The organism is Shewanella sp. SM73 (assembly GCF_025653795.1).
Taxonomy (GTDB): Bacteria; Pseudomonadota; Gammaproteobacteria; order Enterobacterales; family Shewanellaceae; genus Shewanella; species Shewanella oncorhynchi.
The window spans coordinates 1-115,343 of record NZ_JAKKRY010000009.1 but is presented as its reverse complement, the minus strand read 5'-3'; the positions used below and the strand labels follow the sequence as shown (position 1 = coordinate 115,343).

Here is a 115,343-nt window from a genome sequence, read left to right as displayed (position 1 = left end):
CCAATGTTACCTTCTTGGATTAAGTCCAAGAATTGCAGACCACGGTTGGTGTATTTCTTCGCGATAGAAATTACCAGACGTAAGTTTGCTTCAACCATTTCTTTCTTCGCACGGCGTGCTTTGGCTTCACCGATTGACATACGACGGTTGATGTCTTTTATGGCAGAAATTGCTAAGCCGGTTTCTTCTTCAACTGCTGCAAGCTTGGTACGACAACGAATGACGTCATCTTCAACCATTCTTAGGCCTTCGGCATAAGGTTTCGTTGAGGCTTTCTCAGTGTTGAACCAATCGAGGTTGGTTTCGTTGCCAGTGAAGAATTTGACGAAGTTTTTCTTCGGCATTTTGGCTTGTTCAACGCACAGTTTTAATACTAAACGTTCTTGAACACGTACGCGGTCCATCATAGTGCGCATGCTTTTGACTAAACGGTCAAACTGCTTAGGCACTAAGCGGAATTCTTTGAAAATTTCGCCGATTTCGAAGAGGGCTTTTACCGATTCAGGGTGTTCACGACCCTTAGCTTCGATAATTTTCAGTGCGCTTTCGTAAGCGGCTCTAAGTTGACCGAATCTTTCACGAGCTTCTTCAGGATCAGGCCCTTTGTTGCCTTCTTCTTCATCTTCGCTGTCATCGTCATCCTCTTCGTCATCTTCATCGTCCAGCTCTTCTTCAGATAATTCTGAGCCGATGTGAGTGGCGGTCGGGGCTACGTCATCTTCGTCCGGGTTTACAAATCCAGAGATAATATCAGATAAGCGCAGTTCGTCGGCTTCAAATTGGTCGAATTGCTCAAGGATCATAGCGATCGCTTGTGGATATTCGGCGACTGAACTTTGAACTGTGTTGATGCCTTCTTCGATGCGTTTGGCGATAACAATTTCGCCTTCGCGGGTCAGAAGCTCAACGGTACCCATTTCACGCATGTACATGCGTACGGGATCGGTTGTGCGGCCAAGTTCGCTTTCTACTGTTGCCAGTGCTGCGGCGGCTTCTTCTGCTGCATCTTCGTCTGTGTTGTCTTCCGACATCATCATGTCATCGGCATCGGGGGCTTCTTCGAACACCCGGATACCCATGTCATTTATCATCTGGATAATATCTTCGATCTGGTCAGAATCGACCATGTCTGCAGGTAAGTGATCGTTCACTTCTGCATAGGTTAAGTAACCTTGCTCTTTACCTTTGGCAAGCAACAGCTTAAGTTGCGACTGCGGAGTATGATCCATAGATATCATCCAAGTTGGGAAACTGTTACAACGACGGACACTTAGCATAAGCCAAGTGCCGCGCAAATCGTCAATTATAGCCGTGTGCACATATCTGTGCTAGTCACTGGGGTAGCGAATGAGGACATTTTTGCCTCAGTTTAACCCTTTCATGACTGAGATCAGCTTCGAGAGCTGCATCTTCTCTTCTTTTGTATGAGTCTGTTTTAGACTCAATTCCTGATATCGTTGTTCAATATATTGATTGTTCAACCAAACCAGGGTTTGTTTAAACTTTTCGAGCAAGTTTTCATCCGCCACTTGATGGTCCCATTGGGCCAATTTATGGAGAGTGCCGCTGTAAGGGTGCTCTCGGAATTGTTCAAGTAGTTGTGCGCTGTTTAACGTTTGCTCTCGAGTCATCTCCAATAACAGTGGCAGCAATTCTATGCCTGGCATCTGCAAGTGGGCGAGTGCGGGTTGTGGGGGTAAACCCATACCCAGTTTAGGATGTTGTACTAGCAGTGCGATGGCGAGTCGCAATGGTGTACCGCGTCCTTTTAATCCTTTACTTGCCATTGGTTTAGCTTGTTTTACGCTAAAGCCTAGCTTCTTTTTCATATCTTCAGAGCTGTTCATTCCTAACTTGTGAGCTAAGTTCTCAAGTAGTAAATTTTGCAGCACAGTGTCTTGAATTTTTTCAATTAAGATAAAAGCTTGTTTCGCTAAGTTGCCTTTATCTGTACCGTATTTTGTCGCTAACGTGTCAAATAGAAACTCGGGTAGTGCAATGGCAGAGTCCATTAAGGTTTCAAATGCATCTTTACCAATTTTACGAACCATAGAATCAGGATCTTCGGCCTGAGGCAGGAACATAAATCGCACTTGATCGCCCGGCTTTAATAATGGCAATGCTGTTTCTAAGGCGCGCCATGCCGCTTCAGTACCCGCTCTGTCACCGTCGTAACAGCAAATCACTTCTTTAGCGCTGCGCAGCAAAAGCTGAAATTGCTCAGCTGTGGTCGAGGTGCCTAATGAAGCGACAGCATAATCTACGCCAAATTGCGCCAATGCCACCACATCCATATAGCCTTCAACGATCAGTACTTTGTCTGGATCGCGATAGCGCTGCTTTAGTTCGTAGAGACCATAAAGCTCATTGCCCTTATGAAATATGGGCGTTTCTGGAGAATTCAAGTATTTGGGTGTGCCATCACCTAAAACTCTGCCACCAAAACCAATGACTCGTCCGCGCCTGTCGCGGATAGGAAACATGAGGCGGTCACGAAATCTGTCGTAACGTTTCCCACTGTCGTTGCTAATTAACATACCTGCAGTCAGTAACTTATCCTGTGCATCTTGATTCTGACGATAGCGGCCCAATAAGCCATCCCAACCGTCTGGCGCAAAGCCAATACCAAAATGTTCTACTACATCATCGGATAAACCGCGATAGGCAAGATAATCGATAACTTTTTGCTTATCTTGGTGTTGTCTAAGTTGGTTTTGAAAGTAAAGGCTCGCTTCTTCCATGAGTTGATATAAGTCACGACTTAAACCGTCATCATGTCGCTTGCCTGTGCCTTGTTCTCTGGGAACCTCTAATCCAAGCTGGCCCGCCAAATCTTCAATGGCATCAATAAAATCGAGTCGGTCATACTCCATCACAAAATCGATGGCGTTGCCGTGAGCACCGCAGCCAAAGCAATGATAGAACTGTTTATCACGGCTGACGGTAAACGAAGGTGATTTTTCGCTATGAAAAGGACAACAGGCCGAGTAGTTCTTACCCGCCTTTTTCAAGGGCACTTTACGATCGATAAGTTCGACTATGTCAGTGCGAGCGATTAGCTCATTGATAAAATCACGAGGTATTGCCATTGAGTGCTTAAAATCCCGCCTTGCGCGAATTTAAACAAACAAGCCGCGCATAGGCACGGCTTGTTCATACAGTGAAACGCTAATTATTGCAATTTAGCACGGATCATAGCGCCGATAGCGCCCATGTCTGCACGTCCTTGCACTTTAGATTTCAATGCTCCCATTACTTTGCCCATATCCGCCATGGCGGATGCACCTACTTCTACAATAGTTGCATCGATGAGCGCCGCGATTTCCGCCTCTGTAAGAGGGGTAGGCAGGAAAGCTTCAATAACTTGAATCTCTGCTGCTTCCACGTCGGCCAACTCGTTACGACCCGCTGCTTCAAATTGAGCAATCGAGTCACGACGTTGTTTCACCATTTTGGTTAAGACCGCTATAACCTGTTCATCAGTCAGAGATTCGCGGGTATCCACTTCAATCTGTTTGATGGCGGCTAATGCCATACGAATAGTGCTCAAGCGCGCCTTCTCTTTGGCGATCATGGCCTGTTTCATATGGTCTTTTAGCTGATCAATTAGGCTCATATGAGATTAATATAAACGTACGCGACGTGCGTTTTCGCGAGAAAGCTTCTTAGCTAAACGTTTAACTGCAGCTGCTTTTGCGCGCTTACGTGCAGTAGTTGGCTTCTCGTAGAATTCACGAGCACGCACGTCGGCTAAAATACCAGCTTTTTCACAAGAGCGCTTGAAACGACGCAGAGCTACGTCGAATGGTTCGTTTTCACGTACTTTAATAATTGGCATACGCCATCACCCCTTAGGTGTAGGTTGTTCTGGTTCAATTGCTCGAACCAAGTCTATTTAAAATGGTGCGGAATTTTATACCGAGACACCTAGGCTTGTAAAGCCCTAAAACTGAGCTCAGTCCTATAGTGGGCTCAATATGGCCTGCGCGACTGGAGTAATCGAGCGCTTGCAGGTAGAATTGGCGCCCTTTAGTTAGCAATTGATGAGACACCATGCGGGTTTTAGGTATTGAAACATCCTGTGACGAGACAGGTATCGCCGTCTATGACGATGAACTGGGCTTATTATCTCATACTTTATACAGTCAGGTTAAGCTGCATGCTGACTATGGTGGTGTGGTGCCTGAGTTGGCGTCACGTGACCATGTGCGCAAAATTGTGCCGCTTATTCGTCAAGCGCTGAAAGATGCGAATACTGAAATTGCTGATCTCGATGGGATTGCCTATACCAAGGGCCCAGGTTTGATTGGTGCTTTGCTTGTTGGCGCCTGTGTGGGGCGGTCACTGGCGTTTGCTTGGGACAAGCCTGCTATTGGTGTGCATCATATGGAAGGACATCTACTGGCGCCAATGCTTGAAGATGACGCGCCCGAGTTCCCCTTTGTGGCCTTATTGGTCTCTGGTGGCCATTCTATGTTGGTTAAAGTCGATGGAATTGGGCGCTATGAAGTATTAGGCGAGTCTGTTGATGATGCTGCGGGTGAAGCGTTTGATAAAACAGCTAAGTTAATGGGGCTGGATTATCCCGGCGGTCCGCGTTTAGCAAAGCTTGCTGCTAAAGGTTTACCTGCAGGGTATAAGTTTCCGCGGCCTATGACCGATAGACCTGGACTCGATTTTAGCTTTTCGGGTCTAAAAACCTTTACCGCTAATACCATTGCTGCCGAACCTGACGATGAACAGACTCGTGCCAATATTGCGCGTGCTTTTGAAGAAGCTGTGGTTGATACGCTAGCGATTAAATGTCGCCGTGCACTGAAGCAAACAGGCTATAACCGCTTAGTGATCGCCGGTGGCGTGAGTGCTAATACGCGCTTAAGAGAAACCTTGGCTGAAATGATGAGCTCGCTTGGTGGGCAAGTATTTTATCCCCGTGGTGAGTTTTGTACCGATAACGGCGCCATGATTGCCTTTGCAGGATTGCAGCGTTTAAAGGCGGGGCAGCACGAAGATTTGGCGGTAAAAGGTCAGCCAAGATGGCCGTTAGATACCTTGCCACCTGTGGCATAAAACGCCTTTGATGTTGATAGTTTATGTTGAGACAAAAAAACTGCGCTTATAGCGCAGTTTTTTATTGGGATAATGTTGTCACATTAAGATTTTTTAGGCGTTTTTTTACGTGAAACTTTTGACTCTTCACCTTTAAGTAACCGTTGGATATTGTCTTTATGACGAATAATGATAAGCGTCGATAGCATGGCAACGGGAATGGTAAATCTGTCGTCTAACCACCAAGTATAAAGTGGTGCAAGTAAGGCCGTCAGAATGGCAGCAAGGGACGAGTAGCGGCTAATTAAGAGGAGGACAATCCAAGATGCCATTAAGCAAATGGCTAAATCATCGCCAATGGGAGCCATAGCACCAAAAGCTGTTGCGACACCTTTCCCCCCCTTAAATCCAAAAAATACGGGATAAATATGCCCAAGGCAGGCGGCGATAGCGATAAGTCCGAGTGAGACTGCATCTATGCCCATCAGATAGGCTAAATAAGATGGCAGGGCGCCTTTGAGCATGTCGAAAAACAACACCATGGCAGCCGAACTCGCGCCGCCAATTCGCAGTACATTGGTAGCTCCCGGATTACCTGAACCCTGTAATCTTGGATCGGGTAAACCCCTCATTCTACAAACCAGCACAGCACTCGAGATTGAACCAGCCAAATAGGCGGCCAAAATCATCAAAAGTGTCAGTGTTAATGGACTCACATTGGTTTCCTTACGCGTCTTAAGGTATTATCGCGCAACAATTTAAAAAGCTGACTCAGTTGCCAATCCCGCTATAGGTTTGTGGAATAACTCGCCCATTTGAGGTTGAGATATTTTCTGAATGAGCAAATCCTTTTAGGGCGTTATCCTACTGTGGATTGGCTCGAGTAGAAAGCAAATTAGTTATCTGTCAGAAGATTGCGGATTATACAGCTAGGATCGCTTTTAGCTTATCAGACCTCATAGTAGTAAGTTAGTTGGAGAAAGCATGGATAAAGTACTTATACGGCAATTACGCGTCGATACTGTGATTGGTGTCTATGAGTGGGAAAAGACAATCCATCAGAGTCTGTTGCTAGATTTAGATATGGCGTGGGATAACAAACTTGCCGCTGCGACAGACGATTATCAATATGCACTTTGCTATGAGACAGTTTCCAATCGATTAACAGAACTTATTACTGAACATCCAATCGAGTTAATCGAAACGGTTGCCGAGCGCGTAGCGGATTGCTTACTTCAAGAATTTAACGTGACTTGGGTGAAAGTTGTCGTGATGAAGCCGGGGGCGGTAGCCACTGCCGCTTCTGTTGGCGTTGAGATAGAGCGTTCACGTTAGATAAGAGTTTGATCAACTCGACTGTTGATTAAGAAATCATGTTTATCTTCAGATAAATTGGACATTGCATGGCACGTATTTATATCAGTCTAGGTAGCAATATCGAGCCTGAACAGCATTTGCAAGCGGGATTAATATCGCTGCGAGCGTGTTTTGGGCCGCTGCGCCTCTCTTCTATGTATGAAAGTGAAGCGGTAGGTTTTAGTGGCACTAACTTTCTGAATATGGTTGCTAGTGCTGAAACTGACTTTAATATTGCTGCGGTAGTTGCGCAGTTTAAGCAAATCGAGCAGAATCACGGCCGGCTTGTCGGGGCGAAGAAATTTAGCCCAAGAACTTTAGATTTAGACCTGCTGCTTTATGACCATGTGGTATGTGAAACGCCCGTTACGCTCCCCCGTGCAGAGATAGTTAATAATGCCTTTGTGTTATGGCCATTAGCCGAGTTAGCGCCGGAATTAATTCATCCCTTGGTTGATAAAAGCTATGCCAGTTTGTGGCAAGAGTATGATAAAGAGTCGCAGCGGCTTTGGCCTGTGATGTTTGAATGGCCCCAAGGGCTGACGTTTTAATTTATTGATAGGATTGTCATGGATACGTTTCAGGTCATTATTTTAGCGCTTATTCAAGGGCTAACTGAGTTTTTGCCTATTTCTAGTTCTGCCCACTTAATTCTGCCTGCTCAGCTTTTAGGCTGGGAAGATCAAGGTTTGTCATTCGACGTGGCGGTGAATACGGGGTCGTTATTTGCTGTGGTGATTTATTTTAGACACGAGTTATGGACTATGTTTAATGCTTGGGTTGCAAGCATCTTTAAAGGTCAGCAATCCGAAGACAGCAAGTTGGCATGGTGGATTATTCTGGCGACGTTACCCGCTGTATTTTTTGGTTTTATGGCTAAGGATTTTATTGCAACTCACCTGCGTAATACAGAGGTTATCGCGGTCACGACAGTCGTTTTTGGTTTATTATTGTGGTGGGCTGATAAGATGTCGCGCCGCGATTTAACAATCTATCAGACTGGATGGCGCAAAGCCTTGTTAATTGGTTTCGCCCAGGCGCTTGCTTTAATCCCTGGAACTTCACGTTCTGGCGCCACTATGACAGCGGCGCTAATGTTAGGTTTGAGTCGAGATGCTGCGGCTCGCTTTTCATTCTTAATGTCAGTGCCTGTGAGCTTAGGTGCGGCAATTTTAGTGGGTAAAGATTTGGCGGAAAGCGCGCTGCCAATTGATTATCAAGCATTGATCTTAGGCACTTTGATTTCCTTTGTTGCAGCTTATGCATGTATTCATTATTTCTTGAAAATCATCAGCCGCATGGGAATGACCCCGTTTGTTATTTACCGTTTGGCACTGGGTGCTGTGCTGTGTGGATTTATTTTTTTGTAGTCATTCCAGCTTAGTCATCATAGTGAAATTATGAATAATAGAATCGGGTCAAGTACCCGATTTTTGTTTTTGGAGCTTCCTCATTTTTCTGAAGCTTAACTTATTTTTGGAGCTTTATATGGGTCTCGAATATCAGTGTCCAACCTGCGGACTTGCGTTAAAACAACACAAAGCCTCCCAAGGTTTTTATTGTGCAAATAAGCATCACTTTGATCGAAATGAGCAAGGTTATTGGGTTTTTACTAAACCACAACGCCAAAAGCCGACAGGGGATTCGCGCGAGCAAGTTAGGGCTAAGCGTTTTCTTCTCGAATCAGGCATCTTTTCGCCTTTAATCGATAAACTGGCTGAGTTAATCACGGGCTCTATCAAGCCTGACGCTTGTTTATTGGATTATGAATGCGCTGAGGGCTTCTATTTGCGTGCTTTAGCTTCCAAGTTGGCAGAGGTCGAAAATCCGCGAAACGTCCAGTACGTGGGTGTAGCGGACGCAGAAAATGCTATTTTTGCTGCAGCAAAAGCGCAGACTCCTGGGATCTTGTGTTTAAGCTCTTCTAAAAAATTACCCTTTGCCGATAATTGTGTGGATTTTATTACTGTTATTGATAGGCCGTTAAAGGGAAAAGAGTCTGTCAGGGTATTGAAAGATGATGGGACCATGTTACTGGTTATGCCTGGGCCACGACATCTATGGCAACTCAGAGAATATATTTATTCCGACTTGGCTGAAAAACCTTTCCAAGTGAATTTACCCTCAGCATTATTGGTAAAAGAAACTCAGTCACTGCGCTTTACTTTATCAGTTACAGGTGAACAGGCATTAACGTTATTGGATATGGCACCCTATGCGTGGCGTGCAACTGACAAGATGAAACACGATATTCAAGCTAATCATTTTGAGTCGCTAGAAATTGACTATGTATTAGTCTTAGCACATAAACGCGTGAGTGAATCGCTATAGGTTAAAACTTGCAGTCGATGCGGTTAATTTTAAAACAATTCATAGGCTTAGCTAGATGGTTTTTTGATGTTTTAAAAGGCGATATTACTCAAGTCTATGATTCTGTTTGACGTTTTTATGTTATTTTTATGTTGGATAGGCTGAAGGTGTTATTATTTTTAACTTTAGGCCTATTTGTTCAGTGACAAATACAACCTTCTTATTGCCTTTGTTTCCCATATAGCCTCGATTTTTTTATCTATAGCTGTGCTTTAAATTAATAGCTTTCATTTCCCATGAATACATTTTTTATGATAATGAGGCTGATTGTTAGGGATGCTTAAAAAACGCAAACGAGAAGTTTAGATTAATAACGCGACTTTATTTAAAAGAGGGATAGCACTCATTTATACAGAAGTATGCCAAGGCTAACTTTTAGGGGGGGAGGTAGGCGAATCGCCTTTAACATACCTTTGGAAGTTTAAAATCAATTTAGCGATTTTGTATTGCCGCATTCGCTATTCTTTGCATGGCAATCTTGAATTGTAGGTATAAAAAAAGGCTTAGATTGATGTGCTTATCGCTTTCATCTTTCTTAAGCCTTTTGTCTTAACTTACTAAATAGTAAGCTAAATTACCTTTCATTACTTCTTGTAACGAGAAGCAACGTTGTCTAAACGGTCGTTTGCGCGTTTAGCTTCTGCTTGTGCGTCCATAGATGCTGCTTTTGCATCTTTAACGTCTGCAGACAGTTTGCTTTGCTCTGATTTCAGAGAACCAACATCAGCTGACAATTGATCAACTTTGTTGCCCAGAGTTGCAACGCTTTCTTCCAGAGCAGTAGTGTTCGCGCAACCACCTAGTAGGGCAGTCATTGCTAAACCAGCAATCATCAGTACTTTTTTGTTCATTGTAAAAAATCCCTTAAAATAGGTTGGATTTGAATGTTTCGTTACTTTGTAAGCGAAACTGCCTAATTATGACATAGCTATTTTAATTTGCTACGAATATTAATGTGTTTAACCACTATAGGCATATAAATTTTTTTTAAAAGCTTTTTTTCTATGTGATATCGACATTTCTAATCGTAAAAAGGGGCATTATTCACCATGCAGTGATGCACGACTTACAAATCCTTTACAAATTACTGGTTATCCATCGGCAGTTTTGTTTGCATTTTTTGTTTAAACTGACAGACGGCTTCAACTCGATGTAAATTTACGGCTTGTTTTATCTCTGCGCCTTGGAAACCAGTGGCAATGATGGCGGCAATATCGACATTATTGGCGACAGTGAAGCACTGAGTTAAATACTCTCCCTGAGGATATGGGATGTTTTCAAATCCTGTGCGGCCGCGCATATCTGCGGTGCAAGCTAATATAAGTTGCGTTAAGCGCTCTGGTTTACGCCAAAAGTCAGCTTTATCGAATATTTTAACGATAGTTTCGGCTCTGAGCTCGAATGCCTGATGGACGTTCTGATGTTGGTCGCTGACGAGTAACGCCAGATCGCGTGCCTCATTCGGTACTCGTAAACGGGTACAGAGTGCTTTTATGAGTGGCAAGCCTTTCTGGCCGTGGCCGTGATGCTTTGGTAAATGCTCTTTTGGGCTCAGTGCTTTGCCCAAATCATGTACTAGGGCGGCAAACCGAACGCTTTTATCTCCAGTGAGCAGTGCGGCTTGAGCGAGCACCATTAAGGTATGCACGCCAGTATCTATTTCAGGATGCCATTTTTCAGGTTGAGGTATGCCAAATAAGGCGTGAATTTCAGGGAATAGGACTTCGAGTGCGCCACATTGGTGAAGTACCTCAAAAAAGACCTCTGGGTGAGGTCCGCCTAAACTTTTATCAACCTCTTGCCAAACTCGCTCCGCCGTTAAAGCGCTAAGCTCATCGCTTGCGCTAATTTGACGCATCAGTGCCAGGGTTTCTGCGGCAATTTGAAATCCTAAGGCATGAAACCTTGCGGCAAAGCGGGCGACGCGTAACACTCGCAGTGGATCTTCAACGAAAGCATCCGACACATGGCGTAACAGGCGCGCGTTAATATCCTCAATACCATTAAAAGGATCATATAAGTTGCCCTTTTCATCTTGGGCGATCGCATTGATGGTTAGATCTCGGCGCAACAAATCTTGTTCTAAAGTCACATCAGGGCTGGCGTGGCAGCTAAAACCACCATAACCCAGACCAATTTTTCGTTCGGTTCGGGCTAAAGCATATTCTTGTTGATTTTTGGGGTGTAGAAATACGGGGAAATCTTTACCCACTTGGCGGTAACCCTGTTGCAGCATTTGTTCTGGTGTTGCTCCAACGACGAGGTAATCTTTATCTTTAATGGGAAGATTGAGCAGGCTGTCACGTACAGCACCGCCGACGAGATATATTTTCACAGGCAAGATTCGGCTAATGTGTCATGAACATAGCTTATCACGCTCATTAAGATGATGGATAAAGTCGTCGCGAGATATTTGCGCACTTATCTGTCACATTGATGTTGCAGATATTTTGACAATAACATTGGGACGCTTTAACGTGGGGCGTTATTTTTAAATTAGGATGATTGGTGGTATGTACAAGGCCTTTTACGGACTCAGCGATAACCCTTTTTCAATTGCACCCAATCCCCATTATTTATTTCTGAGTGATAGGCACAGAGAGGCGTTAGCCCATTTAACCTATGGGTTAGGGGAAACGGGCGGCTTTGTGTTGTTAACAGGGGAAGTCGGTACGGGTAAAACAACAGTATCTCGTTGTTTACTTGGGCAATTGCCCGACAATACCGATACTGCTTTTATCCTTAATCCGTCGTTAACTGAGCTTGAATTACTCGCAACGCTTTGTGATGAGCTTAAGATTTCCTACGGCGATAATCCTACACTCAAGCAATTGACTGATCACTTGAGCCGTTTTTTATTGGCGAATCACAGCAAAGGTCGTAATACCGTGCTCATTATCGATGAAGCACAGCATTTACGTCCTGAGGTGCTGGAGCAATTGCGTCTTCTGACTAATTTGGAGACGGACACTAAGAAGTTACTGCAGGTGATTTTAATCGGTCAGCCGGAATTACAGCTGTTATTGAAGCGCCAAGAATTGCGTCAGTTAGCCCAGCGGATCACGGCTCGTTATCATTTATTGCCGCTCAATGAAGATGAAATCGCCCTCTATGTGCTGCATCGTTTGCAAGTGGCAGGGCGGTTTGAGCCTTTATTCACCCGTAAAGCCGTTAACGTTTTGCAGAAATACAGTGGCGGCATTCCTCGATTAATTAACCTCTTATGTGAACGTTCACTGATGGCAGGCTATGCACAATCGCGGGTGCCCATAGATCATCATATGGTGCGGCAAGCTGCGGCTGAAGTATTAGGTGAAGAAGAACCGACTCAAAATAGATATCTGTGGCCGACAGCAACCGCTGCGGCGTTATGTGTTGCGTTTGGTGTGTCTTATTGGTTATTTACTGATAAGTCAGTCAATACGGTGCCAGCGTCCAATTTGGTTTCTGAGTCTGTGCCAACTAATGTGGCGTCATTAAATGCTCAAACCTTGGGTGGTGAAGGCGTTGTTGATAAGTCAGTAAAACCGACTAATCAACCAAGCGGTCAGACTTCCATTCCCGATCCTAATCAACGTCTGTTAAACGAGGCGATTAATCAGAGTCGCAATATCGATACTGCTTTTGCAGGTTTATTTAGCGTGTGGGGCAAAGTGCCCTATAAAGGCTTGACGGCTTGCCAATCGGCGGTTGAGCAAGGATTAGCTTGCTATCAACAGCAGGGTAACTGGATGTCACTGACTCGGCTTAATTATCCGGCTGTCGTGTATTTGGTTGATGACAAGCAACAAGATTTTTATGGTGCAGTGCTTGCGGTAGAGGGGGAACAATTACTGATGCAACTGGGTGAGCAACAACTTTGGGTTGATAGAGCTTGGTTTAATCAACATTTCAGTGGCACCTTCGAAATATTATGGCAAGCACCTAATTTGCCTATGATGGATATCAGTCAAAAATCGAGTCCTGGTCAATTACAGTGGTTAGAGAATGCGTTAGCCCATGTGAATGGTCGTAGCCCCCGTCGGGTTAATCAATTTGATGTGCAATTGGAAAATGATCTTAAAACCTTCCAAAGTCAGCATGGATTAAAAGCCGATGGTATTGCAGGGAATCAAACATTAGTGAGATTAAATTTGTATTTAAGTCAGCAAGGCCCAAGGTTAACTGATGATGGGGCGCGGAGCTGATGTCCATTTTACTCGATGCCGTAACCCGCAACAAACAACAGCAACAATCACCGTTACCTGATGCTGTGATGACGCCAAGGGCTAATTATCCACAGCCTCGTAAATCGGGTGTGCCGATAGGAAAACTGTCTATATTAGTCGTTGCAGTTGCCGCTGGAATTGGTGTGGCTTGGGGATTAAGCGTTTGGGATAAAACTCGACTTCCCCAAAGTGATACTGTGGCAGTGGCTAACGTACTACCATCAACTTCATCATTACCAGCTTCGACTGGGATTAAAAATGAGCTTCAGTCTACCGCGGTAGGATCTGACTCTGAGCTCCAAGTTGAGCCCAGTGCTGCTTCAGGTGTTCGGCTTGCTGGGAAAGTGGCGCTTCCTCGGACGCAGACTTTACCCGAGCTAACGGTATCGCCACAATTTCAGGCAGAGACTGTAGTATCAAATGCGCCTCAAATGAATGCTAGCGCGAATATAACGACCAATTCTGTTGGCATGCCGGCTCAAAGTGATAGCAATTCGGGTTTTAGTGATTCAAGCTACGCAGATTATATGTCGACGTCAGCCCAAGTCGATGCGGCAAGTCAGGAAGAGGTTGTGTCAGCAGCAGAGACGCAAGCACAGCAGCCTATGATGTTAGGTGCTAATGCCAATGAGTCGGGTCTAGCGAGTCTCGAAGCCCTGCGTCAGCAAGTCAGTGCCGCGGCGGAAGATGTCGGTTTAGAGACCAATAAAAGTCGCGATGAAGATAAGTTAGTGGCTTCCTTTCAAAATGCATTAAAGGATGTGGAATATGTTAATGCTGCAGAGACGAATGTCACTGAAGCTAAATTAGATCCGATCCCCAAAACTGCTGTGGATGAAATTCCGAAATACGGCCAATTACCTGCAGGTCTGCAATTACAAGTGCCTGAATTTAATATCGTTGCTCATGTTTATTCCAGCGACCCTGCCCAGAGATGGCTGAATGTAGACGGTGCTGAGTTACAAGAAGGGGATATGATTGCTGGTAAGCTGAAAATCATCTCTATTCGTCCAAGGGACATAGTGTTAGATATTCAAGGAACCCAGTTTAAGGTGCCCGCAATCTAATCAGGTATTACGATAAGTCATGCTAGCGGTTATTTGTGGTAACAATAAATAAGTAGTTGATAAAAAAGGCGCACTAGGCGCCTTTTTTGATCTTAGTGAATCTCAACTTAATCAAACAGTCTGTTGGCTAAGAATAGGGTCAGTGCGTAACCGACGCTGTAGCAGAGGAAAAGTGCAGGAACATATTTCAAGTAGCTCACAAAAGTCAGTTCTTTCACTTTGCTCATGGCTACAATACCTGATGCTGAACCGATAATCAGCAGTGAACCACCGACTCCGACGCTGTAAGTCAAGCCAAGCCATTCAGGAGTACTCAGTACTGGATTGGCTTTTAACAATGCCGCCGTTAGCGGTACGTTATCAATTAAGGCTGAGCCCATACCAGTGACGAAGTTAGAGATGTTTGGATTAAACTGAGTATAAGCTTCAGTCAACATGTCTAAGGTGCCAATTTCTTTAAGCATACCAACGAGCAGTAAAATACCTAAGAAGAACAACAGGGTGTCGTATTCAACTTGGCGAATATACTCTAGGATCTTGATTTCTTCTTTATCACTGCGCGTGGTATGGCCAATCAGGAACATAATTGATAGACCCGTTAAGAAGGTTAACACTGGCGGGATACCAAACAATATGTTGAGTAGCATGGTCATTAAAATGGTGCAGAAGAAGACGAGGGCAATCAATACATCAACGGTTTGATAAGTATGTTTGATTGGCGTCGTGCTCACAACACCTTCGGCTTTGAGTGAGAATAGGGTTGCCAGTAAAATCACGCTGACGGCTGAAGGGATAAACAACATCAATAGTTCAGACATATGCACATGCCCAGCTAAGAAGATCATTAGTGTCGTCACATCACCAGTGATCAGGGCCACACCGCCTGAGTTCACCGCGAAGATAATCAACACTGCCATTCTACGGCGCATTTGCTTATCGAGTTTAAAGGTGGTTAATAAACCTAAAGACACTAAAGTCGCGGTGACGTTATCACAAAATGCTGAGAGCACGAGTGCAAACAGGGCGACTTGGATCATTAACATACGCACTGATACTTTCTGCGGAAACAGCTTTTGCACCATGATTTGGATCATACCCTTAGCATTCAAATATGCTACGAAGGTCATGGTCGACATCAGAAAGAGCCAAAGTGTGGCAATCTCGAGCAAATTTTCATTGAGCTGATGGGCAACGATTTTCTCATTAGCCGGTTCCCCTGCAGCCATAAACAGCGCTACCCAAGAGATACAACCAAAGAATAAGGTGGTTTTTGCTTTATTAAGGTGGGTCACTTCTTCGAAAATAATACTGAGCAATGCGAGCACGGCCAGTAAGATGAGAAAGGTATTTAACATAACTGCAATTCCAACTGCTGTTTTGATGTCGTAGGGCGACTTGAGTCAACCTAAAGATTGGGCATATCAAGGCTAAATTAAGCTAGCCGAGTTAGCGCGTGCGGATCAGAACATAATGGGCTAGAGAACGCAACTGTTAGCTGTAACTCAATTTAATGCTTCTTTGTGATGTCTATCTCATGCTTTTTGGTTGCCAATTAGTTTTATATATTGGTTTTTGTGATTATTGCAGCGTTATTAACTGTATTGTTTGATTTGATTACCGCGTTAAAAGTGAGATCTACGATTAAAGTCTAAGCAGTTAGTTTGCATATTCTTCAATTAATTTTTATTCAGGGCGATATTCCTGAATTGTCATGCCTATGTAGGCAGGCATTTTTAATGCTTACCTTTTGAATGAGTGCCCGCTCGGAAGTTGAGTGCTCTTAGCACTCAGTCCCGCAGAATTCTGCGTCTTGAGCTTGTTTGGGTATCAATACTGGATGTTGTGTTTTTGAAGTAGAGGAAAATGACATTTGTTATCTGGAGTCTTTTGCTTTTAGGCTCACTCGTTTGGTTAACGTATTGTGGCAAGCAGCTTATTGCGCTGGGCGTGATGGGTTGGCCTTAGCACGTTATTGAGCATATCCACTTGACCTTACAATTTATGGTAGCTGCGAAAATATTTAAATCGGCTTTAGGTTCTAAAAAGTCTGATCGTTATTAAAGTGACACAAAGCTAATTAAATCGAATAAAAGCAAAGGGACGCATTGGCGTCCCTTTGTTATGTTTAAACGGCTTAAATACTAAAGCTTAGGCTTAGCTTGCCGCTTTCATGCTCGCCAATACGCGATCTGCCGCTTCTAAGGTTAAGCGCATTTCTTCTTCGCCATGGGCCATTGATAGGAAGCCTGCTTCATAGGCACTTGGCGCTAAGTAAACACCTTCATTTAGCATGCCGTGGTAGAAAATACGGAACTGTTCGATATTGCATTGGGTCACTTGATCGAAACGAGTGATCTTGGGTTGTTCCGTGAAGAAGAAACCGAACATACCACCAACATAGTTGATCGCCATTGGAATACCGTGCTTATCCGCAGCCGCTTTAAAGCCTTCTGCAATACGTTTGGTTTTCGCGCTCAGTGCTTCGTACAGACCTTCTTCACACAGGGCTTCCATTTGTGCCAGACCCGCTGACATCGCAATGGGGTTACCCGATAACGTACCCGCTTGGTAAACCGGACCCGTAGGGGCGATAAATTGCATCACATCTTTACGGCCACCGAAAGCCCCCACTGGCATACCGCCACCAATCACTTTACCGAGTGTGGTTAAGTCTGGTGTGACGCCGTAGTAACCTTGAGCGCCACTTAGTGATACGCGAAAACCTGTCATCACTTCATCGATAATCAACAGCGCGCCAAACTCATCACACATATCACGCAGGCCTTGAAGGAAACCTGGGACAGGTGGAATACAGTTCATGTTGCCAGCAACGGGCTCGATGATGATGCAAGAAATCTCAGTTGGATACTGCTCGAACAGGGTTCTTACAGAATCTAAGTCGTTATACACAGCCGTTAAGGTGTGTTTGGCGAAATCTTCTGGAATACCTGGTGAGCTAGGTTGACCTAAAGTTAGTGCGCCAGAACCCGCTTTCACTAATAGGCAATCTGCGTGGCCGTGGTAACAACCTTCAAATTTTAAGATCTTGTCACGATTGGTAAAACCGCGTGCCAAACGGATAGCACTCATAGTGGCTTCTGTACCTGAACTCACCATGCGTACTTGCTCGATAGAAGGCACCATAGAGATGACTTTTTCGGCCATTTGCACTTCAAGCTCAGTTGGCGCACCAAAAGATAAGCCATTTTCTACCGCTGCTAATACCGCTGCACGGATTTTAGGGTGGTTGTGGCCGAGGATCATCGGGCCCCAAGAACCGACATAGTCGATATAAGCTTTACCATCGGCATCGTAAATATAAGCGCCGTTAGCTTTTTCAATAAACAGGGGCGAACCGCCTACACCATTAAATGCACGAACCGGAGAGTTAACGCCGCCGGGGATGGTTTTTTTAGCCTGTTCAAATAGCGCTTCGGAACGGGTCATGTTTAGTCCTTAAAGTCTGTAGCCAATTAGCGATCGGCTTTACGTGAATACCAATTAACCGGACACTCATATTTTTCGAGTTGATGATCAACGCCGAGTGTCAATGCAAACAAAGCCATGCGAATTAACAGCCCATTATCCGCCTGTCTGAAGATAGCAAGATTGGGATGGCTATTTAAATCATTATCTAACTCATTGGCTTGCGCCCGTGAATCCCTTGGAAGCGGGTGCATAATGACTGTGTTAGATTTGCAATGCTGAGTGTAAATACTGCGATTTAAGCGGAACTTGCCGCGATACTTATTTGCTTCTTCCTGTGAAGGGAAGCGTTCTTCTTGAATGCGAGTGAGATACAAAATATCTGCTTTATCTAAATGGCCTTCAAGTTGGTCGGTTATTTTGATGCTATGGCCAGCATTTTCAATGTCGGAGATCACATAATCAGGCATAGCTAATTCAGCAGGTGAAATCAGTGTGAAACTGATGTTCTTATACATGCAGAGTAAGCGCGACAGTGAATGCACAGTACGGCCAAATTTTAAGTCGCCGACCATAGCGATGTGCATGCCATCGATACCGCGGCCAGCACACTTGAGTTCTTTTTGGATAGTGTATAAGTCGAGCAAGGCTTGGGTCGGATGCTCGTTCGAACCATCGCCGCCGTTGATCACTGGGACGCGGCTGCCTTCAGCAAACTCTTTGACCGAGTAAGAGTCTGGATGGCGCATGGCAATGACATCAGAATAGGTGGATAACACCCGCGCCGTATCGTACAGGGATTCACCTTTAGATAAAGACGATGAAGCCATGCCTGTGGTTTCACGTACATGGCCGCCGAGCAAGTTAAAGGCACAACCAAAACTCACGCGGGTACGGGTACTAGGTTCGAAAAACAGGTTACCTAAAATGGCGCCATCGAGCACATTATTGCGCTTCTCTCGAAGTGCATAGGGCATCATGCGGCTAGCGACATTAAAAATAGTTTGGATTGAGTCAAGATCTAACTGGTTTACGGAGAGGATATGGGATCCTTCGAACTGATTCATCAGCCTGTTTTCCAATTTGCTAGGGGGCATTTTAAGCTGCGGTATCGCGCTTATCTGCCCTGATGTTATGTAGGGTGGCTGAGGCGCGATTGTAGCAGAAGCACAGGGGCAACGAAATAGCCACATTGCCACTGTGTTAGATTTTTGCGATGAAGCCCAAAGCTTTTAATCTGCCGCCTTAGGTTTGGCATCAAGGTTTGGCATCGATATTAGGTTTTGCATCACTATCAGATTTTAAATTGATATCAGGTTTTAAATTGATGTTATTAATTGGCATTAGGCTTGGCCTGAACGAATCTCCTGTTGTAGGTTCGACCAACTGATCACTCCAACCACATTGTCTGGTGTATCTTGATAGATAAACACCTCACCGCAGCGTTTGGGCGACAATAGTGAATAGACTTCATTGAGGGTGGTGCTGTCGCTTAGCCCTTGCATGGGATGGCGTGATAGCGTGGTACTGTCATCATAGGATTGCATTTCAAGACTAAGCATTTCGATAATGCCATCGGCATTGCGGACTAGCACAGGGCGACCTTCGGCGCGTTTTAGCACTTCGAGTAACAATTCATCGTTGTTATTGACGATAACAAAGCGTTTATCCATTAAGGCTCGTACGCCTTTTTTCTGCAGTGCTAAATTCACGGGGGCGACCTTATAACCTAGTCCCATAATGTCTAATTGCTTAAAGAAAATGGAGTCGGTCTTAAAACCCTGATAAGCAATTAAAAAAGCCGGAATTGTTACAAACATTGCCGGTAAAATAATGCTGGCGTCATTAGTCATTTCTAACAGGGCGACTAAGGCGGCCAGCGGCGCGCTTAAACACACGCCCATCATGGCTGTCATGCCGATTACAGTGTAAAGCCCTACATAAGGGGTGATGGAGGGGAATAAGATAGCGCTGATCAGCGCCAAAATCGCCCCGAGCAGCGCGCCGATACCATAAAGTGGACCAATCAAACCACCGGGTATACCTAAGCCAATCGCCGCAATAGTGGCGATGGTTTTGGCAAATAACAGGGCGATTAACAGCAATAGGCTTGGATGTTGGCTAATGGCTTCGCCAATGGCGAGATCGCCAGTACCAAGGGCTTGTGGCAATACTAGACCTATTAAGGTGGTGACGCTGCCCGCCAGTAATAGTCGGTAAATGAGTGGCCAGTTTTGACCCGTCGCGGTGACTTTTAATAGCGAGTAATTAAATAGTGCCGCGGCGCAGCCTAATACCACGCCGCCAATGGCGAGAATAGGGTAATGGTCTAAGGGAATGTGGATCACTTGAATACGGTCAAATTCGTGCACATTACCAAACACCAGTTGGCTTGAAACTGCGCCACAAATTGCTGATAGCATAATCGGGAAAAAGTAATGGATTTTATATTCACGTACTATCACTTCGAGTACAAAAATCACCGCCGCCAAGGGCGCGTTAAACGTTGCGGCAATCCCTGCTGCAATGCCACTGGCACACATGATGCGTACGCTATTATCGGGAAGATTGAATTTTTCAGCAAGAAAACTGGCGCTGACAGCACCCAGATGAATGGCAGGACCTTCACGGCCAACTGAGAAATTTGTGCCTAGGGCAAAGAGTGCTTGAAAAAATTGCCCAGCGGCGGATTGTAGGGGGATTTTACCATAATGCAGTTTAACTCTATGTAACACATAGGCTATTCCCATACGTTTGTAGCGTTTGGAGCCTAACTTCGCCACTATCCAAATTAATATTGCGCCTAAAAGGGGTAACAGGGCTCGCCAGTCGGCGACGTTCCCCGTAAAATCCATCGCCTGTATTTGGGTGTAATGATTGGCCCAAACGAGCAAGAGTCGAAACAGTAAGATCACGCAGGATGCAAAAATAGCAAATAACAGTGCCAGTATGCACAGCTGTGCACTGATGCGGGCTTGAGATAAATGGTCACGTAGCTCATTGGTTAAATACTTTTTGGCTGTGACTATGGCATGTTGGATAGCGACTTTATTTATCGTTAATTGCACTACATTGGCCTGAGTTGTATTGTATCGAACTCGTTCTTGAGTTGATTGTATTTTATATAAGGGGCTGTTACCTAATGCCAAATTATCATCGTTGGCTAGATCGGCTGCAAGTGATGGATCTCAAGTATCGTCCATCTTCAGTGTATTTATCGCTTTTAGTGTTAGTTTCTATTCTTTTTGGGGCTTGGATAAGTTTTCTGCTATTAAGTAGCGATGAGCCTGTTGTTAAGCATATCAGCAGCAAGACTCAACGCTTGACCGCTGAGTTAGAGGCACAGACCCAACTACTTGCAACCCGAAATTTAGAGCTGTCCGTCGAGCGCGAGGCTAATACCCAAATGCAAGACATGTTTGGCCAGCAAATGAAAAAGCAAAAAGAATTGGAACATGAGCTGGCGTTTTACCGCAGCATTATGACACCGGATGATAATGCTGAAGGTGTCGCTATTCACGGACTTGAAATGACGCGGGGCGCTTTGGCCGATGAATATCATCTCAAGTTGGTGTTGACTCAGTTGCAAAAGCGTAAGCAAGCTATTCAAGGTCGAACTGAATTGACGCTTATTGGTGTGCAAGATGGCAAATCTGTTAGCTTGAGTGTGAACAAACTCACGGGTTCTAAGTTGGAATTTGATTTTCGCTATTTTCAAGTCATAGATACCAAGGTCACTGTTCCTGCTGGCTTTAATTTACAACAAGTGAAAGTCAAAGTGCTGGTGCCTTCGAGCCGCTGGACTAAGAATTCGCAGACCGAACATGTCTATAGTGCCCCTGAGTTATTACAGGGTGAAAAAGAACCACGGGTAATACTTGAACAAAACAGTCAGGTAAAGGATAATTTGCCCCAGAAAACTGATGTAAGAGGTAGTAATGACTGATCAAGCTGATACAGCAATGCCAATCCAATTTACCGATGCGGCAGCCGCTAAGGTGAAAGGTTTGCTGGAAGAAGAGCAAAATCCTGCACTTAAGCTACGAGTCTATGTGACTGGTGGTGGTTGTTCTGGATTTCAGTACGGCTTTACCTTTGATGAAAAGGTCAATGACGGCGATTTTACGATAGAAAAACAAGGCGTTCTCTTGGTTGTCGATCCTATGAGCCTACAATATTTAGTCGGTGGTGAAGTGGATTACACTTCAGGACTGGAAGGTTCTCGCTTCTTCGTGAAAAACCCTAACGCAACCACAACCTGTGGCTGTGGTGCCAGTTTCTCTGTGTAAAAAAGTTTTTCTGTTTAATGATGACTAACTTTGCATCTTTTTAGGCGTAGATTGAGATCAAAAAAGCCGTCGTAATGACGGCTTTTTGTTGGGCTAAATTTATTTTCTACAAGAGCTTAGCTCATGATGTTCAGGTTAAGCTTAGGTTTAAACCATGCCTTTACCTTTTTATCAAAGGCTATCCAAACTTGCAGTAATGACAAGACGATCAAAGCGATAAAAATCACATAGTCTGGCAGTTTTCCCTGCCATTCACCTAAGTACACTGTCGTTGGACCTACCACTAAGTTGCCCGGATCGTACATGATCACTGGCAGCATGCTAATCAATCCAAGCTGCACGACTGTGTAGCCGCGCAGCATGATAAGCCCTGCTTTTTGCCGACCGATAATGGCAATCACCATCAGGAGGGTTAGCAGACAAAATAACACCCCTTGTTTAGCGATTAAGCCACTCACTGACGCAACAACATACACTAGCAATAGGGCAATGAGTCGTTTCGGAAAGTGCTGACTCAGGGCTGTACTTGCCTCTGGTGTCTGTATCGCTGATTTTTGCTCGCTCATAGGCATTCTCGTTTAGCGATAGCGATTAGTGGCTTTGCTTCGGCGCTAATCTTTGATCTAACTCATAAGGCGGGATTACCACACCTAAATCATCTAATACTGGGAATACGGCGACAAAGAGGTCGTCATCTTCCATGCCTGGCACCCATCTTTCGTGAAATTCGTCGAGTGGAATCGCTAACGTTTGACAATCACTCCATTCATCCACTGCCCAAGAATCAGCGGCTTCTTCGGTTGGCCACATTGGGATGCAATCTTCTTCTTCAGTGGTTAACATCACGCAACCGTCTTGGTCTTGTAATGTCCAAAGTATTTTGTGTTCTTTAACTTGTTCAACGAGGTAATCGTAACGGGCTTCTGGCGTCATTGCTGCTGTCTCAGCGAGGTTTTTAACAGTCTTGCTCATGAAAAATATCTCTTTTGCTTGAATAGGGCGAAGCCTGTTGTGTCTCTAATGTAAAAACCTAGGGCACAGCAAAATTCGCCAGTTGGCTAAATGGTAACATTAGAGCGGGATTAGAAAAAGAACAACAGCGCCAAGAGAGCGCTGTTGTGTTAGATCTTCGGCTTTTATTCTACCGAGCGGAAGTAACGATAGATAAAGCCCGCCAAAATGGCACCGGCAATCGGTGCTACCCAGAACAACCAGAGTTGTGATACCGCCCAGTCACCGACAAACAGTGCAGGGCCTGTGCTACGCGCTGGGTTTACTGAAGTATTGGACACAGGAATACTAATAAGGTGAATTAAGGTTAAACCTAACCCTATGGCAATTGGGGCAAATCCCTTAGGCGCTCGCTCATCGGTGGCGCCTAAAATAATAATCAAGAAGAACAGTGTCATAACGATTTCACAAATCATCACCGACAGCATGCTATAGCCACCCGGTGAGTGCTCACCAAAACCGTTAGAGGCAAATCCGCCCGCGAGTGAAAATCCCTCTTGTCCTGAAGCGATGAGATACAAGATGCCAGCGCCAACAATTCCACCCGCGACTTGGGCTACGATATAGGGCAATAATTCTGCTGCCGGAAAACGTCCCCCAGCCCAAAGGCCGAATGACACTGCAGGGTTGAGATGACAACCTGAAATATGGCCAATCGCAAAGGCCATGGTTAATACGGTTAATCCAAAAGCTAAAGCGACGCCGAGTAAGCCTATGCCCACCTCGGGAAATGCAGCGGCAAGTACCGCACTGCCACAACCTCCAAGGACTAACCACAAGGTGCCAAGAAATTCTGCCGCCATTTTTTGTGACATGTTCATTGTTTGATTTCCTATTCTTTTAAAGACGCTTGCTTGTTAATCAGTGCGTCTTTATTCCTAATTTACCTGCCTATTAACGGATCTTGTCTGAGTGAGCAAAATCGCGCTGTAGACACGAGTTCCCTTAAAACCAGTTTTTTATTGGACGCCTATGAGGCTATTCCTAAGTGTTTGAGCTGTTTAGAGCAATATCCTGTATCCGTTTTTACTATAGTGAGACTTGATTAAGCTTCAGTGACGAAACTTTTTTTACTCATGCTTCTGTCACTAAATGCTTCAGTAATTAAGAATAGATGGCTTTAAAATAGCTGCTGATTTTCTTGATAAATTTAGGCAGGAAGAGGGGAAAAGATTAGTTTGTCTTTTAAAGACAACAAGAGCTTTATGTAGAAGCTCTTGTTTAGGTTATCACTTTAGTATTTTGCGAAGGCCAATTACTTAGCGCTAAATCGTCCGCCGAGTACGGCTTCGCGGGAGGCGCCTGTTACTGCAGGGAGATTAGCGGGTAAACCTAAGTGATTGCGCATGGCGAGCCAGGCAAAGGCGATGCCTTCTGCCCACTTAGGATCGACGCCAAGGGCCGAGGTAGTATCCAGCTTATAACCTGGCAATAAGGCTGCAAGTCGCTGCATCAGTTGACCATTAAATGCACCGCCGCCACAGACGAATAATTCCCCTTCATTGGATAGTTTAATAATGTCTTGGGCTATGCTGTGGCAGGTTAAATCCAATAAAGTTGATTGAATATCTTCTTCATCTAAATGATTAAAGGGCGATAATTGCTGCTCTAACCAAGCTTGGTTAAACAGTTCGCGACCGGTGCTTTTAGGGTAAGCAAGGGAGAAATACGGATGCGAAAGTAGCTGAGTTAATAAGCTTTGATCAGTTTTTCCGGATGCAGCCCATTCGCCATTTTTATCGAAGGGTTCACTTTTAACCTGTTGCATCCAGGCATCAATTAAGGTGTTGCCTGGCCCTGTATCAAAACCTAAGACTTCTTCGCTATTGCCCGGCAGATAGGTGATATTAGCAATACCACCAATATTGAGGATGACACGTTTTTTACCGACTTGGGCAAAGGTTTGCTGGTGGAATGCGGGTACTAAGGGCGCGCCTTGCCCACCAAGGGCAATATCTTTGCGACGAAAATCGGCAATGACATCTATGCCTGTTTCGGTCGCAATAGTATTAGGATCGCCAATTTGTAAGGTAAAACCCACTTCGAGGTTTGGCATATGGCGCACGGTTTGACCATGGCTACCAATGGCGATGACATCTTCTTTCGCAATAGCACATTTAGCCATCAGATTATTGACTGCTAAGGCAAACAGCTGACCCACATTACGATCTAAACGGCCGAGGCGGTTAATTTCATCTGAGCTGGGTAAGCACAGGCGCTGTAGACCTTTGAGCAAATGGCTCGGAATAGCTTCGGTATGGCTGGCGATAAGTTGCGGCTGCGCGCCTGAAAAGTCGACCAATACCGCATCGACACCGTCCATGCTGGTGCCTGACATCAGTCCAATATAATAAGCGTTTTTCATTGGGAGGAATCCATCCGTCGTTATTGCATTGCCAATTGCGTTTGCTTGTTTTGCGAAAGTGTAGTCATCAATTGCTTGCTAAGTGCATCGAATTGATTTTTTTCTTTTCTCGCAATTGATTCGGATTTCGGTAGCGTAATCGTTCTCGGGTTGCGGTGTACGCCATTGACGATAAATTCGTAATGTAAATGAGCCCCTGTGACACGGCCTGTTTTACCTAAAGTACCAATAATTTGTCCTTGCTTAACGTTGGCGCCTTTGCTGACATTACGTTTTGTGAGGTGTAGATATTTGGTGGTATAGGTATCGTTATGTTTGATAAACACATAGTTACCGTTGAATTGATTATAACCAGACTCAATAACGCGTCCACTACCCGCAGCTTTAATGGGCGTGCCAATGGCTGCGACATAGTCTACACCGCGATGGGCTTTGACTTGGCCTGTCACTGGGTGCAAACGTCTTGGGTTAAAGTTGGAGCTGACATACTTAAAATCGACCGGTGAGCGCAGGAAGGCTTTACGCATGCTAGTGCCATTTTCGGAATAATAGTTACCGTCGGTATAGCGAATGGCAGTATAGCGTTCATCTTGGTTAACAAATTCTGCTGCTAAGATATTGCCATTACGCAAAAATTCACCATCGGCATATTCTTGCTCGTAAATAATGGCGAAGCTGTCGCCTTCGCGTAAGTCTAAGGCAAAGTCGATATCCCAGCCGAATACGGTCGATAATTGTAATATCTGGTTGGCAGACATGCCTGCATCGACGGCGGCATTCCAGAAATTGCTCTTAATTTTGGCACTGGTGAAATGGTTGCGGATTTCCACATCCTTTTCGGAGATTTTTTCGTTGTATTGCTCTTGGCTTTTAGTGATGACTAGGGTGGAAATAGCATCGACTCGATAACGCACTTCAGTCAAATTACCGTTTGCATCCTTTGAAATCACAATTTCTTCGCCCGGCATTATCTTAAGCAAGTTTTGCTTGGCTAAAGGCAACTGGGTGATTTCATAAACATCTTTGCTGGTTAAGCCAGCGCGATCAAATACCGCGGCTAAAGTATCACCATTTTTGACGTTAAAATGTTCGACATCTCTGTGAAGAGCGCTTTCGTGGGATCCTGCGGCTTGATTATTGGATCCACCTGCAGCGAGCGCATCGGGTGAGGATAACGGTTCAGCCGTTGTCGGAGCATTATCTGTTTGACCTTCTGGCAACTCAGGGCGTTCAGGCGAGCGAAAAGCTAAGGGCACATCATAACGGGTGTTGATTTGAGCTTGGTCATCAATGCTAGTGGTTTGTCTTGAAGCTTGCGCTTCTTCAGAAGGTAGAAGCATGGTTATCATTGTGATAACTGAAAGAATGCTAAGGAGAATTTGATGCTTTTTAGGCAACAATTTAAATAACGTTATAACCTTTCCCATTGACGCCGATACCAATAACCAGAGACTTAAATAATCCCGTTAGTGTACACACTTTCAATTGTGGTGGCTAACAAGTAACATAAGTCTCTTCATTTTATGATCATGGCCTTAGGAGTCCCTGCCGAGATGGCTGATTTAGACCAAGTATTAGCAGAAATTAGACGTGGTACCGATGAGATTTTACTCGAAGCGGATCTGCTGGAAAAACTCAAAGAAGGACGTCCACTCCGTATTAAGTTAGGCGCTGACCCTACCGCTCCGGATATCCATCTTGGACACACTGTAATCTTGAATAAATTAAGATTATTCCAAGAGTTAGGTCATGAAGTCATTTTTTTGATTGGTGACTTTACTGGTATGGTGGGGGACCCAAGTGGTAAAAATAGCACACGTCCGCCGCTCACCCGTGAACAAGTTTTAGCGAACGCGGAAACCTATAAAGAACAGGTTTACAAGATCCTCGATCCTGCTAAGACTCGTATCGAATTCAACTCAAGCTGGTTAGAGCCATTGGGCGCCGCTGGTATGATCCGTCTCGCGTCTAAGCAAACTGTGGCTCGTATGATGGAGCGTGATGACTTTAAGAAGCGTTATGCCTCGGGTCAGTCGATTGCGATTCATGAGTTTATGTATCCTTTACTTCAGGGCTATGACTCAGTTGCGCTGCAGGCCGATGTTGAGTTGGGTGGTACAGATCAAAAGTTCAACCTGTTAATGGGCCGTGAACTGCAAAAAGCCGAAGGCCAAAAGCCACAAGCTGTGATCATGATGCCGCTGCTCGAAGGTTTAGACGGCGTGAAGAAAATGTCTAAATCGGCGCATAACTATATTGGCGTGAGCGAACCTGCCAACGAAATGTTTGGCAAGCTGATGTCAATTTCGGATGACTTGATGTGGCGCTACTTTGAACTACTGTCATTCCGCCCACTGGCTGAAATTGAACAGTTTAAGCAAGATGTGGCGAATGGGTCTAACCCACGTGACATTAAAATCGCCTTAGCTAAGGAAATTATCACACGTTTCCACGATGCAGCGTCTGCCGAAAGTGCGCATCAAGCCTTTGTCGATCGTTCTAAGGGCATGATCCCCGATGATATCGAAGAAATTGAGTTAGTTGCGGGTGAAGGTATTGCGATTGCCAATCTGTTGAAAGACGCAGACTTAGTGTCGTCGACTTCAGAGGCGATGCGGATGATCAAGCAAGGCGCGGTGAAGATGGACGGCGAAAAGCTAGAAGATAGCCGTATGACTTTGTTCGCGGGTACTGTTGCTGTATTCCAAGTCGGTAAACGTAAGTTTGCCAAAGTGACTTTGGTATAGTGACGTTGGTTTAGTTAGGTTTACGCTACAGTAAGTTTAAACGAACAAAAAGAGCGCCTTAGGGCGCTCTTTGTTTTTGAATCTTTTGATAATACAAGATTAAGGCGCTGTGCTGGCCTCATGCTCGGCGATATTACATCTGTCGGTGCCAAAGTGTTGCCCACCACTGCATTTCCATGCCAATTGGGCCGAACTTACCTGCCAAAGTTTAGCGTTTTGTTTCAGTGAGATAATCAACAGCATCTGTGGATGCTGCTTGGAAAGCTCGCTCACTTGATAGGTTAAAATGCCGTCTTTATTGGTTTGAGTTCGCACTAAGGTAAATTTGTTGCCTGCATATTGGCTGCTGATTTTATTGGGATCTTCCGACCAAGGCTGATGTTGTGCCTGAGCGGTACGTAGTTGTTGATTAAAATGGCTTACTGGCTGAACGGCGTAGGAAACGATAATGGGCTGTAAGGCCTGTGCTTTGGGGGCCAGTATTAAGCCATTAAGGGCGAGTAGGGCAATCAATCCAAAAAACTTCATACAAACCTCATTGAAACGAAACGGCTCAGTCAATTTTTCAAAGGTGAAATACGCAGTGGTATTGACTCATTGTTAGTTTCGACTCGTTTTTAGGGATCAAGTTTCAAAGACGGGTAAATTTTGTGACTACTGCATCGCTAATTGGTCTGACATGGTCTGGTAATCAATTAGGTCGACATGTTCCGTTACTCTGCGATTGAGCATGTCGATCTTAAGGCTTGTCACACCAGGTATCGCAACATCGATGATTTTCCCCGGTTTGCCAAATTGTTCACCTGGACCCTTGAAATGGTAGTTACCTATCATCACCACTAAAGAGCCTGCATTATACATATGTTCTATGTTGAAGTTGTACTCGAGCACGCCCTCGTGGGCACGCTCAAGGAAGTCGATAATGAAGCGGCCGCCAGTGTATTTACGGTTGGCGGTTTTGTCGAAGAAGACGCTTTCGCGGTTATAGAATTTTCGCAGTGTCTTATAGTCGTGTTCAGTTAGCGCATTCATATATTTTACGGCTAACTGCTGTTCTTGTGGCATTTCACCTGAGTTGGCTTGCGCCGCTGCAGGATTGAGGGCTGGAACAAAAATGAGGCACAAAATAAAACACAATATTCGCAAACTATTCCCTCTTGGTCTTGAGATCAAAGGCCGGTAATGAAAGATGCCACTTGATGGCACTTAAGCGGATTAACAGGGCACTGGCCATCGCCAGAAACAGCGCCATTTTTTCACCCATACCGTAGGCTAAGCTCACGGTATAGCCGATACCACCTATGATCGAAGCTGTGGCATAGACTTCTGTGCGTAAGACCATAGGAACTTGTCTACACAGTAAGTCTCGAATAATGCCTCCTCCCACGCCTGTGATCAAGCCCATTACGACGGCAATCATCCCACTCAAGCCCATATTGAGGGCCTTTTCAGCACCTATCACGGTAAAGAGGGCCAATCCAAAGGCATCTGCGACGGGTAAAATATACTCGGGTACCTTACGAGGGCGACGGACTAATAGCAAACAGACGAGCACGGTCGCGAGGATCACTATGATGTAATTCGGGTCGCGGATCCAGAACACTGGCGTTGCACCAATTAAGGCATCACGAATACTGCCACCACCGACAGCGGTAACCGAGGCGAGCACTATTACGCCAAAGGGGTCCATTCTATGGCGTCCAGCGGCAAGTGCGCCGGATAATGCAAATACAGCGGTACCCCATAAATCAAAAAAGTAGATCCACTGGCTCATTTACTCATCTCTTTGATATGGATATTTAATGCGTCAACAGAGATGCGGATTTCAATCACAGATAAAATCAGTGAATAGAGCAAGAGCAGTAGGCTAGCGCCAAAAATCACTGAGCCGGTTTTATTAAAGCCTATATAGATAAAAATCATACACAGTACGCATAGGGCAAAGCTTGACACGCCTGCTTCCTGCATTCGACGAATGATAGTAATACGCTGGCTCAGGTTCTTAATTTGATCTTTATGTACGGGTTTTTCACCATTGCTTAAATTTCGGATTAATGCGGCTAAGGCAAAAAAACGATTGGTATAAGCTAATAATAACAATGAGATAGCAGGAAATAACAACGCAGGTGTTGTTAATGAAACATGCATGTTTTCGAGCAAGATGGTCAGCCTTTAACTTCACGTTGAGATAATGCGGCATCATATCACAGGCTTTGTAACCAACGTAAACTTGCCCATAACAAGGGCAGTATAATGATAAAGCTAAACCAGATAGCACAGGCACGTGAGGTCAGCTTAATTGCAGGCGTGATGTCATCACAGGTTGGCTGCGGACCGTAGCACAATTTATCCACATTGATACGCACGCCAGCAAACTTCTGTGGTCCACCGAGCTCGATTCTCAAAATACTGGCCACGAGATTCACACTGAGAACATAACCTCGAATAGCGTGATGATTTTTAGGGGCTCTAAAAAGTTTTGCAAACGCCTTAGGCCCGCCTTGAATGGCGAGCGACAGGCTCCACAACCAAGCCGGAATCGCCAGCAAGATAATCGATACACCATTCACAGTACTGCAGAAATGTTGATACTTTGGTTGAATGGGCGGCCAGCTCAATTCGAGTTGTTTGAGCATTCGCACAGCTAGCACTAGCGGTGCTCCAGCAATAGCGAAAAAGAAAATGGTCGATGCTGTGCCGTAAATAGGCGCTGTGGCGAGTTTTTCTATGGTGGCTTTGGCTAGGCCGATTTCCGACAAACTATCGGTATCGCGCACTACCCAAGGCTGTAAAAGCTTTTTTGCGCTGGCATTGTCTCCACGTTTTAAGGCTTTAGCGATTTCATCGGCGACTTGGCTAAACCCTGCATCGGTTAAGCATAGATAAAGCACCAAAAATTCGAAAAACCATGGAAAGGCGGCCAGTTCGAGCAAAAAGGTGATAATGGCCCAAAACGGAAACAGTAACAGCATCATAGCTAAAAAGCCTGCTGTGGCTTGTTGGCTTGGAGAGCGTTCTGGGCGATTTACCTTGGCGGCGAGTTGCTTAGCTAAATGGCCAAACCAAATAAGCGGCTGCATTTCCCGTGGTAATGGCGCTAACCGCGCCAATAACAAAGCAAAAAAAAGTACCAAAAAGCCTTCAAACAAAGCGCCATCTATCTCGACAAGTTGTTGATAAAAAGAGGTGTGCATTCGGTACTTTCCACTTAAGTGATTATTTTATTGCGCTAGGATTCAGTTGCTCAAGCAGCAACATCACCATCAGAGCCGAGTGATAACCCGCTTTGACAATATAAGAGTCGAAATCCACTGGCGAGTCATTGTTGGCGTTATCCGATAAAGAGCGGATCACCACAAATGGCACTCCAAACTGATGACAAACTTGAGCGATTGCCGCGCCTTCCATCTCACAGGCAGCCATAGTCGGGAAGTTTTTGAGCATGGCTTGGGTGCGAACAGGATCGCAAATAAAGCTGTCGCCAGTACAAATCAAACCTTCAATCGCTTTGACTTCACCCAGTTGAGCAATCGCTTTGTTGGCTGCTTCAACTAAATGTGCGGCAGGAATAAACGCAGCAGGTTGCTGCGCCATTTGGCCAATTTCATAACCAAAGGCGGTGACATCCACATCATGGTGACGCACTTCAGAAGAAATCACGATATCGCCAATGGCCAGCGAATCCACAAAACCACCGGCAGAACCAGTATTGATCACCGCATCCGGCGCATATTTTTCGATGAGTAGCGTGGTCGCAATACTTGCGGCGACTTTACCTATGCCTGAGCGAGTCACTACTACGTCTTTACCCGCGAGAGTACCAGCAATAAATTCAATACCAGCAATGGTTTGCGATGTCGCATTTGTCATGGCGGCGATCAGGTGAGCGACTTCTGGCTCCATTGCGCCAATAATTCCAATTTTCATGGGAGACCTTTTTGATTCAACACTTAAAGAGTGGGACACGGGAATGCTGGCTAATATACCACACAGTTTTATGCAGTCGTTATGGCGAGATTGGGATTGCTTGATAATCGCGGGGTAAAACGCGGGAGGGTTAACGAAAAAAGTGCGCTCCTAAGATGCACGCTTTCATCTATCTATTTTATCCATCAACCGATTGCGATAAGTCACTAGCCAATGGCTGAACTCGTTTGCACGAGTCCAGCCATTGGAGTGCTTGTTAAAATGACAAGGGTAAAATGTTTTTTACCTGTAAAACAAACACGTTGGCGCTTAATCTATAGCGCTTAGTCTAAGTAATTAAGAATACCTTGGGCGGCATCGCGACCTTCGGCAATGGCTGTCACGACTAAGTCAGAACCACGCACCATATCACCACCGGCAAACACCTTCGGGTTGGTGGTTTGGAATGGGTTTTCATCTAACTTACTCGCTTTGACTCGGCCCCATTGATCGAGCTCGATACCGTGTTCGGCAAACCAAGGTGCTGGGCTAGGTTGGAAACCAAAGGCGATAATAATGGCATCGGCTTCGAGCAACTGTTCGCTACCGGCAATCGCTTCGGCGCGTTGACGACCACTGGCATCGGCCTTGCCCATGGCTGTTTCAACGCATTCAATGGCGATCACTTTGCCATCTTGGGTTTTAATCGCCACAGGTTGACGGTTAAACAAGAAGTTAACTCCTTCCTCCCGCGCATTTTGCACTTCACGACGTGAGCCTGGCATGTTGGCCTCGTCCCGGCGGTAAGCACAGACTACGCTGCTGGCACCTTGTCTGACGGCTGTGCGCACACAATCCATCGCAGTATCACCACCGCCTAATACCACCACACGTTTACCTTCAAGGTTCAGGTAGGGCGTTTCAGTATTCTGGGTGCCCATTAAATGATGGGTGTTACCAATCAAATAGGGCAGGGCTTGGTATACGCCTTGGGCATCTTCACCCTCAAGGCCTGCTTTCATCGCGGTATAGGTGCCCATACCGAGGAAGACGGCATCGTATTCTTCGAGCAGTTTAGTAAATGGGATGTCCTTACCGACAGTGACACCGAGTTTGAACTCAATGCCCATGCCTTCTAATACACTGCGACGGGTCGCCATAACGGCTTTGTCGAGTTTAAAAGACGGAATACCGTAGGTGAGTAGACCACCAATTTGTGGATATTTATCAAAGACCACAGCTTTAACACCGTTGCGAGACAGAATATCCGCGCAGCCTAAACCCGCAGGACCCGCACCGACAATCGCCACTCGTTCAGGGCGTGGCGTGACCTTGCTCATATCGGGGCGCCAGCCTTGGGCGATCGCTGTGTCGGTAATGTATTTTTCGACATTACCGATAGTGACAGCGCCAAAGTCGTCGTTCAGAGTACAAGCACCTTCACAGAGTCTGTCTTGTGGACAAACACGGCCGCAGATTTCGGGCAGAGTGTTGGTCTCATGTACTAAATCTGCCGCTTCCATGATGCGACCTTGTTCCGCTAGCTTGAGCCAGTTAGGAATATAATTGTGTAGCGGGCACTTCCACTCACAATAAGGATTGCCGCAATCTAAACAGCGGTCCGCTTGCTCAGCCACTTGAGGCTGAGCAAAAGGCTGATAGATCTCAATAAACTGAGTCGCACGTTTAGCCGCAGGGTGTTTAGCGGGGTCTTTACGACCCACTTCAATAAATTGAAAATCGTTACTCATGCGCCATTACCCCGCTTTTACAACTAATTCTGGGCTCGATTTCTCTAATTTGAGCAGATCGGCCACGGCAATATTTTTAGGTTTTACTAATACGAAGCAATCTAACCAGTTACCAAAATCACTTAAGATCATCTTGGCATGTTCGCTGCCCGTTTCGGCCACGTGGGCTTCAATCAGACCTTTTAAATGTTGTTGATGAATAGGTGATTCGAGTTTTTGAGTATCGACAAGCTCAGTATTCACACGGCGATTGAAGCGGCCGAATTGATCGAACACATAGGCAAAACCGCCTGTCATCCCAGCGCCGAAGTTCACCCCTGTTTTGCCAAGGACAACCACAATGCCGCTGGTCATGTATTCGCAGCCGTTATCGCCAAGCCCTTCAACCACAGCAATCGCCCCAGAGTTACGGACTGCAAAACGCTCGCCTGCTTGACCTGCGGCGAAGAACTTGCCGCCCGTCGCGCCGTAAAGACACGTGTTACCGACAATGGCGCTACGCTCACTTTGGAACGGGCTGCCAATTGGCGGGTAGATGACGATTTGGCCGCCAGACATGCCTTTACCCACATAGTCGTTGGCATCGCCGCAGAGTTTTAACTCAAGGCCAGGACTGTTCCACACGCCAAAGCTTTGGCCGGCACTGCCGTTAAAGCTCAGTTTGACCGGTGCTTTGGTGCCTTTGACGCCGAGTGTGCTTGCGATATAGCCTGACAACGTCGCGCCAACGGAACGGTCTGTGTTGTTGATGCTGTAAGCGGCATCGAAACTCTCGCACTTATCGACAGCGCTTTGGCATTCGTTTAATAAATGCTGGTTAAGCAGCCCTAAATCGGCCGGTGGATTGGTTTCTTGCCAAGTGCGTGACGAGGTTGCAGGCACCTTGGGTTGATACAAAATCGGTGACAGATCTAAGCCTTGTTGCTTCGCGGTTTGGCCTTCGAGGGCATATAACCATTCACTGCGACCGACTAAGTCTTCAAACTTGCTCACCCCTAAGGTCGCCATCCATTCACGTACTTCCTGTGCAACAAACTCAAAGTAAGTCATCACTCGCTCTGGCAGACCATGGTAATGGTTGTCACGCAGGTTTTTATCTTGCGTTGCTACGCCAGTCGCACAGTTGTTCAAGTGGCAAATACGCAGGTATTTACAACCTAGGGCGATCATAGGCACAGTACCAAAACCAAAGCTTTCGGCGCCTAATAACGCGGCTTTAATCACATCGGTACCGGTTTTTAAGCCGCCATCGACTTGCAGGCGAATTTTATGACGTAGACCATTTTCCACTAGCGATTGATGCACTTCGGCTAACCCTAGCTCCCATGGACTGCCCGCATATTTCACTGAGGTAATTGGGCTAGCACCTGTGCCGCCGTCATACCCTGAAATCGTGATCATGTCCGCATAGGCTTTGGCCACGCCGGTGGCGATAGTGCCCACACCGGGTTCTGACACAAGTTTCACTGAAATCAGCGCTTTAGTATTGATTTGCTTCAAGTCGAAAATCAGCTGGGCTAAATCTTCGATAGAGTAAATATCGTGGTGCGGCGGCGGTGAAATCAAGGTCACACCAGGACGTGCATGACGCAGTCCGGCGATTTCAACACTCACTTTATGGCCGGGTAACTGACCACCTTCACCGGGTTTTGCCCCTTGGGCGACTTTAATCTGCAACACATCGGCATTAACTAGATAATGCGCCGTGACGCCAAAGCGTGCCGAGGCAATCTGTTTAATTGCTGAGTTGCGTTCAGTATTAAAGCGGCGTGCATCCTCACCACCTTCACCTGAGTTCGAGCGGCCACCTAAGCGGTTCATCGCGATAGCCAGTGCTTCATGGGCTTCAGGGCTCAAGGCGCCGATACTCATGGCGGCGCTGTCAAAACGTGAATATAGATTTGATGCCGCTTCTACATCGGCGACATCAATCGATGTTTGCGCGCCCTTAATACCGATTAAGTCACGCAGTGTGGCCACGGGACGATTGTCGACGAGTTCGGCGAATTTTTTATAGCTCGCGAAGTCTTTGTCAATCAATGACGCTTGCAAGGTGTTGACCACATCAGGGTTGAAGCAGTGATACTCGCCGCCCTCAACGTATTTCAGCAGGCCACCTTGCGGTAATGGCACATGGGCACGGTAGGCCGCTTTGTGCAGAATAGCTTGGTCTTGGGCGATGTCTGCAAAGCCTGCACCCTCGATGCGGCTAATTACGCCTTTAAAACACAGTTCGATCACTTCGCTGGCAATGCCTATGGCTTCAAATTGTTGGCTGCAACGATAGGAGCCGACAGTGCTGATGCCCATTTTGGACATGATCTTACGCAAGCCTTTTTCGATGCCGTAGCGGAAGTTCAACATCAATGCCGTGGTATCGGTTAAGTCATGGCGTTTCGCCAGTTCGGAAATTGACTCATACACTAAATACGGATAAATCGCCGTGGCACCAAAGCCAAGCAATACAGCAAAGTGATGCGGATCTCGCGCCGATGCGGTTTCAACAATAATGTTGGTGTCGCAGCGCAGGCTCTTATTCACCAGCATTTGTTGCACAGAACCGACCGCCATGGCCGCGGGGATCACTTGCGCCGTTTTACCTATGGCTCTATCCGAAAGGATCAACAAAGTCGTGCCGCTGCGGGCTAAACGCTCGGCTTCGGCTGTGATACGGCGAATGGCACTTTCTAAGCCTTCCTGTGGTTCGTAATTTAAATCGACAATATTGGCGCGATAGTAAGTGCTATCTAATCCCAGTAACTGGTTAAAATCACTGAATAATAAAATAGGTGAATTGAACATCACTCGGTAAGCATGCCCAGTCGTTTCATTGAAGAGGTTCTGTTCACGGCCAATACAAGTGGTCAATGACATGACGTGCTTTTCACGTAAGGGGTCGATAGGTGGATTCGTTACTTGAGCAAATTTCTGCCTAAAATAGTCATACAGGGAACGTGACTTTTTCGACAATACCGCCATAGGTGTGTCATCGCCCATAGAACCTGTGGCTTCTTCACCTTGCTTCGCCAATACCCAAATGACTTGTTCTAATTCCTCACGGGTATAGCCAAATTGTTTTTGGTATTGCAGCAATAGTTCAGGGCTTAACTCGCTGGCACCGTGCTGCTCAGAGGCTAAATCTTCCGCTGGCGTTAAAGTACGGCTGTTTTTCGCCATCCACTCTTTGTAAGGGTGGCGGCGTTTAAGATCGTTATCAATTTCAAAAGATTGGTACAGGCGGCCGTTCAAGGTATCTAATACCAGCAATTCGCCAGGCCCAACACGGCCTTTTTCAATCACTTCATCGGCGGCGTAATCCCAAATACCCACTTCGGAGGCTAAGGTCAAAATACGATCTTTTGTGATCACATAACGCGATGGACGCAGACCATTACGGTCAACAGCGCAGGCGGCATGGCGACCGTTGGTCATCACAATACCTGCCGGACCATCCCAAGGCTCCATGTGCATAGAGTTAAAGTCGTAGAAGGCTTTTAATTCGTCATCCATTTCCGGATTACTTTGCCAAGCAGGCGGGATCAATAGACGCATGGCACGGTATAAGTCCATGCCACCAGATAACAGCATTTCCAGCATGTTATCTAAAGATGAAGAGTCTGAGCCTGTTTCATTCACAAAGGGAGCGGCCTGCTGCAAATCTGGAAGTAGCGGCGAATTAAACTTATAGGCACGGGCGCGGGCCCATTGACGGTTACCCGTAATCGTATTGATTTCGCCGTTATGGGCTAAATATCTAAACGGCTGAGCTAATGGCCATTTAGGAGAAGTATTGGTTGAGAAACGCTGATGGAATAGGCAGATAGAGCTTTTTAAGCGAATGTCCGCGAGATCGGGATAAAACGCGGGCAAGTCTACAGGCATCATCAGACCTTTATAGACGATAACTTGGCCTGACAAACTCGCGACATAGAAGTCTTTGTCGTCGGTGATCTGCTGCTCTAGGCGGCGACGCGCCATATAAAGGCGACGTTCCAAGTCTTTTTCACGCCAGCCAATGGGGGCGTTGATCAGCACTTGATAGATTTGTGGCAGGCTAGCCTTGCCAATTTCACCTAACACATCGGGATTGACAGGCACCTTGCGCCAGCCTGCAATACTTAAGGTTTCACGCTCGAGTTCGCGCTCAAGAATAAACTTGGCTTGGTCAGCCAGTTCATCATCTTGACTTAAAAACAGCATACCTACGGCAAATTTTCTGCTCAAATGCCAATCATTTTCCGCGGCAATCGCTTCAAAAAATTGCACGGGTAATTGCATTAATAAACCACAGCCGTCGCCAGTGCGACCGTCGGAGGCAATGCCCCCTCGGTGCTTCATGCGATCTAGACCATGGATTGCCGTGCGCACTATACGGTGGCTGGCTTCGCCATCCATCTGTGCTATCAACCCAAAACCACAATTGTCCCGCTCAAAACTGGGATGATATAAGCTCATACAAAAACCTCCCTAGACCTCAACTGATTACTACTCGGGGAGAAAATGTAAAGACTTTCTATAGATATGCACCCGAACCACCCAAATTAGCCTGAGATTCAATAAAGGTCAAACCAAAAATTTGCATAAAACATGGGTATTAATTCATGTTTCATACACAAATCACAATTGCCTTACGTTAACGTCAACAGTAAAATGTGCCGTATAACATTATGAATAAAAAGAATTTTAAAAACTATCAAACTCAATATTTACCAAGGTGTAACATGCTGATGGGATTGTTTTTGATTTAGAAATAGTGATTTTTATTGCAAACACAGTAAATAGATAAAAAATTAAAATTGTTGAATTGTTATTCATTTTTGATGTGAGCAAGATCTCAGCGGTAAGCTGGCTAATTTGAGGATGCGCACATTTATGATAATAACGGTATGAGTCAGGCGGGAATTTGATGTAGCGCCAAGAAAACTCTCGCTACCTTATTTACACTAAGCTTTTTCTTCTATTTGTTCACGTATTTTCTTTTCTATTTGTGATTTTATCTTGGTTATTCTCAATGAAGCGATATGAAATTTGGTGGGTGCTCTGATGGGGCTTGATGCATATGTGAACACCTTTGGTGCCGTTTGTAAGGCGCGATATGGCACCCGACTGCGAAAACTCACTATAGATGCCAAGTTTACTTGCCCTAACCGTGACGGCACTTTAGGGCGCGGAGGTTGTACTTTCTGTAATGTGGCGTCATTTAGCCATCAAACCGCCGAACTATTGAGTATTACTGAGCAACTCGAACAGGGTAAGAGCCGCTATCGTGAGGCGAAGCCTCAGGCACAAGCCGATAAATTTATTGCTTATTTTCAAGCTTACACTAGCACTTATGATGAATATCAAGTGTTAATGGCTAAGTACGATGAAGCGGTTAAAGATGGCGAGATAGTCGGTTTATGTGTTGGAACTCGCCCCGATTGTGTGCCGAATAATGTACTGGATTTACTGGCGCGTTATCAGGCAAATGGTGTCGATGTGTGGTTAGAACTCGGGTTGCAAACAGCCAAAGATGAAACACTGCGTAGAATTAACCGTGGCCATGATTTCGCCTGTTATTGTGACACTGTGTCTAGGGCGAGAGCTCGCGGTCTTAAGGTGTGCACTCATCTCATTCTTGGTTTACCCGATGAAACCCATAGCGATTATATGGCGACTTTAGCTGCTGTATTGCAGCATGGCGTTGATGGCTTGAAGCTACATCCTTTGCATATCGTCGAAGGTAGCACTATGGCTAAGTCGTGGCGAAGTGGGCGCTTACCTTTATTGAGTCTTGAGGATTATGCCCACAGTGTCGGCGAGATGATCCGCCATACCCCCCTAGACGTGATTTTTCACCGTGTCACCGCTTATGCGAAAAAGCCTATGCTATTAGCACCCGATTGGTGTGCCTATCGTTGGGATGGATTGGTGGCGATTGTGGATAATTTGCAGCATTATGGTGGACAAGGGCACGCATTAGCGCAACGATAGAGGCAAGTTAGTGGGATAAATTTACTCCCTAAATGTTATGTCGTCGCTATTATTTCGTAAGCGTTTATTTACGACTATTAGTTTGTTTTTTGTTAATTTTAATCTGAATTAGACCATGAATATCGCTATAAGTTGCACTGACAATTTTAGTGGGTATCATGTGATAAATTCGTTTTAAGCATTGAACCACTTAAGGGAGGCCTTATGGCCACAGTTGAATTAGAAGCAATCCTAGATCTCAATACTCTCGAACAGTACTGCAGCGCCATTGGTGCCGGTACCTTACTCAAGAGTGTGGTGTTATTTGAGCAGTTAATGCCTGAATATGTTGGAAATCTAGTGAAAGCTAACGACGCAGCAGACAAAGATACCTTATGTTCAGAAGCACATAAATTTAAAGGTGCTGCAGGTTCCGTGGGGTTAAAACGTATTCAGCAAATCGCTCAATTATTACAGCATGGCGAAGAAGCAAGATGGGATGCTGAACATGGCTCTTGGGTTGCTGACATCGTTGAACACGCGAGTGCAGATTTACAACAGTTAAAGTTATTCCTCCAAGCCAAAGCATAAAATATTACTTGCTAAGGTAAGTTAAGGCGCAGCAATAATGTCTATTGTTGCGCTCAATTGAGTGAATCTTGCATTGGTTTTACGATTAAGTTTGTTGTTTTCGACATTTTCTTGTTAGCGCTTTTCCCATCTTATTTTGTTACTCCCACTTAAGTTTTACGGTGAACCGATTGAATATCGATTCGGGTCACAATCCTGATATCTTATGCCGCGTTATTGCTCATCACTTATGCTAAAGTAGATTTAATTTCTTAATTCATAACCTTCATGGCAATCGAGAAAATGAAAAGTTTACCTAGCTTAAAAAACTTATTCTATTTGGTGAATCTCCATCAAGAGCAGAATTTTAACCGCGCCGCTAAGGTGTGTTTTGTCAGTCAATCAACGCTTTCAAGTGGGATCCAAAACCTAGAAGAGCAGTTAGGACATCAGTTGATTGAGCGAGACCATAAGTCATTTATGTTTACCGCCATTGGTGAAGAAGTGGTGCAGCGCGCCCGTAAAATTCTCACTGATGTGGATGATTTGGTGGAATTAGTGAAAAATCAAGGTGAGCCGATGACGGGGGATATTCGCTTAGGCTGTATTCCAACCATAGCGCCTTTCCTATTGAGTCGTGTGATCCGCCAGTGTCAGCAATCTTATCCGGCGATGAGTTTATTATTGAAGGAAGATACCACTGAGCGTTTGCTAGATGCTTTAGGTAAAGGAGAGCTGGACTTATTGATCCTAGCGCTACCCGTTGATACTAGCGGTTACCACAGCATGAAAGTGGGCATAGATCCTTTCAAAATGGTGGCCCACAAAGATTTAGCGGGTGGCATACATCAACCTATTGATTATCAAACTCTGCCGGACGAGAGTATTTTTCTTCTGCAAAGTGAGCATTGCATCACAGGCCATGCTATTACTGCATGTCAGCTAGGTGATAGTGCGAAAGTCAATCCGTTTGCCGCCACCAGTTTGCATACTTTAGTGCAGATGGTGAACAGTAAACTGGGCACCACGTTTCTTCCGCAAATGGCCATTGACGCGGGTATTTTGAATGACACAGATTTAGTGGTGATGACGCCACCGGGTGAGGCACCTTACCGTGATATCGGCCTGGTCTGGCGTCAAACCACCAGTCGGATCTTAACTTTCCGCACTTTAGGTTTAATGATCCAAAAATTATTAGCTAAGGACGAGGAATAAACTGACTGTAACTGCAAAGCATTAATTCAAGCTAAAGCTTAAAGTCGATTACAAATCAGAGCGGGGAAACGCCAAACACTTCAATTGAGTGTTGTTTCCCTTTGAGTTTGACTGGGCCTAGATTTGATAGGTGATACTGAGTGTTGGGGTTATCTAAACGTCCTGCGAGTGCGCCTGAAATCAACATGCGCTGTCCTAGTGGATTACATTGATCTTGCAGTCTTGCTAAGGTATTGAGCACGTCACTAAAGAAACTAATTTCTTGTTTCTGTACACCAACAACTGCAGCGACGACTTGGCCACAATGGGCCGCCGCTTTAAATTTCGGCACAAAGCCATAATGCTCTTCAAAGTAGCGGCGTTGCCAGTTCAGTTGTTGGCTAAATTCAAAATAAATATTCATGCAGCGGTCGTGAACTATCCCTTCTTCTAATGGCCAGTGAAGCAGCACTGCATCTCCCATATAGCGGTAGATTTCAGCTTCGTTATTGGACACTGTATCTGAAAGTAAACTAAAGCTGTCTTGGATCAATCGACTAAAGCGGTAATCGCCAAGTGATTCGGCATGTGTGGTTGAGGCGACCATGTCTAAATAGAGGAATAAGCGCTGCTCGTATCTTGGCTTGTGGTATTTACCAAGGCCTATGTTGAGTAAAATACGCGGCCCGACTAATAATGCCATTTGCTCGACAAAAGCTAAGCTGACTCGTACAACGACCAAATATACGATCAATGCTTGGAATGAAGGACTATAGAGAATGTGCGCCGTCAGCATTTGTCTGAGGGTCGACATGTGATTTTCGATGGCTCACATATTTAAAAACTGAGTCATGTAAGCTAACGTCGTAGCACCCAGTAATAAAAACAAGCCCTTAAAGATGACTGAAAACACATAGGGGAGGCGATTGATTGCACTGAAATCGGCAATGACGTTCGACATCCAATGTAAGCTGCCGAAAATAATCCCCATGTAGATAGCAAGTGTTGCGAGATCAGCCGAACTTACCGCCCATTGGGGCAGCTCTGGTGATTGGGCATATCGAAAAAACACGAATGCAGCCATGGCAATCGCCCAAGCTAAAATCGCAAAAAGGAGTTTTTTCGCTTGTCTACGTGCTCTCACTGCTTGATTGGTATCCGAATACGGCTGTGATTTCAGGATGCCGTAGTTTATAGAAAAGAGTCACCTTAGTGCCAGTGAAATTTGTGATCTGGATCAATCCAAGTCCATATCGTTACTAAAAATTAACCAAATACCTTATTAAGTATCATAGCAGTGAAACTGGTCTTTAAATAAAAGCCCCTAGGGTTGGTCATTTTGAGGCTACCATCTTCGGCAATGCTTTGTGTTAACGCCTTACTATTGGCGGCCTTAGGACGTAATTGCAGCACTTCGCCGTGGCGCGCTGTAAGCCTCTCTACTTTTCCTAGGGCGATAAGCTCCATGATCTCTTCCCAATCCTGTTGCAGTAATTGCAACTCGTGCGGATCCGGTTCCCACAATATTGGTGTACCTATACGGCGCTCACCCACAGGAATATGCCTCTCTCCTTCAACGGGTACCCAAAGTACTCGCTGTAACTTATGGCAGACTAAGCTGTTTTGCCAGGTTAATCCTTGGATATTCGATAGCGGCGCCACGCAGACATATGTGGTCTCCAGCGGTCGCCCCTGTGTATCAATGGGGATAGTTTTAAGCTCGACCCCTAAATGCAGAAAATCTTGCTCAGGTTTAGAACCCGCCGTTGCGCCTAATTCCATTTCGATTAATTGACCGACCCAACCTTTATCGCGTTTAAGATTCTTGGGGACACGAATGCTTCTTTGGCTTGCTATCTGCGCCAAACTCACGCCCGCCATCATGTTGGCACGTTCGAGTAGTTCAGATAGATTTTCGGGGGGGATAATTCGATTCATGGTTGGATTTTACTTAAAAATAACCGCTTAGCAATGGCGGTTAAAAAATGAGCGCTACAGGGTGAGTGAACTTGTACCGAATGTTTTTATTCTAAGTAACTGATTTTAAATTTTATATCCGTGTTAACCCCCGTTTTGCAAAAAAGTGTTCAAAGTTACTCTCTGCTTTCCCTTGCGTTCCCCACATACTTATCCACAGATATTATGGATAACTCAGTAAAGTGAGCCTCTTAACCTAATAAAAATCCTAAGTCAATGCGAATAAAGTGCATTTATTCTGGCTTTTGTGGACAGTTGTGGACACTATTTGTGTATAAAGTTGAGTAATATCGCGAGAATGATAGAAATACTTCTTGTTGGTCAAATAATGAGCTTTATTGGTTTTCTAGTCTAAAATAAATCATGATTAATGTGCAAGTTTATGAATTTGTTTGCTATTAAGTTTTAACGCTAAATTTTAAAAACGATGGTAAATAGATGTTTTTTGAACGTTATAACAAGTTCACCTGAGTTTCAAACAGAGATATCCACAGAAAATGTGGATATCCCCGGATTCCATCCCCTAGCATTGTTGATAAATGTCTTTTAAGTCAGATGTTATCCAAAGCTTAGGATAAAATAGAGGTTTGCTGAGAGACTAGCTTTATGAAACAATCAGTTTATTAAAATTTAATGTGATTTGGAGTCCATGTGATTGATAGCGACGGCTTTCGCGCAAATGTGGGCATTATAATTTGTAACAGATATGGCCAAGTCATGTGGGCTAGACGTTTCGGTCAACACTCATGGCAATTTCCTCAAGGTGGCGTCGATGATGGCGAGACAGCAGAAGAGGCTATGTACCGTGAGTTGTATGAAGAAGTGGGCCTAAGACCTGAACACGTGCATATATTAACCTCGACCCGTTCTTGGTTGCGCTATCGTTTGCCAAAGCGTTTAGTGAGGCAAGACAGTAAACCTGTGTGTATCGGGCAAAAACAAAAGTGGTTTCTGTTACAACTGAAAAGCCAAGATAGTGCGATTAATTTGAGTTCTTCTGGGCATCCTGAATTTGACGATTGGCGTTGGGTAAGTTATTGGTATCCTGTGCGGCAAGTTGTGTCATTTAAGCGTGATGTTTATCGTAAGGTGATGAAAGAGTTTGCGGTAACGGCATTGTCATTCCAAACCCTAGAAATACCTAGGAAGCGGGGAAGACAAAAAACAACAGGCTGATTTTCAAAAGAGGATTGAAAACAGTGTTAAATACGCTTAGGGATATTACTCAGGCTGTGGCATCTGCCCACAGTTTGGAAACCGCATTAGAAATCTTAGTTTCATCGACTAAAGCGGCGATGGAAACCCAATGTTGCTCCATCTATATCCTAGAAGAGCAAGAACTCGTGTTATCTGCAACCGATGGTCTTGAAAAAAGCGCCGTTGGTCGAGTACGTATGCCGCTGACTGAAGGTTTAGTTGGACTCGCTGCCCAGCGAGAAGAGGCCGTTAATTTAGCAGATGCTCGGCTTCATCCAAGGTTTAAGCTTTTTCCTGAAGTCGCCGAAGAAGAATACCGCGCTTTTTTAGCTGTACCTATTATCTACCAGAAGGCTGTGGTAGGGGTGATAGTGGTACAGCAGGCGAGTGCTCGCCAATTCAGTGAGGGTGAAGAAGCCTTCCTGATGACGCTCGCCGCCCAATTAGCGATGGCGGTGCGTGGCTTAAAACAAAAAGCACAAGTCAGCTCCCATCATCAACAAATTCTGTTTCAAGGTACTTCAGCGTCAAACGGTATCGCCATTGCGTATGCCTTCGTACTTGGTGGGGAAATCCCCCTTGAACAGCCTGAGGTGCGTTCTGACGATATTGCCTATGAATCGAGTCGCTTAACTACGGCTATGGCGCGTTGTAAAGAAGCGATAGGTGCCTTATCTCAACGGTTTGATCGCGAGCAAGATGACGAAGTTGTCTCCATTTTCAATGCATTACAGTTACTGCTCGATGATGCTAGTTTAGGCGGCGAATATACCCGTGAAGTGCAATTAGGTTGGGCTGCTGAGTCGGCTGTGAGCCGAGTGTCTCTACGTTATATTCAACAGTTTTTAGCAATGGAAGACCCTTACCTTAAGGAGCGGGCTAGCGATATTCGCGACTTAGGTCAAAAAGTATTGCGCCAACTTATTGAGCCAGAACGTCTAGAGCTTGAGCCCGATAAACCTGTAATCCTCATTACCCGTGAAGCTGATGCGACTATGTTGGCTGAGTTCCCAAGGCAAAAGCTTGCGGGTATTGTCACTGAGCTTGGTGGCGTAAACTCCCATGCCGCCATTTTAGCCCGCGCCTTAGGTGTGCCTGCTATTACAGGTGTAGAGCAACTGTTATCCGCCAATATTGACCAAAAACTTTTAGTCGTAAACGCAAGCCGTGGTCAGTTATTGGTGTCGCCATCACCTGCGATTGTCGGTGAGTATCGTAGCCTGATTTCGGCACAAAAAGCCTTGCAACGCCAGTATGCCCAAGAATTAGCGCTGCCTTCTGTAACCTTAGATGGTTCACGTATTCGCTTGTATCTCAATGCGGGATTACTCAGTGGTGTGGCTTCTGAAATTGCAGAGGGCGCCGACGGTATTGGGCTTTATCGCACTGAAATTCCTTTTATGTTGCAACAGCGCTTCCCGAGTGAATCTGAGCAAGTCAAAGTCTATCAACAGGTCTTATCGGCCGCGTCCGGTCGACCTGTGGTGATGCGTACTTTAGATGTGGGAGGCGATAAACCTTTACCGTATTTTCCGATTAAAGAAGACAATCCTTTCCTTGGATGGCGCGGGATTCGCTTGTCTCTGGATCATCCTGAGCTGTTTTTGGTGCAGTTACGGGCCATGCTACAGGCTGGGGGAGACGGTAAACAGTTAAGTATTTTGCTGCCTATGGTCAGCAACTTAGATGAAATCGATCAATCCTTAGAATATTTGCAACAAGCCTATGTCGAATTAAAAAACGATGTTAACAGCGACATAGTGATGCCACGAATAGGCATTATGCTCGAAGTGCCTGCCATGTTATATCAGTTGGATGATGTGGCAAAACGAGTGGATTTTGTCTCTGTTGGTAGTAATGATTTAACCCAATATTTGCTGGCTGTTGACCGTAATAACCCGCGGGTGAGCTCGTTATTTGACAGTTATCATCCTGGAATATTGCGGGCTTTGCATCAGGCGCACCTAGATTGTCGATACCATAAACTCGATATTAGTATCTGTGGAGAGCTCGCGGGCGAACCTATGGGGGCCATTTTGCTGGTGGCTATGGGATACGATCAGTTGAGTATGAATCAGGGCAGTTTAGCGCGGATCAATTATCTATTGCGTCGTGTTGCGCGGGCCGATTTAGATCAATTACTTGCTAAAGCGCTGAGCCTATCAAACGGCTTCCAAGTGCGTGAGCTGGTTAAAGAATATTTGACCCAGCAGGGTCTAGCAACAATTCTTAATTAACTAATGCTGTGTTTTGCTTTAAGCTAAGGCCCTCAATTTATCACGCTGTAGGTACTCGTGTGGATAGTTTGTTGTTGGTGTTCTTTATTTGCTTGGCTTTAGGCGCATTTGTCGGCTTTATGGCAGGATTATTAGGTATCGGTGGCGGCTTGATTGTAGTGCCGGCACTGCTTTATATTTTGCCATCGGTCGGTATTAGCTCTACTCAGCTCCCCCATATTGCAATTGCCACTTCGCTAGCAGCCATTATTCTCACCTCTATTTCGTCGGCACGTGCCCACCATAAGCGTGGCAATGTGCCTTGGAATTTATTCAAATCAATGTTACCGGGCCTTATTATAGGCGCGCTGGCTTCAGGTTTTATTGCTGAGCGTATTCCCGCTGATAAGTTACAACAAGGTTTTGCCATCTTTGTGATTTTAATGACAATTCAAATGGCTTATCCCGTTAAGGCCGAATCAAATCGTCAATTACCTAATTCAGTAGTGCTTTTTGTTGTATCGGCTTTTGTTGCGGTTTTGGCAGGTTTGACCGGGATAGGTGGCGGTATACTGATAGTGCCATTTTTGACTTTTTATGGTTTACAGATGCGTCAAGCCGTGGGCTTTTCTGCGGCGATGGGCTTCTTAATCTCTCTTTCTGGCAGTTTCGGCTATATTATTGCAGGAATGAATGCCCCTGAGTTGCCCTATGGTACCTTAGGCTATATCTATTTACCTGCATTGTTTGGTTTAGTGATCACTTCTGTCTTGATGGCGCCTGTGGGGGTAAAAGCGGCGAGCACTTGGCCAACACCTGTACTTAAAAAGATATTTGCACTGTTACTTCTATGTGTCGGCCTTAAGTTAATTCTGACCTAGTTTTTATGTTTATCTCAGTTTGAGGCTGCTAATGGATGTGTTATGGCGCTGAGTTTCCCCAATATCGATCCCGTGATCGTTTCATTTGGACCGTTTAATCTTTTTGGACAAACCTTTGAACCGGCACTGCGTTGGTATGGTTTTACCTATTTAGTCGGATTTGTTGCGGCTATGTGGTTGTTGAACCGCCAAGCCGACCGTTCAAAGGGGATATGGACGCGGGAGCAAGTTTCAGATTTACTCTTTTATGGTTTTCTTGGGGTGATTTTAGGTGGCCGTATCGGTTACGTGCTTTTTTATCATTTAGATTATTTCCTCGCCAGTCCCCTCTATTTATTTAAAATCTCCGAAGGTGGCATGTCCTTCCACGGCGGTTTGATGGGCGTGATTACGGCGATGCTCTATATCGCGTGGAAACAAAAACGTACTTTTTTTGCTGTCGCCGATATGGTGGCACCTGTTGTGCCTATTGGTTTAGGCGCTGGTCGTATTGGTAACTTTATCAACGGCGAGCTTTGGGGACGAACCACTGATCTGCCTTGGGCTATGGTGTTTCCAACTGGTGGGCCTGACCCACGTCATCCATCCCAGTTGTATCAGTTCGCCCTTGAAGGCGTAGCATTATTCCTATTACTTTACTGGTTTAGCAAACGTACCGATAAAGTCGGTGCAGTCTCTGGTATGTTCTTAGTCGGTTACGGTATGTTCCGTATTATGGTTGAAACTGTGAGGCAACCCGACACACAGTTGGGACTCTACTGGGGATTTATGACTATGGGGCAGATACTCTCTGTGCCTATGGTGTTAATCGGTTTGTACTTGATTTTTCGTAAGCAAGGTAAGCAGCAATGAAACAATATTTAGACTTAATGAAGCACATATTAGCCGAAGGCGTGGATAAATCGGATCGCACAGGTACTGGGACTCGCTCGGTATTTGGCTATCAAATGCGCTTCGATTTGAGCAAAGGTTTTCCTTTGGTGAGCACCAAAAAATGCCATATGCGCTCTATCATCCATGAATTGCTGTGGTTTCTGAAGGGTGAAACTAACGTTGCCTATTTACGCGAAAACAAGGTCAGCATTTGGGATGAATGGGCCGATGATAATGGCGATTTGGGCCCAGTTTATGGTGCCCAGTGGCGCAGTTGGCCAACCCAGAGTGGTGATGCTATCGATCAGATTTCGCAAGTTATCGCCCAGATAAAATCTCAGCCAGATTCTCGCCGTCTTATTGTTTCTGCTTGGAACGTGGGCGAACTGGATAAAATGGCTTTGGCACCGTGCCACGCGTTTTTTCAGTTCTATGTAGCCGATGGTAAATTATCTTGTCAGCTGTATCAGCGTAGTTGTGATGTGTTTCTTGGTTTGCCATTTAATATTGCCAGTTATGCTTTGTTAACTATGATGGTCGCCCAGCAATGTGACTTGGCCTTAGGTGATTTTGTGTGGACGGGTGGCGATACCCATTTATATTCTAATCATATGGAACAGACGGCACTGCAGTTAAGTCGTGATCCAAAACCGTTGCCGACCATGACTATTGTACGCAGACCTGAGTCGATTTTTGACTATCAATTCGATGATTTTGAATTAACAAACTACGCTCCACACCCTCATATCAAAGCCCCTGTTGCTGTGTGATGTATGTTTTTTAGCCTAACACTTCGGGATAACCGAGGTGTTAGGGAGAAACTTACGATTATATTTGTCATTACAATTCGTCTACACTCAATTCATTATGATTTTTAGGAGTGCAAGATGGAAAAAGCAATTAGAAATTTTCTGAGCCAAGAGTCGGCTGGCGGTATCCTGTTATTGGTTGCTGTTGCCTTAGCCATGCTGATGGCCAATTCCCCCTTATCTGGACTTTATCAAGGCTTTTTAGGCACTGACGTTCAAGTCAAAATTGGCGAGCTCAACATACACAAGCCACTCATCCTGTGGATAAACGATGGCTTGATGGCCATATTCTTTTTGCTGATTGGTTTAGAAGTGAAACGTGAGTTACTTGAAGGCGCCTTATCGAGTGTCGCTCAAGCTTCCCTGCCTACCTTTGCTGCCATTGGCGGCATGTTAGTCCCTGCTGGTGTGTACTTACTGTTTAACTATGGTGATCCTGTCACACAGGCGGGCTGGGCGATTCCTGCCGCGACCGATATTGCCTTTGCCTTAGGTATTATGGCACTGCTCGGAAGCCGCGTTCCTGTTTCACTGAAAGTCTTCTTACTTGCTTTAGCTATCATCGATGATTTAGGCGTCATAGTGATTATCGCGCTGTTTTATAGTACCGACTTATCAACCATCAGTTTAGTGATTGCCAGTTTAGCGATTGCGGGCTTGGTTGGGTTAAACCGCAAAGGGGTTACCTCACTTTTACCCTATGGCATCTTAGGGTTAATCCTTTGGGTTGCCGTACTTAAGTCTGGAGTGCATGCGACTCTGGCTGGCGTCATCATTGCTTTTTGTATTCCATTGCGGGCAAAGGATGGCAGTTCACCCTCAGAAGGCTTAGAGCATAGTTTGCATCCTTGGAGTACTTTCCTCATTTTGCCAGTGTTTGCTTTTGCCAATGCGGGCGTTTATGTCGGCAATATGAATTTGGAGACGTTAATTTCTCCTGTTCCTGTTGGTATTGCATTGGGCCTGATGTTAGGTAAGCCAATCGGTGTAATGTTATTTAGCTTTATTGCGGTGAAACTAAAATTAGCTCAATTGCCCGATGGCGTAGGTTGGAAGCAAATTGCCCCCGTCGCGGCCATGTGCGGTATTGGTTTTACTATGTCTATGTTTATTGCGTCGTTAGCCTTTGAACATGCAGACCCTATGTACGGTGACTTAGCACGCCTAGGGACCTTAATCGGTTCGATTATGGCAGCGTTAGTCGGGTATTTCTGGTTATCAAAAGTGTTACCTAAGAAAGGAGTATAACTATGATAAAGTTGAAATTAATGGGAATAGCAACGCTCTTATGTTTATCGACAACCGCGACGGCATCGCAAATTTCGGCCTGTAATCAGGATGCAAACTCGCAGACTTGCCAAAGCTATCTTGAAGGAATAGTGGATGGCGCTTTGATGTTTAAATCTGATTCCTTAGGGGCGAGATTAGAAACTAATGGTTATGAATCGAGGGCACTTAAGTATCGCGGTGGTAAACGTTTCCAAGAAGCGAATCGAACCTATTGCGCCGAACGTATTCCTGAACGTAACGTTTTAGTTTCAGGAGTCACTGAAGCGGTAAGTCTGGGGAATGCTGCCGATTTGGAGCAGTTACAAGGCATAGTTACTAACTTACTCGACTGCCAGCGTTTAAAGTAACTTGACTGGGAATCATCAGGTTTTTAATCATCTGATTTTAAACTATCGAGTTTAAAATAACACAGTAACCCCTCAGCGCTTTGGCGTTTGAGGGAGCATTAACAGCGGGTTAGCATGCTGCACTTGAATTATAACCACTTGTATTATTTTTGGATGATTAAGAAAAAGGGCTCAGTCGCGAAGGCGGCCGAAGCCCTATGTTTAACGCCGCAAACGATAACAGGGCAAATTCGTGCCTTAGAAGATAGGTTAAACGGCAGTCTGTTCAAGCGAGTCGGGCGGACATTGGAGGCGACAGAGTTAGGTGAATTGGTGTTTCGCTACGCCGATAAGATGTTTAGCCTTAGCTATGAAATGCTCGATTTACTTAATTATCAAAAAGCGGATGCCATGTTATTCGAGGTGGGTATTGCCGATGCCTTATCTAAAGCTTTAGTCAGCCGAGTTTTATTATCTGTAGTGCCTAATGACAATTCTATGCACTTAGCCTGCTATGAGGCGACTCACGAGAGCCTAATGGCGCGTTTACGTGAGCATAAACTGGATATGATCCTTTCGGATTGTGCAGGTGAGTCACTGAAATACCCTGAAATTTTATCTAAAAAATTGGGCGAGTGTGGCGTGAGTTTTTTCTCCGCTGAGACTTATAGCGCTGATTTTCCGGCTTGTTTAGAGCAAGGCCAGCTATTAATCCCCGGCCGCAGAACCTCACTTGGACAACAGCTATATCGCTGGTTTGACGAGCAAAACCTTAAAGTCAGTATCTTAGGTGAGTTCGATGATGCGGCCATGATGAAAGCCTTTGGTTACCTTAAACGAGGTATTTTTGTCACACCGTCGATTTATCGCCAAGAAGTGATTTCCCATGGTATGAATTTGCTCGGTGAAACCACCGATGTGAAAGAGGAATACCATGTGATGTTTGCCGAACGTATGATCCAACATCCTGCGGTAAAGCGATTATTGGATACAGATTTTAGCGATCTCTTTGAGGGGCTCGATACGCAAGTACAACAATGCTAATTTTGTAAGTCAATATGAAGGGTTAATCGACACTTTAGTCAGTGAACTGATAGACTAATGCCAAATCTGTGTTGGGAGAAATACCTTGGAATTAATGAACATCGCAAGGGTTCGCTGGGCATGTCGCCGTGGGATGCTGGAATTAGACGTCTTGCTTCAACCTTTTGTTGAAAACTTCTATCAAGAAATGTCCGATGAAGATAAAACCGTGTTTATCCGTTTGTTGGAATGTGAAGATCCAGAATTGTTTGCTTGGTTTATGGGCCATGAAGTGTGCCCTGATATTGAACTGGCTCGTATGATAGTGAAAGTCCGTGGAAGACCGGCACCATAGTTTCAGTGTAAAAGCCTCTTTCGACCAACGACTCTCGTTGGTCGTTTTTATTGGTGTCTGTTCTAGCTCATTTCTGCTTTGGCCCCAAAGCGACATTATCGCCTTATCTCTGCTTAAATATTTGTTTATCGTACTTGTTAGTATTTTTTTGCTGTCGCAGTTGTGGCGACTGCAGCATTGGCGTTTAGATTTTGTGCTGAGTGATAAAGGCGAGGGACGTTTGTCAACGGGGGAGCACTTTCAGGTACTAAAACGCACTTGGGTCACGCCCTTTGTTTGCTTTATTTATATCAAAGTGGATACTCAGCTACGGCTCTTGCTGGTTTGGGCAGATATGTTAGACGATACTGACTATCGACATTTATGTCGGCTGTTGCTGCGGGCTAAAATGCAACAGACTAAACCTCATTCTGAGATTTAGTCTGTTTATGATGAAGTAATCTATGCGTATGCCGTTACTTTTCTGGTAGTAAAATTGTTGGGCGAGGCGCGTCTAATTTCTCTGGATGATCGATATTAAAATGCAGCCCACGGCTTTCTTTACGCTCCATGGCACAGCGAATAATTAATTCGGCCACTTGCACTAAGTTACGTAATTCGAGCAAGTTATTGCTAACCCTGAAGTTACTGTAATATTCCTGAATTTCTTGCTGTAACATCAGGCAGCGGCGCAGTGCTCGCTCTAGACGTTTATCAGAGCGTACAATTCCAACGTAGTCCCACATGAATAACCGCAGTTCGTGCCAGTTATGGGCGATGACCACTTCCTCATCAGAGTTCGACACTTTACTTTCATCCCATGCTGGAATTTGTCCCGGGATTTGAATTTTATGCAGTTGGCTTTCTATGTCCTGTGATGCCGCACGGGCAAACACTAAACATTCGAGTAACGAGTTACTCGCCAGACGATTGGCACCATGTAAGCCCGTATAGGCGACTTCACCAATAGCATAGAGACCATTGAGATCCGTCTGACCGTGCATATCTGTCATCACACCACCGCAGGTATAGTGTGCGGCGGGTACCACAGGAATCGCATCCTTAGTGATATCAATTCCTAGATCTAAGCAACGGCTATAGATGGTCGGAAAATGCTTCATCACAAAGTCAGCATCTTTATGGCTGATATCCAGATACACACAGTCGGCACCCAGACGTTTCATCTCGTAGTCGATGGCTCGGGCAACGATGTCACGGGGAGCGAGTTCAGCGCGTTCATCAAAGTCCGGCATAAAGCGGCTGCCATCAGGACGACGCAGATAAGCACCTTCTCCACGCAGGGCTTCGGTGAGTAAGAAGTTGCGCGCATCTGCGTGGTATAAACACGTCGGATGGAATTGGTTGAACTCCATATTCGCCACGCGGCAACCTGCACGCCATGCCATGGCAATACCATCACCACTAGCGACATCGGGGTTTGAGGTATATTGATAAACCTTAGAGCTACCGCCTGTTGCTAACGCAACAAACTTGGCCTTAACGGTTTCGACGTGTTCTTCATTACGATTCCACACATAAGCGCCTAACACACGATTACCTGGGCGATTTAACTTACGGGTGGTGATGAGGTCGATGGCGTTATAGCGTTCTAAAACTTGAATATTGGGATGGGCGAGTGCGCGCTCTTGCAGTGTGGTTTGCACTTCCTTGCCTGTAGCATCGGCAGCGTGCAGAATACGTCTGTGGCTATGGCCGCCTTCACGGGTTAAATGGTAAGGTGCGTCTTTTGCATTACCGTCTGTGGTTTCTTCTTTATCGAAGGCGACGCCACATTCGATAAGCCATTGCATCGCACTCTTGGCATTTTCAGCCGTGAAAGTGACAACGTCTTTGTCACATAAACCCGCCCCTGCGATTAAGGTGTCTGCAACATGGGATTCGATAGTGTCACTTTCGTCGAAGACGGAGGCGATACCGCCTTGGGCGTAGTAAGTCGACCCTTCCGAGAGTGGGCCTTTTGAAAGCAGAATTACTTTTGCTTTTTCAGCAAGATGCAAAGCTAGTGTCAGACCTGCGGCACCGCTACCTATGACTAATATGTCAGATTGGTGTTCAACTACTTGTTTCATCGGGTATCATGATGTGACTGAAGAGTGCCAACTATGGTAAACCAACTCACCGATTATGGGTACTTTCCTTTTTACCTTACTTTTTTTGTATAATTTTTAGAACTTTTTCAAAGCCCGCGAGTCTACATAAGTGAATATGATTCGAGCGACTGAGAAATCAGCATTTTAGATTTAGGAGAAGTCGGCTCGGATGAGTGGACAATTAAGTGATCAACAATTAGTTGAGCGCGTACAACAAGGTGATAAAAACGCTTTTAACCTGTTAGTGCTTAAATATCAAAGTAAAGTCATTAGCTTGATATCCCGTTATGTACGGAACCAAGCGGACGTTGCTGATGTCGCACAGGAAGCGTTTATCAAAGCTTACAGAGCTTTGCCAAACTTTCGCGGTGAAAGTGCATTTTATACTTGGTTGTACCGCATCGCAGTAAACACTGCGAAGAATTATCTCGTATCACAGGGGCGTAGAACGCCTGCGAATGATGTTGATGCAGAAGATGCCGAATATTACGAAGGTAGTGACGCGCTGAAGGAGTTTGCCTCCCCAGAACGGCTAATGTTATCGGATGAAATCAAAAAAGTGATTTTCGATACATTAGAGACCTTGCCTGAAGAATTACGAATGGCCATCTCATTGCGTGAACTCGATGGTATGAGTTACGAAGATATTGCCATAGTCATGGATTGTCCTGTCGGGACCGTAAGATCACGTATCTTCCGAGCACGAGAAGCAATCGATAAAAAGCTCCAGCCTTTGCTGGAAGCCTAAATTCTTATTTTAAGAAACCCTTATATTTAGACAGGTGAAAAATGGATAAATTAGGTCAAGAATGGGTATCTGCCGCAGTCGATGGAGAGACTGATGAACAGACCATGGCAGAGTTATCTGCTGATACACATTCACATGATAAATGGCATAACTATCATATGATAGGCGATGCCATGCGTGGCGAATTGCCGCAGACTATTGTGTTAGATCTCTCTGCTAGCATTGCTGCCGCCATTGAACTTGAGCCAGCGATAGTTGCGCCTAAGCATCATGTGTCTAAAGTCACTGCACCTGTAACGCCACAAATTGCCGCCAATTCGGAGCAAAGCCGCGTCGTACCTTTATTTAAGCAATTTGGCCAATATGCCATTGCTGCGACGGTTGCTATGTTTGCGATTGTGGGTGTGCAGAATTACAATCAAACTGCCGATGATGCCGCGTCACCATCGCCCGTGTTAATTACAAGGCCGCTTATTGGTAGCGCATCACCTGTGAGCCTACAAACCGGTCCTGTACAACAGAATCAAGGCTATACCAATGATCAGGTGAATGAGCAACGTCGCCGAATTAATACTTATATCCAAGATCATATGTTGCAACAACGATTGAATACTGGTGCGGTTGTAGAGGACAATACCGAGGTCGTACCCGTTCCGGTCAATCAATAACGAGGAGTTAGCTTGCGTCTAATCCTGTTGGCTTTATTAGCCTTGGTCTTTCCTGCAACCGCGCAGGAAGACATGCCTGCCAAAGCTTGGCTCGAGAAAATGAGTCAGGCTTTACGAGAGAAAGAGTTTAAAGCATCGATTATTCAACTTCAGGCCGATCATATTCGGCCTTTGGTTTACCTGCATGGTAAGGTGAATAATCAAGAAGTTGCCTTTCTAGAATACCTTAACGGTCCACCCAAAAATGCAGTGCGTGTAGGTAATCGTGTCACCTTTATTGAGCACGATGAGCCTGCGTATAGTATCGTTTCTAATCATATTCAAGGTGTCTGGCCTGCTGCTTTCTCTGCCAATATGGCGGATTTAGAAGTGGGTTATCAGTTTGTACTCGGTGGCCGTACCCGTATCGCTGGGCGTCCGGGGCAGATGATCCGCCTGTTGCCTAATGATGAATTCCGTTATGGCTTTCAAATTTGGCTTGATATGGAAACCTATCTGCCGCTGAGATACGACATGCTGACTCAAGATAAGCAATTACTTGAGCAGATCATGGTGATTGAACTCATTGAATTCAGCGAGCCGCCAGCCATTTTGCAAGAGGCTTATAAGCAAGAGTGGCCGGCAGTTATCGATCAAGCCGAGCGCCAAGACGGTCAAAACTGGCAATTTGCTTGGTTACCCGCAGGTTTTACTGTGGTAGTGCGCGACCACCATAGATTAATTGGCAGTCACGAAGCGGTGGAATACATAGCACTGACCGATGGACTGGCAAATATTTCTGTTTATGTGGCGCGAGCGGGCACGAGTCCATTGCCTGAAGAATTAATTACCCGTAATGGCTTGTCGTTAGTCTCAGAAAAAGTCGGTAATGCCGAAGTGGTTGCTGTGGGTAAAGTGCCGACAGAAACTCTAACGCGCATTGCTAAAAGTCTGACGCTAGAATAGGACGCCGATTATGATGGAAGAAATTGCCAGAGTCGTCTCCAGTGATAGTCAAGGCTGGTTGACGGTTGAAGTGGAACTTAAGAGTACCTGCAAGAGCTGCAGTAACAGTGAGTCTTGCGGGACCTCTGCTGTCGCTCAGGCTTTTTCCTCGAAAACCCAGCAATTTTCTATTCAGAGTGACCGCCGCTGTGAGGCTGGTGAATTACTCAAATTAGGCCTTCCCGAGAGCGTGATCCTCAAAGCAGCAGCATTAATCTATTTAATGCCGCTGTTTGGCCTGTTTGTCGGCGCAGCGTTAGGACAATTTTTAGGCCAGTTGCTTGAGTTTAATCCTAACCTAGGTGCCATGGGCTTTGCGGCCGTTGGTGCCTTGATTGCGTGGTCTTTTGGTAAGCAACAGGCCAAACGTTTAGAAGTTGATGCTCAGCCTGTGATTTTGGCCTATTTAGGTAGGAACATCAATTTAAACGAATTAGCTCAATAATTTCAATGTGTTATTTTTTATCAAATAACAGCTAACTGCGGTTTTGGACGTTGTTTTATCGGCCTGTCTTAAGTAGGAGTGAATGTGATTGGTATTGAAACCGCAATCAGGTACAATTTCGCTCCTTTGAACCGTATCCATTTTCAGTATTAGTCATTGCAGCATAATGAAACAAATTAGAAACTTCTCAATTATTGCCCATATCGACCATGGTAAATCGACGCTATCAGATCGTCTTATTCAGGTTTGTGGCGGTTTAACCGACCGTGAAATGGATTCTCAAGTTTTAGATTCTATGGATCTAGAACGTGAGCGTGGTATTACGATTAAGGCACAAAGTGTCACTTTGGATTATAAAGCCAAAGATGGCCTTGTCTATCAACTCAACTTTATTGATACCCCTGGTCACGTTGACTTCTCCTACGAGGTCTCGCGCTCATTAGCTGCCTGTGAAGGTGCTTTGCTGGTGGTTGATGCGGGTCAGGGCGTTGAAGCTCAGACACTGGCAAACTGTTATACCGCGCTGGATATGAATCTAGATGTGGTGCCCATTTTAAACAAGATTGACTTACCACAAGCCGATCCAGAACGTGTTGCTGCCGAGATTGAAGATATCGTCGGTATTGATGCGATGGATGCTGTGCGTTGTTCGGCTAAAACCGGTGTCGGTGTCGATGAGGTTTTAGAAGTCATTGTTGCCAAAATTCCACCGCCAGAAGGCGATCCTGACGCACCATTGCAAGCCTTGATCATCGATTCTTGGTTTGATAATTACTTAGGCGTAGTGTCGTTAGTGCGAATTAAACACGGTAGCCTGAAAAAAGGTGACAAGTTTAAGGTAATGTCTACAGGGCAAAACCACACTGCGGATCGCGTGGGTATTTTCACGCCAAAACAAACTGACAAAACCGAACTTAAAACCGGTGAAGTCGGCTTTGTGATTGCGGGTCTGAAGGAAATTCACGGCGCGCCCGTGGGCGATACGTTAACTTTAGCCAAAAATGGTGCTGAAAAGCCGTTACCTGGTTTTAAGAAAGTGAAGCCACAGGTATACGCTGGCGTATTCCCAATTTCGACCGACGAATATGAAAACTTCCGTGATGCGTTGAACAAACTCAGCCTGAACGATGCGTCATTATTCTTTGAACCTGAAAGTTCATCGGCACTCGGTTTTGGTTTCCGCATTGGCTATTTAGGCCTGCTCCACATGGAAATCGTACAAGAGCGTTTAGAGCGTGAATACAACCTAGAGTTGATCACCACTGCGCCAACCGTAGTGTACGAAGTTGTCATGACCAGCGGTGAAACGATTTACGTTGATAACCCGTCTGATCTGCCTGCGATTAACAACATTGAAGAAATGCGTGAGCCGATTGTTGAGGCCAACATTTTAGTGCCAAAAGAATACTTAGGTAACGTGATTACCCTGTGTATTGAAAAACGTGGCACCCAAGTGAACATGGTTTACCACGGTAACCAAGTGGCTGTAACTTACCATCTGCCAATGGCGGAAGTGGTCATGGATTTCTTCGACCGTTTGAAGTCCACTAGCCGTGGCTATGCATCCCTCGAATATAACTTTATTCGTTTCGATCCTGCAGACATGGTGCGTTTAGATATTCTCATCAACGGCGACCGAGTCGACGCCTTGGCTATGGTTATCCATAGATCAAACATTCGTCACCGTGGTTTAGCCTTAGTGGATAAGATGAAAGAACTTATTCCACGTCAGATGTTTGATATTGCGATTCAAGCGGCGGTGGGCAGTCAAATTATTGCACGTTCAACCGTGAAAGCCCTGCGTAAAGACGTAACGGCTAAGTGTTATGGCGGCGACGTTTCTCGTAAGAAAAAACTCTTAAATAAACAAAAAGAGGGTAAGAAACGGATGAAGCAAGTAGGTAACGTTGAGGTGCCACAAGAAGCATTCTTAGCGGTACTTAAGCTAAACGAGTAATCGTTAGTATAAGAAGTGACAATTTAGTTGACTATTGCGCCGCTGTTTGCGGCGCTTTAGTTAGGTTATCGCATTGGTTTATCACTTTGGTTTACCAAGGTCGAATACGGTAAGTTAACTAAAGTATGATATTCGCTGAGTTAGGCACCTTTAATTATTTTTAAGGCAGGAGTTCAATAAGCAATGGCAGCGTATTTTTCCATTATTCTAGTGCTAATCACCCTGATCTCAGGACTTATTTGGTTAGTCGATGTGCTCGTTTTCGCCCCAAAGCGTCGTGAGAGTTTAGCGTTAGCAAAGGCATCACAAGCGAATTTAACTGAAGAAGCTGAGTACCAAATCATTCGTGAGTCGACCATAGTCGAAACCGCGCATTCTATCTTCCCTGTGATTGCCTTTGTGTTGATCCTACGTTCATTCATTTATGAGCCATTTCAAATCCCATCGGGTTCTATGATGCCAACCCTCTTAGTGGGCGACTTCATTCTGGTGGAAAAATTTAGTTATGGGCTTAAAGATCCCGTATGGCGCACTAAACTGGTTGAAACTGGTGAGCCCAAACGCGGTGATGTGGTGGTATTTAAATATCCTGAAAATCCGCAAATTGACTACATCAAACGTGTTGTCGGTTTACCGGGTGATAGAATTATTTACCGTAACAAGCAGTTGATGATCCAGAAGGCCTGTGGCGTTGAGCAAACAGCTTGCCCAGAACCGCAAGTTATCGCCCGCACTGAGATCAGTCGTGGTGATTACAGCCAAGATGGTGTGCCGTTGCTGCGTTATAAAGAGGAATTGGGTGATGTCGCCCACGATATCTTGATCAACCCAAGTCGACCTGACATGCTGGGGTATTTTAAGCGCGAAGGTAATTTACCCGCGGGTGAATTTTTAGTGCCAGAAGGCCATTACTTTGCCATGGGTGATAACCGCGATAACAGTACCGACAGTCGTTTCTGGGGCTTTGTGCCAGAAGAGAACCTTGTTGGTAAAGCGGTAGCGATTTGGATTAGTTTTGAATTTGACCGTTCAAAAGCCGACTTCCTCCCAACTTGGGTGCCTAGCGGTGTGCGTTTTGAGCGTGTAGGTGGAATTAAATAGCATGGAACCGATTAAAAATTTGCCACGTTTGTGTCGTACCTTAGGTTATGAGTTCAAGAATATTGAGCTTTTGACTCAAGCGCTGACCCACAGAAGTGCGGCAAATAAGCATAATGAGCGCTTAGAGTTTTTAGGTGATTCAATTTTATCTATCGTGATTTCTGATGCTTTGTATCATCAGTTTCCGAAGGCAACCGAAGGCGATTTAAGCCGGATGCGTGCCACCTTAGTTCGCGGTGATACCTTAACTATCATCGCCCAAGAGTTTAAGCTCGGCGATTATTTATATCTCGGTCCTGGCGAGTTGAAAAGTGGCGGATTTAGACGCGAGTCGATTCTTGCCGATGCAGTTGAAGCCATTATTGGCGCCGTTTACCTTGATTCCGATCTCGAAGTTTGCCGTGCATTACTGTTGAAATGGTATGCCGAGCGTTTGGCCGAAATCCAACCTGGGATCAGTCAGAAAGACGCTAAGACATTACTGCAAGAACATTTACAAGGGTTTAAAAAGCCGCTGCCTGATTACCAAGTAATCAACATAGAAGGCGATGCCCACGATCAGACATTTACCGTTGAATGTCGTATTGAAGACTTGAGCCAAAGCGTCATTGGTGTGGCGAGTTCACGCCGTAAAGCCGAGCAAATCGCGGCCGCTCAAGTATTGGAGTTACTAAAGAAATGACCAAAAAAACAGACTTGTCAGGTATCGATGCTGCAAAAGCGGCAACTGAGCCGAGTTTAGATGAATTACTGGCAAGGATGAATGCGGCCGCGCCAACGCCGTCGGCCCAATACGATGTCACTTATTGCGGCATGGTGGCGATCATTGGTCGCCCTAACGTCGGTAAATCAACGTTAATCAACCGTTTGCTTGGTCAGAAGGTGAGTATTACTTCTAAAAAGCCACAAACAACGCGCCACCGTATCATGGGTATTCATACCGATGGTCCGAAGCAAATCGTGTTCATCGATACACCTGGTTTACACATAGAAGAGCAGCGGGCGATTAACCGCCTGATGAACCGCGCAGCAGCCAGTTCGCTTGCCGATGTGGCTATGGTGATTTTTGTGGTCGATGGCATGACGTGGACCGCCGATGATGAGATGGTGTTGAGTAAATTACGCCGTGGCGGTGAAGAGCGTCAGACAATTCTGGCGATCAATAAAGTCGACAATATCAAAGACAAAGAATCGCTGTTCCCGTATTTGGAAGAAGTCGCCAAAAAATATCCTTTCGATGAAATTTTGCCGATTTCAGCCAGTAAAGGTACCAACGTTAAGCGCATTTTAGAGCTAGCGGCGGCGTCGATTCCTGAAGGACCTTTCTTCTTCCCTGAAGACTATGTTACCGATCGTTCGCAACGTTTTATGGCGTCGGAAATTGTGCGTGAAAAACTGATGCGCTTCTTAGGTGATGAATTACCCTATGATGCGACAGTTGAGATTGAACAGTTCAAGATGATGGAAAATGGTGTTTATCAAATCAATGCCTTGATCCTTGTTGAGCGTGAAGGTCAAAAACGTATGGTGATTGGTAGCAAGGGCGAACGTATTCGTACTATCGCAACTCAAGCTCGCTTAGACATGGAGACCTTGTTTGATAATAAAGTTTTCCTCGAAGTGTGGGTGAAAGTGAAATCCGGTTGGGCCGATGATGAACGCGCCTTGCGTAGCTTAGGTTACGGCGACGATTAAGCATTAATTTCAGCGAGCGCGCTTACCGATGAAACGTGGTTACGTTTTACATCATCGCCCATATCGAGAGTCCAGTGTCTTAGTTAACCTGTTAGTTGACGGCATTGGACGGGTTGATGTGGTTGCCCGAACCGGCAGCGGTAAGCGCTCTATCAAGAGTATTCTCCAGCCCTTTCAACCGCTGATCTTCGAATTTAGCGGTAAGTCTGAATTAAAAACCTTAACTCAAGTCGAAGCCGCTGCGCCTGCTGTGCCTCTTTCTGGTCAAAGCTTGTTTGCTGGCATGTATATCAATGAGTTATTGGTTCGCACTTTGTCTGTACAGCACAATGCCGAAGAGTTGTTCCTCATTTATCATCAAGCTTTAGTCGGCCTTGCCGCGAAGTTTTGCCAATCCCAACTGCGTTATATTGAGCTTGCCTTGCTGCGGGAATTAGGTTTTATGCCTTCTCTTAGCCGCGATACTCAAGGTGAACCACTCGTGCCTGACGATTATTACCAGCTCGTGCCTGAGTTAGGTTTTCAATTTGTGCTTAACTCCCGTGCTCGCAACGCCTACCAAGGGGCAATGTTGACGGCGCTTAACGATAACCAGCTCACCGAAGCACATTTTTTGAGCGCGAAGTTGTTGATGCGCTCCCTGTTAACGCCATTACTCGGGACTAAACCTTTGTTGAGTCGACAATTGTTCGTCAGCACTGCCGTACCAACTAAGATTGATGGGAATAATTCGCCCTAGCTCCTGTTTTTTAGCGTGAGCCTAAGTACAATAGGCCGCAATATCAGCGTTAAACATTAAGGAGTTCCCGATGAGCCGTATCTTATTGGGCGTGAATATCGACCATATTGCTACTCTGCGCCAAGCCCGTGGCACCAGTTATCCTGATCCTGTGCATGCTGCTGCCGTTGCTGAACATGCTGGCGCCGATGGCATCACTATTCATTTGCGTGAAGACAGACGCCACATCATAGACCGCGATGTATATTTGTTGGCAAAAACCTTGAAAACCCGCATGAATTTTGAATGCGCTGTGACCGAAGAAATGCTTAACATCGCCTGTGAAATTAAGCCGACCTATGTCTGTTTAGTGCCAGAAAAACGTCAAGAAGTCACCACTGAAGGTGGCTTAGATGTGGCGGGACAATTAGATAAAATCACTGCTGCAGTTAGTCGTTTAGCTGCTGAGGGTATTCAAGTCTCCTTATTTATCGATGCCGATAAAACTCAAATTGATGCCGCTGTTGCCTCTGGCGCACCGCTTATTGAAATTCATACGGGCTGTTATGCCGATGCTAAAACGGAAGCAGAAGAAGCCACTGAGTTAGCGCGTATTAGCGAAATGGCAAAATACGCCCATGGCAAAGGTTTAGTGGTTAACGCAGGTCATGGTCTGCATTATCACAACGTGAAACCGATTGCGGCGATTCCTGAGTTATATGAACTCAATATCGGTCATGCGATTGTCGCACGTGCCGCCATTGACGGTTTAGCGACAGCAGTGAAAGACATGAAAGTGTTAATGCTTGAAGGTCGTCGAGGCGAATAATGGCGATTGTCGGCCTAGGCACAGATATCGTCGAGATTGAGCGTATTCAGGTCCATGTGGCACGCGCAGGTGACAAGCTGGCGAAACGTGTGCTGACCGAGTCTGAGTTAGCCATTTATACTGCCCATAGTCAGCCAAGTCGTTATCTTGCCAAGCGTTTTGCGGCAAAAGAAGCCGCAGCCAAAGCCCTCGGTACGGGTATTGGCCGCGGTGTGTCGTTTCAGCATATTCACATTGGCAACAATGAGGATGGTGCACCGACGATTCACTTTACCGAGGGTGCGCTGACGCGCTTACAGCAGCTTAAAGCGACGGTTGGGCATATCTCTATTGCCGATGAAAAATCCTATGCGATTGCGACGGTAATCATAGAGTCTCAATAAACCCGAGTTTGCGTCTGTTGGTGGTAAAAAAGGAACCTTAGGGTTCCTTTTTTCATTTCTGGATGGGTATCCAAATCAGTGCTAAATTACTGAATGCAACAATTTATTTACTTTTACTGTTCAGCTTAATTGTTTTACGTTAGTTTATGGCTTGCGCGTCGCTCAATTTGGCGCACGTAAAAGCAGGGGCAAATGAAGAGGAACCCGACATGAAATCCGCCGCAGAGCAGTTATCGACCTACAAAAGTGTGCATTTAAATCAGCGTAATATTCAGACCCATTTTATTGGCATCCCACTGATTATTTGGTCTGCTTTCCTGTTGCTGGCCACAGTGCGTATTCCGCTGGGCAGTATGGGAGAGACAAGTTTAGCAGTGATAGTCGGTATATCCGTGTTGGCCTATTATGTCCGTTTACACTTAAGGCTTTCAATGGGGCTCATATTATTTATGGTACCTGTGCTGCTCACTACTGAGTGGGCGGCGCATATCGCCGGTGCCACTTGGCTTGCCCTAGGGGTATTTGTGGTGGGCTGGGTATTCCAGCTAATCGGCCATCAATATGAAAAAGCCAAGCCTGCCTTTGTGGATGACTTAAATCAGCTATTAATTGGGCCATTTTTCTTAATGGCGGAAGTGTATTTTATGTTGGGCTTAGAAAAGGCGCTGAACGCCCAGATAACGCCAATGGCGCTTGAGAAGCGCCGTATACTTGAGGCGAAAAAGTCTGCATAGCTTGGCTAGATAGTGAATTAGAGTAGATAGATTTATAGCTTGGGGGAGCATCATCGCTTGGAGGAAATCGTCGGCCGGACCACATCTTAACTCGCGTGGTTCGGCCAATTTTTATGCTCAAAATTGAGGATTAAACTCTGGGGGGATGATAATACAGCGGGATAATTCTCACTGTATTAATCATATTTTCTGACACATCAATTATCTCTAATGGATAACCTGCTAAACGTAAACTGGTATTCGCAGAAGGAATTTCCTCCAGATACTCCAGAATCAGACCATTGAGGGTTTTAGGGCCATCGGTGGGAAAGTTCCACTTCATTTCTTTATTCAAATCGCGGATCGTAATGCCCGCATCAACTAAGTAGCTGCCATCTTGCTGGACCTTAATGTCTTCACTCGGGGTGGTCAACATAGAAGTGGTAAAGTCGCCGACAATCTCTTCGAGAATATCTTCGAGTGTTACTAGACCTTGAATATCACCATATTCATCAACGACTAAGCCGATGCGCTCTTTATTTTGTTGGAAGTTAGCTAGTTGCACATTGAGTGGCGTACCTTCTGGCACAAAGTAGAGTTCTTTCACTGCACGTAGCAAAGATGACTTGCTAAATTGCTCTTTAGATTGGAGGCGCAGGGCATCGCGTAGATGAATAAAGCCCACTGCATCGTCTATGGTGTCGCGATACACTAACACTCGGGTATGTGGACTTTGGATCACCTGACGATTGATAACCTTAAATTCGTCATTAACGTTAATTCCGTAGATATCTGAGCGTGGCACCATAATATCTTCAACGGTGACTTTCTCTAAATCCAAGATAGATAACAGCATTTCTTGGTGGCGTCGGGGGATGAGTGCCCCTGCCTCATGTACCACAGTGCGCAACTCTTCTTGGTTTAGCGCATCGCTACTATTAACGGTTTTTATCCCCATCAAACGTAAGATGCCTGTGGTTATCAAATTAACGCTTGAGACAACATAGGCAAAGGTCGAGGAAAGTATAAGTAGCAGAATGCTAGAGGGAAAAGCAATACGCTCAGGATTTAGCGCGGCGATGGTTTTTGGCGTGACTTCAGCAAAAACGAGCACGACTAACGTAAGCACGCCAGTTGCAACAGCGACCCCTAAGTCGCCCCAAAGACGCATACCAATGATAGTCGCAATAGCAGATGCGGAAATATTGACTAAGTTATTGCCAATTAAGATCAATCCAATCAAACGGTCAGGACGCTCAAGTAACTTCAAGGCTCTAATCGCCCCTTTATGGCCATTGTTGGCTAAGTGGCGTAAACGGTAACGGTTGAGAGTCATCATTGCGGTTTCTGAGCCTGAAAAATAGGCAGAGAATAGGATAAGCACTAGTAAAACGATCAGGAGTGCGCTTGTCGATATAGCGTCCAAAAAAGGCTCCAATGTGGCCAGTAAACTTAAGTAAATACCGACATTTAAAAAAAGTGTCAAGTCGGCCGCAGCAATAACTGCCCCAGCCGACATAAATGTTTAGTTGAGGATTAACTCTTTGACAATGCGCGCGCCAAAATATGCGAGCGAAAGTAAGGATGCGCCAGTCAGAGTATAAATGACTGCGGTACGAATTTTACAACCGACCCAATACTGTTGCCACAGCATAGTAATGTATACAAACCAAGCCATTATCGACAGAATTGCCTTATGACCTTTACCATCGGCGAACATATCTTCAAGGAAGATAAAACCAGTCGCGAGCGACAAACTGAGCAAGATAACGCCGATAATCACCAGATGATAAAGCTGTTTTTCAACTGTCATCAGCGGCGGAATGCCAGGGCTCAGCATAAATTGTTTTTTCTTCAGTTTATTTTGGATCATCGCCAGTTGTATCGCATACAGGGCGGCAATCATCAGGGCGCTGTAGGCCATGAGTGACAACACGACGTGGGCTAATACTTCAGGATAAAGCTCAAAATGCGTGATGAATTTAGGTGGCAATAACCAGAGTAGGGCAACCGAAAGCACTGAGCAGGCATAAACCACGGGCACGACGACGATGACCTTCAGCCTGAACATCAATATCGTAAAAGTAAAAGCGATAATCCAGTTCACTAAGGAAATCACATTCGTCAGGCTAAAGTTTTGGCCATCTGTGGTGAAAATCACTTGTGATAATGCTGCGGCATGTAAAATAACCGCAATAGCGGCAAAGCCTGCGACAGCACGGCGATTCGGACCGTCTGGGTGAAACAATCGACTCGTCACTAGTACCAATGCAATGCAATAAAAAAACATGGCTGAGGCAGAAAAGATGACCATGGGTAATTAACCTATTTGTGTAGTTAAAGGTGCCTTAAAAACGGGGCATACAGATCAATATTTTCCCTAGAATAACATGAGCTGTCGGCAAATGGGCAGTGACATGAGTTGCAAAATTTAGCAGATTCTTATTGTTAGGGTTAAATAGTGTGTCGACGACAATAAAACATGACTCAGCGCAAGTAAAACACTTAACCACAATCAAGATGGGTGCAGCAGTAGCATAATGCGCATGCATCGTTATAATACAGCCCATCAATCGAGATTCTTAAAGGTATAGAACAGGACGATGTTTGAGAACCTAACCGACAGACTGTCACGCACACTGAAAAATATCAGTGGCCGTGGTCGCTTAACTGAAGAAAACGTTAAGGAAACCCTGCGCGAAGTGCGTATGGCACTGCTGGAGGCCGATGTTGCCCTGCCTGTGGTGCGCGAATTTGTTAATAACGTAAAAGAACGTGCCGTTGGCCAAGAAGTCTCTAAAAGCTTAAGCCCAGGTCAAGCCTTTATTAAGATAGTTCAAAGTGAACTTGAAAAATCCATGGGCGAGGCGAATGAAGCCCTAGATTTAGCCACTCAGCCGCCAGCTGTGATTATGATGGCAGGTCTGCAAGGTGCGGGTAAAACCACCAGTGTGGCCAAACTGGGTAAATTTTTACGCGAACGCCATAAAAAATCGGTATTAGTCGTCAGTGCTGACGTTTATCGCCCTGCGGCGATTAAACAGCTTGAGACGTTAGCGCAAGAAGTGGCGGTGGAGTTTTTCCCATCGGACGTTAGCCAAAAGCCAATCGACATTGCGAAAGCGGCGATTGCCCACGCTAAATTAAAGTTTATCGATGTGGTGATCCTCGATACCGCGGGTCGTCTGCATGTCGACGAAGCCATGATGGACGAGATCAAAGGCTTACACGCAGCGGTTAAGCCTATCGAAACCTTGTTCGTTGTTGATGCTATGACAGGTCAAGATGCGGCAAACACCGCTAAGGCGTTTAACGAAGCTTTGCCACTGACAGGGGTTATCTTAACCAAAGTCGATGGTGATGCGCGCGGTGGTGCGGCGTTATCGATTCGCCACATTACGGGCAAGCCGATTAAATTCCTCGGTGTGGGTGAAAAGACCGACGCGTTAGAGCCATTCCATCCAGACCGTATTGCCTCACGCATTTTGGGCATGGGCGATGTGTTATCGCTTATCGAAGAAGTTGAGCGCGGCGTCGATAAAGAAAAGGCCATGAAGCTGGCTTCGAAAGTGAAGCAAGGTGGCAGTTTCGATTTAGAAGATTTCCGTGAGCAGTTACAGCAAATGAAAAATATGGGCGGCATGATGAATATGCTGGAAAAACTGCCCGGTGTCGGTCAATTGCCCCCAGAAGCCTTAGCGCAAATCCAAGACGGCAAGATGACAGGTCAAATGGAAGCCATCATTAATTCGATGACTTCCAAGGAGCGTAAGAACCCTGATTTAATCAAGGGCTCACGCAAACGTCGCATCGCAGCTGGTTCTGGCACGCAAATTCAAGATGTAAACCGTTTATTGAAACAGTTTACTCAAATGCAAAAGATGATGAAAAAAATGTCTGCTAAAGGCGGCATGCAAAAAATGATGCGCGGAATGCGTGGCATGATGCCGCCAGGAATGAAATTTCCGGGACGTTAATCGGGCATTTTTAGTTAAACTTAGCACTTTATCAGTCGGTTGAATCTGGCAACAATGAACCGCTTACTGAGGGCGCAGGCGTAATAATCGCCATCTTTGGTTGCATTCGTTGGAAAGTCAGGTAAAATCTTCCGGCTTTCTATCTGGGACTCTTCGCGAACACGGGGTTCCAGTTTTTATTTTTGCTTCAAGCAAATCATTAGAGGATTGAAAACGCATGGTTACCATTCGTTTAGCTCGTGGCGGCGCAAAAAAGCGTCCATTTTACAACATCGTTGTTGCTGATAGCCGTAACGCTCGTGACGGTCGTTTCATCGAGCGTGTTGGTTTCTTCAACCCATTGGCCCGTGGCCAAGAAGAAACTTTACGTTTAGACCTAGCTCGCGTTGAGCACTGGGTTTCTAACGGTGCAGCTGCTACAGAACGTGTAGCAAAACTGATCAAAGACGCTCGTAAAGCAACAGCTTAATAGCGTTAAGGTATAGATTGATGAGCAGTAACCAACAGCCAGTCGTACTGGGGAAATTAGGCTCCTGTCATGGCATTAAAGGTTGGCTGAAAATCACCGCCTATACCGATTCTGTTGAAGGTATCTTTGACTATTCACCTTGGCTTATTAAAGAAAATGGTGAATGGCGCGAAATAAAGGTCACCCAGTGGCGTTATCAAGGTAAGGCCGTTGTTGCCTTACTTGATGGCGTAGAAACACGGGAGCAAGCGCAAATGCTCACAAATTGTGAGATTGCGATTTTGCCGGAACAGATGAACGATTTGCCAGCAGATGAATTCTACTGGCGTGATCTCATCGGTTGCGAAGTGGTCAATACAACAGGCTATAACATGGGGATTGTCGATCAGATCGTGGAAACAGGATCGAACGACGTATTACTTGTTAAAGCCAACGCTAAAGATAGTTTCGGCAAAGTGGAACGTATGATCCCCTTTGTCCCTGAGCAGTTCATCAAAACGGTGGATCTGCAAGGTAAACAGATTTTAGTGGATTGGGATCCTGACTTCTAAGTCGAGGTACAACAGATGTGGTTAGGGGTAATAACCCTGTTCCCAGAGATGTTCCGTGCCGTGACAGACTTTGGAGTTACGGGTCGAGCCGTGAAAAACGGCCTGCTCGAGTTGCACACGTGGAATCCCCGTGATTTCACCCATGATAGACATAATACGGTAGATGACAGGCCTTACGGCGGTGGTCCCGGAATGTTGATGATGGTGCAACCCTTGCGCGATGCCATCCATGCAGCGAAAGCCGCAGCGGGTGAAGGTGCGAAGGTGATTTATTTGTCACCTCAAGGACGCAAGCTGGATCAGCAAGGCGTCACTGAGTTGGCTCAATCATCACGTTTGATTTTGGTCTGTGGTCGATACGAAGGTATTGACGAACGCATCATTCAAACGGAAGTGGATGAAGAGTGGTCGATAGGGGATTACGTGCTTTCGGGCGGCGAATTACCGGCGATGACTCTGATAGATTCAGTATCGAGATTGGTTCCTGGCGTGCTAGGAAAACAAGCTTCGGCGGAGCAAGATTCTTTCTCCGACGGTTTACTGGATTGTCCACATTACACTCGCCCTGAAAGCTTGGATGGTCTTGACGTACCGGCAGTGCTGCTAAGTGGCAACCACGAACAAATTAGACTCTGGCGTTTACAGCAAAGCCTTGGTAGGACTTTACTTAGACGGCCAGAATTATTGCAAAATCTAGCTCTGACTGACGAACAAACGACTCTATTAGCGCAGTTCGTTGAAGCAATGGACAAGCATGCTTAGTCGTAGCTCAGTTAATTCTAGAACGGAGTAAGTTATGAACAACATCATTAAAATGCTCAACGATGAGCAAATGAAACAAGACGTACCTGCGTTTGGTGCTGGTGATACAGTAGTCGTTCAGGTTCGTGTTAAAGAAGGCGATAAAGAGCGTTTACAGGCTTTTGAAGGCGTTGTAATTGCTAAGCGTAACCGTGGTCTGCACTCTGCATTCACAGTACGTAAAATCTCTAATGGCGAAGGTGTTGAGCGTGCTTTCCAAACGCACAGCCCGCTGATCGCTAGCATTGAAGTTAAGCGTCGTGGTCGCGTTCGTCGCGCCAAACTGTACTATCTGCGTGATCGTTCAGGTAAATCTGCACGTATCCGTGAGAAGCTGGCAACTAAGTAATAGTTACCGCTACAGAAAACAAGACGTAGTGTTCGCACAGAAAACCGCCCTAGTGGCGGTTTTTTGTTGCTGTTTTTTGAGTATTTATACTTGATCTAAAGAGAATGAACAGGCATAGTGGTCGCCTGCTTGTAATGGTGTAGCATTACAAGATTACATTGCGATGGATTTACGCTATTTTTTATCCGAAATGAATACCCAAGCTGACTTGAAGTCCTGCTTCGACAACTGGGTTAAACACTAAGTCTTAGGTGGTAAGCATGCAACAAGATACGATTAACAACGTACACATCAGTTCAGAGAAAGTCTTAATCACGCCGCAAGAGCTTAAAAATGCCTTGCCACTCTCTGAGCATGCTTATCGCTATATCCTCAATGCTCGCAAAACCGTGGCTGATATTGTTCATAAGCGTGACAATCGAGTATTGATCGTCACCGGGCCATGCTCCATCCATGATATCGCCGCCGCAAAAGAATACGCTTTAAGGCTTAAAACTCTGCACGATGAACTCAGTGATGAGTTTTATATCTTAATGCGAGTCTACTTTGAAAAGCCGCGTACTACGGTAGGTTGGAAGGGCATGATCAATGATCCCGATATGGATGAATCCTTCGATGTCGAAAAAGGCCTGAAAATGGCCCGTGAACTGATGATTTGGTTGGCCGAGTTAGGACTGCCAGTTGCTACCGAAGCACTCGATCCTATCAGTCCTCAGTACATTTCTGAGCTTGTCACTTGGTCTGCCATTGGTGCTCGCACCACTGAATCGCAGACTCATAGGGAAATGGCATCGGGTTTGTCTATGCCGGTGGGCTTTAAAAATGGCACCGATGGTAAGCTCGATGTAGCGATTAATGCGCTAAAATCGGCGGCCAGTAGCCACAGATTTATGGGCATAAACCAACAGGGCCAAGTCGCATTATTGCAAACTGCAGGTAATCCCGATGGCCATGTGATTTTACGCGGTGGTGCAACGCCCAACTATGATGCGGCGAGTGTGGCAGAGTGTGAAACGCAGCTCCATAAAGCCAAACTCAATGCACGTTTGATCATCGATTGCAGCCATGGCAATTCATCCAAAGACTACAGCCGCCAAAAGCCTGTCTGTGAAGATGTGTTCGAGCAGATTTATAACGGCAATAAGTCGATTATTGGCGTCATGCTAGAAAGTCATTTAAATGAAGGCAATCAAAGTTGTGATAGGCCATTAAGCGAGCTAGCTTACGGTGTTTCTGTAACAGATTCTTGTATTAATTGGGAAAAAACAGAAACCATTTTACGGGAAGGTGCAGCGAAGTTATCTTCAATACTTCCAACGCGTTTCGATATGCTTAAAGTAGCTAACGCTTAAATTGGTTACAGCTTAATGGACTCAGGTATGAATGAAAAAACAACGGCCGAATTAGAACACCTTCGCGGCCTGATTGATGGTGTTGATCAGCAATTACTGCACTTACTGCGTAAGCGCTTGGATCTCGTTGCGCAAGTGGGCACGGTGAAACACGGCGCCGGTTTACCTATTTATGCACCTCAGCGTGAAGCCGCCATGCTGGCTAAACGCCGTGAAGAAGCAAAAACTATGGGGATCGAGCCGCAGTTGATCGAAGATATTTTGCGTCGCTTGATGCGCGAGTCTTACCTTAATGAGAAAGATGTAGGCTTTAAACAAGTCAAAAAAGATTTAGGATCTGTGGTGATTGTCGGCGGTAAAGGGCAACTCGGTGGACTGTTCTCACAAATGCTGACTTTATCCGGCTACCAAGTGAATCTGCTCGATAAAGATGATTGGCAGCAAGCGGATAACCTATTTGCCGATGCGGGGATGGTGTTAGTGACAGTGCCTATTGCGATTACTTGCGAGCTTATTCGTGAAAAGCTGACCCAATTACCAGCCGACTGCATTCTGGCGGATTTGACCTCCATCAAGACTGAGCCAGTTAAAGCCATGCTTGAGGCGCATTCTGGTCCCGTCGTTGGTTTTCATCCTATGTTTGGTCCTGATGTGGGCAGTCTGGCGAAGCAAGTCGTGGTGGTGTGTCATGGTCGCTCGCCGGAAAAATACCAGTGGTTACTTGAGCAGATCGCCATTTGGGGCGCGCGGATTGTCGAAGCAGAACCAGAGCGTCACGACAATGCGATGCAGCTAGTGCAGGCAATGCGTCACTTCTCGACCTTTGTGTATGGTTTGAATCTGTGTAAGGAAGAGGCTGATATCGATACTTTACTGCAATTTAGCTCGCCGATTTACCGATTAGAATTGGCTATGGTAGGGCGCTTATTCGCCCAAAGCCCAGAGCTTTACGCCGATATTATTTTTGCCCAGCAAGATAGCCAGCATGCTATTGGTGATTATTTAGATAACTACCGTGAAGCGTTAGAGCTACTAAAACGGGGTGACAGGAACGAGTTTATTAAGCAGTTCCAAAGTGTCGCCAAATGGTTTGGGGATTTTGCACCTCAATTCCAGCGCGAAAGTCGTATTATGCTGCAATCGGTTAATGATATGAAAACCAATTAATAAATAAACAGTTACCCTTTAAAACGCCCATCATTGATGGGCGTTTTTTTATGGATTTTAACAGGTCACATTGTATTAATTAGCAATTGCTTAAGGTGATCTTTCTCTAACATTTAGCATCTCACTTTAGAAATGACTGTCGCTTATGGCACGTTTAGGTAGACTAGTTTTAAACATGCAAAAATAAAGCATGAATTTAAATTAGGAGTCTATCCATGTTCTGTATTCAGTGTGAGCAAACCATTCGTACACCCGCTGGCAATGGTTGTAGTTATTCCCAAGGTATGTGTGGCAAGTTGGCGGCAACGTCCGATCTGCAAGACTTGCTGATTTACATGCTACAAGGCGTGTCTGTATATGCGGTTAAAGCTCGCGAGCTGGGCATTATCGATGCTGAAATTGATAGTTTTGTGCCTAAAGCCTTTTTCGCGACCCTCACCAACGTCAACTTCGATGATGAGCGCATTATGGCCTATACCCAGCAGGCGGCTAAGTATCGTGCTCAGTTAAAAGCTTCTTACGAAGCGGCTTGTGAACAAGCCGGTATTGCTGCTGAGCAAGTGCCGCAAGTCGCTCAGTTAGTGCTGGGGACAAGTAAGATTGAAATGCTAGCGCAGGCACCGATTGCACTGCTGAATAAAGATAAGCATGAAGTTCATGAAGACATCATGGGATTGAGGTTATTGTGTTTATATGGCCTTAAGGGCGCGGCTGCTTATATGGAGCATGCTCGCGTGTTGGGTCAGACTGATGCTGATGTGGCAGGGCGCTTCCATGAAATTATGTCTTTCTTAGGTGAGCCGAGTGTTGATGGCGATAAGCTGTTTACTACGGCTATGGACATAGGTCAGTTGAACTACCGCATAATGGCAATGCTGGATGCGGGTGAAACTCAAGCCTTTGGTCATCCTGAGCCAACTGTGGTCAACACTAAGTCAGTTAAGGGCAAAGCCATACTAGTCTCTGGCCATGACATGAAGGATTTAGAGCTTATTCTCGAGCAGACTGTAGGCAAGGGTATCAATGTGTTTACCCACGGTGAAATGCTTCCTGCACTGGCGTATCCAGCCTTTAAAAAATATGCACATCTTGTCGGAAATTACGGCAGTGCTTGGCAGAATCAACAGCAAGAATTTGCCAATTTCCCTGGCGCTGTGGTGATGACATCTAACTGTATTATCGATCCAAATGTGGGTAGTTATAGTGATCGTATCTTTACTCGCAGCATAGTGGGCTGGCCTGGTGTGGTGCATATCGAAGGAGATGATTTCTCGGCTGTCATTGATAAAGCGTTAGTCTTAGAAGGCTTTATCTATGATGAAATCCCACACACTATCACTATTGGTTTTGCCCGTAATGCCTTGATGGTCGCAGCGCCCGCCGTGGTTGAAAATGTGAAGAGTGGTGCGATTAAGCATTTCTTCCTTGTTGGCGGTTGCGATGGCGACAAAGCCGACAGAAGCTACTTCACTGAACTTGCTAAATCCACACCTAAGGATTCAATAATCCTGACGCTAGGCTGTGGTAAGTATAAATTCAATAAGCTCGAATTTGGTGACATTAACGGTATTCCACGTTTGCTCGATGTGGGCCAATGTAACGATGCCTATTCAGCGATTCAGTTAGCGATTGCATTAGCTGAAGTGTTTGAATGTGATATTAATGAATTACCTCTGAGCTTAGTGCTTTCTTGGTTTGAGCAAAAAGCCATTGTAGTACTGCTGACACTGTTGTCACTTGGCGTTAAAAATATTCGAACAGGCCCGACGCCACCTGCGTTCCTGACGGCCAATTTAGCCAAAATTTTGGAAGATAAGTTTGGCTTGCGTAATACCACGACAGTCGAAGCCGATTTAAAAAATATGTTAAACGTGGCTTAAATCAACCAAGAATTGTTGCTGAACTGCGGTTTTGGCTTGTTTACTGAGACCGCAGTGTTTTGTGGGTAAATGCTATGAACATGAGTGTGATAGCGGGAACGCGGGCATTATCGGTTTCGCCCCATAAACCCGGAAGTGTTAATCAATTAGTGTGCGTCGAACGCTGGAATGAAACCTCGGATGTCGTGAGTTTTCGTTTTCAAGCGGGCGAGCCGATGAAGTTTGACTATAAACCCGGTCAGTTTATGACCTTTGTGCTTGAGATTAATGGCGAGCAAGTGTGCCGCAGTTATACCTTGTCATCATCGCCATCTAGGCCCTATTCCTTGATGGTGACGATTAAGCGCGTTGCGGGTGGACTCGTATCAAATTATCTTATCGACAATCTATTACTCGGCCAGAGTGTACGAGTGCTGCCGCCCGCGGGGCAATTTAATCTGTTTGATATTGCTCGGCTAAGCCATAAACAGCCAGAGACTGAAAAGTTAGATGCTAATCTGTTAGCTATAACGGCGCAGAAATACCTTTTTTTGAGTGCTGGTTGCGGTATTACCCCCATGTACTCTATGTCGCGTTATCTGACTGATACGCAAATTGATGCTGATATTGCCTTTGTGCACAGTGCGCGATCAGAGAATGATATTATTTTTAAGTCATCATTGGCGACTATGGCTAACCGTTTTAATGCATTTAAGCTCAGCTACGTACTTGAGACTGTCACTGAAACATTGGGGGGGGCATCAAAGATAGCATTCGATTTCGGGCGGTTAAGTGCACAGATGCTACAAACCTTAGTACCTGATTTTGCAGAGCGTACTATCTACCTTTGTGGGCCAGAACCTTATATGCAAGCGGTAAAAACCTTATTGGTTGAGCTCAATTTTGATATGAGTCGGTTATACCATGAGAGTTTTGCCACGGCCGAGAAAGTTGCCCGTAGTCAGCTTATGCAAGCAAACTCGTCAGATGGAACGAGTGAAAACCCACCAGAAGTGGCTTTCGCCTTGTCTATTGGCGACCGAAGCACGACGCTAAATCAAGGGCAAAGTCTGCTGGAGGGAATTGAGGCGGAAGGGTTGCCGATTATTGCGGCCTGTCGTTCGGGCGTTTGCGGCGCGTGTAAGTGTCAAGTCTTGGAGGGAGAAACGGTATCGACAAGCGTGATGACACTGACTGCTGCAGAAATTGAGGCCGGTTTTGTACTCGCTTGCTCCACAACATTAGCATCCGACGTGACGCTTAAACTTTAACGTGCTGCTAATTAGCGTCATTTACTTGTGACTTATTTTTAAATGGATGGAAATATTTCTAATCCTTAGTTGCGCTTATCTCAGTGAGAACGTAAGGTTAATGACAAGGGCGTATGATGTTTGCGCCCAGTCTATTAGTCTGGCTGGAGTCTCTCAATGACAATGACAACCACTTATGCCGCAAAAATTGAAGACCGTACTCTGGGACATTTGTTGTACGCCTTGATGTCGGGTTTTCCCTTATTATTACTTCCTGTGCTGCTAAGTTTGTTCATTAATGTTTCCCAACGCCAATTCCATGGTAATCCATTATTGGCGTCGCATTTACGTTGGCAACGGCATTCTAATCTCGCCTTTCTTGGCTTGCTAGTGCTCGGCTATTGTGTTCCATTGACTTGGCTCAGTCTTTCTATTTATCTCTTTGGGATCATTTGGTTTTGCCACAGGATCATTAAAGGGTGGTTAAGTCTATTGGATGGTTTAGAAATCTAAACTTGTGCTAGAGTCTCTAAATTGATGATTTTTAGAGGCTATTATGTCCAGCTACCAAATTCTGTGTGTCCTCTGCGCGTTGGCGCTAGTGACTTCGGTTATCTCCTCTCGCGTCCATAAACTGCAGGAAACTGTGGCCATTACAGCTATTGCCCTAGGAATGAGTTTGTTGTTGCTCCTTGGGGGGAAGGCTTTAGGTGGGGACATTTATGTGTATTTTGTCTCTGGCTTAGAGAAACTCGATTTTCAAGCTTTACTGCTCAATGGCATGCTTGGTTTTTTACTCTTTGCCGGCGCATTACAAATCCGCTTAAAAATACTGAGGCATCAAAAGTGGGAGATCCTAATCCTTGCTTTTATAAGCACCTTATTGTCGACATTTATTATAGGTGGGCTGTTATTTTGGTTCGCGCCTATGCTAGGTCTCCCGCTACAATTCAGCCACTGCTTACTGTTCGGCGCCTTGATTTCGCCCACCGATCCTATCGCTGTTTTGGCTATTTTAAAGAAAATGGGTGCGCCGGAAGATATTGCGATTCAAGTAGAAGGAGAATCTTTATTTAACGATGGCATAGGGTTAGTGATTTTTGTGGCAATATCGCAATTGGCTTTCTCCACCGAGCCTCTGACGTTTATCCATATCTCTGAGTTATTTATTCGTGAGGCGGTAGGTGGGGTTATTTACGGTGGCGTACTTGGCTTTTTATTGCATCATTTTTTCCACTACTGCGAGGAAGAAACGCAATTAATGCTGGTTACCCTGCTGATCCCAACCGCGGGATATGTCATGGCGGATGTGCTTGGTGTTTCAGGTCCTTTAGCTATGGTGAGTGCGGGGATCATCATAGGAAATTTCAGTGTGCCTAAGTTTTTTGCTCGCAACGAGCGAGTGAAACTATTTACTTTTTGGTCGCTGATTGAATCCTTCTTTAATGCCTTACTCTTCCTATTGCTTGGTTTATTACTTTTGTTAGTCACTTTCAAAGCGCCATTATGGTGGTTTATGTTTGTGGCTATACCAATAGTCTTGTTGGCGCGTGCAATGAGTGTGTTATTACCTTATTTAGGCTTTCGATTGTTTAAGTCATACAACCCCTATGCAGAGACGATTTTGATTTGGGGTGGCTTAAGGGGAGGATTAGCCCTCGCTATGGCGATGAGTTTGCCAGAGGGTATCGTCATAGATGCTATTGGTGGTGTGGAGCTGCGGGAGTTGTTGTTAGTGATGACCTATGCCGTCGTCGTATTTTCGATTCTAGTGCAGGGCTCTACTATGACAGGGCTTATCCGTAGGAGTAATGCCGTTACTGAACCATCGAGTGCTGTTGGCTCTTCTTAAAATGCATAAAAGCTCGCTGCGCTGCAATACTAAACAATATTAAGCCTGCTAGTCATCACACTGGCTAGCAGGCTTGTCTGAGTCAATTAGGGATAAAAGATGTCTTATTTATCCCTTAACACACTTCGAACTAACCACATTTCACTTTAAATTAAATCAATCAAGATCAAAGCGTTAGTTCGCCCGATATAATTCCCGTACCACAGCGCTTATTAAGTTAAGCGACTCATGGTCATCACTGCTAGCTAGTGGACAATTGAGTATCAATCCATCCACTTTAAGCTGTTTAATACCTTGTGTTTGAATCAATAGGGCATCATCTGATACGGCATAACTTGGGTTGATCAAAATCGGCAAATGGCTCGTGGCTTTAATCTGGATCAGACTCGCTAAATCGAGTGAAGGTAGATTGGCGTTATTTAAGGTTCTAATGCCTGAGTCACACAGAACCAGTTGCTGATTGCCTTGGCTTAAAATGACTTCTGTTGCCGTGAGTAATTCTTCAAAACTTGCCATATCGTTACGCTCAAGTATTAATGGTATCGGTAGGGTTCCAGCTTGAGTCAGTAAAGTTTGGTTAAACATCTGCTTGCCTGCGAGGAATAACATATCGGCGTGCTGGACTGCTAATGGCATATCGGCTTCTTGCGCTATGGCAATAATGCACACTAGGCCATATTGATGCAGGATTTGGCGTAGTTTAGCGAGAGTCACTTCTGCCATAGTCAGTTGATTAACAGCGCTGAGCAAAACGGCTTGGAATCCCGCTTCTTTAAGCTGCTTCACTTGCTGCTCGAAAGCCGATAATGCTAAATGTGAAATGTCATTATTCAGTGTGATTTGGGCTATGGCACCGACATGCCCTGCACCGATTGTCATTGCGCCACAGTTGATTTCACTGGCTTGCTCTTTATAGGCTTTGCTATATCGAACTGGACTGGCATTAGCACCATTTTCGCTGATGACTTGATCCTTAGAGGTGCTGGGCTCAATCAGTAGCTGGCTGTTGCTCAGCTGTGTGGGCTTGACTGTTTCACAAGGATAACAGCCTAATACTTTGATAAAACGGGTGATCCGCTCGAGTTGCTTTAAACCCGCCTGCATAGATTCACTGGAGATATTCGCGTCGATATCCAAATAGAACATCTCTTCCCAAGGAGTCCCTGGAATCGGGCGTGACTCTAATTTGCTCATGTTTAACTGATGCGCTTTTAGAACCAGTAAGGCTTCCACTAAAGCACCGGCTTTTTGGCCTGTTGCCATGATCAATGTAGTCTTAGCGGGTAACTGCTCTGGTACGGCAACGGCTTTGCGAGCAACAACGATAAAGCGACTTTGGTTGATCTTCTGATTAGCTAAACCTGCTTCTATGGACTCAAGTTGATAGAGTGCACCACCTTCGGCGCTGCCAATCGCTGCTGCACTGTTATCTGGACTTTGGTTTACCTTTTCCATTGCTTCTGCGCTGCTTGAGCAGTATTCCAGTCTCAAGTCTTTGTGTTGAGTTAAATATCTGCTGCATTGGCTAATAGGTTGAGGGTGGGCATAGACAGTTTTGATATCAGCTAATTTACTGCCAGCTTTTCCTAGTAGGCAATGGCTGACTTCAATCGTCGTTTCGCCAACAATCGACAGACTGGTGTGCTGTAGCACGTCGTAGACTTCGTTGATTGAACCTGAAGATGTGTTCTCAATCGGCAGGAAACCATAATCAGCATGTCCAGACTCAACGGCTTGCACTATTTCATCGAAACTTTGGCAACCTAAGTCCAGCATTTCAACTTGGCGACGTTGGCAATAGCGTGTAGCTGCGAGATAAGAGTATGAACCTCTAGCACCGAGGTAAGCGATACAATACTGTTGTTTTTGTGTCTCTGGATTGGCGCGGCCGTGAAGGTAAGCTTGTTGATTCAATACTGAATCTTCAATGATGCTCTGGTAAAGGGAGATAACATAGTGGGCATCTAATCCTTTCTCTCTGCCTTCTTTCACGAGTCGAGCGAGCAGTTCTTTTTCCCTTTGAGTATCTCTGATGGGTCTGACATCCACTTCTTTGCTACGGGCTACTTCTAAACTTAAGCGACGGCGCTCTGCGAGTAATGCCAGCAGTTCATTATCCAGATGGGTGATCTGCTCTCGGGTTTGATTTAAAGGCTGTGGTGTATGCATTCTGACCTCAATTGCCGCCATGTATTTTATCAATCGTTTAAGACAAAAAAGCCTCCCAGTTGGGAGGCTTTGGATTTTTACTTTCGTTTTTACACAGTAAATCCGCCTCCTAGAGTGGGGGGTGTAAAAAAGAAAGTAAAAAAAGCTGCTGTTATCATTTTCATGGTCTTAAAACTAAAGGGCTAGGGCTTAGCTGTCAATCAAAACTTTCTTAAAGGTAATCTAAAAAGAAAGCGCACCCGAGGGTGCGCTGGTTTGGTTCAAGTATGTATATATGGTCAAGCGAGTTTATCCTCCTTATGGTCAGTGTGGGACAAGGTAAAACACTCGTTTATCTTACATTTACGTGTAACAGTAAAACGTTAACAACTTGTATTTACAATGAACATTAACAAGTACTTTATGCGGCATAGCGTATAACATTGAAACTATGCTGTTTTGCAGTACCAGCAAACTTACGTTGACATGTCTTGCACTTATATTTTAACAATTAACACTTACATGGATCTATAACATTAAAAACTAAAACTAACAAAACGAACATTTAAAATAAACGATTTACGGCTCATTAGTTGTACTAGGTACATATTGCTGTAAAAACAGCTTAGCCTTGTCATACGTTTAGGTCTTGCTACTTACGTTATTACTTTTTACTTTAAAACCTAACGTGTTAATACATGGAGCGTATAACAAACTCTCATTTACTGTTATTACATTTTTCGTCAAGTCTAGATGCCCTCCTTTTTAGTTGATAATTAAACGTTATTTAAGGTGTCTATAAAGTATCAAAACTCAACTAACGGTAAAAGTTAACACATTACATAAATAAATATTTATACGATTTACAGTTTTTACTATACAAATAACACTAAGTAAACTAATAACTTTCAATCAAACCAACGTATTGCACTTACATTAAACACTTACATTAAACACTTACATTAAACACTTACATTAAATCACACGCTAAAAACGCTAACTAACATATCAGTGTAAATATGACTCTCTTCATATAACTAATCTACATCTAACTAAACGTGACAGTTGTTACCTCATTTATCTCAGTGTTTAGCACGTATTGGTGCTGACCCGTTTTACAATAAACGCTTTTATTCATGTAGCTTTTGTTAATGTGACTTTTGTTTATGTTTACCTGGGCCTCCATTGTGGATATAAAAAATTTGATAGTTAAAGGTTTTGCTAATGTACTCGTTGTACTGTACTCGGCTCCTTATGTTAACTCTGGTATTCAGCAATGCCGCCTGTTTCTGGTGGTCATCCTGATATTGGGTCAAAATTGAGTACTGCTTTTAGTGAATGCCAACATACTTGATTGTTTCTAAAATCAAATTGTTCGCTCTTGTGTTGCCTCCTTTCCAAACTTGCTATTGAAAGTGGAACCTAGTTGAAAATAAAAGTTGAACTTTTAAACGTAGAAATTATAAGTAAAATTAATCATTAACAGTAAACCTTAGTGCTTAAAACTATAAGGCTTAGATTAGTAGTGCTCCTTAGTTATATCCAGTAACGTTACTTAGAACTTAAGATCTGTTAATCAATATTTGTAAATCAAAATTTAAAGTAAATCAACATTTGAAACGATTTAAATCCGCACCACTTCGATTATTGCTGTCACTTTGTAAAGTGTAGTAGGTATTTAGTCAAAAGAACTGTTTTTTTTTATCATTAAAATGATTGCACTAAGCTTTTGTAAAAACTGTGATCTGATTAAATATTTCTACTTTATTGCTCTCAAAGTAATGCGTTTCTCGCACTCACCAGATTTAAATTATGCCGCATCTTCCTCCTCGTACTCGTCGTCAATTTCAATAACATTATTAGTCGGTGTTAGTGATGTGGAGCGTTGAGCTTCAGGTTTGTGTGTTATGCGATTGAGCTGCTTCTCTAATTTTTGGCCCATAGCGTTAATCGCAGTATATAAATTTTCATGTTTTGCTTGAGCGAAGAGTTCTCCATTTGGGATGCCAACCGATGCTTCAATTTTGAAACCAGGTTTCTCCTCCGTAATGATTACATGGGGATTTATCATTTGCACATCATGCCTTGAAAGTTTTTCAAAACGGCTTTCAATACGTTCGCGAATAGGAGATGTGACTTCAAGTTGCTTGCTAGTAATCTTTAGCATATTTCGAACCTTCTGTTGTTTCCTTGGATTTCAGATTACCAAGGTTCGCACTATAAAACGAGATGTAGATCACGTTTTTATGTCCATTAGATACTGTTCGTTGGATATTTGATCACTTAGACAAATATCAATAATTCTTGGCCGAAAAGTCTTGTATTGCCAGCTAAATGGGCCCATATTCGATGGGATAACTCCGCAGTCTTTGCCCTTATTTACTTATATTTACTTTAAGTTTCATCCCGAATCCCGATAAAATACTTCTACTTATTCCATTCGGTCACTTTGAGTTTGCCCATTTTATGAATACTGAACACGTTAAAATTAAGATCTGGGATTTACCCACGCGAATTTTCCATTGGGGCATGGTGTGTCTGTTGGCACTTTTATGGTGGAGTGCCGATGCGGGAGAAATGCAGTGGCATCAAATTTTTGCTTATAGTTTGCTGATCCTTATTGGATTTAGGATCCTCTGGGGGCTCATTGGTAGCGATACGGCAAGGTTTAGCCACTTTGTTCATCACCCCAAAGTTGTACTCGATTACTTGAGATCGATTCGAACTAAAGGGATGTCTGTGGTACTTGGACACAATCCTATCGGTGGCTATATGGTCATCGCGTTGATTGGGATCATTAGCCTTCAATTAGTTACAGGCCTTTTTGCGACCGATGATATTTTTACCGAAGGTCCGCTATATAGCTATGTCAGTTCAGATACCAGTGGGTTTTTGACTTGGTTACACAAAACGAACTTTAACCTTATTCTCTTGCTGAGTGCCATTCATATACTGGCTGTGATTATTCATGCCATGAAAGGGGATAAGTTAGTTGGTGCTATGGTCAGTGGTTACAAGAAAGTCTCGAAGGTTGCTTTTTCATCAAGTGCGAAGAGCGAGCTTCGATTCAAGTCTGAGTGGCTTGCTTTAGTGCTGTTCACAGTATGCGCTGCTGTGGTCTTTGGCTATTTAATGTGGCCAATAGTGCAAGTTCTGTAGATTTATACTCAGTTTGGGAACAACAAAAAGCCTGCTATTTAGCAGGCTTTTTGATGGGAAAAACAACGTCAAATTAATCTTTCTTATAAATGTCGTGACAACTTTTACAGCTTTTTCCTGTGTCCATAAAGGCTTGTTTGATTTCAGCTTGATTACCTTTTTGAGCTACAGTAGCCAGAATGGCAGCATTCTCTTGGAAGGTTTTCATTTTTGCATCAAAATCAGCTCTGTCTTGCCAAACTTTGGCTAGGGCTTCGGTATCACCTTTGTCTGAGCCATCAATAAAACCTTCGAAAGGAATTTTGGATAATGCAGCAACATTCGTTGCGCGCATTGCGAAGGTTTCTGCTTCGAAAGGTTTTTTACCTTTCATCATGGCAGCCATATCGCCGAAGTTATAAGCAATAAGACCAAATGCAGATTGGCGGTATTCAATTGCATCTTTAGAGTCTTCGAAATTGTGTGCTTGAGCAGTTGAAGCCAATAAGGTACTGGCAACGAGAGTAAGTAGTAATTTTTTCATCGTATTCTCACAAATTAGCGTCGAAGTGTGACATTGCACTCCTATTGTACACAAATTAACTTGATGTACTAGAAGCAATTTTGTCAGTTTTTGTCTGGATAAGACGGCTAAACGTAACAATTTATTTGTATGTAGGCGAAATCTGTTAGACTGCTAATGTAATGCTTGAACAGTACTTATGAGGGTGATTATGCGAGCTAACTGGGATCTAGTATTAGAAAAAATTTTGAGCCACAGCAATTATGAAGATCTTTCTGTGTTGTTTCATTTACTGTTAACCGAAGAAGAACGTAGTGCCGTTGCCGGACGTTTGAAGGTCTTTCAATTGCTGCTAGACGGGGAAATGAGTCAAAGGCATATCGCTGCGGAATATGAAGTCAGTATTGCAACGATTACACGTTGTTCTAATTATTTGAAGAATATGTCTTCTGAGCATAGGGCGAAAGTTCAAAAATTAATTGGTTAGTGTTCATGTGGATACAACTCTTGTGAATATCATCTGCTCCTACTGTGGTGAATAGAACTAAGCCTTAAGGCGTGATGGGAAGCTTATGACGACGATAGAGGGAACGACGAACCAGAATGTATAAGCCGTAGCTGAGTAAACAGATAGCCAGAATTGGGTAAAGATCCTTGGGAAGGAATTTAAAGATAGCCAGCGCCGCTAAGAGATAGATAAAAGGTAGAAAGTTATAAATTATCTCGGGAAGATAACCCGATTTACGCCGCTTAGCCGAGTCTGTTCGACGGTTTTGAGAACGCATAACGTAGATCCTCGCACCTAATACAAATACCACAGTTGCCGCTATCAAGGCATAGTTGATGTCGAGTGCAATAAAACTCGAACTACCGAGCGCCATGTAGCCAAAAGGCAAAATTTCGTAAAGTGGTTTGGTTAACATAAGCACTCCGTCGCTTAACTTAGGTTGATATCAATATCTAATTGAAAATATTCATATAAAATTTGAATACTTCAATTTACCAGTCAGTTATTTATCTATTACGAATATTATAAACGCTTGTGTATAAAAAATGCACGACCTTAAATTAAGGGCGTGCATTTTAAAAGGTTAAACCATGGCAGTTTAATCACTTACGGATAAACAACTTCTCGTTTAACTTCTGGTATCAGGCTTTGTTTAGCCGCGGCAACCACAGCCGCCATTGCCGTCACAGCCTGTTTTAGGTGTGTCGCAGGCTTCGTGTTCTTCATGGTGGTGTCCATGATCGTGGTCTGAACCACCACCACAACAGCCGCCCGCTTCTTGTTTACCTGAACCGCCACAGCATCCACCGCCGTGGTCGTGATCATGTCCATGGCTTCCACAACCACCTTGGGCATGAATGTGGCCATGAGCGATTTCTTCGGCTGAGGCTTCACGAACGTCAACGATTTCGACGCTGAAATTGAGCGATTGGCCCGCTAAAGGATGGTTGCCATCGACGATAACCACATCGTCTTTCACTTCCATGACTTGAACTGGGCGCTGACCCATTTCAGTTTCAGCGATGAAGCGCATACCTGGGACGATATCTTCGATATCACCAAAGGCTTCTAATGGCACGGCTTGACGTAGGCCATCGTGATAAGGCCCATAGGCTTCTTCGGCGCTAATAGTGACATCGAGTTTTTCGCCTTTGCTTTTACCATCTAATGCGGCTTCTAAACCTGGGATCAGGTTTTCAGTGCCGTGTAGATATAGCATAGGTTCAGAGTCGAAAGAGTCTTCTAATAGTCTGCCTTCTTGATCTGATAAACGGTAATGAATGGTTACCGCGCTGTGTTGAGTGATCTTCATATCGCCTCCAATTCGTAATGTGCGCGCATAATAACGTGCTTTTTTAGTGCTGGCGATAATTTGAAGTGGCTTATGTTAGATATCGCACAGGTTTTTTTTAGGCAAATTTGTCGGTGCTTTACGGTAGAAAGGATGAGTAATGTGATTTTTGCTCGTTAGCCTGTCAATTTAGCCTGAGTGATGAGTTAGAACAAATAACGCATTACTTGAAAATGTATTATAAATAATTATATTAAAAACAAGTGATTATCTAATGGTTTTCGTGCCGCATTACGTTGACGTTAACAGTTATCTATTGCGTAAATCGCATTTTTACCCCTAGAAAACTTCATATTAACGAATCTTGATGCAGTATTTTATCGAGCGTTAATATTTGCCTATAAATAATCCATTTTAGGGGTTGACAAGCGCGGGTAAAAAAAGCAATTCTGTTTATCAAGAAATTAACATGGATTAGCCCAAACACATGCATAGCCTAGGTTTCGTAGTAACTACCATTATTACAACCACCACTACAACAACAGTGGGGGCGGGCTGATACACCCTAAAGAATTTTAACGATGAGCCCGCTTCCCACAAAGAAGCGGGCTTTTTTGTTTCTAGCTCTTATTTCTAAGTCGGGCGCGGTACAGGAGAACAAGATGAAAGTAATGAAATTTGGTGGTACCTCGCTTGCAAATTGGCAGCGATTCTCGATGGCGGCGGATATCGTTGCTAAGTCATCTAAGCTTGAACCCATAGCCACAGTGCTATCGGCCCCAGCGACTGTGACAAATGCGTTACTAGAAATGGTTGATGTAGCAGTTAAAGGTGAAGATTATTCGTCTGTGCTGCAGCATGTTGAGCGGGTATTTACCTCGCTATACCAAGATGCAGTTACTTCAATGTTGTCGAGTGAGCAGAGTGAACAGCTCTTTTCTGGACTTAATGCGCAGCTGGTGATTTGGCAGGATAGATTACGTGGCATTAGCTTACTGCAAGAGTGTCCCGATGGCATACGTGCTGAAATCGTGGTGGCAGGTGAGCGTTTATCTGCAGCCTTGATGGAACAAGTGATGCTATCTAAGGGGATCACGTCTGCTCAACTCGATCCGCGCGTCTTGTTTCTGGGTCGTGGTCGGCCGTTAGAATCCGTGGTCGATATCGCTGTGAGTAAGCCAAGGTTTCGTGCGTTGGCATTAGGTGAAAAACGCGTATGGGTAATGCCGGGTTTCACCGCCGGCGATGAACAGGGCAAAGTGGTGACGTTAGGCCGTAATGGTTCTGACTATTCTGCTGCCGTACTTGCCGCCTGTTTAGATGCTTCAAGTTGTGAAATCTGGACCGATGTTGATGGTGTTTATAATACAGATCCCCGGGTGGTTGCCGACGCTAAGTTGTTGTCACAACTCAGCTATCAAGAGGCGATGGAACTCTCCTATTTTGGCGCTAAGGTGCTGCATCCTAAGACGATTGCGCCCATCGCCCAGTTCCATATTCCCTGTTATATCAAAAACAGTTTTAACCCCGATGCGCCCGGTACTCTGGTATCAAACCAAGCCGATGAAACGGGCTTACAGGTTAAAGCTATCTCCAATTTAGATAACCAGACCATGTTTGATATATCAGGCCCAGGCATGAAAGGCATGGTTGGCATGGCGAGCCGTACTCTCGCGGCGATTTCCCGCAGCGGCGTGTCTGTGTCTTTAATCACCCAAAGCTCCTCTGAATACAGTATTAGCTTCTGTGTGGCGACGTCTGACTCGGCCAAAGTGAAATGGGCCTTAGAGCAAGAGTTTGAATTAGAAATAAAAAGTGACTTGCTTGAACCTATTGCTATGCGTCATGAGCTCGCCATCGTTTCTTTGATTGGTGATGGCATGCGCACCCACAAAGGCGTGGCAGCGCGTTTCTTCCAAGCGTTAGCGCAGGCGAGCGTGAACATTATCGCCATCGCCCAAGGTTCGTCCGAGCGCTCGATTTCGACTGTGATCGAGCAGCGTAAGACTAAGCATGCGGTGGCGGCTTGTCATCAAGGCTTTTTCGATGTGCAGCAGTATTTAGATGTGTTTTTAGTGGGTTGCGGCAATGTGGGGGCTGGCCTGCTTGAGCAGATAAAACAACAGTCCGCCATGCTTAAAGAGCAGCACATCAGTATCCGTGTTTGCGGTATAGTGAATTCGAACAAGATGTTACTCGACAGTGCGGGCATCGATTTAAGCAACTGGTCTAGTTTGCTTTCCGATAGTCAGCAAGCCTGTGATATTCCAGCGTTACTTGCATGGGTGAAAGAGCAACAATTACTGAATCCTGTGCTGGTGGATTGCACTTCGAGCGAGCAAGTATCGGATCTGTATTTGGATGTGATGAACTCTGGTTTGCATGTGGTCACGCCCAATAAAAAGTCGAACACTCGCGATTATGCTTATTATCAAGCACTGCGCCAAACGGCATTAAAACAGCGTCGCCAATTCTTATACGAAACCACAGTCGGTGCGGGTTTACCTGTGATCGATAACCTGAAAAAACTGTTATTTGCGGGTGACAAACTGCATAAATTTAACGGTATTTTATCGGGCTCTTTATCCTTTATCTTCGGCATGCTCGATGAAGGTATGACGCTTTCTGAAGCGACTGGTCTGGCACGGGAAAAATGTTTTACTGAGCCCGATCCCCGTGATGATTTGAGTGGTATGGATGTGGCGCGTAAGGTGCTCATTCTTGCCCGTGAAGTGGGACTAAAGTTAGATCTCAGTGATGTGCAGGTTGAATCTGTATTGCCAGCCGAGTTTGATGATTCAGGTGATGTTGAAAGCTTTATGGCACGATTACCGCAAGTTGATGCTGCAATTGCCGCAAAAGTGGCGCAGGCCAAAGCTCAAGGTAAAGTGTTGCGTTATGTTGGGCAAATTGAGGATGGTGTGTGCCGTGTGCGTATCGCCGAAGTGGATGCACAGGATCCGCTTTATAGCGTTAAAGGCGGTGAAAATGCCTTGGCGTTCTATAGCCGCTATTATCAGCCCATTCCCTTTGTGCTACGCGGCTATGGCGCAGGGACTGAAGTGACCGCTGCTGGTGCCTTTGCCGATGTATTAAGAACCTTGAATTGGACTCGTGAGGTGAGTGTATGAGTTTGACCGTTTACGCTCCAGCCTCTATGGGTAATGTGGGCGTCGGATTTGATTTACTCGGTGCAGCATTAGCGCCGATTGATGGTAGTTTACTGGGCGACAGAGTGACTATCGCCGCGGCAGCGTCGGGTGTGAGTTTGGCGCAGACTGGTGCTTGGGCCCATAAACTGCCTGAAAATCCGAAAGACAATATAGTGTACCAATGTGCCGAATTCTTCTTAACAGCCATGAGTAAGGAGTTTTTAACTGCGCAGGGTAAAGCAGATGAAGGCGTGGCACTCACACTGGAAAAGAACCTGCCCGTCGGTAGTGGGTTAGGGTCGAGTGCCAGCTCTGTCGTGGCGGCGTTATATGCCTTGAATGAACATTTTGATAGACCCTATAACGAGCAAGCACTGCTGGAACTGATGGGCGAGTTTGAAGGGAAGATCAGCGGCAGTGTGCATTATGACAACGTCGCTCCTTGTTACTTGGGCGGCATGCAATTGATGCTCAATGTGCCGGGTACAGTTTGCGAAGCAATACCCAGCTTTAAAGAATGGTATTGGGTTGTGGCCTATCCTGGGATTTCACTTTCAACGGCAATGATGCGCAAACTCATGCCAGATCAATATGATAAAAGTGTCACTATCGATTTTGGCCGTTATTTAAGCGCCTTTGTTCATGCGTCTTACCAGCAGAATGCCAAGCTTGCGATCAGCGTATTAAAGGATGTGTTAGCCGAGCCCTATCGCGCCGCCGCGATTCCGGGTTACGACAAGGCCAGAGCCGCTTTAGCCGATTTAGGCATGTTGACTACGGGGATTTCGGGCAGCGGCCCAACGCTGTTTTCGATTACCGATGATTTAGCCACGGCAAATACCGCTAAAGCTTGGTTAGAGGCGCATTATCTCACCGAGGTGGGTGGCTTTGCCCACGTGTGTCGCCTCGATGAGCAAGGCACGCGTAGAGTCGATTAATAGTTAATTTAGCTAAGACTAAGTACCCCAAATTAGCATTTAAGGTTTAGCATCAAAAGGTTGAGTTGAGCATGGAACTATATAATTTAAAACACCCTTCGCAGAAAGTGAGCTTTAAAGAAGCGGTACAACTGGGGTTAGGTAAAGACAGAGGTTTGTTCTTTCCTAGTCAAATACCCGTACTAGACGATATTGAAGGACTGCTGGCGTTACCATTCGTTGAGCGCAGTAAAAAAGTACTCGGCGCATGGCTTGCCTCTGAGTTAGGCCAAGATGCGGTCGATGAATTAGTTGAGCGTGCCTTTAACTTTGATTTACCTTTGGTTGCCGTCGATGAGCAGCGCGCTTGCCTCGAATTATTCCACGGTCCAACACTGGCGTTTAAAGATTTTGGGGCGCGTTTTATGGCGCAATGCGTTAATGCTTTTGTGGGCGACACGCGCTTAACCATTCTGACTGCGACCTCGGGCGACACTGGCGCAGCGGTTGCCGATGCCTTCTATGGGCTTGAGAAAGTCAATGTGGTGGTGCTCTATCCTAAGGGTAAGATCAGTGAACTACAGGAAAAGATGTTCACGACGTTGGGCAAGAATATCCATACAGTCGCCGTCTCGTCCGATTTCGATGCCTGCCAAGATCTCGTTAAGCGCGCCTTTGATGATCCCGAAGTCCGCGATGGTTTGAGCTTAAACTCGGCAAATTCTATCAACATCAGCCGCTTACTCGCGCAAATTTGCTATTACTTTGAAGCGGTTGCCCAATCTAAACAACGGCATGAAGCCGATCCTGTGATTTCGGTGCCAAGTGGTAACTTTGGTAACTTGACCGCAGGTTTATTCGCTAAAGCCATGGGATTACCGGTTAAACGCTTTATCGCCGCAACCAATGCTAACGATACTGTGCCGCGCTATTTAGACAATGGCCAATGGCAGCCAAATCCGACTCAAGCGACTATGTCTAATGCTATGGATGTGAGTGAGCCCAGTAACTGGCCGCGTGTGGAAGCCATTTGTGAGAAATTAGGCTGGCCACTGAGTAGCCTAGTGGGTATTCGTTTATCGGAGGAACAAACGTCACAGGCATTAGCCGAGTTACACGCTCAAGGTTATGTGTCTGAGCCCCACGCGGCGATTGCGGCTAAGGCCTTATCTTTAACCTTAGTGCCCGATGAAGTGGGCATATTTTTGGGGACTGCCCATCCCGCTAAATTTAAGGATGTTGTGGATAGAGAGTTAACGCTTAACTTACCCTTGCCGCCTGAGCTTGAAGCTGTTGCGAGTAAGCCCATCTTATCCGCGGAATTAGCGGCAGATTTTGCTGCATTAAAAGTGCATTTATTCAAAATATTAGCTTAAGGGCTTTAGCCCTACTGATGTCTGCCTAGCAGTGGAATAACATGGCGTAAAAGTAGGAAGGGAGCTTGGCTCCCTTTTTTTACAAGTGTGAGTTTTATGGTGAGGAATTGATGAGCTTGTGTTACCAGTGAACATAAAACAACCCTTAGTTAACTACATGATATTTAATTAATATTTGTAACTTTCTGTATTATCCTTGGTTTCTTATATGTGACATTGTTCACAATTTTATCGATTGCAATTAGTTATGTTCACCCGCGTGTTTAATCTGTGGGTTAATTGATTTGTCTAAATTTTTTCTGTTAAGTACATGTTTTTGCGTTTTAATATCTGGATGTGCGACCAAGCAGCATGAACTATATCGTCGCATTAACGTGGCCTACGATTTTGAAGTTACCCACTGCGATAGTTTTGCTTTAGTCACTGGGGTGAGCCGCCATGAAAACCGGCTTGATGAAGCTAAAGAGTCCGCCACGGCTCAGGGGGAGGAATTGGGGGGGACACACATAGTTTGGTTACAAGTCGATATGGGGGATCCCACTAAAGTTGTTGCTATTATTTATAAGTGTCTGATTTAAATTTATAAAACTTTATTTTATCCCCTGCGTTCAGGCTTAGCCTTTATCGCAGCATAGTGAGTCGTTTAGATCTCACTCTTGGCTGTTGTGCTTTTTTGTTATAATTCCTCGCCCTTTTTTAGGCTAATTACTGTGATCTCGCCGGTGTTTATGGCGCGCTATCTAAGTGACAACTACGCTTACTGAGGTAGAACTCCCTCGCGGAAGTCTGACGCTGAATCGTTATACTTCATCTTAATCAAGAGAGGATCATCAACTTAAGAGGCAAGTAACTTAGCCTATGCCATGGTTTAAATACGTTCCTGTCTTATTTATGTTTTTTTTAGTCTTGCCCGCTGTAAGTGCGTCGCAGGTCAATAGTTCTTTACCTTGTAAGAACACGATTAAAGTCGGTTACAACGATTGGCCTCCCTATGCTTGGCAAGATCCTCAAGGAGAAGCCCAAGGCTTAGATGTGGATCTGATGCGGGCATTTGCAGTGTATCTTGGTTGTGAAGTTCATTTTATTAATGTGCCCGCTAAGCGCTCGCATCAGATGTTGCGAGCAGGACAGTTAGATGTGTTGATGGGAGCGACTATGACGGATGAACGTCAAAACTATGCTCTTTTTTCAACCTATTACCGGGATGAAGAGCTGCGCTTATTTGTACTCGATGAGCAAAAAGATCAGATTAATATCGATAAATGGGAGGACATTTTTACCCAAAAATTGCGTCTACTTGTCCCTTCTAGCGGTTGGTATGGTGCAGATTATCAAGAATCTCAATATCGATTAGAGCAGGAGCACTTGTTAGTATTAAGTCCCGACTCAGATAAGTCTGTGCAAATGCTTATCTACGGTAGGGGAGATATGATCGTCGGAGATACCTTAGCTATGCCCTATATCGCCAGCCAGCATCAACGCATCAAGCTAGTACCACTTAAGTTAGTGTTAGATCAAAACCATATTCATTTAATGTTCAGTAAAGCGAGTATCAAGATAAGCCAGTTAGAGCAGTTTAATCATGCGATTAAGGCATTGATGGATAACGGTGAAATTGCACGAGTGATCAATAAATGGCAACAAATGACACTGGTGAAACAGTCTAATATGAGCCGCCTAAACAGTCCGCTAAAGACGCTGTATGTCAGCCCTTAACATTAGCCCTTCACGTTAGCCACTCATGTCCGACTCTGGTATATTTTTATCCTAGTGCAATATGGTAACGCTATGATCTTTGATGTTTTCCTCTAAAGAATCTTGTCTTTTATTCAGTTGTTCCTCCGCGATTTAAGATGTGACACATTTGCTAAAACTTCTCTGACTTGAAGTTACTGAACTCTCTATCAAATTCTGCTAGCTTGTTGGGCTCAATTGTCATGCTTTGGACTTGATTGTGGTTTTTTACAAAAGCCCATGGCAAGAATTTCTTCGCTAAATCTGCTAGCAAAATCTCGTAGTAAAGAGTCTATTGCTAAAAAATAACAATAGGATAGAGGTCATACATGAAACTTCGCCATTCTGTCGCCTGCTGTATGCTTGCCCTAGGCACATTAACAGCGTTCCAAACCATCGCTGCCGATGCGGTGAGCAATCAAGGGTATTACCGTGCGCCCGCGTTGCACGATCAAACCTTAGTCTTTACTGCAGAAGGGGATTTATGGACTCAGACCTTAGGTCAAAAAGCGGCTACTCGCTTAACGAGTTTACCTGCGGAAGAGCTAGGGGCGACTATTTCGGCCGACGGTAAGTGGGTTGCTTATGTTGCCAACTATGAAGGCGCGAGCGAAGTGTATGTGATCCCCATTACGGGCGGTGTGGCTAAACGGGTGAGTTTTGAGAATAGCCGTGTACGAGTTCAGGGCTGGACTGCCAAAGGCGAGATTTTATATTCTACCGACACTGGTTTTGGTCCTGCTAATAATTGGATGCTGCGCAGCGTCGATCCTCAAACCCTCACCACTACAGATTTACCCTTAGCCGATGCGGTCGAAGGTGTGATTGATGATCGCAACGAATACGTGTACGTCATCCGCTTTGGTCTGCAAGTGACTGGCGATAACGCCAAAGTGTACCGTGGCGGCGCAAAAGGCGAATTATGGCGCTTTAAACTCGGCAGCAAAACCGAAGCACAGTTGCTCAGCGGCCAACACGACGGCTCAGTGCGCCAACCTATGCTATGGCAGGACAGACTCTATTTTATCAGCGACAGCGATGGCAACGACAACCTCTGGTCGATGGCACTCGATGGTTCAGATGCAAAACAGTTGACTCAATTTAAAGATTGGCAAGTCCGCGGTGCGCGGATGGACCAAGGCAAAGTGGTATTCCAGTTAGGTGCGGATATCCATGTGTTTGATATTGCGGCCGCTAAAGACTCGTTACTCAATATTGAACTCACTTCTGATTTTGCCGAGCGCCGTGAGCATTGGGTAAAAGATCCTATGGATTACGCTTCTTCGACTAATTTTGCCCCCGCTGGCGATAAAGTGGTGATTACCGCCCGCAGCCACGTGGCGATCGCGGGTGTTGATGGATCGCGTTTAGTTCAAGTTGCACTGCCGGGGACTTATCGCGTTAGGGAAGCTGTGTTGAGCCAAGATGGCAAGTCGGTTTATGCGATTAGCGACATGACAGGTCAGCAGGAAATTTGGCAATTCCCTGCTGATGGCAGCAGTGGCGCTAAACAGTTAACCAAAGACGGTCATACTTTAAGAATGAGTCTTAATTTGTCCAGTGACGGTCGATTTATCGCCCATGACGATAACGATGGTAACGTTTGGCTGCTCGACTTAAAGAAAAATACTAATCAAAAAATAATCACTAACGGCGAGGGACTTGGGCCTTACGCCGATATCCGCTGGTCCGGTGACAGCCGTTTTATTGCATTAACTAAGTCGGAAATCGGTAAACAACGTCCGCAAATCGTCCTGTATTCTGTGGATGAAAATAAGGCCGAGATGCTCACAAGCGACAAATACGAGTCCTATTCGCCAACCTTTAGCAGTGACGGCCAGTGGCTATATTTCCTATCGAATCGCCAATTCAGCGCAACACCAAGTTCACCTTGGGGCGATAGAAACATGGGCCCTGTGTTTGATAAACGCAGCCAAATTTTTGCCATCGCACTGGTCAAAAATGCCAAATTTCCCTTTAGTAAACCCAATGAACTCGAATCGAATCAAGTTGAAAAAACCGATGCTAAGGATAAACCGAGTCCAGTGAAAATCGATTGGGCGGGGATCTCTCAGCGTTTATGGCAAGTGCCTGTCGATTCAGGCAATTACAGTAAGCTGCGCGTCGTCGATGATAGACTTTATTTGTTAGATCAAGCTATTGGCGACGATGTCGCACCTAATTTAATGACCATCAAATTTGACCGATTAAGCCCCAAAGCCGAGGTTTTTGCCGAGGACATTGGCCAATATGAGGTTTCTGCCGATGGTAAGAAGCTGATGCTACGCAAGCACAGTAATGATAAATCACTCCTGATTGTGGACGGCGGTGATAAATTAGGTGATACGGATAATGCCAAAGTGCAAACGGAACAATGGCAGTTAGCGATTTATCCCCAGCTTGAATGGCAACAAATGTTTGAAGATGCTTGGTTGATGCACCGAGAATCTTTCTTCGACAAGAAGATGCGCGGCCTCGATTGGCAAGCCACTAAGGCTAAGTATCAGCCTTTGCTCGATCGCCTGACCGATCGTAACGAACTGAATGACATCTTCATGCAAATGATGGGCGAGTTAGATTCTTTGCACTCACAGGTGCGCGGTGGTGACATACCTCAAGATCCCGATGCGGCTAAAGCGGCAAGCCTTGGCGCGCGCCTACAACAAACTGCAGATGGCGTTAAAATTGCGCACATTTACAGTAACGATCCTGAGTTACCTGCTAATGCATCACCGTTAAATCGTATCGAAGTCGATGCTAAAGAAGGCGATATGCTGTTGGCTATTAATGGCACGCCAGTAGTGAATGTGGCCGACGTCACGCGTCTTCTGCGCAATCAACAGGATAAGCAAGTATTACTACAGCTTAAGCGTGGTAGCCAAACCCATAAAACCATCGTCATGCCCGTTAGTGCTGTGGTGGACAGTCAATTACGTTACTTAGATTGGGTGAGCCATAATGCGGCTGTGGTCGAGGATGTAAGTCAGGGCAAGATGGGTTATTTGCACTTATATGCCATGGGCGGTGGTGATATTGAAAGTTTCGCCCGTGAGTTTTATGCCAACTACGATAAAGAGGGTTTGATTATCGATGTTCGCCGTAACCGCGGTGGCAATATTGACAGTTGGATTATCGAGAAGTTACTACGCCGCGCTTGGGCGTTTTGGCAACCGACCCACGGCACGCCAAACACCAATATGCAACAAACCTTCCGCGGTCATTTAGTGGTGTTAACCGATGAACTGACCTATTCCGACGGCGAAACCTTCTCCGCAGGGATTAAAGCACTCGGTATTGCGCCCTTAATTGGTAAGCAAACGGCAGGTGCGGGTGTGTGGTTATCTGGGCGAAATGCGTTGACCGATAAAGGGATGGCGCGGGTGGCCGAGTATCCACAGTATGCAATGGATGGCCGCTGGGTGCTTGAAGGCCATGGCGTAACGCCGGATATTGAAGTTGATAACTTACCTTTCGCTACCTTTAATGGCAAAGATGCGCAGCTTGAAACTGCAATAAGTTATTTGAAGGATGAGTTGGTTAAACAGCCAATCCCAGCCTTAAAAGTGCAACCTTTGCCTGTAAAAGGTATGGCACAGGATATTAAAGCTAAGTAATTGATATTTAAATTCAGTATTTAACCGAAATTTAAGGTATCTCGGCTAGCATGTCCGCGTACAAAGTTAGGGTGTTGTCTCTTGGTTCCCGAGACAACACCCATTTTTATGCCCATTCATTAATACTTCTATTCCCATTTTTACTTGTTTCCGCATAGGTTTGCATAGTGTTCACTTGCTGTTGTTGGGCAAGGTGATTCACTGTCATTGCTCTCGCGTCTTCGTTATGGCTTAGATAATAGGCCGTTGGTGCTGAAATCCCTTGGCTCGTTCCTGTCGCTAAATTGGTCATGTCGGCGATCACTTGATACTTCATCTTCGCGTGTTTCAATTCGACTAAGGTTTCTATGTTATCCCTCAGTGCTGGCATTTCTGCTGGTTTTTGCGTATTCGCCGCCAATTGTTTTGCATCGTTAGAAAGCGTTACTGTATCAGTTGACGCGGGTGCGCTGGTTTGAACGGCATTGTTAACTTGTGTGAATTCAGCAGTGGAGACATTTTTTTGTGGGCTGACAGACGGGGAATTTCGCAGTGGTTGAATGTGCATCTTTTAACTCCAACAGATGATACCAAGCTAAGATTGGCTTCTATCGTACTGTTTAAAAGCTGGACCTGAGCTGAATAATGGTGAAAAGTTAGACTCTGTGGATGGTTAGGTGGCGCGGATAATTCGATGATAGCAATGATTCAGACAGCTATTAATTTACGGTGCGGCAATAAAAAAGCCCGCTTAAGAAAACCATCAGCGGGCCATAAAGATCTGCTCAAATCCTAAAACTTGATTTGAATATCTGTTGCTAAACTATTAGCGATAAAGCAATTTGCATGTGCTTTCTCGTGAATTTTCTCAAGGGTTTCTTGGCTGACTTCGACCCCTTCAGCGAAAATGACCTTAGGATTGAGCACCATCTTTGTCACGGCCAACTTGCCCGCCTCGTTTTTACCCAGCTCTGCAGTGGCATTATCCACATAAGAGGTTACAGGTAAGCGCTTAAGATGCGCAATCGCTAGAAAGGTCAACATATGGCATGAGGATAATGCAGCCAACAGGCTTTCCTCTGGATTGACATTTTGCCCATTGCCTTTGTATTCCGGTGCCGACGAGGCTTGAATCGTCTGGCCGCTGCCAAAGGTAATACTGTGGTCTCGACAAAATTCGCCTTCTTCGGCGGGCGAGGTTTGCCAGTTAACCGTTAAGTTAAAGCCCATTATTTTCTCCTATCTGAAGGACATCAGGGCACTATAGCCTAGCGGTGCTCACTTAGCCATGATCGCCATGCCAGTGTTAGCTGGACATTAGATCCCAGCACTCAGTAATAGAGTGCCAGTGAGCACGCTGCCAGTGACGATTCCTATCGGTAAATGGCGCGGGCTGTAGCTTAACGTTAGGATGACCAGCATTGCCGCGAGGGAAATTATTCCCATAAACAAAATGCTCCCGTAGGCCCAGCCCTGATCGCTCGCGCAGGCACTTAAGCTAAATGCTAGTAGTAACCAAGCAAACAAGGTTAGCAAACGACTTTGCCATTGTGCTGGTGGACGATTGAACACATCCTTGAAGTGACCAAATTTAGCTAAGGCAAACAGGGCGAGGGAAAGATAACTCAAACCTAAGATCCCAAGTAGGGGAATAAATTCTGGCATCATGATTTGGCTTCCTCCAATGAAGATGACGAGCTAAGGTCGTTGGCAAGGGATGTTTGGGATTCGCTTCTACGTGCATTTTTTGCTTTTTCTGGGCGTTTAGTGGAGGCCTTAGCAATCAAAGTCACTCTTTTACTGGCAAATAGCATAGCGCCACCAAGTAGCACTGCGAGCACGTCAAATCCGACTAAAGCCCATTGATGGGATTGGATATTGTCGATGATATTGCTTGGTGATGTGAAGGCATTGAGCACGGGCAGCGCACAGCACAAAATCCCTGTGAGTCGTAATGCGGTTTGCCACTGGCGACGTGAACGACCCAAGAAAGCCCAAACTCCCATTGCCGCTAACGCGATAAAGAAACTGTGAACTTCCCATTCAGAGCGGCTTGCAAAACTTGTCGATAAGAGACGATTGGCGTAAAAGAAGGCTACAGTGCCTAAGGGTAATCCTAAGATAAACATGAAGTTTAACCCTTCAACTAAACGTAATCCAAAGCTTGGTTTCTCGCCCTTATCGATCAATTTTTGCTGTTTTTGACGTAGACGAATGGCCCACATCAAAGTGCCTGTCGCGATCATAGCGCAGCCTAATAAACCGCAGAAAAAGAATAAAAATCTTAGCAGCGGTGCGGCAAAACGTGCCGTGTGCAGCGACATCATAGTATCGTAAGTCGCGGATGCTCCAGAGGCTTCGTGCGGGCTGGCATATTTAAGCTCACCATTTACCCCGTTGAATATCAAAATATTGGCTTCATCGGTCACATCTTTACCTGTGTTTTGGTAAAAGGTCACTTGGCTATTTTGATCTTTAGGGTATGACACTATCACTTGCTTAATTGGCGCATCGCCCCATGCGGCTTTCACTTGAGGTAGTAATTGGCTCAGTTGCACCTGTGGCGCACTAATCCCCGCGGCTTTCTCGGTTTGTCTGGCGGGATTAAGTTCTTTTAAAAAAGTTTGGTTATCACCCGAATAGGCGGTATTAACCGTCCATGGGATATAGATAAGCATTAGGGTAATAAGCCCTGTATAAGTGATCATCAAATGGTAGGGTAGGGCGATGACAGAGCTCACATTGTGCGCGTCTAGCCAAGAGCGAGCGCCTTTATCCCGTCTAAAACTGAACAAATCTTTGAAGATCCGTTTGTGGATCACTATGCCACTGATAAGGGCGATCAGCATAAACATAGTGCAAACGCCGACGATATAGCGGGCTGTAATAGCGGACATATAGTGCAAGTCAAAGTGCAGACGATAGAAGAAATCACCGCCGCGACTCTCACGCACTTCAGAGATCATGCCGCTGCCATCTGCTAAGGCTACATGTTCTTCAGTCTTGCCACGACGCTGACCTTTTTCTGGTGGCAGTTGCCAGCTAACGCTTTGAAAGGGGGTTCGTTCAGTTGGAAAACCTATCATCCAGCGCTGCGCTGTTGCCGGCGAATGCGCTTCTATGTAACTTTGACCTTTATCTAATTGGTTTTCGAGGGTATCGGCTCGGTAGTCTTGATAAACCCCTTTGTGTAATTCGGGTTCATTCCAAAGGCTGATCTCATGGCGAAAATAGCTCAAGCTACCCGCAAAAAAGATCAACAATAATACCCAACATACCAGCAAGCCTGCCCAGGTATGTAGCCAAGATAAAGTTCTAAAAAATGTTTCTTTCATCTTATTGCCCACATACCTTGATCAATCCAAAACATAACAAACTCACTAAGCCTAAATCTCGCCACGCATGCCAAGTTTTACGCACACAAAAGGCATAAATAATAGCGATGGCATAAAACAGGAAAGCTAACATATTGGCCGTTATCGTGCTTTCAAAGCGCGGCATAGGTAGTACTAATGTCAGCAGGCAAGCTAAGGTTGCAGCAGCAACATAACCCGCCAGTAGAGCGGCACTCGCACGGGTAAAGACTTTGAAGGCAAACTGCGATTGCTCTTGCTTAAACCATTGCACAATTCCCCGCGAAATCAGCGAGAACGAGCGCATTTGGGTTGTAGAAGATTGCGTTGAGGTTTCAAACGCGGGTGTATTAGACATAAGTGCCACTTCTCATTTCGAGCCAATATGGGTCTGTTATGGCTATCCGCTACTGTTGATTCTGCAAAGTGTGCTTGAGCTTTTTGGCTTAACGACGAATGCATTTCTATAGCAGTAGATAGCTAACCGCGAGAAGTATAACTTAGTTAATCCAAATGATAAACGATATCATTTAGATTCGAATGTGAATTTGTGATCTTAAGCTGATCTGCTTTAGCGAGTGTAGGGTGACGAGTTTAACGTATGTAGCGTAACGAGCGCCCTGTCACAATTGTTTGTTTTTATTTGTTGATATGTGTTTAGTGGTTACTGCTTGTTTAGCATTAGGTTAATTTTTATGCTGCCAATGTGAGCTTTATCAATTTTGATAGGCGACGGTTTTGGCAGAATGCGTTATCTTTTTTACCGAGACCTAGCCTGATAACCCTATGCATAAAAATTCTACAAATGGTGAAACACACCTGTCAGATAATGCGATTTTACTATCAACGACGGATCTGAAGGGAAACATTAAATATGTGAATCAGACCTTTTCGCAGATCAGTGGGTTTAGTGTTGCTGAGTTGCAAGGGAATCCACATAATATAGTGCGCCATCAAGATATGCCTGCGGCTGCATTTAAGATCCTCTGGGAGCGAATTAAGCAGGGCAAGCCTTGGATGGGGATAGTTAAAAATCGCACCAAAACGGGCGGCTATTATTGGGTGAATGCCTACGTCGCGCCTGTGTATGAAGATGATAAAGTTCATGAGTATCAATCTGTTCGTCGCCAAGCTACCCCTGAGCAGATTAAAGCCGCTGAGAGTATTTACAGTGATATTAATCAGGGCAAGCAACCTAAAGTGTTGCGTAAAGATAGGTTAGGTTTCAGTGGCAAAATACTGCTGGCCATGTTGGTTTCGATTACGGCTACGGCGATAATTGCCAGTTATTCCCCCATAGTTGCCGCGATGGTGGGAATGAGTCTCGCGTGCCTAGCATGGTATTACCTGATGCAGCCGCTGCAAAAGCTTGTGTCTATGGCAACTAACATTATTGACGATCCCGTCGCTACGGGCGTGTACACCGGCCGCCAAGATGAGATCGGTAAATTAGACCTCGCCCTACGTTTTTTGATCACTGAAATTGGTGGCGTTGTTGGCCGTATGGCTGATTCTGCCAGTGAGATCCAAGCACAAAGTGTCAGCCTTAAACAAACCATTACAAACACTTGGGAGCATGCCGATAGTCAGAGTGAACAAACCACGCAAGCTGCGACTGCGATGGAGCAGATGAGTGCCAGTTTTGCTGAAGTAACGGGAAACATTCATCGCACTGCCTCGGAAATGGTGTCGAGCCATGAGGCGGCTCAACGCGGGCATTCTCGTTTAGAAACGGTTATTGATGCGATACATCAGTTAAGTGTACAAGTGAGCCACTTTTCCGATGTTGTACAAGCTATTGAACAAGATAGCAGTGCGATTCACCAAGTGCTCGAAGTCATACGTGCCATTGCCGACCAAACTAACTTATTAGCCTTAAATGCGGCAATTGAAGCGGCACGGGCAGGGGAGAGTGGTCGTGGTTTTGCCGTGGTGGCCGATGAGGTCAGGCAGTTATCGAGTCGTACTAGCCAATCCACCTCGCAAATTGAGTTAATTGTTAGCCGTTTTAGGGAAAGCACTCAAAGGGCGACCTCGACCATGATGGCGGGGCAGGAACAGGTAAAACGTTCGGTAAGCTTAGCGCAAGATGCGAGTGTGGCTTTTGGCGAGTTGCTTTCATCTATTTCGCGAATTAATTCTTTGAGTGATGATAATGCGGCGGCGATGACGCAGCAGACTTCGGTGGCCGCAGAAATTAGCCGAGCCATCCATGTGATCAGCGACTTGGCTCAGCAGAGTTTAGAGCAGACGCTCGATGCGGCAGCGCGGGGTGATCAAGTGTCGCGTTTATCGACCAAGACGCATCATTTGTCCCAACAGTTTTGGCAGCAGAGTGTGCAACGTAAATATTAAGCGTATTTACCTTATGTCGTATTGCATTTTGTGATTGATTTATTATTAATGCCTGTTTATAAATCAATCACTTAATCATGTTTTTCTCGCTGTTTTATTTTTGACTTCTTGATGGAGGTCACATTTAGGAGATGCTAATACCTGAGTTGACCGAAATATTTGCCAATAACCCTTGTGTTTTATCCTGCATGCCCCAAGCTCTATTAGTGAAGCAAAAATAAAAGTAATGACACTAAAAGGGACAACCTATGAAAATAAATATTTCTGGTCACCACGTCGATGTTACTGATTCTATTAGAGAAGATGTTAACGAAAAATTTGCAAAAATCGCCACCCATTTCCCCTCTCTGATCGCACTGGACATTATTATTGCGAAAGAGCATGGCGAGTATCAGGTTGAGCTTCGTACGAATTATGAAGGAAGCCGTATTTCTGCTTCAGGTACCGATGAGGTTATGTACCCAGCAATCAAAGCCGCATCGAAAAAATTAGATGCAGCACTTAAGCACCGTAAAGGTCAGCTAAAAGCGGATTTGCATGAAACCCCGAGCTGTACAACGCCAGCTATTGCCCATGAAATTATCCAAGAGATGGATCTTCGTTAGGTTTTAGCCATAACTCATCGCTTTAGATGAGCACAAAAAGGGCCTTAAATGGTCCTTTTTGTTGGCAATCGGGTTTGGTTTAATGCTAATGGGTTAAATCAATGCCAGTTGTAATCCCTTGAGCACAGCTTGGGTACGGTCTCGGCAATCGAGTTTAGTGAGTATGTTAGAGACATGATTCTTCACTGTGCCCTCGGCTAAAAATACCGCATTGGCGATTTCCTTGTTGGAGAAGCCGCCCGCCATAAAACTGAGAATTTCCCGCTCCCGTTCCGACAATAATTCATTTCTAGTTACCCCAACGCTAGGTGTAGGTTTAGGCTCACTCATCTGTTTGAGTACCGAAGGCTCTATCAAGTAGCCGCCTTTGGCGACGGTTTCGATGGCGTGCAGTAACTTGTCGAGTGACACGTCCTTGAGCAAAAAGCCGTTGGCTCCCGCCTGTAAACTATTGAGGAATAACTCACTGTCGTCGAAGGTGGTTAACATGATGACAGGTAAGCGATTGGCACTTTGCCGTATCTGTTTGAGCATGGCGATACCATCAAGATTTGGCATACGGATATCACTGAGCAGCACATCGACGGGATTGCTGGCAAGCTTTTTGAGTGCATCTTGACCGTCTTCGGCTTGCCATAACACGCGAATGTTGACGGAAATAGCGAGCAGGCTAGCGATCCCTTGGCGAACCAATTGCTGATCTTCCACTAAACCGACACTGATGATGTTGTTTTGCATATCCATAGCTATTCCAAAGATTTTTTTAATAAAAAGTTAAGCGAGTGCTGGGAGTGTGAGGGTGAGTTGGCAACCGGACGCCGAGTCATTTGCCCTTAACTCCAAGGTGCCATTAAAGGGTTGTAGCCTTTCCTGCATGCCGCCGAGCCCAGTACCGAACTGCCCAGTGCCGAACTGTCCTGTACCGTTTAGCCCTGTGCCGCTTTTAGCTGATGCGTTTCGCGCGGCTCCCCGTGTTAGCCCCATGCCGTTGTCGCTTAGTTGCAATACCAGCGCGCTTTGGGAGTCTTGCATGCTCAATTGCAGTTGATTCGCCTTGCCGTGACGAACGGCGTTGCTGATGCCTTCATGCAGCACTAACAGTAGTGCCTGAGTCAGTTCGGCTGATTGCAGTGGCTTCATCCCTTTGCAGTTAAGAGTCACGTTGGGTAAGCGGGTCATCAGTGCCTCTAAAGGTGGGACTAAATCCAATCCGACTTGCACTCTTTGCGCCCTGACGACGGCGCGAATACTTTCAAGTAGCTCTTTAGCTAAGGATTTACTTTGGTTAACTTGAGGTTTGAGCTCCTCGGGCGCTGTATGGCTTAGTACTTCCAATTGCAGGGAAAGCGCTGTGAGTTGGTGGCCGAGAATGTCGTGCAAATCGCGTGATATCCTTAATCTTTCTTGCTGTTCGCTGGCTTGGCTCAGCAGCGCGCGAGTGGCAATAAGTTGTTGGTTTAGCTGTTCTTGTATCAAACGTGATTTACGTTCAGAAAGCCTTGCTTGGCTACTGCTGTAGGCAAAGAATTGAAAACCAAGATAAATCAAAATATTGAACACATTGCTTTGTTCATGCAATTGCCATTGCTGCAGTAGGTAATAAACAACATTGACCAACACTAGCTGTGAAATGGCTTGGCGACGACTAAAAAACTCAGGCAACAGTGACGCCCAAATGACGAAGAGGATAGGCAGTAATGCGTTGTTTGCTGTGAGCATTAAGCTCATCACGGTCAACGGCATCACTAGCGTGGTTATGCGGCGAAGTTGAATATTATTATGCGCAACTTTATCGGTAGCTATCAGTATAAATTGCACTAAATACAGCCCATAAAGTGTTACATTGAGCATGCCTTGCCATGTATGTAATGCGGCTTGGTTTATCCCAACCCAAGCGACTAATGCCCAAGTGAGCACTCCAGCGGCAATCAACATGTTTTCTTCTTTCGCTAATCGATTTTCTAGCACGAATGTCTATTCCTTAATCCAATTCTGCCGACCATTCTAGGGTATCACCGCCAGATGTCACTATGCCAAAAGTCATGTTGTTATCATTTTGTTTCATGACTTTTGGCACCTGTTTTTCGTCCTGTGATTTTTTAAGCTAACTCCATCGCAGTTACTTATGAGCGCAAATAACAGGAGTAAGACATGAAACACGTGAACTCGGCTATGACAAAAACACAGTTTTCCCAAGCTAATAAGACGAAAAGGGCGTTATCAGCGATTTGGGGCGCAGGCTTAGCTTGCTCGCTCTTGTCGGCTGGAAGTGTGTCGGCAGGAAGCATGTCGGCTGAGAGCCAGGCACATACCTTGACTGTCGATATCGATAATATTCAAGTACAAACCGGCGCCTTGATGGTTGAGCTTTATGCCAATGCCGAGGATTACGCTGCAGGCCATAATCCTAGCGCGTCTATGATAAAACCCGTCACTAAGACAGAGCATAGGCTGGTATTTAGCGATCTCGCCGATGGCCAATACGCGGTAAAGGTCTTTCATGATGAAAACAACAATCACAGTTTAGATACCAATATGTTAGGTGTGCCGAGTGAAGGCTATGGCTTTAGCAATAACGCCGGCAGTTTTGGACCTGCGAGCTTTAAAGACGCCAGCTTTAGTTTGCAGGCCGATGCTCAAATCACTATACACATTCGCTAAGAGGGGGCTGCACCATGGATAGACGTCAATTTCTAGCAGGCTCAGCCGTCCTAATGACGACCGCTGTTTGGGCCAATTCAGTGGATAAGTTATTGGCGCTGGATAGCGCACAAACGGTCGCACGTGAGCCTTGGGCTATTGGATTTAGTGGTGCTGAAGGTGACTATCAGCCACTGACTATGCAGGTTTCGGGTGAGTGGCCAGCGCAGTTGAGTGGGAATCTATATCGTAATGGGCCAGCGAAAATGTCTCGGGCAGGTAAGGCATATCAGCATTGGTTCGATGGCGATGGCATGGTGCAACAGTTTAGTGTGAGCAATGGGCAAATTCAGCATCAGGCCAAGTTCATCCAAACAAAGAAGTTTAAAGTCGAAGAGGCCGCTGGCGCGTTTAAGTACACGACCGCAGGCACAGTGATCCCCAATGCTTTACCTATTCGAAATAACGATGACTTGAATGTGGCCAATACCAGTTTATTGCCGCGCCACGGCGAGTTGCTCGCTTTATGGGAGGCGGGGTCACCCTATCGACTCGATGCTCAGACCTTAACCACGCTTGGTGTTAAAAGCTTTGGCGACAAGTTTAAGGGTTTACCCTTTTCCGCCCATCCACTCGATGATGGACAAGGTGGACTATGGAATTTTGGCGTCTGGTATGTCGGTGGTGAGAAGCAATTACTTGTGTATCAAGTGGCACCCGATGACAGCATAGCCAGAATGGAAGTGATTGAATTGCCACAGGCGAGTTACTTACATGCCTTCGCGCAGAGTGAGAATAAGCTGGTGTTTTACATTTCATCCTGCGTGTATGAAGAGGGCGAAACCTATGTTGATGCCTTTAAATGGCGCCCCGAATTGCCATCGCAATTACTAGTCATCGACAAAGCTGATTTTAGCGTGCGCCAGTTATACCTGCTACCTGCGGGATTTGTGTTTCACTTTGGTCAAGCCATTGAGAAGAATGACGAACTTTCTGTGCAGCTTTGCCTCTATCCCAATTCAGCTATTTTAACCCAAGGGATGAAGGGGTTACTGACGGGGGAGCGTAAAACTAAGACACCCCATGCAGAGTTAGTGACTATCACAGTACCGCTCACAGTACCACTCACAGCAGCTAGCAAAGCGCAGTTTGCGGAGACCTTGTCTTTCTCTGCACGTATTAAGCGCAGCGGCGTGATGATGGAGTTCCCCCAGTTTTCGCAGCACATTATGAGTAAGAAACAAACTAGCGGTGAAAAAGCGTTTGCAGAGAAAACAGGTGGGGCTTCGGCGTTTGCTCCGTTATTTGGCGTTGGAGCAAGATCAGATTCAGCTGTTAACTCTGGCTCCAGCTCTAACTTTAAATATGAAGCAGAATCTGACTCTGAATCAGGGCTAAGTAACACTCTGTATTGTATTCATAATGCAAAAGACAGCAGCAAGCACAGTGCGGATACACTTGGCGACGCGAGCTATAGCGCGTTTTATCTTGGCAAAGGCAAAATTGCCGAAGAGCCGCTCTATATCCCCGCCACTGAGCAGCACGAAGCCTATTTACTGATGACTTGGCTCGATTACCATAATGCACAGTCTGGTTTGTCTTTGTTTCGTGCCAGTGATATCAGTGCGGGCCCCATCGCTTCAGCTCAAATGAACAGGGTATTGCCACTAGGGTTTCATGGCTGCTTTATTGAAGCTTAATATTTTGATCTATAAATAAAAAACGCAGCTCTTGGCTGCGTTTTTGTTTCAGGCGAAAGAAACGTTTAGTCATCAATTTCCGCATTGTGATAGACGTTTTGTACGTCGTCACAATCTTCAAGTGCGGCAATAAACTTTTCAAACATAACGACATCTTCACCTTCAACTTTAGTCATGTCCTGCGGTACGAAGGTGATATTGTCAAATTCAAAGTTAACCTCTGGCATCGCTTCGGTCAGCGCTGTTTTGACTTTAAAGTACTCAGTGTGCGGCGCGTAAACTGTGATTAAGCCATCTTCCAGCTCAACATCGCTTACATCAACGTCAGCCATCATCAGCAGTTCTAAAATCGCATCTTCGTCATCACCCGCAAACACGAACACGGCTTGATGATCAAACATGTGGCCAACTGTACCAGGGCCGCCGAGTTTGGCATCGTTTTTCACGAAGGCTTGACGCACTTCGGTGAAGGTACGTTTTACGTTATCGGTTAAGCAGTCAACAATGACCATGCAGTTGCCAGGACCAAAACCTTCGTAACGGGCGGTATCGTAATCTTCACCACCGCCGCCTTTGGCTTTTTCAATTGCGCGTTCAATAACATGCGCAGGCACTTGGTCTTTCTTAGCGCGTTCAATTAAGCGACGCAGTGATAAGTTTCCATCGGGCTCAACGCCGCCTTGCTTAGCGACAACGTAAATCTCTTTACCGTAGCGTGAATAAATGCGGGTTTTTTGACCGGCTGTTTTCGCCATGGATTCTTTCTTGTTTTGATATGCTCTGCCCATCTTGATCTCGTTAGCTCAAAAAAATTGCGCCGATATTAGCAGTTTTCTTGGCATAAGTGCAGTCGTCCCTATGTGATTTATTACCTAGAAGGCGACGGGGCACGCATTTCAGGGCAAAGTTGGTTTTATCAAGGAAGATCCGCTTTTAGATAGGCTAGGACTATATCGCGATAGATTAATACTAATGTCTAATGCCATACGCTCGTGAGACTGTTGATGATAGCTAACTTCTACTTTGTTTATTTAGCGAGATAAATTATCTAGCTTATTCAGAGAAATAGACTAAAACTATAAATCTTGAGCGCTATCATAGTTAGCCCTCCCTCGTCAGTTGTAAGCAATAGCCGCTGTAATTGATACCAACTGAACGAAGGCTAATGATTCGACTCTTAGCATTTCCCTTTCATTTTTACCTTGCGCAGTTACGGGAAGTATATGGAAATACAGCACAAAATTTTAATTTTCATCAGTTTCATACTGGTCACTCTAGGGAGTTTATTACTTGAGGGACTGCATCTTCCGAGTATTGTGCAGGCGTTGATCTTGGGCGTTCTTGCCTGTGGCTTAGTGGTGTGGGTGTGTTTGCGCGCATCTAAGGCTAAGCTCGACACCGATGAGGCAAACATTAAGGCATTACAAGAGCAAAGCATTCCCGCCCACGACATTAGTGTGCAAACCAGCAAAATTGCTATCGGTTCGGCTGAGGTGTCGCATTTTATTGATTTATTGAATAAATCAATTGAATCAAATGGCGAGCATGCCAGTGCCATTGCTGTTGCTGCAGGGCAATTGAGCCACACTACGGCCCAACTTGGTGATAATGCCGCCGATATTTTAGGCCAAGCTCAAGAGGCTGAGCGCGTTAGCGTGCAGGGACGAAGTCAAGCTCAGAAAGGTGTTGCGGCTATTCGTTCACTGAGTACGGATATTGATACTGCCGCTGAGCAAGTGCAGGCGCTTAAATCAAGAGCCGAAGAAATCCAAAAAATTACCGAAGTGATTAACTCCGTTGCCGAGCAAACTAATCTGTTGGCGTTAAATGCGGCCATCGAAGCGGCTCGTGCGGGAGAGCAGGGTCGAGGTTTTGCGGTAGTGGCAGACGAAGTACGCAGCCTTGCGGGTAAAACCGCGGGTGCAACCCAAGATATTGGCAAAATGCTATTAGAAATCCGCAGTGAAACGGATAAAACTTCTGGGCTGATGGAAAGGGTCGTAACGCAAACCGCCGATGTGGTCGCGGCTATGGGCGAGTTAGACGCGCACTTCACTGAGATTTCGGCTTCTGTGACCCAATCGGCCCATGCCTTAGGTGATATGGAAGATTCACTCAAACAATATAACAACACTACTAACGACATTAGCCGCTCGGTGACTCAAATACGTGACTCGTTAAATTCGACGGGTAAACAGAGTCATAGCGTATCCGAGCAGGCCTTTACTTTATCCTTGACCACTGAGGGTATTTTTAAAGCGCTGTCTAAATGGGATACACAAACCTTCGATCAGCAGGTTCTGCAATTGGCGAATGTTGCAGCTAAAGCGTGCGGTGACAAGTTAGCACAAGGTTTAGCCAGTGGCAGTTTTAGCGAGGCTGATTTGTTTAATCCTAAATACCAACCTATTACCAATACTCAGCCGCAGAAATACAGCACGGCTTTCGATCGTTATACCGATCAGCATTTTCCAACAATTCAAGAGCCCATTCTGGCAAAACACAGCGAAATTATTTATGCGGGAGCCGTTGATAGGAAAGGTTATTTTCCGACCCATAATAAACGCTTTAGCCAAGCACTGACAGGCAAAGTTGAGGTTGATATGGTGCACAATCGAACCAAACGCTTGTTTAATGATCCGACAGGGATCCGTTGCGGCGCCCATACTGAACCTGTGCTATTGCAAACTTATAAACGCGATACGGGCGAAGTGATGCACGACTTGTCGGTACCCATTTTTGTAAACGGTAAACATTGGGGCGGATTTCGAGTGGGATTTAAAGCTAAGTAGATTACTGATAACTCAAATTTAGGTTATTTACTCTAAAAAATGCATAAAAACGCATCTTTATTTGTGTCTTATATGTGATCGATAGTGGGTAATTGATTAACATAATAGAAATAGATTGGCATCTTTTTGCCGAAGTGCTTAAATAGCCCAAGGTGTACAGTATAAGACAGTATTGTATCCAATAAAAAATCATAAAATTTGAATAAGACCTTAAGCAATTGATTTAAAATGTTTAAAATATCTTTCTGGATATTTTAAAATGTTAAGGACAGGGAGCTCTCTTGCGACGTAAATATAACGCAGTAGATGCTGCTTAATGTGAGTTAAATGTGATGCAAGCAAATCAAGCGACTGTAACTGTTTTATATTATGATGCGCCCGTAGGGTTAATTATGCACAACGCCGTATTAGGTAATTTGCCAGTGAGTGAAGCTGGGCGTGTGATGATACCTGCAAGTTTCCGCAAGGGAAAATCTATCATTGCTGTACTTGAAGGTGAGTGTAAGATATTGAATTCATTAGGCGAGCGAGTGTTTGCTCAAGCTAATATAGGTTAACATTTTAAACTAATCGTCATTCTTGGGACGAATAATTCGCTTTGCTAAATTATCGTCCCGACATCTTCTGCAAAAATTCTATTCAATACATCTATTTCTATTAATGTTAGCGCTTGTTCGCCTAATCATATTCGGTTAGTCATTCAGATATTTACTGTCCCACAAATTAACGCACTTTAATGGCAGACTTCTGCCATTAATTGGTCTGCAAGGTACTGTAAGGTTTCGGCATTAGGATGGGTGTGGGCGAAGGTTCTTAAACCATAAATTCCCATCATTAAATATTGGGCTCTTTGCTCGCTGCTGCGATTGCCTTGGAGGAGTCTTTGTAACGTTGCGGTGGCAAATTGTAGTGTGAGTGCTTGCTGCCAAGATTGTAGATACTGATTGATGATGTCCCGGATCTCAACATCTTGCTCTGCAATTTCATTTAACGCTTTTGTCAGTAAGCAAGCTTGGGCGCTATCGCAACTCAGACATTCAATAACGAGATGATCTAAGTAGGTTTTCAAATTAGTCAGCACATTCTCGCCATTGCCGAATAGATTGTTGAATTGCTCGTTTCTGTCGAGTTGATATTGCTCAATGGCCGCGATTAATAACCCGCGTTTATTAGTGAAGGCACAGTAAATCGACCCCGGATGTAATCCCGTGGCTTGAGTAAGATCTTGCATGCTCGTTTTGGTGTAACCCTTGTGCATGAAGGCGGCCATAGCGCCGCGAAGTACCTGTTCTCGGTCGAACTCTGCATTACGCATCGAATTTAATTCACTTGTATAGAAACGCTTAGGCCAGATTCTACCTAAATTTGAACAAACATTCAAAAATGAACTTGAATGATCGTTCAAATAATAATATCTTGAATGCATATTCAAGAATGGAACTGAGAAAATGACCACACAAACCACGCCAAATTCATTGGAAAATCTGTTCGATACCTACTCACTTAATGACACTATTACCTTAAATAATCGTATTTTAATGGCACCTTTAACCCGTTGTATGGCGGATGCCGATTTAGTGCCGACCGATGATATGGTTGCCTATTATGCACGCCGCGCCGAAGCGGGTTTGATCATCACAGAGGCGACTATTATTCGTCCCGATGCTCAAGGTTACCCAAATACCCCTGGTATTTTTACTCAAGCGCAAATTGCTGGCTGGCGTAAAGTGACCGATGCGGTACATGCCAATGGCGGTAAGATTTTTGTGCAGTTATGGCATACGGGCCGCGTCGCTCATCCACACTTTTTCGGTGGTGGCGATGTGCTTGCGGCATCAGCGCAGAAAATTGAAGGCAGCGTGCCAAGAATGCGCGAACTGACTTATGTCACACCAAAACCTGCCACACTTGAGGATATTCAAGGCCTAGTGCGTGATTACGCCAAAGCGGCGGAAAATGCCATTGAAGCTGGGTTCGATGGCGTCGAAATCCACGGTGCAAATGGTTATTTGATTGACACTTTCTTGCACCATGACAGCAATCGCCGCACCGATGAATACGGTGGAACACCTGCCAATATGTCCCGTTTTGCGCTTGAGGTTGTCGATGCTGTTGTGGCTTGTATCGGCAAAGACAGAACCGGTTTACGGATTTCTCCAGGGGCTTATTTCAATATGGCGGCAGATAGTCGTGACCGCGAAGTATTCGATTACTTCTTGCCTGAGCTGGAATCCCGCGATATCGCTTTTGTACATATTGGGATTTTCGATGACAGCATGGAATTCGATTATCTTGGTGGCAGAGCTTCAAGCTATGTGCGCGCACACTATGGCAAAACCTTAGTGGGAGTTGGAAGCTACAGCGCTGAAACCGCCAGTGAAGCGATTGCGGCGAATAAGTTTGATTTGATTGCTATTGGTCGCCCATTCATTGCCAATCCTGACTATGTTGCTCGCGTTCGTGATGGCGTTGAACTGGTTCCTTACAGCGATGACATGCTAGCAAGCTTAGTGTAATTTCATTTAATAGCTTTATAAAGAAAGGGTTAGCATTGGCTAACCCTTTTCGTTTATCTCGTGCCTTTTATTTAATCCGTTTTAACTAAGGATCTGAGTGCGGTGAGCTTTTGCTGAGCGATGCCAAAAATGCTCTCGGGAGAATATTGCCCTTGGCTAGGTGTGGCCGTTTGCGACAAACTTCCTGCGGTTTTACCAAGCAGCAATTCCATGGCTTGAGTCACATGGGTAATAGCCCAAATATGGAATTTCCCCTGTGCCACTGCATCGACAATGTCTTTGCGCAGCATAAGGTTGGCCATGTTCGAGGCCGGAATAATCACCCCTTGCTCCGGCGTACGGCCTTTTATTTTGCAGACATCGAAGAAGCCTTCAATTTTTTCATTCACGCCGCCAATGGGCTGAGCCTCACCAAATTGGTTCATCGAACCTGTGATGGCAATATCTTGCCTAATTGCTTGCTCGCTAATAGCCGAGATAATGGCGCAGCATTCGGCCATTGACGCGCTGTCACCGTCCACACCGCTGTATGATTGCTCAAAGGTGAGGTAAGTGGTGAGCGGGATTTGCGCCGTCTTACCTAAAACTGAGGCTAAATAAGCGGTTAAGATCAACACGCCCTTAGAATGGATCCGGCCTCCAAGTTTGACTCTGTGCTCGATATCCATCACTTCACCCTTACCAAAGGCTGTGGTTGCTGTGATGCGATTGGGCATACCAAACTGATGATCTGAGGTCGAGATGACGGATAAGGCATTGATTTGCCCAACCACTTTGCCCTGAGTGCTAATCAAGGTCGTGCCGTTGGTAAAGCTTTGCATTATGTTGTCGTGAAGACGCGAGACTCTTTGCTCTTGATTTCGCAGTGCTTGCTCAACGTGCGGCACTAAAATTTGCTGACTGCCTGCCGATTTAGCGCAGTAGTTTGATTCCCGCAGTAGGTTGGCAATATTGGCCGAGTGTAGCGACAGTTTTTGTTGGTCTTCGGCTTCCCGCGAGCTGTATTCAATGATGCGCGCTATGGCGGCGCGGTCGCAGTGCAGCATGTTGTTGTCGTGAACTATGCTCGAAATAAAGCGGGCATAGTGCGCCTCAGAAGTTGAGGTTCTGTCCATCACATCTTCAAAATCGGCGGTAACGCGGAATAACTCACTGAAGTCAGGATCATAGTGCTGTAACAGCTGATAAGTTTCATGATCGCCAAACAGAATAATTTTCACATCTAAGGGGATAGGCTCAGGCGCTAATGAAATAGTGCCCGACAGTGACACTTCCCGCTCGAGTGAGCTTAAATCCAGTTTGCGTGAACGCAGGGCGCGTTTTAACCCGTCCCACACGTAAGGGCGTTCTAACACTTTTACCGCATCCATCAATAACACGCCGCCGTTAGCTTTGTGCAGACTGCCTGAGCGGATAAGTGAGAAGTCGGTGAACACTGTCCCCCTGAAGGTAGCATTTTCCACATAGCCAAATAGGCTGTGATAACTTGGGCTTTCTTCTACGACAATAGGGAATTTTTGAGTCCCTTGAGCGACCAAAACGTTAACTTGGTAGCGGCGGGGCATTTTCTTTTCAAGGGAAGCGTAGGCTAGGCCCAGTTGTTCTTCACTTTCTTCTAAAAAGATATCTAAATTGTCTAAGATATCCGCCTGCATACCGGTTAAGAAAGTCCGCGCTTCGGGCTGGTGCTTGAACTTATCTTTGAGTGGCTTAATAAAATGGATTAATACTTCTTTGGCGACTTGTTCGTCATGCTCTTGCTGCTTGTCGCTGAATTCTTCTTCCCATTCAGTGATTTGGCGAATAATACCGCGCAGTTTAACTTCTAGGCCATTGATATTACTTTCAAATTGACTACGTTCAGTCTCTGTCAATGCTTCGAATGAAGCTTCGTCATGGGGTTCTTCACCATTGAGCGCTACCATTTGATAGTCGCCCTGCATGGTTAAACTGAGGCTGATGCCTTTTTGTTTTGCTTCTTCGGTTAATTCAGTGAGTGCGACTTCTTGTTTCTGTGATAATTGGCTTTTGAGCTTTTCGGTGCGGGCATAATACATTTCATTATCAAAGGCTAAAGGCATAGCTTTGACAAGTTTAAGCATCAACTTTTCGACGGCTTTTTTAAATTCAAGCCCAGTCCCTGCACTCAGTTTCAGCACTTTAGGGCAACGGGTATCATCGAAATTAACCACATAGCACCAATCGTACAGGGTATGGTCGTTTGGCTCGTGACGGCTTAGGTAACGCAGCATCATGGTCCGTTTGCCGAGGCCGTTCTGACCTATGGCGTAGATGTTGTAACCCTTTTCTTTAATTCCCATTGCAAACTCTACCGCTTGCTGGGCGCGTTCTTGGCCGACAATATCATTGAGAGGTGTGAGTTCTGCTGTCGATTGGCAATCTGTGCTTAATTGGTCGAGTTCGCAAATGCGATATAATTGTTTACTGTTGAGCAGGGTAGCTTGGCTTGATACGACGTCAGTGGGCATAAATATCCTTGGTTTTTCAGCCTTATTATTTCCATTGTAGACAATAAGATAGCATTTTTGTCAATCAAAACCCTGTTATTGCTGATATATGTCTTTAGGGATAATGGAATGGACCCATCCACTTTTAATCGGCCTCGCAATGGGCCACGATGTAGTCGCTAAAACTCATCAGAAAGAGGACGGGTCCACCTATGAAGATTACTACAATCGGTTTAGATATCGCAAAGTCTGTTTTTCATGCTGTTGGTGTCGATAAAGCAGGCAAGTTAATCAAAAAGAAAATGCTTAGACGCAAAGACTTGCTGCCCTTTGTCGCGAAAATTGAGCCTTGCCTTATCGTTATGGAG

At 45.3% G+C, this 115,343-nt stretch carries 104 protein-coding genes, 2 pseudogenes and 1 other annotated feature (1 of these 107 running past the window's edge); of the genes and pseudogenes, 62 read left to right on the top strand and 44 right to left on the bottom strand.

Annotated elements, in window-relative coordinates; all coding sequences use genetic code 11:
* From rpoD to rpsU, 4 genes are all read right to left on the bottom strand, one after another.
* Positions 1-1,229, bottom strand: the 5' portion of a protein-coding gene (rpoD, locus tag L5M51_RS13965; protein WP_105249892.1) for an RNA polymerase sigma factor RpoD. It extends 610 nt beyond the left edge of the window; 1,229 of the gene's 1,839 nt are visible here — the first part of the coding sequence; it begins with the start codon at positions 1,227-1,229; its stop codon lies beyond the left edge, outside the window.
* 135 nt (positions 1,230-1,364) lie between these two features.
* Complete coding sequence (dnaG, locus tag L5M51_RS13960; RefSeq protein WP_105249891.1) at positions 1,365-3,089, bottom strand: DNA primase; 1,725 nt, start codon at positions 3,087-3,089, stop codon at positions 1,365-1,367.
* Between the two features lie 83 nt (positions 3,090-3,172).
* Entirely contained in the window at positions 3,173-3,616 is a 444-nt protein-coding gene (locus L5M51_RS13955; RefSeq protein ID WP_028760869.1) for a GatB/YqeY domain-containing protein, read from the bottom strand.
* 6 nt (positions 3,617-3,622) lie between these two features.
* Positions 3,623-3,838, bottom strand: a complete 216-nt coding sequence (gene rpsU / locus L5M51_RS13950) for a 30S ribosomal protein S21 (protein ID WP_006080725.1) — start codon at positions 3,836-3,838, stop codon at positions 3,623-3,625.
* Between the two features lie 215 nt (positions 3,839-4,053).
* Here rpsU and tsaD point away from each other — a divergent pair, with 215 nt between their 5' ends.
* Positions 4,054-5,070, top strand: coding sequence for a tRNA (adenosine(37)-N6)-threonylcarbamoyltransferase complex transferase subunit TsaD (gene tsaD, locus L5M51_RS13945; RefSeq protein ID WP_131523062.1), 1,017 nt, complete (start codon positions 4,054-4,056; stop codon positions 5,068-5,070).
* A gap of 83 nt (positions 5,071-5,153) precedes the next feature.
* Here tsaD and plsY read toward each other — a convergent pair whose 3' ends face one another.
* The gene (plsY, locus tag L5M51_RS13940; protein WP_028760867.1) at positions 5,154-5,765 is read right to left on the bottom strand and encodes a glycerol-3-phosphate 1-O-acyltransferase PlsY; all 612 of its coding nucleotides are present in this window, start codon (positions 5,763-5,765) and stop codon (positions 5,154-5,156) included.
* 268 nt (positions 5,766-6,033) lie between these two features.
* Between plsY and folB the strand changes: the two genes are divergently transcribed.
* The 4 genes from folB to L5M51_RS13920 all read left to right on the top strand — a co-directional run bounded on the left by folB (position 6,034) and on the right by L5M51_RS13920 (position 8,736).
* Positions 6,034-6,384, top strand: a complete 351-nt coding sequence (gene folB / locus L5M51_RS13935; RefSeq protein WP_028760866.1) for a dihydroneopterin aldolase — start codon at positions 6,034-6,036, stop codon at positions 6,382-6,384.
* Positions 6,385-6,452: 68 nt separating this feature from the next.
* On the top strand, positions 6,453-6,956 hold the full coding sequence (folK, locus tag L5M51_RS13930; protein WP_263173323.1) for a 2-amino-4-hydroxy-6-hydroxymethyldihydropteridine diphosphokinase: 504 nt from the start codon (positions 6,453-6,455) through the stop codon (positions 6,954-6,956).
* Positions 6,957-6,974: 18 nt separating this feature from the next.
* Positions 6,975-7,775, top strand: coding sequence for an undecaprenyl-diphosphate phosphatase (locus tag L5M51_RS13925; protein WP_173246178.1), 801 nt, complete (start codon positions 6,975-6,977; stop codon positions 7,773-7,775).
* 118 nt (positions 7,776-7,893) lie between these two features.
* Positions 7,894-8,736, top strand: a complete 843-nt coding sequence (locus tag L5M51_RS13920; protein WP_263146042.1) for a putative RNA methyltransferase — start codon at positions 7,894-7,896, stop codon at positions 8,734-8,736.
* A gap of 623 nt (positions 8,737-9,359) precedes the next feature.
* On the opposite strand, the gene L5M51_RS13915 is transcribed toward L5M51_RS13920, so the two are convergent.
* Both L5M51_RS13915 and L5M51_RS13910 read right to left on the bottom strand, forming a co-directional pair.
* Positions 9,360-9,626, bottom strand: coding sequence for an Lpp/OprI family alanine-zipper lipoprotein (locus tag L5M51_RS13915; RefSeq protein WP_006080732.1), 267 nt, complete (start codon positions 9,624-9,626; stop codon positions 9,360-9,362).
* Between the two features lie 233 nt (positions 9,627-9,859).
* Positions 9,860-11,110 carry a multifunctional CCA addition/repair protein gene (locus L5M51_RS13910; RefSeq protein ID WP_263146043.1) on the bottom strand — a complete coding sequence of 417 codons (1,251 nt, stop codon included), beginning with the start codon at positions 11,108-11,110 and terminating at the stop codon, positions 9,860-9,862.
* Positions 11,111-11,288: 178 nt separating this feature from the next.
* Between L5M51_RS13910 and L5M51_RS13905 the strand changes: the two genes are divergently transcribed.
* Both L5M51_RS13905 and L5M51_RS13900 read left to right on the top strand, forming a co-directional pair.
* Positions 11,289-12,962 carry an ExeA family protein gene (locus L5M51_RS13905; RefSeq protein ID WP_028760861.1) on the top strand — a complete coding sequence of 558 codons (1,674 nt, stop codon included), beginning with the start codon at positions 11,289-11,291 and terminating at the stop codon, positions 12,960-12,962.
* Complete coding sequence (locus L5M51_RS13900) at positions 12,962-14,050, top strand: general secretion pathway protein GspB (protein ID WP_263146044.1); 1,089 nt, start codon at positions 12,962-12,964, stop codon at positions 14,048-14,050. Before L5M51_RS13905 ends, L5M51_RS13900 begins: the two co-directional genes overlap by 1 nt.
* A gap of 107 nt (positions 14,051-14,157) precedes the next feature.
* Here L5M51_RS13900 and nhaD read toward each other — a convergent pair whose 3' ends face one another.
* The 4 genes from nhaD to L5M51_RS13880 form a co-directional block, all read right to left on the bottom strand.
* The gene (gene nhaD / locus L5M51_RS13895; RefSeq protein ID WP_028760859.1) at positions 14,158-15,405 is read right to left on the bottom strand and encodes a sodium:proton antiporter NhaD; all 1,248 of its coding nucleotides are present in this window, start codon (positions 15,403-15,405) and stop codon (positions 14,158-14,160) included.
* A 799-nt stretch (positions 15,406-16,204) separates the two neighbouring features.
* Positions 16,205-17,497 carry a glutamate-1-semialdehyde 2,1-aminomutase gene (gene hemL, locus L5M51_RS13890; protein ID WP_263173322.1) on the bottom strand — a complete coding sequence of 431 codons (1,293 nt, stop codon included), beginning with the start codon at positions 17,495-17,497 and terminating at the stop codon, positions 16,205-16,207.
* A 26-nt stretch (positions 17,498-17,523) separates the two neighbouring features.
* A complete protein-coding gene (locus L5M51_RS13885; RefSeq protein ID WP_006080739.1) occupies positions 17,524-18,543 on the bottom strand; it encodes an aspartate carbamoyltransferase in 1,020 nt (339 codons plus the stop codon).
* A gap of 276 nt (positions 18,544-18,819) precedes the next feature.
* On the bottom strand, positions 18,820-20,544 hold the full coding sequence (locus L5M51_RS13880; protein WP_263173321.1) for a chloride channel protein: 1,725 nt from the start codon (positions 20,542-20,544) through the stop codon (positions 18,820-18,822).
* Positions 20,545-20,618: 74 nt separating this feature from the next.
* Between L5M51_RS13880 and L5M51_RS13875 the strand changes: the two genes are divergently transcribed.
* Both L5M51_RS13875 and erpA read left to right on the top strand, forming a co-directional pair.
* Complete coding sequence (locus L5M51_RS13875; protein ID WP_028760855.1) at positions 20,619-21,422, top strand: DUF6776 family protein; 804 nt, start codon at positions 20,619-20,621, stop codon at positions 21,420-21,422.
* Positions 21,415-21,765 carry an iron-sulfur cluster insertion protein ErpA gene (gene erpA / locus L5M51_RS13870; protein ID WP_006080742.1) on the top strand — a complete coding sequence of 117 codons (351 nt, stop codon included), beginning with the start codon at positions 21,415-21,417 and terminating at the stop codon, positions 21,763-21,765. Before L5M51_RS13875 ends, erpA begins: the two co-directional genes overlap by 8 nt.
* A 116-nt stretch (positions 21,766-21,881) precedes the next feature.
* Here erpA and L5M51_RS13865 read toward each other — a convergent pair whose 3' ends face one another.
* The 5 genes from L5M51_RS13865 to L5M51_RS13845 form a co-directional block, all read right to left on the bottom strand.
* Positions 21,882-22,331: a hypothetical protein gene (locus L5M51_RS13865; RefSeq protein WP_028760854.1), complete on the bottom strand. Its 450-nt coding sequence runs from the start codon at positions 22,329-22,331 to the stop codon at positions 21,882-21,884.
* Between the two features lie 25 nt (positions 22,332-22,356).
* Positions 22,357-22,737 (bottom strand): DUF2750 domain-containing protein, encoded by a 381-nt coding sequence (locus L5M51_RS13860; RefSeq protein ID WP_028760853.1) that lies wholly within the window; start codon positions 22,735-22,737, stop codon positions 22,357-22,359.
* A gap of 164 nt (positions 22,738-22,901) precedes the next feature.
* On the bottom strand, positions 22,902-23,597 hold the full coding sequence (gene aqpZ, locus L5M51_RS13855) for an aquaporin Z (RefSeq protein WP_263173320.1): 696 nt from the start codon (positions 23,595-23,597) through the stop codon (positions 22,902-22,904).
* Between the two features lie 434 nt (positions 23,598-24,031).
* Complete coding sequence (locus L5M51_RS13850) at positions 24,032-25,141, bottom strand: anhydro-N-acetylmuramic acid kinase (RefSeq protein ID WP_028760851.1); 1,110 nt, start codon at positions 25,139-25,141, stop codon at positions 24,032-24,034.
* Between the two features lie 20 nt (positions 25,142-25,161).
* Complete coding sequence (locus L5M51_RS13845; protein ID WP_263160841.1) at positions 25,162-26,568, bottom strand: peptidoglycan DD-metalloendopeptidase family protein; 1,407 nt, start codon at positions 26,566-26,568, stop codon at positions 25,162-25,164.
* Between the two features lie 126 nt (positions 26,569-26,694).
* Here L5M51_RS13845 and tyrS point away from each other — a divergent pair, with 126 nt between their 5' ends.
* Positions 26,695-27,888, top strand: coding sequence for a tyrosine--tRNA ligase (gene tyrS, locus L5M51_RS13840; protein ID WP_173246149.1), 1,194 nt, complete (start codon positions 26,695-26,697; stop codon positions 27,886-27,888).
* A 99-nt stretch (positions 27,889-27,987) separates the two neighbouring features.
* On the opposite strand, the gene L5M51_RS13835 is transcribed toward tyrS, so the two are convergent.
* The 8 genes from L5M51_RS13835 to gltB form a co-directional block, all read right to left on the bottom strand.
* On the bottom strand, positions 27,988-28,416 hold the full coding sequence (locus tag L5M51_RS13835; RefSeq protein WP_113940677.1) for a hypothetical protein: 429 nt from the start codon (positions 28,414-28,416) through the stop codon (positions 27,988-27,990).
* A gap of 126 nt (positions 28,417-28,542) precedes the next feature.
* The gene (locus L5M51_RS13830; protein WP_028760847.1) at positions 28,543-29,034 is read right to left on the bottom strand and encodes a nuclear transport factor 2 family protein; all 492 of its coding nucleotides are present in this window, start codon (positions 29,032-29,034) and stop codon (positions 28,543-28,545) included.
* Position 29,035: 1 nt separating this feature from the next.
* Positions 29,036-29,662: a trimeric intracellular cation channel family protein gene (locus L5M51_RS13825; RefSeq protein WP_105249873.1), complete on the bottom strand. Its 627-nt coding sequence runs from the start codon at positions 29,660-29,662 to the stop codon at positions 29,036-29,038.
* Positions 29,659-30,036 carry a DUF2721 domain-containing protein gene (locus L5M51_RS13820; RefSeq protein ID WP_012088590.1) on the bottom strand — a complete coding sequence of 126 codons (378 nt, stop codon included), beginning with the start codon at positions 30,034-30,036 and terminating at the stop codon, positions 29,659-29,661. Before L5M51_RS13820 ends, L5M51_RS13825 begins: the two co-directional genes overlap by 4 nt.
* A gap of 56 nt (positions 30,037-30,092) precedes the next feature.
* Positions 30,093-31,082 (bottom strand): cobalamin biosynthesis protein, encoded by a 990-nt coding sequence (locus L5M51_RS13815; RefSeq protein ID WP_028760845.1) that lies wholly within the window; start codon positions 31,080-31,082, stop codon positions 30,093-30,095.
* 22 nt (positions 31,083-31,104) lie between these two features.
* Entirely contained in the window at positions 31,105-31,815 is a 711-nt protein-coding gene (locus L5M51_RS13810; RefSeq protein WP_173246143.1) for a 5'-methylthioadenosine/adenosylhomocysteine nucleosidase, read from the bottom strand.
* A gap of 323 nt (positions 31,816-32,138) precedes the next feature.
* Positions 32,139-33,545 carry an FAD-dependent oxidoreductase gene (locus L5M51_RS13805; RefSeq protein WP_263173315.1) on the bottom strand — a complete coding sequence of 469 codons (1,407 nt, stop codon included), beginning with the start codon at positions 33,543-33,545 and terminating at the stop codon, positions 32,139-32,141.
* A 6-nt stretch (positions 33,546-33,551) separates the two neighbouring features.
* Complete coding sequence (gltB, locus tag L5M51_RS13800; RefSeq protein ID WP_263173314.1) at positions 33,552-38,000, bottom strand: glutamate synthase large subunit; 4,449 nt, start codon at positions 37,998-38,000, stop codon at positions 33,552-33,554.
* A gap of 588 nt (positions 38,001-38,588) precedes the next feature.
* On the opposite strand from gltB, the gene L5M51_RS13795 reads away from it, so the two are divergent.
* The 3 genes from L5M51_RS13795 to oxyR all read left to right on the top strand — a co-directional run bounded on the left by L5M51_RS13795 (position 38,589) and on the right by oxyR (position 41,282).
* Positions 38,589-39,518, top strand: coding sequence for a TIGR01212 family radical SAM protein (locus L5M51_RS13795; RefSeq protein ID WP_173246136.1), 930 nt, complete (start codon positions 38,589-38,591; stop codon positions 39,516-39,518).
* A 204-nt stretch (positions 39,519-39,722) separates the two neighbouring features.
* Positions 39,723-40,088, top strand: a complete 366-nt coding sequence (locus L5M51_RS13790) for an Hpt domain-containing protein (RefSeq protein ID WP_028760840.1) — start codon at positions 39,723-39,725, stop codon at positions 40,086-40,088.
* 282 nt (positions 40,089-40,370) lie between these two features.
* Positions 40,371-41,282: a hydrogen peroxide-inducible genes transcriptional activator OxyR gene (oxyR, locus tag L5M51_RS13785; RefSeq protein WP_028760839.1), complete on the top strand. Its 912-nt coding sequence runs from the start codon at positions 40,371-40,373 to the stop codon at positions 41,280-41,282.
* 55 nt (positions 41,283-41,337) lie between these two features.
* Here the strand turns inward: oxyR and L5M51_RS13780 are convergent.
* Positions 41,338-42,405, bottom strand: a pseudogene (locus L5M51_RS13780) (adenylate/guanylate cyclase domain-containing protein).
* A gap of 122 nt (positions 42,406-42,527) precedes the next feature.
* Positions 42,528-43,199, bottom strand: a complete 672-nt coding sequence (gene mutH, locus L5M51_RS13775; protein WP_263173313.1) for a DNA mismatch repair endonuclease MutH — start codon at positions 43,197-43,199, stop codon at positions 42,528-42,530.
* A gap of 690 nt (positions 43,200-43,889) precedes the next feature.
* On the opposite strand from mutH, the gene rppH reads away from it, so the two are divergent.
* From rppH to L5M51_RS13725, 10 genes are all read left to right on the top strand, one after another.
* A complete protein-coding gene (rppH, locus tag L5M51_RS13770; RefSeq protein WP_006080762.1) occupies positions 43,890-44,414 on the top strand; it encodes an RNA pyrophosphohydrolase in 525 nt (174 codons plus the stop codon).
* 23 nt (positions 44,415-44,437) lie between these two features.
* Positions 44,438-46,672, top strand: coding sequence for a phosphoenolpyruvate--protein phosphotransferase (gene ptsP, locus L5M51_RS13765; protein WP_212599981.1), 2,235 nt, complete (start codon positions 44,438-44,440; stop codon positions 46,670-46,672).
* Between the two features lie 59 nt (positions 46,673-46,731).
* On the top strand, positions 46,732-47,532 hold the full coding sequence (locus tag L5M51_RS13760) for a sulfite exporter TauE/SafE family protein (protein WP_113940671.1): 801 nt from the start codon (positions 46,732-46,734) through the stop codon (positions 47,530-47,532).
* Positions 47,533-47,574: 42 nt separating this feature from the next.
* On the top strand, positions 47,575-48,384 hold the full coding sequence (gene lgt / locus L5M51_RS13755) for a prolipoprotein diacylglyceryl transferase (RefSeq protein WP_263173312.1): 810 nt from the start codon (positions 47,575-47,577) through the stop codon (positions 48,382-48,384).
* Entirely contained in the window at positions 48,381-49,175 is a 795-nt protein-coding gene (gene thyA / locus L5M51_RS13750) for a thymidylate synthase (protein ID WP_105249861.1), read from the top strand. The genes lgt and thyA overlap by 4 nt, the downstream gene beginning before the upstream one ends.
* 117 nt (positions 49,176-49,292) lie before the next feature.
* Positions 49,293-50,462: a Na+/H+ antiporter NhaA gene (gene nhaA / locus L5M51_RS13745; RefSeq protein ID WP_168823431.1), complete on the top strand. Its 1,170-nt coding sequence runs from the start codon at positions 49,293-49,295 to the stop codon at positions 50,460-50,462.
* Positions 50,463-50,464: 2 nt separating this feature from the next.
* Positions 50,465-50,851: a hypothetical protein gene (locus L5M51_RS13740; protein WP_105249860.1), complete on the top strand. Its 387-nt coding sequence runs from the start codon at positions 50,465-50,467 to the stop codon at positions 50,849-50,851.
* Between the two features lie 114 nt (positions 50,852-50,965).
* Positions 50,966-51,874 (top strand): transcriptional activator NhaR, encoded by a 909-nt coding sequence (nhaR, locus tag L5M51_RS13735; protein WP_028760830.1) that lies wholly within the window; start codon positions 50,966-50,968, stop codon positions 51,872-51,874.
* 85 nt (positions 51,875-51,959) lie between these two features.
* Positions 51,960-52,208 (top strand): succinate dehydrogenase assembly factor 2, encoded by a 249-nt coding sequence (locus tag L5M51_RS13730; protein WP_173246130.1) that lies wholly within the window; start codon positions 51,960-51,962, stop codon positions 52,206-52,208.
* Entirely contained in the window at positions 52,189-52,629 is a 441-nt protein-coding gene (locus tag L5M51_RS13725) for a protein YgfX (RefSeq protein WP_263146060.1), read from the top strand. The genes L5M51_RS13730 and L5M51_RS13725 overlap by 20 nt, the downstream gene beginning before the upstream one ends.
* Before the next feature lie 34 nt (positions 52,630-52,663).
* On the opposite strand, the gene nadB is transcribed toward L5M51_RS13725, so the two are convergent.
* On the bottom strand, positions 52,664-54,277 hold the full coding sequence (gene nadB / locus L5M51_RS13720; RefSeq protein WP_028760827.1) for an L-aspartate oxidase: 1,614 nt from the start codon (positions 54,275-54,277) through the stop codon (positions 52,664-52,666).
* Between the two features lie 190 nt (positions 54,278-54,467).
* Here nadB and rpoE point away from each other — a divergent pair, with 190 nt between their 5' ends.
* The 12 genes from rpoE (at position 54,468) to L5M51_RS13660 (ending at position 64,560) form a co-directional block, all read left to right on the top strand.
* Positions 54,468-55,046, top strand: a complete 579-nt coding sequence (gene rpoE / locus L5M51_RS13715) for an RNA polymerase sigma factor RpoE (RefSeq protein ID WP_028760826.1) — start codon at positions 54,468-54,470, stop codon at positions 55,044-55,046.
* A gap of 41 nt (positions 55,047-55,087) precedes the next feature.
* Complete coding sequence (locus tag L5M51_RS13710; protein ID WP_263146062.1) at positions 55,088-55,714, top strand: sigma-E factor negative regulatory protein; 627 nt, start codon at positions 55,088-55,090, stop codon at positions 55,712-55,714.
* Between the two features lie 12 nt (positions 55,715-55,726).
* Positions 55,727-56,659, top strand: coding sequence for a MucB/RseB C-terminal domain-containing protein (locus tag L5M51_RS13705; protein WP_028760824.1), 933 nt, complete (start codon positions 55,727-55,729; stop codon positions 56,657-56,659).
* A gap of 10 nt (positions 56,660-56,669) precedes the next feature.
* Positions 56,670-57,143, top strand: a complete 474-nt coding sequence (locus L5M51_RS13700; RefSeq protein ID WP_263146064.1) for a SoxR reducing system RseC family protein — start codon at positions 56,670-56,672, stop codon at positions 57,141-57,143.
* A gap of 166 nt (positions 57,144-57,309) precedes the next feature.
* Positions 57,310-59,100: a translation elongation factor 4 gene (lepA, locus tag L5M51_RS13695; protein ID WP_028760822.1), complete on the top strand. Its 1,791-nt coding sequence runs from the start codon at positions 57,310-57,312 to the stop codon at positions 59,098-59,100.
* A 183-nt stretch (positions 59,101-59,283) separates the two neighbouring features.
* A complete protein-coding gene (gene lepB, locus L5M51_RS13690; protein ID WP_168823422.1) occupies positions 59,284-60,201 on the top strand; it encodes a signal peptidase I in 918 nt (305 codons plus the stop codon).
* Between the two features lies 1 nt (position 60,202).
* On the top strand, positions 60,203-60,883 hold the full coding sequence (gene rnc, locus L5M51_RS13685; RefSeq protein WP_012088603.1) for a ribonuclease III: 681 nt from the start codon (positions 60,203-60,205) through the stop codon (positions 60,881-60,883).
* Complete coding sequence (gene era, locus L5M51_RS13680; RefSeq protein WP_028760819.1) at positions 60,880-61,896, top strand: GTPase Era; 1,017 nt, start codon at positions 60,880-60,882, stop codon at positions 61,894-61,896. The genes rnc and era overlap by 4 nt, the downstream gene beginning before the upstream one ends.
* Before the next feature lie 28 nt (positions 61,897-61,924).
* Positions 61,925-62,635, top strand: coding sequence for a DNA repair protein RecO (gene recO, locus L5M51_RS13675; RefSeq protein WP_212599987.1), 711 nt, complete (start codon positions 61,925-61,927; stop codon positions 62,633-62,635).
* A gap of 70 nt (positions 62,636-62,705) precedes the next feature.
* A complete protein-coding gene (gene pdxJ / locus L5M51_RS13670; RefSeq protein WP_248084318.1) occupies positions 62,706-63,443 on the top strand; it encodes a pyridoxine 5'-phosphate synthase in 738 nt (245 codons plus the stop codon).
* A complete protein-coding gene (acpS, locus tag L5M51_RS13665; RefSeq protein ID WP_028760816.1) occupies positions 63,443-63,826 on the top strand; it encodes a holo-ACP synthase in 384 nt (127 codons plus the stop codon). The genes pdxJ and acpS overlap by 1 nt, the downstream gene beginning before the upstream one ends.
* A 209-nt stretch (positions 63,827-64,035) precedes the next feature.
* A complete protein-coding gene (locus L5M51_RS13660; protein ID WP_263173309.1) occupies positions 64,036-64,560 on the top strand; it encodes a DUF962 domain-containing protein in 525 nt (174 codons plus the stop codon).
* 130 nt (positions 64,561-64,690) lie between these two features.
* Here the strand turns inward: L5M51_RS13660 and L5M51_RS13655 are convergent, their stop codons facing one another.
* The gene (locus L5M51_RS13655) at positions 64,691-65,965 is read right to left on the bottom strand and encodes an HlyC/CorC family transporter (RefSeq protein ID WP_263173308.1); all 1,275 of its coding nucleotides are present in this window, start codon (positions 65,963-65,965) and stop codon (positions 64,691-64,693) included.
* Positions 65,966-66,064: 99 nt separating this feature from the next.
* Positions 66,065-66,853, bottom strand: coding sequence for an inner membrane protein YpjD (locus tag L5M51_RS13650; RefSeq protein WP_028760813.1), 789 nt, complete (start codon positions 66,851-66,853; stop codon positions 66,065-66,067).
* A gap of 289 nt (positions 66,854-67,142) precedes the next feature.
* Between L5M51_RS13650 and ffh the strand changes: the two genes are divergently transcribed.
* The 11 genes from ffh (at position 67,143) to L5M51_RS13595 (ending at position 78,166) form a co-directional block, all read left to right on the top strand.
* Positions 67,143-68,516 (top strand): signal recognition particle protein, encoded by a 1,374-nt coding sequence (ffh, locus tag L5M51_RS13645; protein WP_006080787.1) that lies wholly within the window; start codon positions 67,143-67,145, stop codon positions 68,514-68,516.
* A 217-nt stretch (positions 68,517-68,733) separates the two neighbouring features.
* A complete protein-coding gene (gene rpsP / locus L5M51_RS13640; RefSeq protein WP_006080788.1) occupies positions 68,734-68,985 on the top strand; it encodes a 30S ribosomal protein S16 in 252 nt (83 codons plus the stop codon).
* A 20-nt stretch (positions 68,986-69,005) separates the two neighbouring features.
* Positions 69,006-69,536, top strand: coding sequence for a ribosome maturation factor RimM (rimM, locus tag L5M51_RS13635; protein WP_006080789.1), 531 nt, complete (start codon positions 69,006-69,008; stop codon positions 69,534-69,536).
* A gap of 15 nt (positions 69,537-69,551) precedes the next feature.
* A complete protein-coding gene (gene trmD / locus L5M51_RS13630) occupies positions 69,552-70,298 on the top strand; it encodes a tRNA (guanosine(37)-N1)-methyltransferase TrmD (protein ID WP_263140465.1) in 747 nt (248 codons plus the stop codon).
* A gap of 34 nt (positions 70,299-70,332) precedes the next feature.
* Positions 70,333-70,686 carry a 50S ribosomal protein L19 gene (gene rplS, locus L5M51_RS13625; protein ID WP_006080791.1) on the top strand — a complete coding sequence of 118 codons (354 nt, stop codon included), beginning with the start codon at positions 70,333-70,335 and terminating at the stop codon, positions 70,684-70,686.
* Between the two features lie 260 nt (positions 70,687-70,946).
* A complete protein-coding gene (locus L5M51_RS13620) occupies positions 70,947-72,038 on the top strand; it encodes a 3-deoxy-7-phosphoheptulonate synthase (protein WP_113940660.1) in 1,092 nt (363 codons plus the stop codon).
* 27 nt (positions 72,039-72,065) lie between these two features.
* Positions 72,066-73,205 (top strand): bifunctional chorismate mutase/prephenate dehydrogenase, encoded by a 1,140-nt coding sequence (tyrA, locus tag L5M51_RS13615; protein WP_113940659.1) that lies wholly within the window; start codon positions 72,066-72,068, stop codon positions 73,203-73,205.
* 215 nt (positions 73,206-73,420) lie between these two features.
* Positions 73,421-75,085 (top strand): hydroxylamine reductase, encoded by a 1,665-nt coding sequence (hcp, locus tag L5M51_RS13610; RefSeq protein ID WP_263173305.1) that lies wholly within the window; start codon positions 73,421-73,423, stop codon positions 75,083-75,085.
* Between the two features lie 74 nt (positions 75,086-75,159).
* Positions 75,160-76,335 (top strand): hybrid-cluster NAD(P)-dependent oxidoreductase, encoded by a 1,176-nt coding sequence (locus L5M51_RS13605; RefSeq protein WP_263173303.1) that lies wholly within the window; start codon positions 75,160-75,162, stop codon positions 76,333-76,335.
* 156 nt (positions 76,336-76,491) lie between these two features.
* A complete protein-coding gene (locus tag L5M51_RS13600; RefSeq protein WP_105249849.1) occupies positions 76,492-76,827 on the top strand; it encodes a hypothetical protein in 336 nt (111 codons plus the stop codon).
* A gap of 43 nt (positions 76,828-76,870) precedes the next feature.
* Complete coding sequence (locus tag L5M51_RS13595) at positions 76,871-78,166, top strand: cation:proton antiporter (RefSeq protein WP_263173300.1); 1,296 nt, start codon at positions 76,871-76,873, stop codon at positions 78,164-78,166.
* A 174-nt stretch (positions 78,167-78,340) separates the two neighbouring features.
* Here the strand turns inward: L5M51_RS13595 and L5M51_RS13590 are convergent, their stop codons facing one another.
* A complete protein-coding gene (locus L5M51_RS13590; RefSeq protein ID WP_263173298.1) occupies positions 78,341-80,335 on the bottom strand; it encodes a chorismate mutase in 1,995 nt (664 codons plus the stop codon).
* A 41-nt stretch (positions 80,336-80,376) separates the two neighbouring features.
* Positions 80,377-80,494 (bottom strand) — a sequence feature (Phe leader region).
* A gap of 1,630 nt (positions 80,495-82,124) precedes the next feature.
* Positions 82,125-82,481: a ribosome hibernation-promoting factor, HPF/YfiA family gene (gene hpf / locus L5M51_RS13585; protein ID WP_028760802.1), complete on the bottom strand. Its 357-nt coding sequence runs from the start codon at positions 82,479-82,481 to the stop codon at positions 82,125-82,127.
* Between the two features lie 299 nt (positions 82,482-82,780).
* Between hpf (L5M51_RS13585) and L5M51_RS13580 the strand changes: the two genes are divergently transcribed.
* Positions 82,781-83,473 carry a cytochrome b/b6 domain-containing protein gene (locus L5M51_RS13580; protein WP_263173294.1) on the top strand — a complete coding sequence of 231 codons (693 nt, stop codon included), beginning with the start codon at positions 82,781-82,783 and terminating at the stop codon, positions 83,471-83,473.
* A gap of 73 nt (positions 83,474-83,546) precedes the next feature.
* Here the strand turns inward: L5M51_RS13580 and L5M51_RS13575 are convergent, their stop codons facing one another.
* Positions 83,547-83,996, bottom strand: coding sequence for a c-type cytochrome (locus tag L5M51_RS13575; RefSeq protein WP_028760800.1), 450 nt, complete (start codon positions 83,994-83,996; stop codon positions 83,547-83,549).
* 190 nt (positions 83,997-84,186) lie between these two features.
* On the opposite strand from L5M51_RS13575, the gene trpR reads away from it, so the two are divergent.
* A complete protein-coding gene (trpR, locus tag L5M51_RS13570) occupies positions 84,187-84,462 on the top strand; it encodes a trp operon repressor (RefSeq protein WP_028760799.1) in 276 nt (91 codons plus the stop codon).
* 64 nt (positions 84,463-84,526) lie between these two features.
* On the opposite strand, the gene L5M51_RS13565 is transcribed toward trpR, so the two are convergent.
* The gene (locus L5M51_RS13565) at positions 84,527-84,898 is read right to left on the bottom strand and encodes a hypothetical protein (protein WP_028760798.1); all 372 of its coding nucleotides are present in this window, start codon (positions 84,896-84,898) and stop codon (positions 84,527-84,529) included.
* Positions 84,899-85,135: 237 nt separating this feature from the next.
* The gene (gene slyD / locus L5M51_RS13560; RefSeq protein WP_198572123.1) at positions 85,136-85,795 is read right to left on the bottom strand and encodes a peptidylprolyl isomerase; all 660 of its coding nucleotides are present in this window, start codon (positions 85,793-85,795) and stop codon (positions 85,136-85,138) included.
* A gap of 641 nt (positions 85,796-86,436) precedes the next feature.
* On the opposite strand from slyD, the gene thrA reads away from it, so the two are divergent.
* The 6 genes from thrA (at position 86,437) to L5M51_RS13530 (ending at position 96,567) form a co-directional block, all read left to right on the top strand.
* Positions 86,437-88,905, top strand: coding sequence for a bifunctional aspartate kinase/homoserine dehydrogenase I (thrA, locus tag L5M51_RS13555; RefSeq protein WP_263173291.1), 2,469 nt, complete (start codon positions 86,437-86,439; stop codon positions 88,903-88,905).
* Complete coding sequence (gene thrB / locus L5M51_RS13550) at positions 88,902-89,864, top strand: homoserine kinase (protein WP_263140443.1); 963 nt, start codon at positions 88,902-88,904, stop codon at positions 89,862-89,864. The genes thrA and thrB overlap by 4 nt, the downstream gene beginning before the upstream one ends.
* Before the next feature lie 71 nt (positions 89,865-89,935).
* Complete coding sequence (gene thrC / locus L5M51_RS13545) at positions 89,936-91,219, top strand: threonine synthase (protein WP_168823396.1); 1,284 nt, start codon at positions 89,936-89,938, stop codon at positions 91,217-91,219.
* A 284-nt stretch (positions 91,220-91,503) separates the two neighbouring features.
* Positions 91,504-91,797: a hypothetical protein gene (locus tag L5M51_RS13540; protein ID WP_028760793.1), complete on the top strand. Its 294-nt coding sequence runs from the start codon at positions 91,504-91,506 to the stop codon at positions 91,795-91,797.
* Between the two features lie 280 nt (positions 91,798-92,077).
* On the top strand, positions 92,078-92,935 hold the full coding sequence (locus L5M51_RS13535; protein ID WP_263140441.1) for a substrate-binding periplasmic protein: 858 nt from the start codon (positions 92,078-92,080) through the stop codon (positions 92,933-92,935).
* 347 nt (positions 92,936-93,282) lie between these two features.
* Complete coding sequence (locus tag L5M51_RS13530; protein WP_263173289.1) at positions 93,283-96,567, top strand: S41 family peptidase; 3,285 nt, start codon at positions 93,283-93,285, stop codon at positions 96,565-96,567.
* 106 nt (positions 96,568-96,673) lie between these two features.
* Here the strand turns inward: L5M51_RS13530 and L5M51_RS13525 are convergent, their stop codons facing one another.
* From L5M51_RS13525 to L5M51_RS13505, 5 genes are all read right to left on the bottom strand, one after another.
* Positions 96,674-97,114 (bottom strand): hypothetical protein, encoded by a 441-nt coding sequence (locus L5M51_RS13525; protein WP_263173287.1) that lies wholly within the window; start codon positions 97,112-97,114, stop codon positions 96,674-96,676.
* A gap of 224 nt (positions 97,115-97,338) precedes the next feature.
* A complete protein-coding gene (locus tag L5M51_RS13520; RefSeq protein ID WP_028760789.1) occupies positions 97,339-97,776 on the bottom strand; it encodes an OsmC family protein in 438 nt (145 codons plus the stop codon).
* An 87-nt stretch (positions 97,777-97,863) separates the two neighbouring features.
* A complete protein-coding gene (locus L5M51_RS13515; protein WP_113940646.1) occupies positions 97,864-98,214 on the bottom strand; it encodes a DUF3325 domain-containing protein in 351 nt (116 codons plus the stop codon).
* Positions 98,211-99,881: a PepSY-associated TM helix domain-containing protein gene (locus L5M51_RS13510; protein WP_263146112.1), complete on the bottom strand. Its 1,671-nt coding sequence runs from the start codon at positions 99,879-99,881 to the stop codon at positions 98,211-98,213. The genes L5M51_RS13515 and L5M51_RS13510 overlap by 4 nt, the downstream gene beginning before the upstream one ends.
* A gap of 1 nt (position 99,882) precedes the next feature.
* A complete protein-coding gene (locus L5M51_RS13505; RefSeq protein ID WP_263173285.1) occupies positions 99,883-100,257 on the bottom strand; it encodes a DUF3649 domain-containing protein in 375 nt (124 codons plus the stop codon).
* Positions 100,258-100,685: 428 nt separating this feature from the next.
* Here L5M51_RS13505 and L5M51_RS13500 point away from each other — a divergent pair, with 428 nt between their 5' ends.
* Both L5M51_RS13500 and hpf (L5M51_RS13495) read left to right on the top strand, forming a co-directional pair.
* On the top strand, positions 100,686-102,254 hold the full coding sequence (locus L5M51_RS13500) for a methyl-accepting chemotaxis protein (RefSeq protein WP_263173282.1): 1,569 nt from the start codon (positions 100,686-100,688) through the stop codon (positions 102,252-102,254).
* 248 nt (positions 102,255-102,502) lie between these two features.
* Entirely contained in the window at positions 102,503-102,859 is a 357-nt protein-coding gene (hpf, locus tag L5M51_RS13495; protein ID WP_028760784.1) for a ribosome hibernation-promoting factor, HPF/YfiA family, read from the top strand.
* 93 nt (positions 102,860-102,952) lie between these two features.
* Here hpf (L5M51_RS13495) and L5M51_RS13490 read toward each other — a convergent pair whose 3' ends face one another.
* Positions 102,953-103,603 (bottom strand): response regulator transcription factor, encoded by a 651-nt coding sequence (locus L5M51_RS13490; RefSeq protein ID WP_263173280.1) that lies wholly within the window; start codon positions 103,601-103,603, stop codon positions 102,953-102,955.
* A 30-nt stretch (positions 103,604-103,633) separates the two neighbouring features.
* Entirely contained in the window at positions 103,634-104,827 is a 1,194-nt protein-coding gene (locus tag L5M51_RS13485; RefSeq protein ID WP_263146120.1) for a sensor histidine kinase, read from the bottom strand.
* A 183-nt stretch (positions 104,828-105,010) separates the two neighbouring features.
* On the opposite strand from L5M51_RS13485, the gene L5M51_RS13480 reads away from it, so the two are divergent.
* Positions 105,011-105,520, top strand: a complete 510-nt coding sequence (locus tag L5M51_RS13480; RefSeq protein WP_219234069.1) for a DUF2141 domain-containing protein — start codon at positions 105,011-105,013, stop codon at positions 105,518-105,520.
* 14 nt (positions 105,521-105,534) lie between these two features.
* A complete protein-coding gene (locus L5M51_RS13475; protein ID WP_263173276.1) occupies positions 105,535-107,199 on the top strand; it encodes a carotenoid oxygenase family protein in 1,665 nt (554 codons plus the stop codon).
* 65 nt (positions 107,200-107,264) lie between these two features.
* Here L5M51_RS13475 and L5M51_RS13470 read toward each other — a convergent pair whose 3' ends face one another.
* On the bottom strand, positions 107,265-107,987 hold the full coding sequence (locus L5M51_RS13470; RefSeq protein WP_028760779.1) for a YebC/PmpR family DNA-binding transcriptional regulator: 723 nt from the start codon (positions 107,985-107,987) through the stop codon (positions 107,265-107,267).
* 435 nt (positions 107,988-108,422) lie between these two features.
* Between L5M51_RS13470 and L5M51_RS13465 the strand changes: the two genes are divergently transcribed.
* Together L5M51_RS13465 and L5M51_RS13460 are read left to right on the top strand one after the other, a co-directional pair.
* Positions 108,423-109,991 (top strand): methyl-accepting chemotaxis protein, encoded by a 1,569-nt coding sequence (locus tag L5M51_RS13465; protein WP_263146127.1) that lies wholly within the window; start codon positions 108,423-108,425, stop codon positions 109,989-109,991.
* Positions 109,992-110,323: 332 nt separating this feature from the next.
* Positions 110,324-110,548 (top strand): TIGR02922 family protein, encoded by a 225-nt coding sequence (locus L5M51_RS13460; protein ID WP_028760777.1) that lies wholly within the window; start codon positions 110,324-110,326, stop codon positions 110,546-110,548.
* Between the two features lie 176 nt (positions 110,549-110,724).
* Here L5M51_RS13460 and L5M51_RS13455 read toward each other — a convergent pair whose 3' ends face one another.
* Complete coding sequence (locus L5M51_RS13455) at positions 110,725-111,306, bottom strand: TetR/AcrR family transcriptional regulator (RefSeq protein WP_263146130.1); 582 nt, start codon at positions 111,304-111,306, stop codon at positions 110,725-110,727.
* Between the two features lie 133 nt (positions 111,307-111,439).
* Here L5M51_RS13455 and L5M51_RS13450 point away from each other — a divergent pair, with 133 nt between their 5' ends.
* Positions 111,440-112,507 (top strand): alkene reductase, encoded by a 1,068-nt coding sequence (locus tag L5M51_RS13450; RefSeq protein WP_263146132.1) that lies wholly within the window; start codon positions 111,440-111,442, stop codon positions 112,505-112,507.
* 71 nt (positions 112,508-112,578) lie between these two features.
* Here L5M51_RS13450 and L5M51_RS13445 read toward each other — a convergent pair whose 3' ends face one another.
* Positions 112,579-114,996, bottom strand: coding sequence for a Lon protease family protein (locus L5M51_RS13445; protein WP_263146134.1), 2,418 nt, complete (start codon positions 114,994-114,996; stop codon positions 112,579-112,581).
* 191 nt (positions 114,997-115,187) lie between these two features.
* On the opposite strand from L5M51_RS13445, the pseudogene L5M51_RS13440 reads away from it, so the two are divergent.
* Positions 115,188-115,343: pseudogene (locus L5M51_RS13440) on the top strand (IS110 family transposase); the annotation flags it as partial.

What these genes read in the sequence shown, in the direction of transcription:
- dnaG (WP_105249891.1), bottom strand. Translation starts at nt 3,089, where the DNA reads ATGGCAATACCTCGTGATTTTATCAATGAGCTAATCGCTCGCACTGAC.
- L5M51_RS13955 (WP_028760869.1), bottom strand. Translation starts at nt 3,616, where the DNA reads ATGAGCCTAATTGATCAGCTAAAAGACCATATGAAACAGGCCATGATC.
- rpsU (WP_006080725.1), bottom strand. Translation starts at nt 3,838, where the DNA reads ATGCCAATTATTAAAGTACGTGAAAACGAACCATTCGACGTAGCTCTG.
- tsaD (WP_131523062.1), top strand. Translation starts at nt 4,054, where the DNA reads ATGCGGGTTTTAGGTATTGAAACATCCTGTGACGAGACAGGTATCGCC.
- folB (WP_028760866.1), top strand. Translation starts at nt 6,034, where the DNA reads ATGGATAAAGTACTTATACGGCAATTACGCGTCGATACTGTGATTGGT.
- folK (WP_263173323.1), top strand. Translation starts at nt 6,453, where the DNA reads ATGGCACGTATTTATATCAGTCTAGGTAGCAATATCGAGCCTGAACAG.
- L5M51_RS13925 (WP_173246178.1), top strand. Translation starts at nt 6,975, where the DNA reads ATGGATACGTTTCAGGTCATTATTTTAGCGCTTATTCAAGGGCTAACT.
- L5M51_RS13920 (WP_263146042.1), top strand. Translation starts at nt 7,894, where the DNA reads ATGGGTCTCGAATATCAGTGTCCAACCTGCGGACTTGCGTTAAAACAA.
- L5M51_RS13915 (WP_006080732.1), bottom strand. Translation starts at nt 9,626, where the DNA reads ATGAACAAAAAAGTACTGATGATTGCTGGTTTAGCAATGACTGCCCTA.
- L5M51_RS13905 (WP_028760861.1), top strand. Translation starts at nt 11,289, where the DNA reads ATGTACAAGGCCTTTTACGGACTCAGCGATAACCCTTTTTCAATTGCA.
- L5M51_RS13900 (WP_263146044.1), top strand. Translation starts at nt 12,962, where the DNA reads ATGTCCATTTTACTCGATGCCGTAACCCGCAACAAACAACAGCAACAA.
- nhaD (WP_028760859.1), bottom strand. Translation starts at nt 15,405, where the DNA reads ATGTTAAATACCTTTCTCATCTTACTGGCCGTGCTCGCATTGCTCAGT.
- hemL (WP_263173322.1), bottom strand. Translation starts at nt 17,497, where the DNA reads ATGACCCGTTCCGAAGCGCTATTTGAACAGGCTAAAAAAACCATCCCC.
- L5M51_RS13885 (WP_006080739.1), bottom strand. Translation starts at nt 18,543, where the DNA reads ATGAATCAGTTCGAAGGATCCCATATCCTCTCCGTAAACCAGTTAGAT.
- L5M51_RS13875 (WP_028760855.1), top strand. Translation starts at nt 20,619, where the DNA reads ATGCCAAATTATCATCGTTGGCTAGATCGGCTGCAAGTGATGGATCTC.
- erpA (WP_006080742.1), top strand. Translation starts at nt 21,415, where the DNA reads ATGACTGATCAAGCTGATACAGCAATGCCAATCCAATTTACCGATGCG.
- L5M51_RS13865 (WP_028760854.1), bottom strand. Translation starts at nt 22,331, where the DNA reads ATGAGCGAGCAAAAATCAGCGATACAGACACCAGAGGCAAGTACAGCC.
- L5M51_RS13860 (WP_028760853.1), bottom strand. Translation starts at nt 22,737, where the DNA reads ATGAGCAAGACTGTTAAAAACCTCGCTGAGACAGCAGCAATGACGCCA.
- aqpZ (WP_263173320.1), bottom strand. Translation starts at nt 23,597, where the DNA reads ATGAACATGTCACAAAAAATGGCGGCAGAATTTCTTGGCACCTTGTGG.
- L5M51_RS13850 (WP_028760851.1), bottom strand. Translation starts at nt 25,141, where the DNA reads ATGAAAAACGCTTATTATATTGGACTGATGTCAGGCACCAGCATGGAC.
- L5M51_RS13845 (WP_263160841.1), bottom strand. Translation starts at nt 26,568, where the DNA reads ATGGGAAAGGTTATAACGTTATTTAAATTGTTGCCTAAAAAGCATCAA.
- tyrS (WP_173246149.1), top strand. Translation starts at nt 26,695, where the DNA reads ATGGCTGATTTAGACCAAGTATTAGCAGAAATTAGACGTGGTACCGAT.
- L5M51_RS13835 (WP_113940677.1), bottom strand. Translation starts at nt 28,416, where the DNA reads ATGAAGTTTTTTGGATTGATTGCCCTACTCGCCCTTAATGGCTTAATA.
- L5M51_RS13825 (WP_105249873.1), bottom strand. Translation starts at nt 29,662, where the DNA reads ATGAGCCAGTGGATCTACTTTTTTGATTTATGGGGTACCGCTGTATTT.
- L5M51_RS13820 (WP_012088590.1), bottom strand. Translation starts at nt 30,036, where the DNA reads ATGCATGTTTCATTAACAACACCTGCGTTGTTATTTCCTGCTATCTCA.
- L5M51_RS13815 (WP_028760845.1), bottom strand. Translation starts at nt 31,082, where the DNA reads ATGCACACCTCTTTTTATCAACAACTTGTCGAGATAGATGGCGCTTTG.
- L5M51_RS13810 (WP_173246143.1), bottom strand. Translation starts at nt 31,815, where the DNA reads ATGAAAATTGGAATTATTGGCGCAATGGAGCCAGAAGTCGCTCACCTG.
- L5M51_RS13805 (WP_263173315.1), bottom strand. Translation starts at nt 33,545, where the DNA reads ATGAGTAACGATTTTCAATTTATTGAAGTGGGTCGTAAAGACCCCGCT.
- gltB (WP_263173314.1), bottom strand. Translation starts at nt 38,000, where the DNA reads ATGAGCTTATATCATCCCAGTTTTGAGCGGGACAATTGTGGTTTTGGG.
- L5M51_RS13795 (WP_173246136.1), top strand. Translation starts at nt 38,589, where the DNA reads ATGGGGCTTGATGCATATGTGAACACCTTTGGTGCCGTTTGTAAGGCG.
- L5M51_RS13790 (WP_028760840.1), top strand. Translation starts at nt 39,723, where the DNA reads ATGGCCACAGTTGAATTAGAAGCAATCCTAGATCTCAATACTCTCGAA.
- oxyR (WP_028760839.1), top strand. Translation starts at nt 40,371, where the DNA reads ATGAAAAGTTTACCTAGCTTAAAAAACTTATTCTATTTGGTGAATCTC.
- mutH (WP_263173313.1), bottom strand. Translation starts at nt 43,199, where the DNA reads ATGAATCGAATTATCCCCCCCGAAAATCTATCTGAACTACTCGAACGT.
- lgt (WP_263173312.1), top strand. Translation starts at nt 47,575, where the DNA reads ATGGCGCTGAGTTTCCCCAATATCGATCCCGTGATCGTTTCATTTGGA.
- thyA (WP_105249861.1), top strand. Translation starts at nt 48,381, where the DNA reads ATGAAACAATATTTAGACTTAATGAAGCACATATTAGCCGAAGGCGTG.
- nhaA (WP_168823431.1), top strand. Translation starts at nt 49,293, where the DNA reads ATGGAAAAAGCAATTAGAAATTTTCTGAGCCAAGAGTCGGCTGGCGGT.
- L5M51_RS13740 (WP_105249860.1), top strand. Translation starts at nt 50,465, where the DNA reads ATGATAAAGTTGAAATTAATGGGAATAGCAACGCTCTTATGTTTATCG.
- nhaR (WP_028760830.1), top strand. Translation starts at nt 50,966, where the DNA reads ATGCTGCACTTGAATTATAACCACTTGTATTATTTTTGGATGATTAAG.
- nadB (WP_028760827.1), bottom strand. Translation starts at nt 54,277, where the DNA reads ATGAAACAAGTAGTTGAACACCAATCTGACATATTAGTCATAGGTAGC.
- rpoE (WP_028760826.1), top strand. Translation starts at nt 54,468, where the DNA reads ATGAGTGGACAATTAAGTGATCAACAATTAGTTGAGCGCGTACAACAA.
- L5M51_RS13710 (WP_263146062.1), top strand. Translation starts at nt 55,088, where the DNA reads ATGGATAAATTAGGTCAAGAATGGGTATCTGCCGCAGTCGATGGAGAG.
- L5M51_RS13700 (WP_263146064.1), top strand. Translation starts at nt 56,670, where the DNA reads ATGATGGAAGAAATTGCCAGAGTCGTCTCCAGTGATAGTCAAGGCTGG.
- lepA (WP_028760822.1), top strand. Translation starts at nt 57,310, where the DNA reads ATGAAACAAATTAGAAACTTCTCAATTATTGCCCATATCGACCATGGT.
- lepB (WP_168823422.1), top strand. Translation starts at nt 59,284, where the DNA reads ATGGCAGCGTATTTTTCCATTATTCTAGTGCTAATCACCCTGATCTCA.
- rnc (WP_012088603.1), top strand. Translation starts at nt 60,203, where the DNA reads ATGGAACCGATTAAAAATTTGCCACGTTTGTGTCGTACCTTAGGTTAT.
- era (WP_028760819.1), top strand. Translation starts at nt 60,880, where the DNA reads ATGACCAAAAAAACAGACTTGTCAGGTATCGATGCTGCAAAAGCGGCA.
- recO (WP_212599987.1), top strand. Translation starts at nt 61,925, where the DNA reads ATGAAACGTGGTTACGTTTTACATCATCGCCCATATCGAGAGTCCAGT.
- pdxJ (WP_248084318.1), top strand. Translation starts at nt 62,706, where the DNA reads ATGAGCCGTATCTTATTGGGCGTGAATATCGACCATATTGCTACTCTG.
- acpS (WP_028760816.1), top strand. Translation starts at nt 63,443, where the DNA reads ATGGCGATTGTCGGCCTAGGCACAGATATCGTCGAGATTGAGCGTATT.
- L5M51_RS13660 (WP_263173309.1), top strand. Translation starts at nt 64,036, where the DNA reads ATGAAATCCGCCGCAGAGCAGTTATCGACCTACAAAAGTGTGCATTTA.
- L5M51_RS13650 (WP_028760813.1), bottom strand. Translation starts at nt 66,853, where the DNA reads ATGGTCATCTTTTCTGCCTCAGCCATGTTTTTTTATTGCATTGCATTG.
- ffh (WP_006080787.1), top strand. Translation starts at nt 67,143, where the DNA reads ATGTTTGAGAACCTAACCGACAGACTGTCACGCACACTGAAAAATATC.
- rpsP (WP_006080788.1), top strand. Translation starts at nt 68,734, where the DNA reads ATGGTTACCATTCGTTTAGCTCGTGGCGGCGCAAAAAAGCGTCCATTT.
- rimM (WP_006080789.1), top strand. Translation starts at nt 69,006, where the DNA reads ATGAGCAGTAACCAACAGCCAGTCGTACTGGGGAAATTAGGCTCCTGT.
- trmD (WP_263140465.1), top strand. Translation starts at nt 69,552, where the DNA reads ATGTGGTTAGGGGTAATAACCCTGTTCCCAGAGATGTTCCGTGCCGTG.
- rplS (WP_006080791.1), top strand. Translation starts at nt 70,333, where the DNA reads ATGAACAACATCATTAAAATGCTCAACGATGAGCAAATGAAACAAGAC.
- L5M51_RS13620 (WP_113940660.1), top strand. Translation starts at nt 70,947, where the DNA reads ATGCAACAAGATACGATTAACAACGTACACATCAGTTCAGAGAAAGTC.
- tyrA (WP_113940659.1), top strand. Translation starts at nt 72,066, where the DNA reads ATGAATGAAAAAACAACGGCCGAATTAGAACACCTTCGCGGCCTGATT.
- hcp (WP_263173305.1), top strand. Translation starts at nt 73,421, where the DNA reads ATGTTCTGTATTCAGTGTGAGCAAACCATTCGTACACCCGCTGGCAAT.
- L5M51_RS13605 (WP_263173303.1), top strand. Translation starts at nt 75,160, where the DNA reads ATGAACATGAGTGTGATAGCGGGAACGCGGGCATTATCGGTTTCGCCC.
- L5M51_RS13600 (WP_105249849.1), top strand. Translation starts at nt 76,492, where the DNA reads ATGACAATGACAACCACTTATGCCGCAAAAATTGAAGACCGTACTCTG.
- L5M51_RS13595 (WP_263173300.1), top strand. Translation starts at nt 76,871, where the DNA reads ATGTCCAGCTACCAAATTCTGTGTGTCCTCTGCGCGTTGGCGCTAGTG.
- L5M51_RS13590 (WP_263173298.1), bottom strand. Translation starts at nt 80,335, where the DNA reads ATGCATACACCACAGCCTTTAAATCAAACCCGAGAGCAGATCACCCAT.
- hpf (WP_028760802.1), bottom strand. Translation starts at nt 82,481, where the DNA reads ATGCTAAAGATTACTAGCAAGCAACTTGAAGTCACATCTCCTATTCGC.
- L5M51_RS13580 (WP_263173294.1), top strand. Translation starts at nt 82,781, where the DNA reads ATGAATACTGAACACGTTAAAATTAAGATCTGGGATTTACCCACGCGA.
- L5M51_RS13575 (WP_028760800.1), bottom strand. Translation starts at nt 83,996, where the DNA reads ATGAAAAAATTACTACTTACTCTCGTTGCCAGTACCTTATTGGCTTCA.
- trpR (WP_028760799.1), top strand. Translation starts at nt 84,187, where the DNA reads ATGCGAGCTAACTGGGATCTAGTATTAGAAAAAATTTTGAGCCACAGC.
- L5M51_RS13565 (WP_028760798.1), bottom strand. Translation starts at nt 84,898, where the DNA reads ATGTTAACCAAACCACTTTACGAAATTTTGCCTTTTGGCTACATGGCG.
- slyD (WP_198572123.1), bottom strand. Translation starts at nt 85,795, where the DNA reads ATGAAGATCACTCAACACAGCGCGGTAACCATTCATTACCGTTTATCA.
- thrA (WP_263173291.1), top strand. Translation starts at nt 86,437, where the DNA reads ATGAAAGTAATGAAATTTGGTGGTACCTCGCTTGCAAATTGGCAGCGA.
- thrB (WP_263140443.1), top strand. Translation starts at nt 88,902, where the DNA reads ATGAGTTTGACCGTTTACGCTCCAGCCTCTATGGGTAATGTGGGCGTC.
- thrC (WP_168823396.1), top strand. Translation starts at nt 89,936, where the DNA reads ATGGAACTATATAATTTAAAACACCCTTCGCAGAAAGTGAGCTTTAAA.
- L5M51_RS13535 (WP_263140441.1), top strand. Translation starts at nt 92,078, where the DNA reads ATGCCATGGTTTAAATACGTTCCTGTCTTATTTATGTTTTTTTTAGTC.
- L5M51_RS13530 (WP_263173289.1), top strand. Translation starts at nt 93,283, where the DNA reads ATGAAACTTCGCCATTCTGTCGCCTGCTGTATGCTTGCCCTAGGCACA.
- L5M51_RS13525 (WP_263173287.1), bottom strand. Translation starts at nt 97,114, where the DNA reads ATGCACATTCAACCACTGCGAAATTCCCCGTCTGTCAGCCCACAAAAA.
- L5M51_RS13520 (WP_028760789.1), bottom strand. Translation starts at nt 97,776, where the DNA reads ATGGGCTTTAACTTAACGGTTAACTGGCAAACCTCGCCCGCCGAAGAA.
- L5M51_RS13515 (WP_113940646.1), bottom strand. Translation starts at nt 98,214, where the DNA reads ATGATGCCAGAATTTATTCCCCTACTTGGGATCTTAGGTTTGAGTTAT.
- L5M51_RS13510 (WP_263146112.1), bottom strand. Translation starts at nt 99,881, where the DNA reads ATGAAAGAAACATTTTTTAGAACTTTATCTTGGCTACATACCTGGGCA.
- L5M51_RS13505 (WP_263173285.1), bottom strand. Translation starts at nt 100,257, where the DNA reads ATGTCTAATACACCCGCGTTTGAAACCTCAACGCAATCTTCTACAACC.
- L5M51_RS13500 (WP_263173282.1), top strand. Translation starts at nt 100,686, where the DNA reads ATGCATAAAAATTCTACAAATGGTGAAACACACCTGTCAGATAATGCG.
- hpf (WP_028760784.1), top strand. Translation starts at nt 102,503, where the DNA reads ATGAAAATAAATATTTCTGGTCACCACGTCGATGTTACTGATTCTATT.
- L5M51_RS13490 (WP_263173280.1), bottom strand. Translation starts at nt 103,603, where the DNA reads ATGGATATGCAAAACAACATCATCAGTGTCGGTTTAGTGGAAGATCAG.
- L5M51_RS13480 (WP_219234069.1), top strand. Translation starts at nt 105,011, where the DNA reads ATGAAACACGTGAACTCGGCTATGACAAAAACACAGTTTTCCCAAGCT.
- L5M51_RS13475 (WP_263173276.1), top strand. Translation starts at nt 105,535, where the DNA reads ATGGATAGACGTCAATTTCTAGCAGGCTCAGCCGTCCTAATGACGACC.
- L5M51_RS13470 (WP_028760779.1), bottom strand. Translation starts at nt 107,987, where the DNA reads ATGGGCAGAGCATATCAAAACAAGAAAGAATCCATGGCGAAAACAGCC.
- L5M51_RS13465 (WP_263146127.1), top strand. Translation starts at nt 108,423, where the DNA reads ATGGAAATACAGCACAAAATTTTAATTTTCATCAGTTTCATACTGGTC.
- L5M51_RS13460 (WP_028760777.1), top strand. Translation starts at nt 110,324, where the DNA reads ATGCAAGCAAATCAAGCGACTGTAACTGTTTTATATTATGATGCGCCC.
- L5M51_RS13455 (WP_263146130.1), bottom strand. Translation starts at nt 111,306, where the DNA reads ATGCGTAATGCAGAGTTCGACCGAGAACAGGTACTTCGCGGCGCTATG.
- L5M51_RS13450 (WP_263146132.1), top strand. Translation starts at nt 111,440, where the DNA reads ATGACCACACAAACCACGCCAAATTCATTGGAAAATCTGTTCGATACC.
- L5M51_RS13445 (WP_263146134.1), bottom strand. Translation starts at nt 114,996, where the DNA reads ATGCCCACTGACGTCGTATCAAGCCAAGCTACCCTGCTCAACAGTAAA.